71 protein-coding genes and 7 pseudogenes are annotated in these 83,954 nt (G+C 61.9%); 27 read left to right on the top strand and 51 right to left on the bottom strand.

Translation table 11 applies throughout. The features are described from left to right. The 29 genes and pseudogenes from A9975_RS27540 to A9975_RS27405 form a co-directional block, all read right to left on the bottom strand. On the bottom strand, nt 1–236 hold a 236-nt coding region (locus A9975_RS27540), incomplete at its 3' end, for a transposase (protein WP_183035528.1). 66 nt (nt 237–302) lie between these two features. Beyond that, on the bottom strand, nt 303–1,142 hold the full coding sequence (locus A9975_RS27535) for an alpha/beta fold hydrolase (protein WP_183035527.1): 840 nt from the start codon (nt 1,140–1,142) through the stop codon (nt 303–305). A gap of 105 nt (nt 1,143–1,247) precedes the next feature. Next, nucleotides 1,248–2,678 (bottom strand): aldehyde dehydrogenase family protein, encoded by a 1,431-nt coding sequence (locus A9975_RS27530; RefSeq protein ID WP_183035526.1) that lies wholly within the window; start codon nt 2,676–2,678, stop codon nt 1,248–1,250. A 30-nt stretch (nt 2,679–2,708) separates the two neighbouring features. After that, a complete protein-coding gene (locus A9975_RS27525) occupies nt 2,709–3,560 on the bottom strand; it encodes an aldolase/citrate lyase family protein (RefSeq protein WP_370565629.1) in 852 nt (283 codons plus the stop codon). After that, nucleotides 3,557–4,429: an alpha/beta fold hydrolase gene (locus tag A9975_RS27520; RefSeq protein WP_183035525.1), complete on the bottom strand. Its 873-nt coding sequence runs from the start codon at nt 4,427–4,429 to the stop codon at nt 3,557–3,559. Before A9975_RS27520 ends, A9975_RS27525 begins: the two co-directional genes overlap by 4 nt. Nucleotides 4,430–4,545: 116 nt before the next feature. Next, the gene (locus A9975_RS27515) at nt 4,546–5,526 is read right to left on the bottom strand and encodes a tripartite tricarboxylate transporter substrate-binding protein (RefSeq protein WP_183035524.1); all 981 of its coding nucleotides are present in this window, start codon (nt 5,524–5,526) and stop codon (nt 4,546–4,548) included. Nucleotides 5,527–5,754: 228 nt separating this feature from the next. Then, entirely contained in the window at nt 5,755–6,315 is a 561-nt protein-coding gene (locus A9975_RS27510) for a VOC family protein (protein WP_183035523.1), read from the bottom strand. Nucleotides 6,316–6,427: 112 nt separating this feature from the next. Further along, entirely contained in the window at nt 6,428–7,228 is an 801-nt protein-coding gene (gene hpaH, locus A9975_RS27505) for a 2-oxo-hept-4-ene-1,7-dioate hydratase (protein ID WP_183035522.1), read from the bottom strand. A 557-nt stretch (nt 7,229–7,785) separates the two neighbouring features. Next, the gene (locus tag A9975_RS27500) at nt 7,786–8,856 is read right to left on the bottom strand and encodes a porin (protein ID WP_174423951.1); all 1,071 of its coding nucleotides are present in this window, start codon (nt 8,854–8,856) and stop codon (nt 7,786–7,788) included. Between the two features lie 158 nt (nt 8,857–9,014). Further along, the gene (locus tag A9975_RS27495) at nt 9,015–10,409 is read right to left on the bottom strand and encodes an MFS transporter (RefSeq protein WP_183035521.1); all 1,395 of its coding nucleotides are present in this window, start codon (nt 10,407–10,409) and stop codon (nt 9,015–9,017) included. Between the two features lie 853 nt (nt 10,410–11,262). Beyond that, nucleotides 11,263–11,544, bottom strand: a pseudogene (locus tag A9975_RS38280) (LysR family transcriptional regulator); the annotation flags it as partial. A 216-nt stretch (nt 11,545–11,760) separates the two neighbouring features. Further along, nucleotides 11,761–12,135, bottom strand: coding sequence for a hypothetical protein (locus A9975_RS27490; RefSeq protein ID WP_183035520.1), 375 nt, complete (start codon nt 12,133–12,135; stop codon nt 11,761–11,763). Next, on the bottom strand, nt 12,123–12,875 hold the full coding sequence (locus A9975_RS27485; RefSeq protein WP_183035519.1) for a fumarylacetoacetate hydrolase family protein: 753 nt from the start codon (nt 12,873–12,875) through the stop codon (nt 12,123–12,125). Before A9975_RS27485 ends, A9975_RS27490 begins: the two co-directional genes overlap by 13 nt. 223 nt (nt 12,876–13,098) lie before the next feature. Continuing rightward, on the bottom strand, nt 13,099–13,548 hold the full coding sequence (locus A9975_RS27480; RefSeq protein WP_183035518.1) for a hypothetical protein: 450 nt from the start codon (nt 13,546–13,548) through the stop codon (nt 13,099–13,101). 573 nt (nt 13,549–14,121) lie between these two features. Next, complete coding sequence (locus A9975_RS27475; protein ID WP_220810917.1) at nt 14,122–14,364, bottom strand: porin; 243 nt, start codon at nt 14,362–14,364, stop codon at nt 14,122–14,124. A gap of 52 nt (nt 14,365–14,416) precedes the next feature. Further along, nucleotides 14,417–15,280 (bottom strand): fumarylacetoacetate hydrolase family protein, encoded by an 864-nt coding sequence (locus A9975_RS27470; RefSeq protein ID WP_183035517.1) that lies wholly within the window; start codon nt 15,278–15,280, stop codon nt 14,417–14,419. Between the two features lie 186 nt (nt 15,281–15,466). Next, entirely contained in the window at nt 15,467–15,889 is a 423-nt protein-coding gene (locus A9975_RS27465) for a PaaI family thioesterase (protein ID WP_183035516.1), read from the bottom strand. Between the two features lie 15 nt (nt 15,890–15,904). Next, on the bottom strand, nt 15,905–16,675 hold the full coding sequence (locus A9975_RS27460) for an enoyl-CoA hydratase/isomerase family protein (protein WP_183035515.1): 771 nt from the start codon (nt 16,673–16,675) through the stop codon (nt 15,905–15,907). Nucleotides 16,676–16,690: 15 nt separating this feature from the next. Further along, nucleotides 16,691–17,353: a 4-carboxy-4-hydroxy-2-oxoadipate aldolase/oxaloacetate decarboxylase gene (locus tag A9975_RS27455; protein ID WP_183035514.1), complete on the bottom strand. Its 663-nt coding sequence runs from the start codon at nt 17,351–17,353 to the stop codon at nt 16,691–16,693. A 2-nt stretch (nt 17,354–17,355) separates the two neighbouring features. Then, complete coding sequence (locus tag A9975_RS27450; RefSeq protein ID WP_183035513.1) at nt 17,356–18,018, bottom strand: RraA family protein; 663 nt, start codon at nt 18,016–18,018, stop codon at nt 17,356–17,358. A 5-nt stretch (nt 18,019–18,023) separates the two neighbouring features. Next, entirely contained in the window at nt 18,024–18,686 is a 663-nt protein-coding gene (locus tag A9975_RS27445) for an RraA family protein (protein WP_183035512.1), read from the bottom strand. 28 nt (nt 18,687–18,714) lie between these two features. After that, the gene (locus tag A9975_RS27440) at nt 18,715–19,713 is read right to left on the bottom strand and encodes a protocatechuate 3,4-dioxygenase (RefSeq protein WP_183035511.1); all 999 of its coding nucleotides are present in this window, start codon (nt 19,711–19,713) and stop codon (nt 18,715–18,717) included. A 13-nt stretch (nt 19,714–19,726) separates the two neighbouring features. After that, complete coding sequence (locus A9975_RS27435) at nt 19,727–20,932, bottom strand: CaiB/BaiF CoA-transferase family protein (protein WP_183035510.1); 1,206 nt, start codon at nt 20,930–20,932, stop codon at nt 19,727–19,729. Between the two features lie 26 nt (nt 20,933–20,958). After that, nucleotides 20,959–21,405: a Zn-ribbon domain-containing OB-fold protein gene (locus A9975_RS27430; RefSeq protein ID WP_183035509.1), complete on the bottom strand. Its 447-nt coding sequence runs from the start codon at nt 21,403–21,405 to the stop codon at nt 20,959–20,961. A gap of 2 nt (nt 21,406–21,407) precedes the next feature. After that, nucleotides 21,408–22,571, bottom strand: coding sequence for a thiolase domain-containing protein (locus A9975_RS27425; protein WP_183035508.1), 1,164 nt, complete (start codon nt 22,569–22,571; stop codon nt 21,408–21,410). A 43-nt stretch (nt 22,572–22,614) separates the two neighbouring features. After that, nucleotides 22,615–23,592 carry a Bug family tripartite tricarboxylate transporter substrate binding protein gene (locus tag A9975_RS27420; RefSeq protein ID WP_183035507.1) on the bottom strand — a complete coding sequence of 326 codons (978 nt, stop codon included), beginning with the start codon at nt 23,590–23,592 and terminating at the stop codon, nt 22,615–22,617. 42 nt (nt 23,593–23,634) lie between these two features. Continuing rightward, nucleotides 23,635–24,762 carry an acyl-CoA dehydrogenase family protein gene (locus A9975_RS27415; RefSeq protein ID WP_174427867.1) on the bottom strand — a complete coding sequence of 376 codons (1,128 nt, stop codon included), beginning with the start codon at nt 24,760–24,762 and terminating at the stop codon, nt 23,635–23,637. Between the two features lie 14 nt (nt 24,763–24,776). Then, entirely contained in the window at nt 24,777–25,985 is a 1,209-nt protein-coding gene (locus A9975_RS27410) for an acyl-CoA dehydrogenase family protein (RefSeq protein WP_183035506.1), read from the bottom strand. Nucleotides 25,986–25,994: 9 nt separating this feature from the next. Continuing rightward, nucleotides 25,995–28,100, bottom strand: a complete 2,106-nt coding sequence (locus A9975_RS27405; RefSeq protein ID WP_255503603.1) for an acetate--CoA ligase family protein — start codon at nt 28,098–28,100, stop codon at nt 25,995–25,997. Nucleotides 28,101–28,652: 552 nt separating this feature from the next. Here A9975_RS27405 and A9975_RS27400 point away from each other — a divergent pair. The 10 genes from A9975_RS27400 to A9975_RS27355 all read left to right on the top strand — a co-directional run bounded on the left by A9975_RS27400 (nt 28,653) and on the right by A9975_RS27355 (nt 39,014). Beyond that, nucleotides 28,653–29,360, top strand: coding sequence for a GntR family transcriptional regulator (locus A9975_RS27400; protein ID WP_255503598.1), 708 nt, complete (start codon nt 28,653–28,655; stop codon nt 29,358–29,360). 84 nt (nt 29,361–29,444) lie between these two features. Next, entirely contained in the window at nt 29,445–29,774 is a 330-nt protein-coding gene (locus tag A9975_RS27395) for a RidA family protein (protein ID WP_370565619.1), read from the top strand. A gap of 5 nt (nt 29,775–29,779) precedes the next feature. Further along, nucleotides 29,780–30,784, top strand: coding sequence for an amidohydrolase family protein (locus A9975_RS27390; RefSeq protein WP_183035502.1), 1,005 nt, complete (start codon nt 29,780–29,782; stop codon nt 30,782–30,784). 2 nt (nt 30,785–30,786) lie between these two features. After that, a complete protein-coding gene (locus tag A9975_RS27385) occupies nt 30,787–32,025 on the top strand; it encodes a Rieske 2Fe-2S domain-containing protein (protein WP_183035501.1) in 1,239 nt (412 codons plus the stop codon). Nucleotides 32,026–32,065: 40 nt separating this feature from the next. Then, a complete protein-coding gene (locus A9975_RS27380) occupies nt 32,066–33,049 on the top strand; it encodes a tripartite tricarboxylate transporter substrate-binding protein (protein WP_183035500.1) in 984 nt (327 codons plus the stop codon). 25 nt (nt 33,050–33,074) lie between these two features. Next, nucleotides 33,075–34,358 carry an aromatic ring-hydroxylating dioxygenase subunit alpha gene (locus tag A9975_RS27375; protein WP_183035499.1) on the top strand — a complete coding sequence of 428 codons (1,284 nt, stop codon included), beginning with the start codon at nt 33,075–33,077 and terminating at the stop codon, nt 34,356–34,358. Nucleotides 34,359–34,408: 50 nt separating this feature from the next. After that, complete coding sequence (locus tag A9975_RS27370; protein ID WP_183035498.1) at nt 34,409–35,377, top strand: PDR/VanB family oxidoreductase; 969 nt, start codon at nt 34,409–34,411, stop codon at nt 35,375–35,377. A gap of 52 nt (nt 35,378–35,429) precedes the next feature. Then, on the top strand, nt 35,430–36,227 hold the full coding sequence (locus A9975_RS27365; protein ID WP_183035497.1) for a crotonase/enoyl-CoA hydratase family protein: 798 nt from the start codon (nt 35,430–35,432) through the stop codon (nt 36,225–36,227). 2 nt (nt 36,228–36,229) lie between these two features. Further along, entirely contained in the window at nt 36,230–37,630 is a 1,401-nt protein-coding gene (locus tag A9975_RS27360) for a 3-hydroxyacyl-CoA dehydrogenase (RefSeq protein ID WP_255503590.1), read from the top strand. Nucleotides 37,631–37,943: 313 nt separating this feature from the next. Beyond that, nucleotides 37,944–39,014 carry a porin gene (locus A9975_RS27355; protein ID WP_183035496.1) on the top strand — a complete coding sequence of 357 codons (1,071 nt, stop codon included), beginning with the start codon at nt 37,944–37,946 and terminating at the stop codon, nt 39,012–39,014. Nucleotides 39,015–39,080: 66 nt separating this feature from the next. Here the strand turns inward: A9975_RS27355 and A9975_RS27350 are convergent, their stop codons facing one another. Beyond that, the gene (locus A9975_RS27350) at nt 39,081–39,860 is read right to left on the bottom strand and encodes a GntR family transcriptional regulator (protein ID WP_255503588.1); all 780 of its coding nucleotides are present in this window, start codon (nt 39,858–39,860) and stop codon (nt 39,081–39,083) included. Between the two features lie 2,507 nt (nt 39,861–42,367). On the opposite strand from A9975_RS27350, the gene A9975_RS27345 reads away from it, so the two are divergent. Beyond that, the gene (locus tag A9975_RS27345; RefSeq protein ID WP_183035494.1) at nt 42,368–47,206 is read left to right on the top strand and encodes a hypothetical protein; all 4,839 of its coding nucleotides are present in this window, start codon (nt 42,368–42,370) and stop codon (nt 47,204–47,206) included. 560 nt (nt 47,207–47,766) lie between these two features. Beyond that, nucleotides 47,767–50,459 (top strand): annotated as a pseudogene (locus tag A9975_RS27335) (TrlF family AAA-like ATPase). Between the two features lie 761 nt (nt 50,460–51,220). On the opposite strand, the gene A9975_RS27330 reads toward A9975_RS27335, so the two are convergent. The 8 genes and pseudogenes from A9975_RS27330 to A9975_RS27300 form a co-directional block, all read right to left on the bottom strand. Continuing rightward, on the bottom strand, nt 51,221–52,045 hold the full coding sequence (locus A9975_RS27330; RefSeq protein WP_183035491.1) for a methyl-accepting chemotaxis protein: 825 nt from the start codon (nt 52,043–52,045) through the stop codon (nt 51,221–51,223). 43 nt (nt 52,046–52,088) lie between these two features. Beyond that, complete coding sequence (locus A9975_RS38275) at nt 52,089–52,223, bottom strand: hypothetical protein (RefSeq protein ID WP_255503587.1); 135 nt, start codon at nt 52,221–52,223, stop codon at nt 52,089–52,091. 290 nt (nt 52,224–52,513) lie between these two features. Beyond that, a pseudogene (locus A9975_RS38660) lies at nt 52,514–52,782 on the bottom strand (transposase); the annotation flags it as partial. A gap of 73 nt (nt 52,783–52,855) precedes the next feature. After that, nucleotides 52,856–53,635, bottom strand: coding sequence for a 3-oxoadipate enol-lactonase (gene pcaD / locus A9975_RS27320; RefSeq protein WP_183035490.1), 780 nt, complete (start codon nt 53,633–53,635; stop codon nt 52,856–52,858). Between the two features lie 62 nt (nt 53,636–53,697). Next, on the bottom strand, nt 53,698–53,982 hold the full coding sequence (catC, locus tag A9975_RS27315; protein ID WP_006157429.1) for a muconolactone Delta-isomerase: 285 nt from the start codon (nt 53,980–53,982) through the stop codon (nt 53,698–53,700). Nucleotides 53,983–54,038: 56 nt separating this feature from the next. Further along, a complete protein-coding gene (locus tag A9975_RS27310; protein ID WP_183035489.1) occupies nt 54,039–55,085 on the bottom strand; it encodes a cyclase family protein in 1,047 nt (348 codons plus the stop codon). Nucleotides 55,086–55,167: 82 nt separating this feature from the next. Next, nucleotides 55,168–55,464, bottom strand: a complete 297-nt coding sequence (locus tag A9975_RS27305; protein WP_183035488.1) for a YciI family protein — start codon at nt 55,462–55,464, stop codon at nt 55,168–55,170. Nucleotides 55,465–55,527: 63 nt separating this feature from the next. Next, a complete protein-coding gene (locus A9975_RS27300; protein WP_183035487.1) occupies nt 55,528–56,865 on the bottom strand; it encodes a TIGR00366 family protein in 1,338 nt (445 codons plus the stop codon). A gap of 486 nt (nt 56,866–57,351) precedes the next feature. Between A9975_RS27300 and A9975_RS27295 the strand changes: the two are divergent. The 4 genes and pseudogenes from A9975_RS27295 to A9975_RS38650 form a co-directional block, all read left to right on the top strand. Then, a pseudogene (locus A9975_RS27295) lies at nt 57,352–57,869 on the top strand (tyrosine-type recombinase/integrase); the annotation flags it as partial. Nucleotides 57,870–58,239: 370 nt separating this feature from the next. Next, the gene (locus tag A9975_RS27290) at nt 58,240–58,521 is read left to right on the top strand and encodes a hypothetical protein (protein WP_183035533.1); all 282 of its coding nucleotides are present in this window, start codon (nt 58,240–58,242) and stop codon (nt 58,519–58,521) included. Nucleotides 58,522–59,277: 756 nt separating this feature from the next. Beyond that, entirely contained in the window at nt 59,278–59,487 is a 210-nt protein-coding gene (locus tag A9975_RS38655; RefSeq protein ID WP_183035486.1) for a hypothetical protein, read from the top strand. Then, entirely contained in the window at nt 59,432–59,848 is a 417-nt protein-coding gene (locus tag A9975_RS38650) for an integrase core domain-containing protein (RefSeq protein WP_370565610.1), read from the top strand. The genes A9975_RS38655 and A9975_RS38650 overlap by 56 nt, the downstream gene beginning before the upstream one ends. A gap of 354 nt (nt 59,849–60,202) precedes the next feature. Here A9975_RS38650 and A9975_RS27275 read toward each other — a convergent pair whose 3' ends face one another. From A9975_RS27275 to A9975_RS27260, 4 genes are all read right to left on the bottom strand, one after another. After that, the gene (locus A9975_RS27275) at nt 60,203–61,156 is read right to left on the bottom strand and encodes an N-carbamoyl-D-amino-acid hydrolase (RefSeq protein ID WP_183035484.1); all 954 of its coding nucleotides are present in this window, start codon (nt 61,154–61,156) and stop codon (nt 60,203–60,205) included. Between the two features lie 61 nt (nt 61,157–61,217). Beyond that, nucleotides 61,218–62,477 (bottom strand): Zn-dependent hydrolase, encoded by a 1,260-nt coding sequence (locus A9975_RS27270; protein ID WP_183035483.1) that lies wholly within the window; start codon nt 62,475–62,477, stop codon nt 61,218–61,220. Further along, nucleotides 62,474–63,709: a diaminopropionate ammonia-lyase gene (locus A9975_RS27265; protein ID WP_183035482.1), complete on the bottom strand. Its 1,236-nt coding sequence runs from the start codon at nt 63,707–63,709 to the stop codon at nt 62,474–62,476. The genes A9975_RS27270 and A9975_RS27265 overlap by 4 nt, the downstream gene beginning before the upstream one ends. A gap of 69 nt (nt 63,710–63,778) precedes the next feature. Further along, complete coding sequence (locus A9975_RS27260) at nt 63,779–64,660, bottom strand: MurR/RpiR family transcriptional regulator (protein ID WP_220810912.1); 882 nt, start codon at nt 64,658–64,660, stop codon at nt 63,779–63,781. Between the two features lie 305 nt (nt 64,661–64,965). Between A9975_RS27260 and A9975_RS27255 the strand changes: the two genes are divergently transcribed. The 4 genes from A9975_RS27255 (at nt 64,966) to A9975_RS27240 (ending at nt 68,012) form a co-directional block, all read left to right on the top strand. After that, a complete protein-coding gene (locus tag A9975_RS27255) occupies nt 64,966–65,760 on the top strand; it encodes a transporter substrate-binding domain-containing protein (protein WP_183035481.1) in 795 nt (264 codons plus the stop codon). Nucleotides 65,761–65,906: 146 nt separating this feature from the next. Then, nucleotides 65,907–66,566: an amino acid ABC transporter permease gene (locus A9975_RS27250; RefSeq protein ID WP_183035480.1), complete on the top strand. Its 660-nt coding sequence runs from the start codon at nt 65,907–65,909 to the stop codon at nt 66,564–66,566. 18 nt (nt 66,567–66,584) lie between these two features. After that, nucleotides 66,585–67,235 carry an amino acid ABC transporter permease gene (locus A9975_RS27245; protein ID WP_045238500.1) on the top strand — a complete coding sequence of 217 codons (651 nt, stop codon included), beginning with the start codon at nt 66,585–66,587 and terminating at the stop codon, nt 67,233–67,235. A 12-nt stretch (nt 67,236–67,247) separates the two neighbouring features. Further along, nucleotides 67,248–68,012, top strand: coding sequence for an amino acid ABC transporter ATP-binding protein (locus A9975_RS27240; protein WP_183035479.1), 765 nt, complete (start codon nt 67,248–67,250; stop codon nt 68,010–68,012). Nucleotides 68,013–68,154: 142 nt separating this feature from the next. Here A9975_RS27240 and A9975_RS27235 read toward each other — a convergent pair. After that, nucleotides 68,155–68,892: pseudogene (locus tag A9975_RS27235) on the bottom strand (sterol desaturase family protein); the annotation flags it as partial. On the opposite strand from A9975_RS27235, the gene A9975_RS27230 reads away from it, so the two are divergent. Next, nucleotides 68,801–69,028, top strand: a complete 228-nt coding sequence (locus A9975_RS27230; protein ID WP_183035478.1) for a hypothetical protein — start codon at nt 68,801–68,803, stop codon at nt 69,026–69,028. The pseudogene A9975_RS27235 and the gene A9975_RS27230 sit on opposite strands and share 92 nt — an antisense overlap. Nucleotides 69,029–69,077: 49 nt before the next feature. Here A9975_RS27230 and A9975_RS27225 read toward each other — a convergent pair whose 3' ends face one another. From A9975_RS27225 to A9975_RS27205, 5 genes are read right to left on the bottom strand one after another with little or no spacing between them, the layout of a single operon-like run. Next, entirely contained in the window at nt 69,078–69,716 is a 639-nt protein-coding gene (locus A9975_RS27225; protein WP_183035477.1) for a hypothetical protein, read from the bottom strand. After that, the gene (locus A9975_RS27220) at nt 69,713–70,351 is read right to left on the bottom strand and encodes an SCO family protein (RefSeq protein ID WP_370565604.1); all 639 of its coding nucleotides are present in this window, start codon (nt 70,349–70,351) and stop codon (nt 69,713–69,715) included. The genes A9975_RS27225 and A9975_RS27220 overlap by 4 nt, the downstream gene beginning before the upstream one ends. After that, nucleotides 70,344–70,952 carry a cytochrome c gene (locus tag A9975_RS27215; protein WP_183035529.1) on the bottom strand — a complete coding sequence of 203 codons (609 nt, stop codon included), beginning with the start codon at nt 70,950–70,952 and terminating at the stop codon, nt 70,344–70,346. The genes A9975_RS27220 and A9975_RS27215 overlap by 8 nt, the downstream gene beginning before the upstream one ends. A gap of 21 nt (nt 70,953–70,973) precedes the next feature. Further along, a complete protein-coding gene (locus A9975_RS27210) occupies nt 70,974–71,576 on the bottom strand; it encodes a cbb3-type cytochrome c oxidase subunit II (protein WP_183035476.1) in 603 nt (200 codons plus the stop codon). Nucleotides 71,577–71,579: 3 nt separating this feature from the next. Next, nucleotides 71,580–73,181 (bottom strand): cbb3-type cytochrome c oxidase subunit I, encoded by a 1,602-nt coding sequence (locus tag A9975_RS27205; protein WP_183035475.1) that lies wholly within the window; start codon nt 73,179–73,181, stop codon nt 71,580–71,582. Between the two features lie 585 nt (nt 73,182–73,766). On the opposite strand from A9975_RS27205, the gene A9975_RS27200 reads away from it, so the two are divergent. The 4 genes from A9975_RS27200 (at nt 73,767) to A9975_RS27185 (ending at nt 77,788) form a co-directional block, all read left to right on the top strand. Then, nucleotides 73,767–74,981 (top strand): NnrS family protein, encoded by a 1,215-nt coding sequence (locus A9975_RS27200; RefSeq protein ID WP_183035474.1) that lies wholly within the window; start codon nt 73,767–73,769, stop codon nt 74,979–74,981. 311 nt (nt 74,982–75,292) lie between these two features. After that, entirely contained in the window at nt 75,293–76,726 is a 1,434-nt protein-coding gene (locus tag A9975_RS27195) for a PLP-dependent aminotransferase family protein (RefSeq protein WP_183035473.1), read from the top strand. Nucleotides 76,727–76,872: 146 nt separating this feature from the next. Further along, the gene (locus A9975_RS27190) at nt 76,873–77,310 is read left to right on the top strand and encodes a carboxymuconolactone decarboxylase family protein (RefSeq protein WP_183035472.1); all 438 of its coding nucleotides are present in this window, start codon (nt 76,873–76,875) and stop codon (nt 77,308–77,310) included. 46 nt (nt 77,311–77,356) lie between these two features. Further along, nucleotides 77,357–77,788: a cupin domain-containing protein gene (locus A9975_RS27185; RefSeq protein ID WP_370565632.1), complete on the top strand. Its 432-nt coding sequence runs from the start codon at nt 77,357–77,359 to the stop codon at nt 77,786–77,788. Nucleotides 77,789–77,877: 89 nt separating this feature from the next. Here the strand turns inward: A9975_RS27185 and A9975_RS27180 are convergent, their stop codons facing one another. The 3 genes from A9975_RS27180 to A9975_RS27170 all read right to left on the bottom strand — a co-directional run bounded on the left by A9975_RS27180 (nt 77,878) and on the right by A9975_RS27170 (nt 82,964). Further along, on the bottom strand, nt 77,878–78,315 hold the full coding sequence (locus A9975_RS27180) for a carboxymuconolactone decarboxylase family protein (protein ID WP_183035470.1): 438 nt from the start codon (nt 78,313–78,315) through the stop codon (nt 77,878–77,880). Nucleotides 78,316–79,699: 1,384 nt separating this feature from the next. Continuing rightward, entirely contained in the window at nt 79,700–81,301 is a 1,602-nt protein-coding gene (locus A9975_RS27175) for a hypothetical protein (RefSeq protein WP_183035469.1), read from the bottom strand. 1,339 nt (nt 81,302–82,640) lie between these two features. Continuing rightward, on the bottom strand, nt 82,641–82,964 hold the full coding sequence (locus A9975_RS27170) for an H-NS histone family protein (RefSeq protein ID WP_183035468.1): 324 nt from the start codon (nt 82,962–82,964) through the stop codon (nt 82,641–82,643). Nucleotides 82,965–83,431: 467 nt separating this feature from the next. Between A9975_RS27170 and A9975_RS27165 the strand changes: the two are divergent. Together A9975_RS27165 and A9975_RS38260 are read left to right on the top strand one after the other, a co-directional pair. Beyond that, nucleotides 83,432–83,707: pseudogene (locus A9975_RS27165) on the top strand (PHA-granule associated protein 4); the annotation flags it as partial. A gap of 118 nt (nt 83,708–83,825) precedes the next feature. Further along, nucleotides 83,826–83,954, top strand: a pseudogene (locus A9975_RS38260) (IS256 family transposase); the annotation flags it as partial.

Below are 83,954 nucleotides of genomic sequence, written 5' to 3'. Positions count from 1 at the left end.
TCATACAACGCTTCTTCCATCGCCACATCGCTCAGACCAAACCATTGCTGCATCAGGTGAATACGCAGCATCGCTGCGAGGGGAAACGGCCGGCGGCCCGTTGCCTTGGTCGGGGCGTGCGGCGCAATCAGCGTCAGAAACTCATCCCAAGGTACCGCGCGCTCCATCTCATCGAGAAACACGCGCTTGCGCGTGCGGCGGTTGCTCAGGTCCAGGCCAAGGTCAGTTTGTTTCATGCACTTATTGTCCCTGGAAAACCCCGCCATGAGCGCTCGGTCTGCGGCGAGTTTTGAACACCATCCTTAGAGATCCAATGTCAGGAAAGCAATGACTTCCTTGTTAAACTCTTTCGCTTTTTCAAAAGGCACCCAAAGACCGCATTTGGCGTGGATATGGACACGCACGTTAGGAATGCGGTTGAGCATGAACAATGCGTTGTCGTAATTGAGGGTGGGGTTGTCGCGCCCCCAAATCACGAGCGTTTCGGCCTCGATCTTGTGCAGGTCCTGCCACAACGGCTCTAGGGTCTGGCCCGACTTGCCCCCCTTCCCCTCCGGCGCTTGCGACATGAACTCGGGATCAATACTAGCCTCGTACCGTTCGCGGACAATCTCATCAGTCAGCAGCGACTTGTCATACACCAGCCGCTCAAGATTGGCGCGCATGCGTTCCATGCTGGGGCCTTCCCCGCTGTAGTAGTTGTGCGTCGCTGGCTTCGGGGCTCCCACCTGGAACAGGGACAGGCCACCCGGAGAGTTGACCAAGATCAGCTTGTCGATACGGTGTGGGTAGTCGATTGCCATCTTGATGCCCACCGTGCCGCCGGTGGCCAGGCCGAGAACGTGCGCCTTGGATATGCCCAGTGCATCCAGCATGTCCCGGAAGGTTCGGGCATAGAAGCCAGTGCGCGGACCTTCGATGCCCGGTTTGTCGGATTTCCCATAGCCAGGGAGATCGACGATGAGGGTCCTGAAGTACCGCGACAAGGCTTCCAGATTGCGGCCGAAGTTGGCCCATCCGAACGCACCCGGCGCCCCTCCGTGAATGCACAGGAGGACGGGCCCGGTTCCGGCTTCGTGGTAGTGAATCTTGACCTCGCCAGCCTGAACGAATTTGCTGGTCTCTGCTGCAGTGAGTGTCATGCTTATTCCAGGACGAAAGATTTGTGATTCTGACTGGGGATGACGTCGATCTGCTTGCCAGGTCGGCGCTCATCCTTTCCCTCTGGCGAACCGATTCGGGACACGTCAGGCCGAGGTGTAGGCCGTCTTGACGACGGTGTAGAATTCCTGCGCGTGGCGCCCCTGCTCGCGAGGGCCAAAGCTGCTGCCCTTGCGCCCACCGAATGGCACGTGGTAGTCAACCCCCGCCGTGGGCACGTTCACCATCACCATGCCGGCCTGCGCGTTGCGCTTGAAGTGCATGGCGTGCTTAAGCGAGGTGGTGCAGATCCCTGCCGTGAGGCCGAAATCCGTGTCGTTTGCTACGGCCAAAGCCTGATCGTAGTCACGCACGCGTATGACACTGGCCACCGGACCGAAGATTTCTTCACGGCTGCTGCGCATGGCGTTGGTCGCGTTGGTCAGCAACGTCGGTTGTAGATAGAGACCAGGCGCCTCCCGGTGCAGCAGTGTGCCACCAAAGGCGACTGTCGCGCCCTCGCGTTGGGCCACGTCGATGTACGTCAGGTCTTGCTCTAACTGGCCGGCGTCGGCCACGGGGCCAATGTCCGTGCCCGCTGCGCGCGCGTCGCCGACGCGTAGCCTGGCCATGGCTGTCACGGTGGCTTTGACAAAGCGGTCGTGAATGGCATCGGTCACGATAATGCGCGAGGATGCGGTGCAGCGTTGTCCGGTCGAGAAGAAGGAGCCCTGTACGGCGATATCGACCGCCACCTTCAGATCTGCATCGTCGAGGATCACAAGCGGATTCTTGCCGCCCATCTCCAGTTGGAAGCGCGCCATGCGCGCGGCACAGGCCTGCGCGACGCGCATCCCGGTTGCGGCAGACCCGGTGAAGCTCACGGCAGCGACGCGTCTGTCGTTCAGCAGCGCCTGGCCAACTTCGCTGCCCCTGCCCATCACCAGGTTGAACACGCCGGCCGGAAGGCCGCTGCGGCTCAGGATTTCGGCTAGCGCCCAAGCGCTGCCGGGCACAGGCTCCGCCGGCTTGAACACCACGCAATTGCCATAAGCCAGCGCCGGAGCAATCTTCCAGGCGGGGATGGCGATGGGGAAGTTCCAGGGAGTGATGATGGCGATCACGCCCACGGGTTCGCGTGTGATTTCCACGTCGACGCCAGAACGTACCGAGGCCAAGCGCTCGCCCTGAATGCGCAGGGCTTCGCCAGCGAAGAACTTGAAAATCTGCCCGGCGCGGGCCACTTCGGCGATCGCTTCGGGCAGGATCTTGCCTTCCTCGCGGGCCAGCAGGTCGCCAAGTTCGGCCTTGCGGGCCAGTAATTCGCTGCCCACAAAGTCGAGGGCGTCAAAGCGCTGCTGCGGCGTGGACAGCGACCAGCCGCTGAAAGCGCCATATGCCGCGGAAATGGCGTCAGCGGCCTGGGTCGCATCAGCTGCAGCGTATTCGCCCACGACGTCGTTCAGGTCAGAGGGATTGAGGTTGCGGCTGGCGTTCGAACTGCCGACCCAGGCGTCGCCGATGTAGTTGCATTTCATGTGGCGTGCTCAAAAGAAATACTGAAGGGGTCAGTAGTCGCCAGCAGCGCTGGCTGATGGGGTGATGCGTGACGGAAAGCGCGCAGCCAGTGCCTGCGCAGCCTTCGAGAGGAGGCTGATGTCCACGCCCACGGCTACGAAGCTCGCGCCGGCGTCGATCCACTGGTGGGCCTGCCCCTCGACTGTGGCCAGGATGCCCGCCGCCTTGCCCGCCTGGTGTATGCGTTCAAAGCCGTGCCGGATGGCGCCTACTACATCGGGATGGTGGGCCTGCCCGTGCAGCCCCATGGAGGCAGACAAGTCGGCCGGGCCAATGAATACGCCATCCACGCCGGGAGTGGCGGCGATGGCGTCGATGCGGCGCAGCGCTTCCACCGATTCCACCTGCACCAATAGGCAGGCCTGTTCGTTGGCTTCGTGAATGTAGTCGGGATATCGCAGCCAGCGAGACGAGCGCGCCAGTCCACTGCCCATGCCGCGGGTGCCTTCGGGCGGGTAACGCATGGCGCGGGCCATCCCCAGAGCCTGTTCCGGGGTGTCCACCATCGGCACCAGCAAGGTCTGCACGCCGAGCTCCATGTACTGCTTTACCAATACTGGGTCGCCCACCGGCAGACGCACCACCGGGTGCGGGGCAGTCACGCCGGAGGGCAAGCTGTCCGCGGCGCTACCGATGGCCTGTAACTGGGCCAGCGTGGCGCGCAGGTCGTTGGGGGCGTGCTCGCCATCGATCAGCAGCCAGTCGTAGCCGGTGCCGGCGATCATCTCGGCCACATAGGCGTCAGCCGTCGCCAGCCACAGACCAATCTGGGTCTGGTGCTGCGCGATCGCGCGCTTGAAGGCGTTGGATGGCAGGGGGGACGTCAAAGGAACGGTGTTCACGGGGCTCCTTCCTTTTGTAGGAATGCAATGCTGGCCTCATTGAATGCCGTGGCCTGTTCGTACTGCGCCCAGTGGTCGCAACCGCGCATCTCCACCAATTGGACGTTGGGCGCCGTCTTGACGATGGCATAGGCGTTGCCTAGGAACATATTCGGCGCATCTACGGCAGCAATCACCTGAATGGGCAGCGTCAGCGAGCGCCACTGCGCTTCACTCAGGGCCTGCCCGCCCAGGGTGAACGCCAACAGGTGCGGCATGGCAGCTTTCATGCGCGGGTCGCCGTAGATGTCCAGCCGGACGGCGATGAGATCGTCCATCAGCGTTTCGGGCCTGAGGACGAGGCCCCTCATGGCGGCGGCCACAGTTTCCCAACTCGGGTCGGCCGCGGCGGCGGAGCGGCGCTTGCGCACGCCCTCGGCCACGCGGGCCTCCTCGTCCGGGTTGGTAACGATGCCGGCCGGCGCCACCATGACAAGCTTGTCCACCCGGCCGGGATGGGCCAGCGCCAGCGCCGCCCCCACCCAGGAGCCAAGCGACACGCCCACCACACCCGCACGCTTGATTGACAAGGCGTCCATGACGCCGCGCACATGCTCGGCGTAGTCCTTGATCAAGTAGTCAAAATCGGGCTTGTCGGTCCAGCCGCAGCCGAGCAGGTCGATGCCGATGACGCGAAAGTGCTGGGAGTAGGCCGCATAGTTGGCGCAGAAATTTTCCAGGCTACCCGCAGTGCCATGCAGCAGTAGCACGGCGGGCGCGTCGGCCGGGCCAGCTTCCAGATAGCGGGTCTGGACGCCTTGCACATTGACCCAGCCGAGCCGGTGGGGTGTCCTGAAAAGATGGCGCCAAATACTCTCGTGGTCTTGCATGGTGAGTCCATCGTGTTGGGGTGAAATAGAAAGGAGCAGCGCCGCGCCGGTGGCGTGCGCCGCCCGAAGGGGAAGGAGTCCTCGCACAAGAACCCTCCCCAGGAGATCCGAAACGCTTACTGATCGGGCGTGAAGCCGGACTGTTTGATGATGGGCCGCCACATCTCCAGTTCAGCACGCTGCAGTTTGTCCATCTCGGTGGCGGAGCGGTAAAGCGGCGCCATGGTCAGCGTGGTCTGGAGCGACTCCTTCATCTCAGGGGTGGCCAGGATCTTGCGCAAGGCGTTCTGCATGCGCTCCACATCGGCCTTCGGCGTCTTCGCCGAGGTCCACATGCCCATCCAGGGTTCGCCGACGTTGAACTTGAGGCCCTGCTCGGCAAAGGTCGGCACGTCTGGCGCCAGCGGCGAGCGTTGCGGGCTGAAAATGCCGAGAATCTGTAGCTTTGGATTGTTTTTGTGCCGCATGAAATCGGCTGCGGCCATGATGGCGGCCGGCAAGTGTCCCGCCATCAAATCGACGTTAACTTGCCCGTCTCCCTTGTAAGGGATGACCTGCAGGTGGATGCCGGCAGCCTGGCTCAGCTTCGCCCCGATGAAGTGGGTGTGGCTGCCTGCGCCGGATGATCCAAACACTGCCTGGCTGGGGTTCGCTTTGGCCCAGGCCACATATTCCTGGGCGTTCTTCACGCCGAGGTTGCGCTGCACCACCATACCAAACGGGTAGGTGGTCAGCGTGGCCACGGGAGCCAGGTCGGTCAGCAGGTCATAGCCCAGCGCGGAGCGGGGGTAGAGGATGTCGAGAAACACCGGCCCCGAGTTCGGTGCAATCATGAATGTGTGGCCGTCAGGCGCGCTCGCCTTGAGTGCCTGGTTGGCTAGGCGGCTGCCGGCACCGGCCTTGTTTTCCACCACCACGGGCTGGTTAAGTTCCGCGCGCAGCTTGTCCGCAACCAACCGCGCCAGGATGTCGGTGACGCCACCGGGCGCAAAGCCGACCAGTATCTTGATGGGAGCACTATCTTGGGCTTGGGCCAGCAGGCTGGCGGTCATCGCACCGAGCAACAGGACGGTCTTGGGGCGGGGCAGGATTCTCATGTTTTGTCTCCTCGCGGCACCACGGCAGTCGCATGACTGCTTCGAGCATATATGGAAGGGTCATGGCATGGGATCGCCCGGCCTGCTCGTACTGCACCCAGAGTGCAAGCAATAAGAGACGTAGCCCAGCGCCGTAGCAAACGGGCGCGGGGCACGCTTGCGCAATTCGCCGGCCCGTTAAATCTCCAGCCGTATGAACTCATCGCCGTGCACTCATTTGCGGATGGATCAGATGGGATTGGCTTTGCGCGCGGCGTCGATACGCACTTGGGTCTGGGCCATCCAGGCTTCTCGCGTCCTGAAGCTCGAGTTGGCCAGGGCTGCGGCATAAGTACGTTCGCGGATGGTGTCTTCCGATTCGCTCAACAAGTCCAACGGCCACCAGATGGGCTGGGTGACGTACCAGGGCGAAGGGGTATAAATCTCAATGCGGTTGCCTTCGGGATCCTCGACATAAAGACTCCAGGTGTTGCCATGATCCTTTTGCTGAAGGATAGGCACCCCTGCTTCAGAGAATGCAATGGCCAGGCGTTTCAGCTCTGCCAGACTGTCGACAAGGAACGAGATCTGGTTCATGCCTGGCCAATCAGGATGGCGGCCGTTGGCAAACGCGATCTGGTGATGCTCCTGGGAATCGCCGCTCATGAAGACCACTTCGTGCCCCGTCGAACCGATCCCATGGTCAGTGACGACCAAGCCGAACCAGTGTTCATAGAACTTGCACAGTTCAGTCGGTTGGAAAGCATAGACACCCAGGTGACGAAACTTCGCTTGGGTAGTTATGGCCATGGTTTTTCCTTGGTTAATAGCAATAGAGCAATGAAACAATGACGCACTTGGTAACCTTGCGCCCGGCCCGGTCCGTCTTGGGAGGCAGAACATGGGCTTGAATGACGGCGCGTCAAACGAAACGGAACGCGACGGCGCCCAGCGGCCCGTAGTCGACATGGAAGCTGTCGCCCGCCGCCGCTGCCACCGGCCGCGTGAAAGATCCGGCCAGCACCACTTCGCCAGCGGCCAGATGCTCATCCCAGGGGGCCAGCTTGTTTGCGAGCCACGCCACACCGGTGGCCGGATGGTTCAACACGGCGGCGGCCACGCCCGACTCTTCGATGACGGCGTTCTTGCAGAGCAAGGCGCTGACCCAACGCAAGTCCACGGCATCGGGGCGTACCGGGCGGCCGCCCAACACGATGCCGGCGTTTGCGGCATTGTCGGAGATGGTGTCGAACACTTTGCGCGGCGCCTTGCTCACACGATCGAACTGCTCGATGCGCGAATCAATGATTTCTATGGCGGGCGTCACGTACTCAGTGGCCTGCAACACGTCGAAGATCGTTACGTTCGGGCCGCGCAAGGGCCTGCCGAGGATGAAGGCCAACTCGACTTCGACGCGAGGCGCGATGAAGCGATCAACTGGGATATCGCCCTGCGGAAAGAACATGCTATCGAGCAAGGTGCCATAATCCGGCTCGCTGATCTGACTGCTGATCTGCATGGCGCGCGAGGTCAGGCCGATCTTGTGGCCCTTGACCACCTGGCCATCGGCAATCTTGGCCGCCACCCAGGCGCGCGAGATTGCGTAGCCATCCTCGATGGTCATTGCGGGATAGCGCTTCGAGAACTGCTCGATGGCGCTGCGGCTCTTTTCGCTGGCATGCAACTCTGCAGCGAGCCGCTGGACAATTTCGGGAGTCAACATGGCGAGTCCTCAGTGTCATTCGGCCTCAATGCCGGCCTTCGTGGCAATCGCCGTCCATTCGAGGCTCAAGCTGCTATGGCGGGTCAGTGTCTTGGTCATGATGCAGTCCCTATCAAAGACGGGCCGGTTTGCGAGGACTCGCGAGTACCTCGACGACCTCGGTGTGATTCTTCTTCATAAGGTAAGAGAACGATACCCTGTTCACACAGTGAAACAACCGCCTAGGGTAAACCCAAGCGATTCGGCAAGCGCACGGATACAAATAGAACTTACCAACTGGCGCAGCAAGGTTTCGTATCGCTGAGGGTTTTGCAACGTCGATGCAGGAGTGGCCGCGGCCTGGATGATTCACTGCTCAACAGGGATGCGGCTCATCCGAACAAAACTGCATGTTTCTTACCGACGCCACTGGAGCCGCAAACTCCCCCTCAGCCATACAAGACTGACCCGCAAGCCGACTATTGCGGGTCCGACTACTTAGGCATCTCGCCGCCCTGACGCGAGGGGGTAACTACTTGCCCTTGCCTGCCAGAGCGGGGCGGTGGAAAAGTCAATGCTCAGAACTTATGCCGCATGCCGACTGCGGCACCGAATTGACTCCTCTCGTTCGGCGCAATCTGATAGGCGGCCGTCGCGCCGTTGAGGTTCTCGAAATTCAGAGCGGCGTTCTTCGTGTAAGCCGAGCTCAGATAAACGTCGGTGCGCTTGGACAGGGCGTAGTCCGCGATGAACGTGAACTGCCATGGATTGCTCGGATTGGTGGTGCCGGTCGCACTGCGCAGGGAACGCAGATTGTCGTAATACGCCGCGCCCGTTAGCGTCAGCGCCGACGTTGCCTGGTAGTTCAAGCCGAGCCAGAAAATGTCGTCACGCGCGACCGTGCCTGCAGCCGGCGCATCGTTCTTACCATAGCGGTAACCGGCTTGCGCGAGCAAATGCGGTGTGATCTGATAGCGCACCCCGACCCCTGCCTTCTGGGCTCGCGTGTAGTTGCCACCGGTCGCGGGGCCATTCACATCGTCGTAGGCGGCGGTGATGCCGCCTGAGCCGAACGAGTAATCAAAACCTGCACCGTAGCCGGCGGAGCCTTGCGTCGATCCAGGTTGCTCGCCGAAGCTCCAATGGACTTCGGTCGCCAGCGGGCCGAAATTGCCATGGTACTTCACCATATTGTTTTCCCGGGCCGACGCGCCAGAGATTTGAAGCACAGGTTCGTAAAGCGTGGCGTAGGCGGTAGGCGAACTGTTTGCCATCATCAGGAAGAACGACGTATATTGTCGACCGAGTGTCACCTGATGATGGCCGGACACAAGCCCCACCCAAGCCTGGCGCCCGAACAGCAAACCGCCCTGCCCGGATGTACCCGTGTCGATGTTGAAGCCACTCTCAATGGCAAATATCGCTTTAGTTCCGCCGCCGAGGTCCTCGATGCCACGCAAGCCCCAGCGGCTCGGGGACAGCCCCCCCGAATTCATCGCTACCTTCGAATGACCGTTAGGGCCGGTTCCCAAGTTGTGATTGGTGTACTCGACATTCGCATCAGCAACACCGTACAGCGTGAAGGACGACTGGGCCACCGCAGTGGCGCTGGCAATGCCGCATGCAAGTGCGACAAGACTCTTCTTCATTTTGTTACTCCTCCTATGGATTCTTCTCATGGCCCTGTTAAATAAAAATCAAACATCTAAACTATTATATTTATATAAATTGCTAAATAATTGATTTGCGAAAATATTATTTAAAATAATATTTATTTTAATTCAGAATAATATGCATTTATGGATATTTACGCATGCGGCGTAGCGACCGCCCCCCTCACATCGGGGGACGAAGGCGTTGGAGCAACTGCAATTACATCGGCAGCAATGGCCTCCATTCTTGGCTTCAGATAGCGCAGTGCGATTCGCAACATGACAAACGCCACGACGCTTGAACCTGCCGTAACGAGCATCAGGGATTTCCCAAGTGCCGCTTCGCTCTCGAAGACAAAATCCGTAAAAGAGGCGACCAGCGATGGTGCAACCCCGGCGGCGAGCGTCATTATCAGGAACATGAAGATCGCCGTGATCTGTCCGCGCATGTGTTGCGGCACCATCATCTGAATGGTGGCCCCAACATAGATCAGGAATGAGACGAGGACTACATCGACCACCCCATAGACACACATAAAAATATATGGATTGGAGGTATTGAATGCAAGAATCGAAAGCGGAACGGTCACGGCAAGCATCCAGGTGTAGAACCGGACGTGCGCGTCCCGGACCCCACGGGAGTACAACCAGTCAATCACCACCCCCTTGACCACGATACTGGAAGCACTAATCAAATTGATAACGCCCATGATCGGAGCGTATTCGTTCGGGGAAAGTCCGAATTCTCGCGTTAAGTATGTCGGCACCCAGCTTACGAGTCCGGATGCCGCGATAGCGGAGAATGAAAACCCCAGAAGCAGCGTAAAAAACAGCGGCTTGTTTTGGATGATATAAGTCCGAACACTTATATCTGACGTAGCCTTTTTTCGAATGCTACAGCGTTGCGGCTCGGAGAAACTAAAAGCCAGGAACGCAAATAAAATTCCTGGTGCTCCCACCATTAGCAGAGCCAGACGCCACGAACTTAGAGCTCCTATAAACGGCCACGTAATCCCGTCTAATTCAGTCGAATATGTGAAAACCAAGCCACCTACCGCGAAGGCGACTGCGGTTCCGACTTTCGGCCCCATGCCAAATACCGACATAGCAGTAGCCAAACGCTCCTTTGGGAACTTGTCTGCAATCAGCGAATAGGCCGCTGGGCTCAATGCGGCCTCCCCAACACCAACCCCAATTCGGCTCGAAAATAGAAACGGCAATGTTTTAGAAAGCCCAGTAAAAACTGTCGCCATCGACCAAACGATCAAACCGCCAAATATCACGCGGCGCCGCGAAAAGCGGTCCGCGGCCCAGCCGAGCGGATAGCCGAACAAACCAAAACAGATCGAAAACGCCGGACCTATAAGCAAGCTAATCTGGAAATCCGTGAACTGGAGCTCTTTTTGGATGGGGACAATCAGCATGTTCAGGATCAAGCGATCCAAAATGGACAGAACGTAGAAGAACAACAGGACACCAACCATCCACCACGGTGCAACCCGGGAAAGAAAAGTGCTAGACCTAATGAATCCCCGCGAATTTTCCAGCATCACCGTCTCCAATATTCTTTCTATTTAAACTTGCTAAGTAGCGCATTAGCCACGTGATGTCGGGAGTAACGTTTCGACATCGACGGCAGCGAGCGCCGCAGCCAGTTCCAAATGGCGTTTCGCTCATGTTGAATCCCGCGCGCATTTCAGCTATTGAGAACACCTCAATCAAGTGTGGGTATCGGGGGCTGCGGGCACCTCAACGACCTGGTCGTGATTCTTCTTCACACGGCATGACAACAACACCCTGTTCACTCAGTGAAACAAAGGCCTGGGGTAAACCCACACAAGCCGAGAAGGCTGGGAAGATGACGAACCGGGCGCAGCAACTGCAAGCACATCTTGCAGCGCGAGCGTTATCTCAACCCGCGACTGAGCCGAAGCCCAACTCATCCGTGATGGGGTTCCGTGGCGCTGGCACGGGGTTCATGCGCCGACAACGGGCGACTAGGCATCGCATGCCTGTGCTCGGCGACTGGAATCCATTGCGCCCCATCGAACTGCGAGGCGCGTTGATGTAGCCTGCATCGATCTGCAGGGCGACTAGTGGACCGTTCAGAGGCGCCCATCGACTTGGCGCGGGCACCACCGCAGCTCCACTGCGCGTTCCTGCTCCAGGCGTTGCCCCACGTCCCTCACATTCACCTTGACGCTCGAGCGTGGACGTTGCCGCCCGCACTGGGCCAAGCGCTCCGACAGCCATGCCATTGGAGTGCGTTCCCTTCCCTTCAAAGCAGGATCGAGATGCGCATGGAGCGCTCTCCGATAGTGTCTATAGACAATACTCTTTCTTTCCCTGACGGATTTCCCCCTGCTTTTGGTCACTCCCACCGACAGTGTCAGTCCTCATCTTTTAGGCACGACCACGAAGCCGTCGTTCCGTGCGGCACTGTCTGGCTGGAAAGTGTTCGGCCTGTATAGGCGCGCTAGATATTCCTTCGGTCAGCAGAAAATTGACGAAGACCTGGCACCTTCGTCGGCAGAAACTTGCGGCTGGGATAAACTACACTGACGTCGCGGTGCGGTCGCTGGTATTGCGGCAGCACTTAAACCAGATGCCCGGGATTTCGGGTTTAGCCAAATGGGAAGAGAGCATCGCGATACGCATGTCCGCGAGGGTTGTCTGATGAGCCAGAACCACAATCGACTTCTACGCCTTTCGCATGACTTTTTGGAATGAACAATGAGGGCATTCAAGTCAACCAGTCGAGGGAACTCCTGCCTAATTTCCTGGGCAGACCCACTCAGTCTGAGCCCAAGAGGTGCACTGTGTAGTGACAGGGTAGCCGGCGCTAGCGAGGAGGGGACCGGACGTGCCGACTCCGCCATGACCTGGCGACCCGCCCCGCTCTTAGCGTTGAAAATTGCGATAACTAAATGGGCCAAAGCGGCGCAGGGCAGCCCAATACAAGGCATTAAGTGCCGACGACTCACGCGCCACGGTCCTGCACGCCTCCTCATATGTCGCATGGAGCAGGAGGCGATGCTCCGCCGCACAGGCAAAGCACACCACCTTCTGACGCGCGCAGCCATTTGCAATCCAGCTTTCCAACACGCGGCGCAGCGCGGTGCGGTAGTCCCCTGTACCCGCCAGCTTCGTCGCCTCCCGGCTTGCCTGCGCGGCCGAGGCCCGGACTTCGCGTCGGAGCTCCGCCAATTCGGCCGCGAGTGGCTCCGACATAACCGAGCTGGCCTGGCATTGCACGCGCGCCATCAGTTTCCGCATTGCACTCTGTTAGGCAGCGTGCCGATCTTGCTGACCTCGATCAGGTCGCCATGTCGCATAAGGCATGGCGGTTGGCGCTTGAAGCCCGCTCCGCCCGGAGTGCGGGTGACTATAGCCTCCCCAGGGAATAGGGCAGATAAGGTCGAGATATAGGTAAGCAGCTCAGAAATCGCGAAAATCAGCTTGGTGGTGTCGGCAAGCTGTATGAACTCGCCATTCAGACGAATTTCCAACGTCAGCACTTCGTTCTCGCCGATCTCTGCTGTGTCGAAAAGCCCGTTGTAGCAAGAGAAGCCCAGGATATGCGAGATCGCTCGTTCAGCCGCGATCCGGCGACCGCCACGGCCTATCACGATGGAGATTTCGCGATCGCAATGGAAGCGGTCTGACTCTCTCGGCATGATCAGCGGGTGACCCTGCCGGATATGCGAGGCACTCGAGCGAAGGAAGATTGTGGGAAAGGCCATTTCGGCACCGCCAGCGTCGACCAGGTGTTCCTCATGGTTCAAGCCGACGCAGAAGATCTGACGCGGGTCGGCCACTACCGGGCGATATCCTTTGATGCCGCAGCTGCCCGACAGCGGAAAGTCAGCGCCGTGGCGCGCCGCCAGCGTGCGCAGAGCAGCGACGCCATACCCGCACTCGGTACAGCACAGCCCTGCGGAAAGATCGACGACACTATTGCCAATGAGGGCGCCGAAGCCTGCGGCCTGGCCCCTGGAAAAGCTCAAGAAGCGCATGAATTTTCCAATGGTCAGTCTTGGTTCGCCTAGCCAACAAGAAGGCCGTCGGCGCTAACCATCTTCTTGCTACTTTTTCCCCCTGACCCAAGTTCAACACCGGCGCCACCGTCCGCCCCGGAAGGGAGGAGCGCGGTGGCGTTGGTCGGCTTCATCGCAACGCTGCCTGAATCGCTCTATTTATTCCTCGCTGAATTCGTGTGTCCGCCGCTGTCACGCTACCTCACTTTGCCCATTCCGCTAGCGGCGTTGGCATTGGGACGACGGCCGGGGGAAGGCAAGACTTGAACGCCGTCGCGTGCTGCAGTGCGAGGCGTGTTACGACGTCACTCAATGGATCCAAGGTAGCAGCAAATACCCTACTATCGATCGGCGCCTCTGTGATTGAAATGGCACTGAGGCGCACCCGTTCAGCGTTCGCAAGCGCTTGGTGATAGTTTTCACTGGCAATCGTCAACGCCTGCGCAAATCTCGCCTGTGCACTCCTTATCGCTTGCGGATCCATCTTTGCCGTGTTTCTGAGTGCCTTGTAGAACTCGGAATCCGCGCGCTCACGCTCCCGCTTCAGCTCATTTCTGGCGGCCCTAGTCGCGAGCTCAAACTCCTTCTCCGGGTCCTTTCTCGCGTCAACAGGTGACTCGGTCGACCTCGAACCGTACTTCGAGTTCTCCACGCATTCCTCCTTTTAGTGGGGGACAGAATTGACTGACAACATTCTGGCTTTGCCGAAGTCCGCAGCGTCGCGGTGCAGGAACACCTTCAGTCAGGCGTCGAAGCGGAACACTGCAGTTCCCCAAGCACCTCTACCGATACTAGGAGGACTCATTCAAATCGTCCGGGAGCGCCCCGTGTCTTTGTCCAGGCCACGTCCCGGACGGATTGAAGGCTGCGGCCATCTCGACGACCTAGGCGTGATTTTTCTTCGCAGGGCAAGACGGCAACACCCTGTTCACGGGATGAAACAAGCGCCAAGGGTAAACCAGTAGACCAAGAACCGGGGAAGGGTTCAGGAACGCTTCAGAGCGACTTCACGCTGAATTCTGCTGGAGCCACTTCGGCAGCCTCGTACCCACTGATTGGAATAGGATAGGATCGATATGCCAGCGCCAGACGGTCCAATCCCGATGTCCGGCGTCTTGGTTCAGAAGAGGTGCCAGATCCCTACGTGTACGACGCTCTGCGTCTTGGCCGAGGCAGCGGAGGGAGAGAGGAAGTACAGTTGCGCGCCACCGTCATGGGCGTACTGCTACGTGTACAGCGCGTAAACGGTGGTCCGCTTGCTGAAGCCATACTGCGCGCTGACGCCGAACTGATCGCGCTTGCCCTTCAGGATCGCATTCGATGTGCCGTGGTTGGGCTGGTACTGAGCATAGCCCACGCCAAGGCTCAGTGGGGTGGTCAGCTGATAGCGCGGACCGACGTCATACACGTCGACCTTGTCGTCTGTTAGCTTCCATTCGCTTCGGGTGTACGAGGCATTGAAGAACAGCTCGCTCGTGATGTCCCATACAAGCCCCCTCGCGGTGACGGCGACGCGCGCGTCAGCATCCTTCCGGGATCTCGGATCGCACCGGGTTGCGCAGCACGCCCAGTTTGCTCACCTCGACTTCCACCACGTCGCCGTCCTTCATGAAGACAGGCGGCTGACGCCGCGCGCCAACCCCGCCGGGCGTGCCAGTGACGATGACATCGCCGGGAGACAGCGTGACGAAGCTGGAACAGTACGCGACCAGCTCAGGGATGGCGAAGATCAGCATATCAGTGGTGGCACGCTGCATGATTTGTCCGTTGAGGCGGGTTTCCAGCATGAGAACCTCGTTCTCACCGATCTCGTCGCTTGTCACCAATGTCGGGCCGAAGCCCCCGGTGTTCTGGAAATTCTTGCCCGGCCCCCATTGCGAGGTGTGCGTCTGCCAGTCGCGGATGCTGCCGTCGTTGTAGCAGGCGAAGCCGGCGATGTAGGAGAAGGCCTGGTCCTCGGGAATGCGGCGGCCACGCTTGCCGATGACCACGGCGATCTCGCCCTCGTAGTCCAGCCGCGCCGACTCTGGCGGCAGCAGGATCGGCTGGCAGTGACCCACCTGCGACTCGGCCACGCGCAGGAAGATGGTGGGGCGCTCGGTGCGTTCCTTCTGCGTTTCGCGGACGTGCTCTGCATAGTTGAGGCCGGCACAGAGGATCTTCTCCGGGTCGGCCACCACCGGCCGGTACGCGTCGAGGGCTTCGGCGGCCGGCAAGTCGGCGGCATGCCTGCCGGCCTCGTCGATCAGTGCGTCGACGGGCCGCCGGCGCAGCGCCTGGCCCAGGTCGCTCAGCCCAAGCCTTGCGCCGAGGTCAATCACGCCGCCACCGGCGACGGCGCCGAAGCTGTTCCGGCCCTGGTGGGTGAAACTGATGAATTGCATGGGGTGTTTCCTGATTCAGGCTGCTTGTGCCTCGATACACTGCCCGGCCGCAGATGCGTCCGCACGAGTCATCAAGGCGAACTTGTTGTTTTCTCCCCCTCTCCTGCAAGCGCAGCGAGGGGGAAAACTGCCGGTTATTCTTGATCTTGCTTCCTGGAACGCATTTCTCCTCGATGCAATGCGCGCTCACGCCGGCCGGACCAGCATGCAGGTAGCCATCGCGGTTGCCACCACCTGGCCGTCCTGGCGCAGTTCCCCTACTACGTTGCAGACATTGCGGCCGCGCCGCTCCAGGCGCGCCCGCCCTTGCAGCGGACCGGCCTGCGCCGGCCTCAGGAAGGAGAGATTCAGGTTCAGCGTGGCGCAGAACTCGCCATCGGCCAGCGTCGCGGTGACCAGCATCGCGGTGACGTCGTCCAGCATGGCGCCCAGCATGCCGCCCTGCACCTGGCCGGCCGGATTGAGGAATGCGCCGGTGGCAAGGTAATCGGATTCCAGCGTCCCCGCCTCCAGGTCGGCGGAGCGTACTACGCCGCCAAGCAGTCCGGCGACAGCCGGGGCGGGTGCCTGCCCGCGCTGCATGCGCGTGAAATAGTTGCCGTCGCTCATCGTGTGCATCCCAAATCAACGGCCGGCAAAGCGCGGCGCGCGCTTCTCCCGCCATGCCAGTGCGCCTTCGCGCAGGTCTTCGGAAGCATCGCCCACAGCGATATCTTGTGCCAGCTCGGCGGTATCGAGCTCGCCACGGGCGATGCGGTTCAGGTGCTTCTTCATGCCAAGCAGCGCCAGCGGTGCCATGCCGACCAGGCTCTCGCTCGCCTGTGCCGCAAGCGCCTGCAGTGCCTGCTGGCTGTCCTCCAGCCGGTCCAGGTACCCGCAGGCCAGCATCGCGGCCGCATCGAACTTGTCGGCCATCAGCAGGATGCGCTTGGCCGTGGCCAGGCCCAGCCGCGTGACGTAGCGCTCCAGGCCGCCGCGGTAGAACAGCAGGCCCAGGCGCGCGGCCGGGACGGACATCTGAGTGCCGGCGGCGCCGAACCGGAAATCGCACGCCAGCGCCAGGTCGGTGGCGCCGCCGTACACGCCGCCGTGCAGCACGGCAATGGTGACTGGCCGCGCCTGTTCCAGCGCGTTGGCCAGTGCCTCGAAGCAGGCACCGACATCGGCCCCGCCGAGGCGGCCGACATTGAAACCGCTGCAGAAGTGCCGGCCCTGCCCTTCGATACGCAGCACGCGGACCCGGCAGTCACCGTTCACCGTCTCCAGGTACTCGCGCAGCAGCTCGAGGTCTTCGGGTTCGAGGCGGTTGGCCACCTCGGGGCGGCGCAGCGTGATGACGGCGACGTGCCCCTCGACTGCCAGTTCGGGCGGCTGTCCTTGCGGGGTCTCGGTCATGGTATCTGGCTCCGCTCAGTGAAAGCCGTAAATCCGCATGGTGGTGTCGCCCGCCTCCACCCGCTTGAGAATGGCGGCTTCGGTGGCCTCGCGGTCCTGGGCCTTGTCCACGACCTCCCCGGCGCGGGCGCGCGACACCACCACTACGCCGTCCCGGTCGCCCACGACCAGGTCTCCTGCTTCCACGCGGGCGCCGCCGATCAGCACCGGCGCGTTAAGCCAGCCGATCGCGCCATAGTCCTTACCCGTGCCGCGGATACACAGGCCGCGCGCGAACACCGGGAAGCCGATTTCCTCCAGCAACACGCCATCACGCACACATCCGTCGATGACCAGCCCACCAAGCTGCTTCACCTTGGCTGCGGTGGTCATGATCTCGCCCCAGTAGCCGTGCTCGTAGGCGCCGCTCACGTGCACCACCAGCACGTCGCCAGGTTGGGCGATGTCGAGGGCACGGTGCAGCCACAGATTGTCGCCGCCAGGCGAATGGACGGTCAGCGCCGGTCCGCAGATGCGGAATCCCGACGCCACGGGCTTGATGGCCGGCGGGATCACGCCGATCTTGCCGCCGGCCTCGTGCAGCGTGGCGGTGGGCAGCGCCCGCGCGGCTTCGACAACTTCGGGGCTGACCCGCTCGAATTCACGAATCGTGGTGCTGGCTGCGTCGTGTTCCGCCATGATCAGGCTCCCTTGGTCTGCAGCTGGTGGTAACGAAACTGGCGGCGCGCTTCGTCCAGGCGCATGCCGCCGCGCACGGCTTCGCGGATAGCGTTTTCCGCGTGCTCGATCTGCTCGGCGGTGTCCAGCACCGCGGCCTCGTGTTCACGCGGGATGACCACCACGCCGTCGGAATCGCCGCGCAGGATATCGCCCGGCTGCACGCGCGCGTCGCCGATATTGACCACCACGTTGGTCGCCTCCACCTGCACGCGGTCCTTGCCGGTGCGCATCCAGTGGTCCTTGCTGAAGACGGGGTAGCCGAGCTGGCGGCAAAGGGCGACATCGCGGCACACGCCGTCGATAACGGTGCCGGCAATACCACGGCGGTGCGCGATCTCCGTGAGGATGTCGCCCCAGACCGTGGTGTTGTCGCGGCCGCCGTTGTCGAGCACGAGGATGCTGCCCGGCGGCACGTCGTCGATATAGTCACCCACAGTGCCCGGAGGATTGGATGCCGGACCGTACAGCAGCGTGTAGGCACGGCCTGCCATGACGAAACCCTCGCCGCGCGCCTTGATGCGGTAGCACTGGCCGGCGATGCCGTGCTTGTCCAGCGCGTCGCTCAGCGTGGCCGTATCCAGCTTGCCGGCGCGCGCGACATTGATGTCCTGTTGCTCGCTCATGTCTTTCAACCTTTCAGCATGTGTTCGTAGTTGCCGCCCATGACTTCCCCGACGGGCGTGCCGGCCAGGATGGCTTTCGCCATCCCAGCCTCCTTGCGCACGATGGCTTCGGCCGTCTCCAGCACGCGCTCGATATCACGTGTGGCAATGAAGATCACGGCACTGCGGTCCGCCACCACGTAGTCGCCGCCTTCCACCGTCACGTTGCCGATCTGCACCGCGACATTGGTGCCATGCTCCACCACGCGGCTGCGCGCGGTAAAGGCGGTCAGCGCGCGACTGAAGACGGGAAAGTCGAAATCGATGGCCTCGTCGATATCGCGCACCGGCCCATCCGCCACGATGCCTGCAACGCCGCGCACTTTGGCCCCCAGCGACAGCAGCCCGCCCCAGCTGCCGGCCTCCACGCCGGTGCGCTGCTCGACGACGATGATGTTCTCTGGGCCTGCCTGCTCGATGGCTGTGCAGCCGAGATGGCGGGCCGGTCCGGGCGGCGGCGCGCCAGTGCCCAGCTTGACGGTGATGGCCCGTCCGGCAATGCGTCCGGCGCCGGAGCGCTGCGGCAGGCCGGTCACGGTGCCCGGCAGCTGCAGCTTGTCGAGCGCGTCTGACACCGCGCAGCAGTCGAGCCGGCGCAGGCGTTGTACGTAGGATTCGGATTCACTCATGGTCGTTGGTATGGTCTGGTTTGGCAGTTCAGTCCAGGGTGCGCCAGGCCGCAAAGCACAGCCCGGTGCCGGTCAGTGCAGGTGTGCGGTAGCCCGGCACGTAGGAAACCCATTCGAGGTCGAGGTCACGCACCGCCTCCACAGCGATCAGCCAGTTGCGGATTTCCGAGCTGCCCGCCTGGAGCTGGCGTGGGTCCAGCGACGCCAGGAACGTGGTGTCCTTCCTGCGGATGGCGTCGATGATGGCGGTATCCAGCTCGGCATCCACCACGAAGTGGCTCAGGCCGCCAGAGGCCAGCACACCCACGCGCAGATCTTCGGGATAGGCCGCGATCAGCTGGTGCAGCGCGGCGCCGAGCTGGATGCAGCGGCGCGGCGTGGGCTGGTTGGGCGGATCGAAGGTGTTGACGATGACCGGCACCACCGGCAGGTCCAGCCCCTGCAGGTAGCGCCTGTGGATGAACGAGAACGCATGGCCCTCGAACTGGCCGCGCTCCAGCCCGTCCATGGCGGTGATGTCGAAATTGCGGTCGCACAGCTCGCGGATCAGCCAGCGGCCCATAGCGGCGTTGACCGGGTAGTCGCGGTCGGCATCGGGCTCCTGGCGGGCCATGCGGGCCTTCTTGTACCAGCCGTCGGACGGACTCAAGTCGCGCTTCGCATTGCGGATGGTCTCACCGTAGTAGATGGCGAAGGCAGGGTTGTTGGTGGTGCGGAACAGCTCGGTCTGGTCATCGCCCACCACCAGCAGCACATCAAGCCGGGCGGCACGGATCCGCTCGCGCAGCTCGTCCATGGCCGCTTCGGCCTGGTCGTAGCGCTCGCCCATGCGCTCGGGGGTCACCATTGGCTCGGCATCGGGCGGAGCTACGGCCAGCAGCGCCTCGTAGGTGGTCGGGTTGCCGGCCCGGTCGAAATAGTGCGGATTCTTCGGGTCGACCTGGCGAAAGCCGTGTTGCCAGTCTTCACGCTGGCAAGCCAGCATGATGCTGTGGGAAGAGCCGAAAGCGGCGACGAGTCTTGCCATGGGTATGTCCTTGTCAAATGACGTATGCGGCGCGCAGCTCGGCGACTTGGGCTGCGCTGTAGCCCAACTCGCGCAGGATGTCGTTGGTGTCGGCACCCTGCTCCGGGGCGGGCTGCGGCGGCTGCTCGCGGGGATAGCGAGATAACCGCATTGGCTGGCCCACCAGCGCCACCTCACCCAGCTCGGCGTGATGCATCGGCCACGCCACGCCAAGGTGCTGCACTTGCGGGTCGGCGAACACCTGGTCGACACGGTGGATGGGGCCGCACGGCACGCCGGCCTTGAGCAGCCGCTCGGTCCATTCCGCTGTGGTGCGCGCGCTCAGCGCGGTTTGGATGGCCGCGTTGACTTTGTCGCGGTTCTGCACGCGCTCCGGATCGGAACCCATGCCGGGTTCGTCGATCAGGTGCGGCACCTCCAGTGCCTCGCACAGCCGCGTCCACATGGTCTGCCCGATCGCTGCGATGTTGAGGTAACCGTCCTTGGTCGCGAACACGCCGGTCGGCACGGTCAGGGGATGCTCGTTGCCGCTCTGCACCGGGACCTTCTTGTCGACCAGCCATTGCGCGGCCTGGAAGTCGAGCATGGCAATCTGTGCTTCCAGCAATGAGGTCTGCACCCACTGGCCCTCACCTGATGCTTCGCGCTCCAGCAGTGCCGTGAGGATGCCCATTGCGCAGAAGTGCCCCGCGCACAGATCGGCAATCGGTATGCCAACCCGCATCGGTCCCTCCCCTGGCTTACCGGTCACGCTCATCAGGCCACCCATGCCCTGGGCAATCGAGTCGAAGCCCGGCCAGCGTGCATAGGGACCATCCTGCCCAAAGCCGGAGATGCTGGCATAAACCAGGCGCGGGTTGATCTCGCGCAGCGCCTCGGGGCCGATACCCAGGCGGTCCTTGACGTCGGGACGGAAGTTCTCGATGAACACATCGGCGCGCCGGACCAGCTCGTGGAGGATCGTGAGCCCCTCGGGCGACTTCATATTGAGGGTCAGGCTTTCCTTGTTGCGATGCAGGTTTTCGTAGTCGGCACGGTTGTGATCGCGCCCGCCGATCATGTCGTCGCCACCTGGGGTGCCGGGTGGGATCTCAAGCTTGATCACGCGCGCGCCCATATCCGCGAACAGCCGCACGGCGGTCGGGCCGGCACGCACACGCGAGGCGTCGATAATGGTGAACCGGGACAACGCACCCTTGCGCTCAGACTTGTCCTGCATGGATATCTCCTTCATGGACGCTTCTCTCAGGCAGCGGTGAACATGGGAACGGCGTGTCCGCCTTCGCTTGGCTTGAACACCACCTTGACGCGCTGGCCGATGGTGACAAGCGCAGGATCGCAATCGACCAGGTTGCTCATCAGCGTGACGCCTTCATCCAGGGTCACGAAGGCCAGCGTGTAGGCTGCTTCGCCGCGGCCCATGGTGCTGAACGAATACACCGTGCCGGTGCCGGCCGCGCCGGTCCATTCGGTCCGGTCGCTCAGGCAGTGGGGGCAGATGTCCCGCGGGTAGAAATGCGTCTCGCCGCAGTCGGCGCAGGTCTTGACCAGCAGACGGCCTTCGTCGGCAGCGTTCCAGAACGGCAGGCTCTCGGGTAACGCCCGCGGCGCCGGGATCTTGCGCGGACCGGATGGCGCAGCTGGCGCCGTAGCGAACTTGGCAGCCGGCGTGGCCTGGGATGTGTTCATCATCTTCATACCCTTTCCAAAATGAGCGTCGCAGCGGTATGGCGCGAGGCGAGCGCACCGCCAATACCACTGGCAATCGCCAGGTCGCAGTTCTTCACCTGCACGGCGGGATGCGCCTCGCCGCGCAATTGCCGCACCGCTTCGATTACTTTGGTGACGCCGCCCCGGTTGGCCGGGTGGTTGTTGCACAGTCCGCCACCATCCGTATTGAAGGGAAGCCGCCCCACGCCGGAAATCAGTCCGCCATCCGCGACGAACTTGCCGCCCTCGCCCTTCTTGCAAAATCCCAGGTCTTCAAGCTGCATCAGCACCGTGATGGTGAAACTGTCGTAAAGGGAGGCGTACTTGATGTCGGCGGGCGTGACGCCGGCTTCGGCAAACGCAGCGGGGCCCGACCAGGCGGCGGCCGACCATGTCAGGTCGATCTTGCCGCCCATCCCATGCTTGGGCGCCTCGCCGGTGCCGCGCACCTTGACCAGCGGGCGCTTGAGCTGCTTCGCGATCTCAGGCCGCGCCACGATCAAGGCGCCGCCGCCATCGCTCATCACACAGCAATCGAGCCGGTGCAGCGGGTCCGAGATCATCGGCGAGTTCACTACGTCTTCCACCGTCACCACGTTGCGCAGCATGGCGTGCGGGTTGTGCTGGGCATGATGGGACGCCGCCACCTTAATCCACGCCAATTGCTCGCTGGTGGTATTGAACTCGTACATATGGCGCTTGGCGACCATGCCATAGAGGTTCTGCGTGGCCGGGCCGAAGGGCAGCTCGAAGGCAAGCTCCGGCGCGTCGGGATCGGGCGCTTTCAACGAGAGCGCGGCACCGGCGGCACGTGGCCTGCCAGCCAGCGTGATCAGCGCCACGTTGCAGCGGCCGGCCGCGATGGCTTGCGCCGCGTGCGCAACATGCAGGATGGGCGCTGAGCCACCGCACTCAGTGGAGTCGACGTGCCGCACGTTGAGCCCCAGGTACTCGACCATGGTCGTGGTGCCAAGGCCTGGCGCATCGCCAGCGCAGAAATAGCCATCGATGTCGCTCTTGCTCAGGCCGGCATCTTCCAGCGCGCCCTTGGCGACGTCCGCGTGCAGCCGTACAACCGACAGGTCGTCGGCCTTGCGGGTGGGATGCTCGTATGCCCCCACGATATATGCGCTTCCGTTCAGACTCATGGCGTTCTTCTAATTTCGGTGAGATAGCAGCCGCGGGATGCGTTCACTGCTCGGGGGTGAAGCCGCTGGCCTTGATCACCGGCCCCCAGTAGGCCAGTTCCTTGCGCTGGAGCTGGTCGAGCTCGGCGGCCGGGCGGAAATCCGCGTTCAAGGAGGTTTTGCGCAGCATGCTGCGAACCTCTGGCATGGCCAGCACCTGTTTAAGGGCGTCCTGCATGCGCTCAATCTCGGCCTTGGGCGTTTTGCCCGGCGCCCACACGCCGGCCCAGGCGTCGCCCGACGCAACGTTGACGCCCTGCTCCATGACAGTCGGCACATCCGGCATCACGGGTGAGCGCTTGTCGCCGAACACGCCGATCACCCTGACCTGGCCGCTGCTCTGGTGCTGTGCGATGTCGCCCGCGGTCATCACCGCAGCCGGGAGCTGGCCACCGAGCAGGTCCGTGGCCAAGGGACCGTTACCGCGATACGGCACGACGTTGAGTTGCACCCCGGCCGCCTTGCCGAACTGCAATCCGGTGAAGTGGGTCTGGCCACCGAGCCCCGCCGAGCCGAACACGCCCTCCTTCGGATGGCTTTTGACCCAGTCCACGTACTCCTTGACATTGGTGGCGCCGGTTCGGGTGCTGACGGCCAGCGCCAACGGATAGGACACCACCACTGCCACCGGCGCCAGGTCTTTGAGCAGGTCGTACCGGAGCACCGACAGTGGATAGAGCAGGCTAGGGAAGATGCTGGTTGCGTTGGGCGCGACCATATACGTAAGCCCGTCCGGCGCACTATTCTTAAGCACCTCGGTGGCCATCCGGCCACCGGCGCCCGGCCTGTTCTCGACGATCACCGTCTGGCCCAGCACACTGTGCAGTTTGTCGGCGAGCACGCGTGCCACGGTGTCCGTCGAGCCGCCGGGCGCGAAGCCCACCAGCAGACGAATGGGAAGCTTGCTCTGGGCCTGGGCACAAAACGCCAAACCCAAGGCCGCCACGCAGAATGTAGTCTTGATGGATCGGATGAAAGCCATGACTTGTCTCCTGTCTGTCGTTTTTTCGCGAAGCGCTCGGCTCTACGGCCGTTGCGCAAACCTTTGCAAATGATGCGACGCGTCGCCGAAGAGCTGGTTGATGACCAGCAGCCGCTTGGCGTAGTGGCCAGCGCGGCATTCGTCGGTCATGCCCATCGCACCGTGCAGCTGGATCGCCCATTGGCCCACCTGGCGCCCGGCCTGGCCGATCACGACCTTGGCGGCAGACACCAGCCGGCGCCGCTGCGCAGGGTCGTCGGCATCCACGGCCATGGCGGCGGCACAAGCCATCGATTTGCTCTGTTCGAGCGCGATCAGCATGTCGGCCACTCGGTGCTGGAGCACCTGGAACTTGGCCAGCGTCGTGCCGAACTGCTTGCGCGTCTTCAGGTGCTCGGCAGTGAGATCGATCAGCGCTTCCAGCGCGCCGGCCGCTTCGGCGCACAACACGGCGCTGGCGCGGTCGATGGCGGCTTCGATCAGCGGCGACGCGCGGCCAGCCTCGCCAAGAATGGCATCGCTGTCGACCTGCACGCCATCCAGCACGATATGAGCGGCATGGCGGCCATCCAGCGTGGCGAAACCATGCACCGCTACGCCGGGCGTCTTCGCGTCGACCAGGAATAGCGTCAGTCCGTCATCATCAGCAACGTCTCCCGCAGTACGCGCAATCACGATGAATGCGTCGGCGTCGCCGCCTTCGAGCACCAGCGTCTTGCGGCCCTCGATGCGCCAGCCATCGGCGCTCGCCTGGGCCCGGGTGCGCACCCGGGACAAGCTATAGCGCGAGTCGGCCTCACTGGCGGCAAGCGCCAGCTTGCACCTGCCGGATGCCACCTCCGGCAGCCATCGGCCGCGCTGCCGCGCCGTCCCCGCCTGGTCCAGCAACTGCCCGGCCAGCACGACGCTCGACAGCCAGGCACCGCCGCCGAGGCACCGCCCCAATTCCTGCGCCACCAGCATCAGTTCAACCGTGCCCTGGCCGCTGCCGCCAAATTCGCTGTCGAAAGGCAGGCCCAGCAGGCCCAGCTCCGCCATGCTGGCCCAGCGCTGGGCGCCGAGCTCCGGCGCTTCCGGATTGCCGCGCAGGTGCGCGGGGTATTCGCCATCGCAAAAACGGCGCACCGCGTCTTGCAAGGCAATATGTTCATCGGTATACGAGAAATCCATGGTCCGGTTCTGGTTCAGGCCGCGAGAAAGGCCTTGCTGATAAGGTTGCGCTGCACTTCGTTGACGCCGCCATAGATGGACAGCTTGCGCGAATCGAGATAATTCGCCGCCAGTGCCGCCAGCGAGGGCGGACTGGCTGCATCGGTCGCCGTGCTCTGCACGTAGCCGGCCGCACCCAGCAGCGCCGCTTCGTCAAAGGGCACCGCATGCGGCCCCGCCACTTCAACCAGCAGCTCATAGATTGCCTGGCGCAGTTCGGTGCCGCGCACCTTCAGCATCGATGCTTCCACACTGGGCACCCGGCTGCGCTGGTTGGCCCCGAGCATGCGTAGCGCGGTGTACTCCAGCGCCATCAACTCGATCTCGAACTGCGCGAGACGGGACTGCAGCAGCGGGTCGTCGCCCAGGCCCTGCTCATCGGCGAGTGCTCGAGCGCGCGCAAGCTGCTGCTTGCACGACCCGATACCGGCGATACCGGTGCGCTCGTGGCCGAGCAAGTATTTGCCGTAGGACCAGCCTTTGTTGATTTCGCCCACCAGGTTCTCGACCGGTACCCGCACATTGTCAAGATAGCACTCATTGAGGTCGGTGCCGCCTTCAAGCATGCGGATCGGCCTCACTTCCACGCCGGGCGAAGCCATGTCGATCAGCACGAATGAGATGCCCTCTTGCGGCTTGGCTGCATTCGGGTCGGTGCGCACCAGCGCGAACATCATCGAGCACCAGTGGGCGTATGAGGTCCAGACCTTGTGGCCGTTGACGATGAAATGCCTGCCGTCGGGCTCCAGCACCGCCGTGGTACGCACCGCCGCCAGGTCCGAGCCCGCACCCGGCTCCGAGAAGCCCTGGGCCCACCAGGTATTGCTGTGGCGGATGTCCGGCAGGTATTTGGCTTTCTGTTCCGGCGTACCGAATGCAATCAGCACCGGTCCCAGCATCTGGATGCCGCTGGCGATGATGCGCGGCGCACCGCCGAGCAGCGTCTCCTCATCGAAGATATAACGCTGCAAGTGACTCCAGCCAGGGCCACCGTGCTCGACAGGCCAGCCAGGCGTGATCCAGCCGCGCGCCTCGAGAATGCGGAACCAGGTCACATAGTCGGCGTGCTCAAGCCGCAGCCCGAGCTCCACCTTGCGCTTGATGTCGGCCGGGAGCCGGGCCTTGACGAAGGCGCGGACTTCCTGCCGAAAGGCTTCGTCAGCGGCGGAAAATTCTAGTTGCATGGAGGTTCCTCAGGCAGCGGGGTTGCAGACCACGAGCGCATCGAGCGCCAGCACGCGATCCGGATAGGCAACCAGCGGATTAATGTCGATCTCGGTAATCTGGGGAGTGGCCCGCATCTGCTCGCCGACCAGCGCCACCACGCGCGCCACTGCCGGCACGTCCACCGCAGCCGCGCCGCGCATACCCTTTAGCAAGGACGCGGCTTTCAGGCGTCCGAGTTCCACCACGATGTCGGCCTGGGCCATGTCGGCGGGGATCAGGCGCACATCCTTCAAGGCTTCGATCCATACTCCGCCCAGCCCGACCAACACGACGGGTCCCCAGTCGGCGTCGCGCTTGGCGCCCACCACGAGTTCCAGTCCGCGCGCGCCCATCGCCTCGACCAGCACACCATCGAGCTGCAAATCGGGCCTGTGCGATGACACGTTCGCGTGCAGTGCCTGCCAACCTGCCCGCAATGCCGCCTCGTCAGCCAGGCCGACGATCACACCGCCGACATCACTCTTGTGCGGTAGCGCGCTGGCTTGCGCCTTGATCACGACCGGGTAGCCGATCCGCGCAGCGATGCGCGCCGCCTCGTCGGCGCTGCGCGCGAGCGCCCCCTCGGGCACCGCGATGCCCGCGGCCGCCAGCCAGGCCTTGCCCTGGTATTCGGCAAACACACCGGACGGCGGTATGGGAGCCGGCAGCGGCAACGCACGCGCCGCACCCTGGCTGGCACGCGCGGCACGCTGCAAGGCCTCGCCGTAAGCCGCCACGCGCGCCAAGGCGCGCAACGCCCGGTCAGGCGAGCGGAAGAAAGGCACGCCGCTGGCGCGGATCGCATCCACGAAGAACGGCTCGATCGGGCCATTGTCGCCGGTGATTACCAGTACCGCCGGCTTGGTTGCCTGTGCAATGGCCGGCAGGATATGCTCGGCTTTATCACGCTGCGCCACCTCCGGGCCGGCCGGGATGCTCAACACAAGGCTGCCGATGTGCTCGTCGGCCAGCATGGCGAACAGGATCTCGCCGATCAGCCCAGGCTGCCGTACGCCGATCGTGGTGTAGTCCAGCGGGTTTTCGGCTACCGCATAGCCCGGCAGCATCCCGGTGAGGCGCTGCGTCGTTGCTGCAGTCAAGGCGGGCAGTTCCAGGCCAAGCCCGTCGCAGAAGTCCAGCGCAATATTCTTCATTGCGCCGGACCCGGTCATAAAAGCCGGCCCGCCGCTGGGCGGAACCGGGAAACGCAGCAAGATTGCCGCTGCGTCAAAGAGCTCATCCAGGGAATCCACCAGTACCACCGCCTCCCGCGCCAGTGCCACGGAGGCGGTGGCATGATCGCCGGCAAGCGCGCCGGTGTGAGACTGGGCCGCCTCGCGCGCCCTTGCGCTCTTGCCCGGCATCAGCATCACAATGGGCTTGCCGACGGCGCGTGCTTGGCGCGCCAGTTGCAAAAAGAGCCGCGGCCGGCGCACTTGCTCCGCATAGACCGCGATGACTCGCGTCTGTGGATCGGCGATGTAGTGCGCCAGCACGTCCTCGATACCGACCGAAGCCTCATTGCCGGTCGACACGGTTGCGGTCAGCGGCAGGCCGCGGCCAATCACGGCATCGCGCAGGTTGGCAGCCATGGCGCCGCTTTGCGCAACCACGCCGATGCCCGGGCGCCCGTCGCACGGATAGGGTTTTACCGGCTCAAAGGTGACCGGCACGCCGGCCTCGAAGTTAGTGAAACCCATGCAGTTGGGTCCCAGCAGCAGCATCCCGGCATCACGCGCCACCGCGGCAAGCGCCTCCTCCCTGGCCCGGCCTTCCTCGCCCGCTTCGGCATAGCCGGAGGCAAACAGCACTGCGGCATGCGTGTGCCGGGCGGCCAGTCCACGCACTGCCTCGAGCACGCCGGCCTCCGGAATCGCCAGCACGGCCAGATCGATCCCCTCGGGCAACTCCCCCACCGTCTTCACGCAATCCCGGCCGTTGATCTCGCTGCTGCTGCGGCTGACCAGGTGGATGGCGCCCGCATAGCCGAAGCGTTCCAGATTGGCCAACACAAAACCGCCGAAGGAACGCGGGTCTGCGGACGCGCCGATGATGGCGATCGATTGCGGCTTGAGGATACGGTCTACCGGCATGGCGGCGAGACCGGAACGATCGCTGACTGATGCTGGACTGCGCATGGAAATAGGGCCTTTTGAGATGGAGTTCCGGCCGTGACCAGGAAGGTCTCAACCGCGGTGTTTGATCATTGTGGCATACCACAATGCTGTTTTCAATACACCAGAAGCAACTATTGAAATCAAGGCCTCAGTGGTTTCCCTGAGTGAATCTGGCTCGTCGTGGTGCCCGGCTCAGCAGTCACTACTTGAATTCAATCGATCTGGGCACCGATCCCGCAACATCGCGAATACCTTTATTTACAAGGCATTTCCGGAAGAACCAGGATGGCTGCAGACGGCTTCGCAAGTGCCGGCCGCATCTCGTTTCAGTGCTGTTTCCGACCGGTAACGCCACAACAATCGCTCGTTTCCCCGCGATACACGAAATATTCTGTTTGCATACCAGAATTCTGTTGTTGTATATTTTCAGCAACCCCGGCGTGATGGCCGGCCTTGGTCCCCAATGCAAACCGTTTGATGACTTCAACCTCCGTTCGCACTCGCCCCCTCTCCAGTGAGGGAATGGCCTTGCCCGCGGCAGCCGATCCAGAGCCGCGCGCGGGCCTCGCCAAGGACATTCTCGCCACCCTGGAGGAGGAAATCGAACAGGGCATCCTGCCGCCTGGCTGTGCGCTGGATGAGCGAGCGCTGGCGGTCCGCTTCAACGTGTCGCGCACGCCTGTCCGCGAAGCCTTGCAGCAGCTTGCGGCACGCGAACTGGTCAACATCGCGCCGCGCCAGTGCGCAATCGTGGCGCGGCTTTCAATCAGCAAGGTGCGGGCAATGCTCGAATACGTGGGGGAACTTGAGTCGCTGTGCGCCAGGCTCGCCGCCCGGCGCGGCGACGAAAGCCTGCACGCCGCGCTCGATGCGGGCATTCACCACTGCCGGCAAGCCGCGCAGACAGGCAGCCAGCAAGCCTATGCGGCGGCCAATGCCCTGTTCCACGAGGCGATTTACACAGGCTGCCGCAATACGTATCTGGCCGAGCATATCCGTCAGGCACGCAGGCGCTTGCAGCGCTACCGCACCCAGGATTTCCTGAATAGCAGCCAGGTCGCCAAGTCTTTGAGCGACCACCAGAAGATCGCGCGCGCCATCCAGGCCGGCGACGAACCGCAGGCAGGCGCCGCGATGCTGTTGCATGTGCCCGCCGGCACCACCGGCTTTTCCGAGTTCCTGGCCACTGTGCCGATGAACTTCTTCGCAGGCGCAACCAGCACCGAAACTCCCTGACAGAGGCATTCCATGACACGTAGGCTCCGCTCGCTCAATGTCCCCGGCCTGGCGCATAACGCGCCGATCCCGGTCGGCGCTCGCGTGGGCAACATCATCTGCTCCTCGGCGATCGCCGGGAAGGATCCCGACACCGGCAGACTTCCGGCAGATGCCGCTGCGCAGGCGGAACTGGCTTTTTCGAACCTGCAGCGGCTGCTTGAAGTCGGGGGCGCGACCCTCGCCAACCTGGTCAAGCTCACCGTCTACGTGAAAGACAACAGCGTGCGCGAGGCGATCAACGGTCAATGGCTGCACCATTTCCCGGACCCCCTCGACCGTCCCGCGCGGCACATCGTCGTACACGACCTCCAGCACGGCATGTTGCTACAACTTGAATGCATGGCCGTTGTGGCCAGCGAAACCAAAGGCTGAACCTCATGATCATCGATTCCCACGCGCATATCGTCATGCCTCCCGAAAGCTTCCGCTACATGGCGGAGCTGGTAGGAGGCCGTGCCAACCCGTCAACCACGCCAAAGGTTCCGGACGCTTCCGTGCGCAAGGTGGCCGAAGAACTGGTTCAGAGCATGGACAACGTCGGCACCGACGTGCAGTTCATCTCGCCGCGCCCCTACCTGCAGATGCACTCGGTCAAGCCCGGCCGCGTGACCGAGTTGTGGTCGCGTCATTGCAACGACCTGATCGCACGCTTCGTGGCGCTGTTCCCGGACCGTTTCCGCGGTGTCGCGGGATTGCCCCAATACATGAACGAATCGCCGGCGCTGCGCGCAGTGCCTGAGCTGGAACGCTGCGTCAAGGAACTCGGCTTTGTCGGCTGCCTGATCAACCCCGACCCGACCGAAGGCGAAGGCCCCACGCCCCCCGGCCTGGGCGATCCGTTCTGGTATCCGCTCTACGATGCCATGACCCAACTCGACGTACCGGGCCTGATCCACTCGGCCGGCAGCTGCAGCGCGCGCGAGTCCTATACCCTGAAGTTCATCAACGAAGAGAGCATTGCCATCGTCTCGCTGCTGGGCTCCAAGGTCTTCGACACATACCCGGGCCTGAAGATCGTCGTGGCACATGGCGGCGGCGCGATTCCCTACCAGATGGGACGTTTTCGCTCATGGTCGGTCCGCAAGGGCGATACGGTGAGCTTCGACGAACAGCTCAAGCGCTTGTACTTCGACACCTGCAACTATTCCAAGGAAGCCATCGAGCTGCTGCTCAAGGTGGCCGGCACCGACAACGTGCTGTTCGGCACGGAAAAGCCCGGCACCGGCAGCGCGCGCGACCCGGTTTCCGGGCGCGACTACGACGACATGAAGCCGGTGATCGAGAGCATTGACTGGCTCAGCGAGCAACAGCGCAGGAACATCTTCGAGTGCAATTGCACCCGCGTCTATTCGCGCGCTTTCCGCAAAGACGAGGAGTGCTGATCATGGCCATGACCCACGAAGACAACGAACTGCTCACCCGCGTGGAAAACAGCGCGCCGATGGGCGAGATGATTCGCCAGCACTACTGGATCCCGGCTGTACCCTCGGCCAAGCTGGTGGCGGACGGCGCACCGGTGCGCGTGCGGCTGCTGGGCACCAACTACGTGGCGTTTCGCGCCACCGATGGTCATGTTGGCGTGCTCGACGAGCAGTGCCCGCACCGCAAGGCTTCCCTGCTGATGGGCCGCAACGAAGACAACGGCCTGCGTTGCATCTTTCACGGCTGGAAGCTCAATACCGGCGGCGACGTCATCGAAGCGCCGAACCACATGGGCGATCAGTCGCAGTTCTGCAAGCATGTGCGCGTCAACCGCTATGGCGTGGAGGAACGCGGCGGCATTGTCTGGGTGTGGCTGGGAAAAGGCGAACAGCCGCCCAAATTTCCCGACCTGCCGTTCACCCGCCTGCCGGAAGACCAGCGCTCGGTCACCAGCCAGGAAGTGCCGACCAACTGGGTGCAGGGCGTGGAAGCCTCGATGGACTCCTCACACGTCGGCGTGCTGCATGAATCCACCACGCAGATTACTGCCGGCGCAGGCAACGAACGCCTGCACATGACCCAAGCGCTGGCACCGCGGCTTGAGTTCGAAGACATGCCATATGGTTACCGCTACGCAGCCATTCGTGCCCTGCCTGACGACAAGTTCTATGCACGCGTCAATAACTTCGTCATGCCGTGGTACGGCATCATCTGCGCCCCTGATGCTAAAGGCCCCGGCACGGTGTTCTTCTCCACGCCGGTGGACGACGTCACGCACCGCGCGTGGTTCGTGCATTTCAACCCGCACCGGCCGCTAGGCATGACCGTGATGTCCGCCACCCCAGACGTGTGGGGGTTCCCGCCGCTCCCGCCAGGAGGGCCCGAGAACAACTGGGGCCAGAACCGCGAACTGATGAAGCGCGGCCATGCCACCGGTTTCCCGCAACACTTGGGCACCGAGGACTTCGCCATGTTTATCGGCCAGGGGCCCATCGTCGACCGCACCACCGAACAGCTCTGCTCGGCCGATGGTGCGGTGCTGCGCGTGCGGCAGGCCCTGCTCAAATCCGTGCGTGAGTTCACGGCGGGCAAGACGCCTACGCTGGCCGACAACCCAGATCTCGACTACGCCAAGGCGACCTCCGTAGGTGGCATGCTGCCGGCAGGCAGCGACTGGCGCGCGCTGACGCAAACGCCCTGAACCATCCGCACCGCCACCAAAAAAAGATACGGAGACAAGCATGACAAACTACCGCCGACGCCGGCTGCTGCTGGCGGCGTGCGCGAGCCTCGCCGCGCCTGCCGCAACGTACGCCGGCATGCAGGGAAAGCCGGTGATCCGCATCCTGCTTGGGCTGCCGCCCGGCGGCGGCACCGATGCGATTGCCCGTTACTTTGCCGACTGGCTGCCGCAGATCCTGGAGCAGCCGGTCATCATCGAAAGCCATGTCGGCGTCGGCGGCCGTCTCGCCGCGGACGTGCTGATGGCGGCGAAGCCAGACGGCCTCACCTACATGATCGCACCTAACGCGACGCCAACCTTCCAGACACTGGTCTTCGGGCCGCAACTCAGGTGGAAGCTCTGGCGCGACTTTGCACCGGTTGCCGGCCTGGTCTCTTACCCATTGGGGATGGCGGTACAGATGGAGGCGGGCGTCAGCAATGCGCGCGAATACGTGGGTTGGGTCAGGCGACATCCTGACAACGCCGTCTTCGGCACGCCGGGACTGGGTGGCATGAACCACTTCCTCGGGATGCAGTTCGCCAGGGCGGCCGGCATCGCGCTGTCGGTGGCGCCCTACAAGGGCACCCCGCCGCTGATCAACGACCTGGTAGGCGGCCACGTACCCGCGGCCGTGACGCTGCTGGACGACATGCTCAAGTACCACCGCGCCGGCAAGGTGCGGATGATCGGCATTTTTAGCGCGAAGCGCTCGCCTCTGGCTCCGGATATTCCGACCATGGCCGAGCAAGGCATCAACGTGACTTCCGGCGACGGCTGGACCGCTATGTGGGCGCCCGCCGGAACCCCAGGGACCGAGCTGGAACGGATGCAGCAGGCGTTGCGCAAGATTCTGTCCATGCCGCAAACCACTGAGTTTCTGATGAAGCGCCTGGCGGTAGTGCCGGACTTTCTCGACGCACAGGACATGGCCCGCCGGCAGCGCGCGGAGCTGGCGACCTGGGAGCCCATCATCAAGTCCTCCGGCTTCAAGCCGGAATAGCTGATTTATCTGCAGGAATACGCCAATGCTTAGCATTGAAAAGAATCGTCAGCTGACCCAAGTGGGGCCAGACACGCCAATGGGCGAAGTGTTGAGGCGACACTGGCACCCGATCGCCGGCATCGACGAACTGGACCGCAACCCGATCAAACCGGTGCGCCTGATGGGTGAGGACCTGGTGCTCTACAAGGACCTGAGCGGCACCTACGGCCTGGTTGACCGGCATTGCGCGCACCGCCGCGCCGACCTGGCCTACGGCTACGTCGAGCAATGCGGACTGCGCTGTAACTACCACGGCTGGCAATACGACCAGCAGGGCCGCTGCGTAGATCAGCCCTTCGAGCAAATGGTCGATCCGCATTGCAGGCTGAAAGCGCGCGTGCGCCTCAAGGCCTACCAGGTCCAGGCCAAGGCGGGCATGCTATGGGCATATATGGGTCCACAGCCAGCGCCCCTGCTGCCGGATTGGGAGCCGTTCAGCTGGCGCAACGGCTTCATCCAGGTGGTCTTTGCCGAGGCTCCCTGCAACTGGCTGCAAGCACAGGAGAACTCAATCGATCCCGTGCACTTCGAATGGATGCACGCCAACTGGGGGCGGCGGCTGCGCGGCGATTCCGCAGGCTACGCGCCACGGCACCAGCGGCTCGATTTCGAGGAATTCGAGCACGGCTTTCTCTACAAACGCATCAGCGAAGACACGGACGAGCACCATCCACTTTGGACCATCGGCCGCGTCTGCCTGTGGCCCAACGGGTTCTTTCTTGGCGACCACTTCGAATGGCGTGTTCCCGTCGACGACGAGAACATGCTGAGCGTGACCTGGTCCTTCATCCGCGTGCCACGCGAGGCCGAGCCCTATGAGCAAGCCGTGATCCCTTCGTGGACCAGTCCGATCCGCGACGCGCGCACCGGCCGATGGATCTCAAGCCATGTCATTAACCAGGACATCATCGCCTGGGTCGGCCAGGGCCGTGTCACCGACCGCAGCCAGGAGAACCTCGGGGCCAGCGACCGCGGCATCGCCATGATCCGCCGCCGCCTGCTCGACGATATCGACGCCGTAGCGCAGGGCCGGGATCCCAAGGGGCTGATCCGCGATCCGCAGGCCAACCATCGCGTGATGCTGCCGTGCGACTCGCGCGCCTTCTTCCTGGAGGGCCTGGCGCTGGAGCAGTACGCCAGCCATCCGAAGTGGAACAAGCTCTTGTTCCACTTCATTTTTCACGCCGGCCAGCCAGACGAGGTCAAGCGCGCCTACGAGGCAGCCACAGGCGTGAAGCTCAAGGACCTTGACGTGGTCGAGATCTAGCCAGGGCCATCCGCCATGAATCCATGCAGGCCCACCCCCGGGAGACACCCATGAGCATTACCGAGACACTGCAAGTCAGGGTCAAATCCATTACCTGGGAAGCGGAAGGCATCCTTAGCTACGAACTCTGGCCGATAGCCCCGCACAAGGAGCTCCCGCCGTTCGAAGCCGGGGCGCACATCGATGTGCATCTCCCCAATGGCTTGATCCGCAACTATTCTCTGTTCAACTCGCCGCAGGAACGGCATCGCTACCTGATCGGCGTCAACAAGGACCCGCAGAGCCGCGGCGGCTCGCGCTATCTGCACGAAGTGCTACGCCCGGGCGACACCCTGACCGTCAGTGCGCCGCGCAATAACTTCCCGCTCGATGAAGGGGCCGCGTCGAGCGTCTTCATTGCCGGCGGCATCGGCATCACGCCGGTCCTCGGCATGATCCGCCGCCTGCAGACGCTGGGCCGGCCGTGGCGACTCTTCTACGCGGCACGCACACGCAAGAATGCCGCCTTCGTCGAGACCCTGCAGGCACTGCGGGACGATGCCGGGGCCACGCTCCAGCTCAGCTTCGACCGCGAGCCCGGCGGCGGCATGCTCGACATCTCCGCCATCACCGCCACGCTGCCGGCGGGCGCTCATGTCTACTGCTGCGGCCCGCTGCCCATGCTGGACGCCTTCGAGCAAGCCACCGCCGGCCTTCCGCCGGAGCGAGTGCACAGGGAATACTTCGCTGCGCGCGAGAGCGCCGCCACCTCAGGCGGCTTCACCGTCGAACTGGCGCGCAGCGGCCGCAGCATCGAGGTAGCCAGCGGACAGACCATTCTCGACTGTCTGCTCAATGCCGGCATCGAGCCGCCCTACTCGTGCCAAGAAGGCATTTGCGGCACCTGCGAGGTACGCGTGCTCGCAGGGTTGCCGGACCACCGCGACCTGGTGCTCAGCGAAGCGGAAAAGGCATCGAATCAACGCATGATGATCTGCTGTTCAGGCGCGAAGGGCAGCAAGCTTGTGCTGGATCTCTAGTCCTGCAGAACCCACGAAACCCACGATTTCCCTACTCAACGGAATTACAAATATGAGAGCCGAACTCGTTACCTACAAACTCGATGGCCCGGTCGCACTGATCGGCCTGAATCGTCCCGATAAGCGCAACGCCATCAACGAAGAGGTGATTTGCGCCCTGCGCGATGCCGTGGTACGCGCCGGCGAGGAAGCCGACGTCGGCGTGCTGTTCGGACAAGGCAGCAACTTCTGCGCCGGCCTGGACCTGAAGGAAGCGCTTGCGCGTGCGGCCGGCGAGGCGCCGCGCCCGCGCAAGCGCCGGCGCCATTCATGGCATGAGGTGTTCGACATCATCGCCCGCGGCCCCATCCCGTTCGTTGCTGCGCTGCATGGCGCCGTGGTGGGCGGTGGCCTCGAACTGGCCACGGCGGCGCATATCCGCGTGGCGGACGAATCGGCGTTCTTCGGACTGCCCGAAGGCCAGCGCGGCATCTTTGTCGGCGGAGGCGGCACGGTCCGCGTGCAGCGGGTGGTCGGCTACACCGTCATGGCCGACATGATGCTGACCGGCCGCCTGCTAACAGCAGCCGAAGGCGAGCGCGAGCATATCGTGCGCTACGTTGTGCCGGCGGGTAAGGCGCTGGATAAGGCGCGTGAGCTGGCAGCGAAGATCGCGCAGAACACGCCCGACACCAACTGGCGCATCAGCAACGTATTGCCGCGCATCAACGACCTGTCGCACGACGACGGCCTGTTCATGGAGTACCTGAACTCCAACATGGCGCGCTCCCCGGAAACCGCCGAGCGCCTGCGGGAGTTTGTCGAAGGGCGGGCCAAGCCGCTCGTCGCCCCCGGAACCCAACTGGACTGAATATGACCATGACCGCTACGTCTCCTGACGACGACACCCGTGCACAGCCCGGCACACAAGCGCAGCGCGATGCCGCTGCAGCTCATATCCGCTTCGCCGAGGCTGAAGCGGCGAAGATTCCCGACATCCCTGCCAACTTGCCGCTGCGCCCGATCGGCAGCGTGGCCGTGATCGGCGCCGGAACCATGGGCGGCGGCATTGCTATGGCACTCGCCAACATCGGCATTCCGGTGACCCTGATCGACAGTGGCCAGGAAGCCCTGGATGGCGGCCTGCGCCGGGTGCGCGACAACTATGCCGGCAGCGTGTCGCGCGGTCGGCTGGAACGGTCTGAAATGGACCGGCGCATCGCCCTGATCAGCGGCTCGATCGACATGGCACAAGCAAGGCACGCAGACCTCGTGATTGAAGCCGTCTTCGAGGACCTGGCTCTCAAACAGCAGATATTCCGCCAGCTCGACACCATCGCCAAACCGGGGGCTATCCTCGCCACCAATACATCAGGACTTGACGTCAACGCTATCGCGGCCGTTACGCGAAGGCCTCAGGACGTGGTGGGTGCCCATTTCTTCAGCCCGGCGCATGTCATGCGCCTGCTGGAAGTCGTGCGCGCGCAGCGAACCGCCCCGGACGTCATCGCCACGCTGATGGATCTCGGCCAGCGCATGGGCAAGATCTCCGTGCTCGCGTGCATCTATCCCGGGTTTATCGGCAATGCGCTGTTCCGCAACTACACGCGCGAAGCCCATTTCCTGCTCGAAGAAGGCGCATTACCCCACGAGGTCGACCAGGCCTTGACGCGGTTCGGCTATGCCATGGGCATCTTCGCCGTGCACGACATGGCCGGCAACGATGTTGGCTACCAGACCCGCAAAGCCCAGATGGCGACGCGGCCCAATGACAGGCGCTGGAACGACCTGATCATGAAGCTGACGGAAATGGGTCGGCTAGGGCAAAAGAGTGGAGCCGGCTGGTACCGGTATGAGACAGGCAGCCGCACGCCGCTGCGCGATCCGGTGGTCGAAGACTTCATCGTTCACGAGTCGGCCCGGCTGGGGATCGCGCGCCAGCCGATTTCCGAGGAGGAAATCATCAAACGCTGCCTTTACGGCATGATCAACGAAGGCGCGAAACTCCTCGAGCAAGGCATCGCGCTGCGCCCAAGCGATATCGACATCGTCTACGTCACAGGCTATGGATTCCCGGCTCACCATGGCGGGCCAATGTACTACGCCGACCGCATCGGACTGGCCAAGGTCTATGCGGACATCAAGCGCTTCCACGAACAGCATGGCTTCTGGTGGCAGCCGGCTCCCCTGCTCGAGCGCCTGGCACGAGAGCACGGGCGTTTTGCTGACTACAAGAACGCACCTGAAAACAGGATGGCATGGCCGGCGCCATAGGCGCGCGGCGGGCAGGCCGTGGACCTGGCACTGATGGCTTGTTGCACCGCTTTATTGGGGACGCATCCGACCCGGGCTTCCGTCCGGGTCGCACGCCAAAGCGTGCACGCATTGCGTGCCCGGCTGCCGCGCCCCACCGCATTTCCTTGGCCTATCCTGTGCGTAAATCGATCGTTTCGTATTCACAAAACAACATTAACGTATACCACTAAGATCATTAAACATACCAATATGCGATTATGAAATCCGGCAGCATGAAATTGCCAATACGGAAACCTGAGCGCAACCCGGTTCAATACGGAGGAGAAGGTTCATGAAGAAAAGTATCGTCGGCGTTGGATGCGCCATCGCAAGCATGGCGGCATTTGCCCAGTCATCGGTCACCCTGTATGGGGTCGTTGATGCGAATATCGAGTACACCAATCACAACCTGGGCAGCAGTGCCAACGGCAATTCGAAGGTAGCGCTGAATTCGGGGGGGATGTCCCCGAGCCGCTGGGGCTTGCGTGGCGCCGAAGATCTCGGTGGCGGAAACAAAGCGATCTTTGCCCTGGAAAGTGGCTTCAACATCGACACAGGCACGTCCGGGCAGGGCGGCCTGCTGTTCGGACGCCAGGCATGGGTGGGGCTTGCCTCCGGCAACCACCAACTGACGCTCGGGCGGCAATACACGTCGCTCTTCCTGATCATGGCGAACTACTCGCCCACCGCATATGCCACGCTGTACGAGCCAGTGACGCAAATTGCCGGTGGGGCGCTGCGAGAAAACAATATGGTGAAGTACCATGGCAGTTTCGGCCCGCTGACGACAGAAGCGCACTGGAGCTTCGGTGAGCAACCGGGTTCGACGCAAGGCTCGGCCGGCTATGGCGCAGGCGTTGACTATTCGTTCGGATCAGGCGGCATCGGCATCGCTTACGACAATGTGAATGGCCCTGCGACCGGCGGCAACTACACGCGGGCCCAGAAGGCAGCGGTCGGCGTGCGTTACCAGATCACACCGAGTTTGCTCGCCCAGGCCGCCTACCGCTATGGGAAGAACGACGCGCCGGCTGCCGGGACGGTCGCGCGTGACGATATCTTCTGGCTCGGCCTGAACTACCAGGTAACGCAGGCATTGGTATTGACTGGCGTCGTGTACTACGACAACCTGCGCTCCCTGCGCACGGCAACCGGCAGCACAAACCCCAGCAACCCGTGGCAGCTCACGTTCGTTGCGGACTATTCCCTGTCCAAGCGCACTGACGTTTACCTGAGCACCGCATACACGAAAAACGCAGCACTGAACTTCGAGAACTTGAACGGTGCTATTGCTGCGTATCAGATCGCCGCCAATGAACACAATCAGATGGGGGTTGCCATCGGCATGCGGCACAAGTTCTGAGTGCGGTTGCGGCGCCGGCCCGGAGCGGCTTTCCCGCCTGTGCCCGCGCCCTGCGGGCACACGGAATCAACCAGCAGTGGCGCGACTCAGGCTGCGTCTGGCCCTGGGCTTGGCTTCGCCTTCCTCAGGAGTACCGCCCACCCTCGGCCGCTTGGTGCCGGATGTCGCAGCGGAAGGCGAACCGCCCTGCCCCACCTCGCTTTCGAGGTAGCTCGCCGGCAGCGTGGAGAGAAACTCGGAAAATCCTGTGGTTCCGACCGGCGCATGCTGGAGCATGGCATCATGCGCTGCAATTTCGTCGCCATGGAGAATCGCATCAGCCAGTTTCTGATGGTCCTGCAGTGCTTTCTGACGTTGCGCCGGCGTCAGGAAAATCTTCGGCCGATAGCGCTGCATCAGACGCCGGATGCCGTGAATCTGCTGGGCAAGGTATTCGTTGTGGCTGCCGGAATAGATCAGGTCATGGAACGTGGCATTGGCCTCGGCAAATCGTTTCCCATCGTTAACGTTGGACGCCTCGGCGCACTGCGCCATGCTCGCCTCGAGCAACGCCCGTTGCTCGTTGTCCATCCGCCGCGCCGCGAGCTTTGCCGCAACGGCCTCGAGCTCGCCGAGCAACTCTAGTGTTTCACGCAGTTGCGTGACCGACAGCCGCGACACGAAGACGCCGACACGGGGCGCAATGCGCACGAGACTCTGCGCCGCAAGCTGCTGCAAGGCCTCGCGCACCGGCGTACGGGATACACCAAAGCGCTCAGCCAGCGTGCGCTCGTCCAGCAGCGCCCCCGGCGGTAGCGTACCGCTCTCGATCTCGGCCTCGATGGCAGCCTTGATCTCGGCGGCCATGCTCTGTTTTGGTTGTAGCGTCATAGAGAGTATTGGTCAGCGAAAACAGCAGGAGATCTCATACTGCGCGAACCAGACAAGGCATCCAGCACGGTTCATGCATTCGAGAGAACAGATCCTCGTCTAAGTATACCAAATGTTACCGTTGGCATTCCAATCGTTGATATGTGCGTGTTGCATAGTGCTCCGCGCGCTCTATCTTGGTACCGCTCCTTCAACTGGTCGAGTTCCCAGTACCCTCGGCCATCCCCGGCGAGCTGCCGCGGTCACCACTACGTCCACCATCGTCGCGCCCCGCGCTCCGCACGCTCGACGGCTTTCGCTCTATCACTCCGACCGTGATCACCTTGGAGGGCTGCGCTCCCTCCCCTTCAATGCATGCCTTGATCGAGATTCGCATGGAGGTTCTCCAGTGGCGTCCATACGCAATGCTCTCCCTTCCCGCCGGATTTGCCCCCCTGCCTTTGGCCACTCCCCTTACCTGCCGGAGGACGACGCCGGGCACGCGGCCACGCACGAACGGCACCGGATCCGCGGGGAGCCCGACACGGTGGAACAAGCCCACACGAAGCAGGATGCGGTTCCGTTGGACTCAAGTACCGGCACTCCCGACAAAATCCACGTTCGTGAACGAATCCGTTATCCGGGGGCTTGCTGCGACAAAACCCAAAATATCCTCCGTTTTGGGGGAGCGATTTCCGGGCAATCGGCGCATCATTTTGGCACTCGCTCTCGGACACTTCGGGAAGGCATGGCCCCCGGGCCGGGACCGTCCCCGGGCCCAGATTCGATAGCCTCAGTTTTTTTGATATGACTCAACTCGCCTGCCTCTTTGCGTTCCAGTTGCTCTGGTTCATTCCGCTCCGGCGTATCCTTGCGCGCACGCAACTTCCCGAGGCGATTGCCTTCATTGCACTATTCCCGGTGTTAGGCCCGCTTGCCTGTGCATGGATTCTGGCAATACGCCCCTGGCCAATCCGTCAACGCGTGGCGGATTCATACCGATGAATGCGGGGGCAACGCCGATGGCCCCAAGGTCTGCCTCAGCATAAAAAGAAGCCACCCGAAGGTACAAGGCTATCGCTTAATGAGCTGCTTTCGCCGCAGGCGCAAGCTATTCACCGCATAGAATACGGTGAATAGCCCCTGATATTCACTGCAGGAAGGCGAGCGGGACGGTCACCTAGTACAGGCACGATCCAGGCACATGCCCATCGCGTGCGTGATCGGTACGGCACTGGATCGGTGCCACCGTGGGAAAAAGCCCACACGAAGCAGGATGCGGTTCCATTGGACTCAGGCGCCGGCACTCCCGACAAATACTCATGTCGTGAAGGAATCCGTTTTCCCCGACGCCCGACCAGCACGGTTTAGTTCAGCTAGGACGGCGGACGGATAGGACGACGTTCACCACATGAGATAAGACGCACGGGTTAGATTGTTGCATGGACGTCACACAGCATAGATGCCACCCTATGGACATTCCTTGAACGGGCAAAGCGGATGGAATAGAAAGAAGAACGACTCGCTTCGGCTCCTCGCAAAGTGCATATCTATCCCAGAGCCAATGACCCCCTTTGTCTGGGAGCGTTCTAAATATCGGACGTTCGCCGGTGACGGCGAGAATGGCTGGGTCCGGCTCGCCGCGGACCTGAGTGACCGCCCGCTGGCAAGTGCATAACGACCAGATCTGCTAATTTCTCTTCAAAATCAGACAGTTGGACACACCCGCGAGATGTATTTCCCCCTACGTCGCGCCTAGGAGCGCGCATGGCACAATTTACGCATGAAGACTTCCAAAACGCGGCACGTTACCTAAGCCGCACAACTCCGCGTTTTTGCATTGCAGAGTCCGAGACGACGCTGAACTCCCGACCCGGGACGCGACCAAATAGCCCCACCGCCCAGGCGTACCTAGCCAAGGAGCCGTGCGACTTTGTCGCCTTTTCTATACGAAGAACGGTTCGAGTTTGATACTCGCAGCGCGGGCGGGAACCAAGAACAGTCTCAACTCTTGACGCGGGAGTGAAACAAGCCGCCATCCATCGGACGAAGCCAGGTGGCACGCCGACGGCCATCGTCATCATTCAGTTACAAAGCACACTTCTACCTCGCAGCATCGGGTCGAATGCAGCATCTAGATTCCCGATCTACTCCCGACACGGCGAAGACAGACTGCAACACCACGTCCGCGGCACGCCCCCCTCCCCGTCTTCGCCCACCTGGCCAATGCTCGCCCCCCCCCCTCTGAGGGGTAGTCCGGCATCAGTGAGCCGCTACATTCAATCACTTAGCTGTAGTAGAGACAGATTTGTCCCCGACATATCTCGCTTTCGCTCGAGTGTGACGCCTCCCGGGCTGCCCGAGCATCGCAAGAGCAAGCAGTCATGCATCGCTTAGGATGTCGGATAACCAATCACATTAAACTCAAAGGGTCAATCTTGGCTTCCACTGTTGACACAATTATTAGCCATGCGCGGAATGCTCCAAAGGAGCCCATCCGACGTATGGCCAGGGACAATGTCTTTAAAGCGGTCGAAAAAGCCTTTGAGAAATTCAACATAGTCTTCCTCGACGGCGACGTCCTATCCGGAAAGACGGAATTTGCTGCAGAATATACTCGACGAAATGAGGGGAAAGCTGTTGCGGCTTTCTTGTCACCAGAGACGCCATTGTTCTACTCACAAGCCTTCGCCAGACAAACACTCGGCGAGCAGGTTCATATGCTTGTGAATAATTTCGTGCCATGCCCAGATTCTCACCAAATTGACGCGGCGCTCTTCTCCCAGCTGTTACTCCAATTGCAGCGCATTGCTAGAAAGCAACCGATCACTTTTGTGATTGACGGTTTGGCTGACAGCGATGAAGAGGATAAGCACGTAGCTTCCGAGGTACTTTCATTACTTCCCGTTGGGCAAAGTGAATTTCGGTTTCTTTTTACGGGGACGGCAAAGCTCTACTCCGAACTACGATTCGCGCGACGAGCTGACGCGGACAAAATTCATTTGCTCGCCGCAAGTCTCGAGGACACAAAGGACTATTTAAGAGAGTTGAATATCAGTGAAACTGACATTCATTCCCTATACCATTTTTGTGGCGGCAGTGTTGGCCTACTGGACAAGCTTCGCACCCTTCTTGTGGATGGGGCATCCGTGCAAGACCTCCTCACGGAAAGGAGAGCGTCTGTCGATAAAATTCTCGAACTTGAGTGGAGCTACCTCCCGGAAGAGGACGACTTGCTCCTCCTCCTTGCCTTTCTCGCCTGGTCGCAAGCACGACTCTCGACTCAATCTCTTGTAGAACTTACAGGGTTCACCCAAGAATATGTATCTGAGGCTTTGACTACTTGTAGGATGGTGAAGTCCGACGATGCCACTTCGACCTGGTCCATCCGATCAGATGTTCAGCGTCGCTTCATTATGGAGAAGCTAGAGGCACTAAAATCCAGAGTGGAGGACAAACTAATTGCCCGGCTCATTGGCAACGAGAACGACCCCGACGCAACGCTCAGTCTCCCATCCCAGCTCGTTACGGCAGGGCGTCATACGGAGACCTTAAAGCGGCTGACGCCTCGGCATTTCGAGAAACTTCTTGAAGCAGAGAACTCACTTCGGCCTCTAAAGAAGCATGCAGAATTTGGGCTGACGTCAGCGCGCCTGGAAGATGATATAGATGCCCAAATCCGATTTTCACTGATCCAATCTTCCATTAGTGGCGCCTCTATAGGTGGCGGTAGCTCACTTGAGGTCGAGGCACTCCTAGCCTTGGAGCATGACGACGAGGCGTCGGCGATTGCGTTGAGCACACCTGTCGCAGAAGAGCGTATTCAACGGATTGCGGCGGCTGCCGCATGCTTCGGCAAAAGAGGCAAGGCGATCCCCGGTCAGATTGGCCAGGTGCTTCGAGAGCAGCTGACAGACCTTGCGGGTGACTTGCCAGACACCGCCTTGACAAGCATAGCTTCCGACTTACTGTCCGTTGACATTGATTTGGCCCTGGATGTTGTAGCCAAGTTGCATCGTCGCAGGGTGGAAGCCAAACTGGCTTCGAAACGACGAAATGCCAGACAAACCATCGGCGATGGTGAAGCTATGGCCCAAGCAGGCGGGGACGAACAACAGCTTCTGGAGAACGCCGCCGAACTACGCCCCTTCTTCGAGGCAGCTTCGGCGCTAGTAAATAAACTCTCAGTTGGCGATGTCCTAGCAAAGATCGAACCGCTGGAGCAGAGCCACAAGTTGTTTCTGTTATCACGCTGGTTGGAACGTCATAAGACACATCCTGAGGCATCTCGAGTAGCGCTCGCGGCCATTTCCATCGCGCTCCATGATACCGCCCGCACCCCCCGTATCCGCGATTTCCGCGAGATCGCTGTAGTAGTGCCTCACATAGAGAATCGGCAGGATGCAATGGAAGTTGTTGATAAGTTGGAGGCACAAAGGCGAACGCTCACGTCAAATGGAACCACAGACGAATCCGTGAGACTGGAAATGCTACTCTTACGAGCGAGGGATCGGCACGGTGATTCTAGAGTCGAAGAATCCTTGATTGATCTATATTCATCAATTGGCACCGTAGGTGATATAGGAATTAGAACAGCTTGCTACGCGTGGATGCTTTATCACCTTGAGAATTTCCCAAGAAAAACGGAAATTGAAGAAAAAACATCCGTCAATAGCGAGACAACTCGTAGCCTGATTGAGGCTATCGATACTCTTCTCGAACAAACTGCAGACCACTATAGCTGCGCCAAAGACGCTATTAGAGCTGTATGTATGGCAGACCCAGCTAGAGCGATTGAGATCGCAACAAAGCTGAACACTGAGCAACGAAGAGAAGATGCCTACGTTTCAGTTGCAAATCACATAGTCGCAAACAATGATTACAGCAATAATGCTGGCGTAATATTCAAATGCGTTAACCTTATAAAAAGTGACAAGCGACGGGAGAACTTAATTGTTTACGTTCTTGAGAAAATATCGAATTCGCTAAGGCATCGCGGCGTTGCACCGGTCGACCCAGGTCTATTGAACCTATGGAAACAATCGAGATTCTCATACCGTCGAGTGCAGGCGGCAATATTGACGTATGAGGTCCATCGCCTTAGTTGTAGTGTGGCACCCACACTCGACCTTCTTTCGGAAGCGGAGCGCCTCTGGAACGATATTCACGTGAGTTGGCTGCGCACGGAAGTTGGCTTCTGGGTTGTAAAAGAAATTGCCCCTTTTGATCATGGACTGGCACGCGAGTGGCTCCATCGAGTGCGGGAGGAGTCGAGGCTTGGAAAATCCCCCTCTCTTGCGGGAAACAATCATCTCTTTCTCATGGCGGGGCTTGTTGGCAGGGCAGTTACGGGACTTATTCAAGTAGCGCCCAACGAATTCGATTCCGCGATTGCCAGATTGACGAAGTATGTTGAGGCCATCCCACTAGTCGATAATAGACTAAGCATTTGGTCACTCGTTGGCACATCGCTTTATTTTCAGAAACGACGGGATCTCAGCGAGAAAATTGTAAAAAACAAGATCGAGCCAATTCTTGGTCAAAATTACGAAAACAATGAGATAGTAAAGAACGCATTACTAGTAATCTCCGCACCTCTTTTGTACCTAAATCACGCAGCCGGTGCAAACTCTTTAATTGATAGGATAAAATCCAATACCACTCGGGATGAAGCCAGAGTAGCAATCTGCGAGACTATACTTCGAAAGCAATGTGTCTCTCTGCCTTTTCAGGAAAAAGAGCGAACAGAGTATTCACTAAACTACGCCGAGGCCACGGACATCGTCGCACTTCTTCGGCGGACCGAGAATGATGCGCACATATACAGCATTGTCACGCAGCTTTGCAATAGCTTAGCATCGAGAAAAAACAGAACCTCAATTCGAAGAAATCAAGTTGCGGATGTTCTCACAGATCTAGCCGCGATAGTTTCCGAACAACTCCCCGACAGTAACAACATCAAACACGATGGATACCTTATCGCCTCACAGGCACAGATCTATCGCTGCAGAATCTCCGAAGGAATGCTTACCGAAAAAGGGCACTGGCAGCAACTACTGGATCGCGCCGAAGCCATCTCTAACGGAGCTGATAGGGTAGTCGTAGTCAGTATTGTTGCCTCATGTGCCGGCGGCACTGGGCCGTTCGCGGATAACAAGTGGTTTGAGCGTGTGCGCAGGGACATACTCGCCATACCCTCCGACCGAGATCGTATCGACCGTTTTCGGTGGGTTGCAGAAATAATCGAATCCTTTGACAAATCGCTCTGCAGGCGCATCCTGCGAGAAGCGATGAATCTTTCGAATCACTTGGGCGACCTTGATGGTATCGGTGATTGTCGGCAGAAAATGCTCGATTTAGCGCACAACATCGATGCCGGTTTTTGTGGCGAGATGATAGATTTGCTAGACGGCGATGAAGCGAAAGCGGCAAAGAAGGATTTGAAGGATCATACTCGCCTCTTGGACCATCGAAAGGATGCCGCTTCGGACGTCTCTAAACTCGCTAGTGAAGATTTAAGCATAGAGGAACTGGCCGAAATTGCGTCAAGAAATCTTGCTGCTCTCAATGCGGACAGGCATATAGCCCAGCCCACGAAGGAATTCCTCCCGCTCGTGACGCAGATTCGTAGTGCACCTCTGCCGCAAGCGTATCCGATTTGGCAGTGGATCTTGGAGAACGGCATAAAGAAGGCCACGCAGCAGATTGGGCCGAAGGTGCTACCGCCACTGTATGAAACGTTCTGTAGTGCGGCGGACGTGACGCTAATGCTGGTAGGGCGCAGTGGATTGAGCGAACGATCGGCACCTCTCGGGCCCGTGGAAAGTATCGGGCCGGGTGATCGCGATCAGGTATTTGCTCGCTTACAGGAGTGGGCATCGTCCCGCGGCGGAAAGAAGATCCAGATTTCGGATCCATTCTTTGGGCCGGATGATCTCGATATTGTCAAGGCCATTGCAGAAGTCTGCCCGGATTCTGAGATCGAAATTCTCACAAGTCGCAAACAGATGCAGCAAAAGCTACGCGATGCATCTGCCGAGGACGCCTTCAAAGATGCATGGGAGCGTCTCTGTGAGGTACCGCCTCCGCCGACAGATATTATCGTGGTTGGATTTGGGGGGGACGGCGAGCATCCGATACACGATCGATGGATCGTCGGTGAGTCAAGCGGTTTGCGCTTGGGTACTTCGGCCAACTCACTTGGCCATTTGCGCGTCTCGGAGATGTCTGAGCTTGACCAGGCTCAGACGATCGAGCGCGGCCTCTTAATCGACAAAGTATTGAACAAGGGCACGCGTGATTGGCAGGGGCACAAACTCTCTCGGGTTCGGTTCAGCTTGTGAGATTCGAAAACTAATGGCGTATTGAAACCACAAAAGCGAGGGCGTGTGGTGCACCGTGGCGATGGTCAGTCACGGTGCTAGCCTGCATTGCGAAAACGCATAAGCATCCAGTCCAAATGTCCGCAGCACGACCTTCTCGACTGTAAGAAGCGCCAGAACGGCCTTGATCAACCGGCCGCCATCGGAGGCCACTACCCCCAACACACTACATCCCGGCACAGTAAATTCATGAAGCCGGTTGACGCAAAGTCATTGACACGTTCCGACTGTTCTGACCTCGTGCTAGCCACATCCGCATCCGATTCGTCGATTTTCGGCCTACTTGCCTCGTAGCCGTAGCAGTAGCAGTAGCAGTAGCAGTAGCAGTAGCAGTAGCAGTAGCAGTAGCAGTAGCAGTAGCAGTAGCAGTAGCTGCTCCTCATTCTCCCATGAAGTACTTGAAAAGCAGTTATGTGCTTCGCATTTTCTCTGACTGCCTTTCATAGGGAATTTTTGTCAAGTCCTGGGCTGCTCGGTCTTTGCGGTTCATAATGCGGCGAGACCACATTGGGGGCCGCAGCATGCAAATTCTTGGAACCATCCTTGAAAAACCAGTCGGCGCCACATTCGTTCGCGCCGACCTCCATATACATTGCTACGGTGGCTCCCACGACGTCACGGACCGCGGCATGACGCCGGAAGCGGTCGTGGCGACCGCGGTAAAGGAGAAGCTAACCCTTATTGCGATCGCAGACCATAACGAGATCTCGAGTGTTGAAAGAGCCTTGGCGGTCGCAATAGGTACGCCCCTGATCGTGATCCCGGCTATCGAGTTGTCGACTCTGCAAGGCCACCTTCTGTGCTACTTCAAGTCGCTTCAGCTTCTGAAGCGGTTTCACGGGCAGTTGTCTCTGCTCGACAGCGGGCTATCCACATGGCGATGTCAACAGTCGATGCTCGAATGTCTCAACTTAGTGCAGGCGCTAGGCGGATTCTGCTTGCTGGCGCACGTGGATGCTCCGTCGGGGTTCGAGCAGGAGGTTATCGGCGCGTCGCCGCACAAGGCCGACATCTTGTGCCATCCCGCTCTATTGGGCATAGAGCTAAAGAGCGCCTCGTCCGTGATCGCATATTCGGCCAGTGATCCGGCTCCCAACCGCACCCGGCTGGGCGAGGAGCGGATCAAGCGCCTCCAGCTTGGCTCGAAGCAGTATCTCGCGCGTGTCCTCAATTCGGATGCCCATTCCTTGGCGGCGCTGGGGCGCAACGCCGAAGCGCGCGCAAGGTCACCCGTTACAAGATGGACGACCCGAGCTTTGACGCTTTACGAATTGCACTCGAGGACGCCGACGCCAGAGTACGGATAGAGGACCTGGTTCCGTCTTCGATCCCGAGCGTGATCGGCCTCAGTATCGATGGCGGTTTCCTCTCCGGTCAGACTATCCAGTTCAGTCCGAACCTCAACTGCATCATCGGTGGCCGCGGCACGGGAAAATCAACAACCTTCGAGGCCGTCCGCTGCCTGATCGCCGACGGTGAAGAGAGAAACCAAGTAGTTGACTCTGAAGTCTGGCCAGAGGAGCTTTACTTGGTGTGGCGCGACAAGGCAGGTCAGGATCACAACCTGTTCCGACTCAAGAACGGCGAGATACAGAACTTGGACGATCCCGAGACCGGACCGGTCGATTTCGACATTGATTGCTTCGGCCAGGGTGAAGCAGCCAAGATCAGCGTGCAGGCCCAAAATAATCCATTGGCGTTTCTGCATTATCTGGATCGCTTCGTCGACGTCACGCAAGCGCTGGCGGAGGAACAGGCGGTCCGTGACGAGCTACTCAAACTACAGAGCGGAATCGAAGCTGCAGAGCAGAAAGTCCAGCTTATCCCGCAGCATCAACGCCTGCTCGCGACGACCAAGCAGCAACTTACTGCGCTACAGAAACCCGACGTGAAGGAACTGATCGCGTTGCAGCGCCAGCTGGCTACCGAGAAGGAAGTACGTATCCAGATTGTCGACATTTTGGCTCAGGCTAAGCGAGAGTCGGCCTCCCTTCCTTCGCGAGAAGCGGCGCAGGAGATTCGGGGCCTCGCCGAGCCCAAGCAGCTTGCGGTCGGTGGTGGCGAGTTCAAGGCAATCGTGTCCGGAGCGGAAATGCTCGAAGCCACTGTATCCACAGCCGAATCGAGTATCAAGGCCGGCCTCTCGACCTTCGAAGCAGAGGTTACGGCTCAGATGGCCGAATGGAAGACAAAGGAGATGGAGGCGCAGAAGAAGATTGACGCGAAAAGGCGAGAACTCGAGGCACTGAAAATCTCCTTCGACATGTCCTACATCGCCAAATTAGCCAAGGACGAAGCGACTCATCAGCAGAATGTGAAAAACCTCAATGCTTGGGTGCCGCATCTTGCGATGCTACGCAAGCAACGTGCTGACGCGCTGTTGGAGCGTTGGCGTGCTCGGGATAGAGTCGCCACATTGCGGAATGCCTTCGGCCGGGTGGCTTCAAGCACTTTGCGCGAAGCACGTTCGGACCTTAATGTGAGTCTAAAGTACGCCGAGAGCGCATATTCTCCAGAGGCGGTGGAGCTCATCGTTGATGCGATGGGGTGGCGAACGAACCAGCAACAGCGTGCGACATGGCTAGTGAAGGAACTCACTGTCCCGGTGCTTCTCGCGGCCGTCGCGAAGCAGGACGTTAAGCCTATCCTCGGCATCAAAACACCCGAGGGAGTGGACGTCTTCAAGCGCGATGAAGCTAAGTTGATTATCGAGCGCCTGGGGGTTCCAGCGGTTCAATACGCTTTGGAGCGAGTAGCACTTCACGATTTACCGCGATTGCAGGTCACGAAACGGGTTGTCGACGGTGAGGGCAACGAGCGGCACTTGAGAAAGGACTTCTCGAAGCTGTCGTTGGGCCAACAACAATCGGTGCTACTGGCGTTAATGCTTTCAGCCAACAGTGACCGCCCTCTCATCATCGATCAACCGGAGGACAACCTAGACGGAGAGTTCATCTACTCGACGCTCGTTCCGGTACTGCGTAGGGCGAAAGAGAGGCGCCAAGTGATCATCGTCACCCACAACGCCAACGTGGCGGTTCTGGGTGACGCAGAACAGATCGTCGTGATGAAGGCCGCCAACGACAGAGGCGAAATAGTCGCCCGTGGATCCATCGACCATCCTACGACGCGGGACGCGGCATGCGCCATTCTCGAAGGAGCCAAAGAAGCGTTCCTCCGGCGTGCCAAGATGTATTCGGTTACGTTGCGCTGACGGGTTCCTGCGACGCCCTTTCAACCGCGCTCGATCTCGTTGATTGGGCGTGGTCGCCTCAGAATTCGCGACACGCATCCGCACAGTCGAACTATCTTGCCACGGAAATATGTCGCGAGCGGCAGCATTAGTGAGCACGTCCCTTGACTTCCTAGGGGCCGTAGTCGCTCGAATTGCATCTCCCCGTACAGGGAGGCAAGTCAAGCCGGCTTCGGTGCCGCGGGTGAACCGTAAGCGGCTGGCGAACCCACTTGCGGGTCTCGTTGTGCCCGACAGCTAGTGTCCGCTTAACTTTAAGTGGACGCGATGATGGGCACTGAATTAGCGGTTAAGCACGTACGGCGCTCCTACTCGAAGCAGTTCAAGAGCGAGGTTGTGGCCGAGTGCAAGGCTGCGGTACAGGACCTCGAGCTGCGCCGCCGCCCCCCCACGCCGAACAGTTATCTAAAATCAAACTCCATAGTTCCGAAAACAGAAAATATTGTTCGAGCCTACAGTCAATAGGAGACGCAGATAGCAGGTACAAGCAGCGCAAGCGACCAAACAAGATGCATACGGCCATGGATACGTTCGGAAAATGGCTCGCCGGTAAGAGAGCCGCCTGCACGGAGCCAGTAGGCAAAACAAGAGAGCCATCCTGAAAGGAGGGCTCGGACAACCCCCGCGACAATACGTCCACTGAAGATGGCACCTAGAGACGGACACTCCATGGCTCGAGGTACACTCTCAAAAACGCAGCCTGCAGTCGCAGCTCGTCTCAGTCACACACGGGAAAAACCTGATACCTCAAGCTTGAAAGTTGCCGCATCGGCAGCAAGACCTTCGGCCTGTTGATGCAGCATGCTTGCCGCAGCAGCGATTTGCTCGACCAACGCGGAGTTCTGCTGTGTTGATTCGTCCATCGCGTGCACCGCGGTGCTGAGCTTCTCAAGTTTGTCGGCCTGACTCTGGCTAGTCGCCTGCATCGCGGTGGCGAACGCTACTGTCCGCTCAACCGATTGCCGTACGCCGGCCATAGACACAGTCGCATCGCGAGCCAGAGCCGCACCGGCGTTCACATCCGCTACATTCCTTGAGATGACTCCACCAATCTCCTTTGCTGCGGCGGCGCAGCGTTGAGCCAGCGCTCGCACTTCTGCAGCAACGACCGCAAAGCCGCGCCCTTGGCCACCTGCCCTGGCGGCTTCCACGGAAGCATTCAACGCCAGTATGTTGGTCTGAAAGGCAATTGTCTCGATAAGCTGCACAATCTCTGCAACCGCGCGGGAATGGCTATGCAAGTCGGTCATCTTTCCGGCCAGGAGCTCCGTGACCTTGCTTCCATCTGTCGTCGCTTCCAGCATGGCGGCCGCGATTGCGCTTGACTCCTTCGCTTCGTCCTGGGCTTGGTTGACGTCTTCAAGCAGCTCTTGCATTGACGTCGCCGCTCGCTCGAGCAAGACTGCCTGCTGCTCAGTGCGCAACGACAAGTCTTGGTTGCCCGACGATATCTCCTTCGTCGCGGCTGAGACCGAGGCGGCCGCATCCTTGATGCCAGACAGCATGTTCCTGAGCGCCGATTGCATCTTGGCCAGATTTGCCAGCATGCTGGAGCAATCCCCATTTCGTACCGCAACAGGCTGGCTGAGGTCACCGGCAGCGATACGGACGACGACGCGTGTCGTCGTCCGCCGGTTCACCACCGAGTTCCCTCTTGACCTGGCGAGCAATGGCATAGGCCATCGCCACCGAAGCCAGCAGGCTCATGGCAAGCAGTCCCACCATGATGAGTTGGGCTGACCCGCTGGACGTGACGCCGACTTGCGTGCGTTGGTACGTCGCCTATACGCCGAGCCTGCGCCATTAAACACTTCCGACACAAGAGCGTCTCGACGCACACATTTCCGCCCTAATTTCGGCCACCGTTTGGTTGAACTCGAGGCCATGACTCTCCAAATTTCACAAACTGCGCCTGGATTTCCTCGGGCTAGGGTCCATTGGGGGAATTTCTCGCTTCGCGCTTGGCCCCGGCTGCCAGCATGGCAATGAAGTCGCCTTCAATATCGGGCCTGGCTCCACAGCGACAACACCCGCCGCAATTGACCGCTCTGTTCGACACCATCACGCGCATAGATGCCAGACCGCCTGCACAAAGGGAGGAGGTCGCAGAACTTGGCGACAAGGACATGTGCGAGCTGACCTGGCCCCGGGAGACCGCGATCGATAGGACGGCTGGGAGCCGAAGCCTGCACGATGCAACTCAACAGGTGCATGCCTTCTTGAGTCGGCAATGATGGATCACCGTCCAATGGCCGGCCAAGTGTTCCAGTTGCTCAGCGACGTTACAGGGCAGTCTTGCGTCCGCAGCGGACCTGCTTTCCTCCCTCGCGGAATGCGGAAAACCGCCTAAACCGCACTCAATTCCGCAAGAAATCCAGCACGGCGTGCGTGAACAGTTCGACCTGCTCGAGGTTCGAAAGGTGCGCAGCATCCAGTTCGGCATAACGTGCGCCCGGAATCGTCTGCGCCAAGTACTGGCCGTCACGCGGCGGCGTGGGGATGTCACTGGAGCCGGCGATCACCAGCGTCGGGAGGGTGATGCCCTCCACGGCATCGCGCAGATCCGAGTCCCGCACCGCGCGACAGTTGGCGGCGTAGCCAGCGGCATCGGTGGCGGACAACATGGCTTGCAGCGATTGCACCAACGCGGGCTGGCCCGCGGCGTAGCCCGGCGTCAGCCATTTGTTGACCACGGCGGCGGCGATCGAACCCACACCGTCGCGCTCCACCGCGGCAGCGCGATTCGTCCAGTTTTCCGGCGGGCCAATATAGGCGGCCGTGTTGCACAGCACCACCTTGTCGAATCTGTCGGCATGGTTCAACGCAAGCCACATGCCCGTGATGCCGCCCATCGATAGGCCGCAGAAATGCGCCCGGTCGATCTTCAGTGCGTCGAGCAATGCGATCACATCTTCGCCGAGCTGCGGGATCGTGTACGGGCCCGGCGTGACGGAAGACTGGCCATGGCCACGCGTGTCGTAGCGCAGCACGCGGAAGTGTTTAGCGAAGGCCTCGATCTGCGGATTCCACATGTCGAGGTTGGTGCCAAGTGAATTGGCTAGAACGAGGACGGGAAGTGTGTCGTCCCCGTCGAGGCGGTAGTGCAGGCGCACGCCGGAAAATTCAGCAAAGGGCATGAACGATAGCAGGTTGAGGGCGCGACGTACAAGGCGCGCGCCGGATTGACGGAACGGCTGTCTTAGTTCTGGGCAATGGCCGAGCCGTGCTGGGCGAGCGCCGTGACGCTGATCTCCATATACGGGTACAGCGGCAGCGACGTCAGCAGCGTATGCAACTCGTCGTTGTCGCGCACATCGAAGATGCTGACGTTGGCGTACTTTCCAGCCACACGCCACAGATGGCGCCACTTGCCTTCCCGCTGCAACTGCTGCGACAACGCCTTTTCGTTCGCCTTCAGTTTCTCGGCGACTTGCGGATCGAGATCGTGCGGAATGCGGACGGTCATTTCGGCCATGAACAACATATAGGTCTCCTTTTGCTAGCGGTATTGGGGATATTGGGGTGACCGGTGCCTAACGCCTAGACGGTGGCGACGGGCGTGACGGGCGAACCCATTGCGCCCGGCAACCGCAGCGGCGGCGCGGTGAGGAAAAAGCGCGTGCGGCGGTGGCTGCGCAGCCACGTCGCCAACTCGCGCAGGTGCCAGAGTTCGCCAAGCGGCAATCCCAGCTTGAACAGGCAATGGTGGTGCAGCGGCAATGCCGGCGCAGCACCGGCCGCCTCGCGCGCCGGGAATCGTTCGACGGCGTAGTTATCGGCCGCGATGGCGGCGATGCCGGAGTCGGTGATCCATTGCAGCAGCCGTTCGTCGCGGCCATCTAGCGCGGCGCAACTGTTGTGCAAGCGATGGGGGTCGGGTTCGCGCTGCATTTCCAGCACCATCTCGGCAAAGCCGGTGCGCAGTACCAGGATGTCGCCCGATTCGACATCGACCTGGTGGGCCTCCATCACGCGCATCATGTCATCGTAGCCGATCGTCCGGAACTCCCGTCCAAAATACTCGGCCAGGTCAACCAACACGCCACGACCCTGGATGCCGTGCTCGGCCAGGGTCTCGATGCCCAGCGCATTGGCGCGGCTGTGATCATGTCCGCAAGCGTGAGCAGCGAAACCATCGTCCTCGCGGTAGTCGACCGGTCCGACGATGTCAGCATTGGGACGGTAGCCGTTGTAGTAGACGCGCTCCGGCACGCCATCGCCGTCGGCGTCGAACAGGGCGCCGACATGGGCCAACGAATCCCATTGGGTCGAATATTGGAGCGACAACAACACTTGGTCGTCGCTGAGCACGTCAGTCGCGCGAGGATCCACCTTGGTGAGGGGAAAGTTGACGTACGCGATATCCTCACGGTACGTGGGGCGCAGTACAGGAGGATGTCGCCGGACGTTGAGGCCGTTGCCGCCGGGATAGTCCAGCGGCAATGACAGGCAGAAGCGCTGGCCGGTGCGGATTTCGCGCGCTGCGGCGCGGATCCGCTCGGCGGTGAGCAGGTTCAGGCGACCGAGCTGGTCGTCGTGGCCGAAGTCGCCCCAGTTGGAGCCTTCCGGCCGATTCTTCCATCGCATGGCTTGCGTTTTCCAGTAGCGGGCTGGGGCGGCATGAAACCATGCCGCGCGCGTGGCGCCGAGGCCTGCCGTTGATTGCGGTTCAGAGGCAGCAGGTCCCGTCGAGATAGGCCTTGCGCCAGCGCGTGATGCGGACCTCGGCGAACAGGCTGGCTTTCGTGAAGGGGTCCGCGTCGATGAACGATTGAGCAGCTTCGCGCGTATCAACATCGATGATATAGACACCGCCGCCCGCATCGCTGCCGTCGTCGTTCAGCTTGGCACCGCACGCGAGCAGCAGTTGCTTGTGTTGCTCAAGGAACTCGAGGTGGACTTGGCGGGTCGCCTGGCGGACCGTCTGGTGGTTCGGCTTGTCCCAAGTCTCGATAAAGTAAGGCATCTAGCATCGCCTGGTCAATGGCCCGCCGGCAGCGGGCCGTGGCAAAAAAAAGCGGACGTGCCGTCAGACGATCTGCGCGCCCCACAAGAGCATCGACACAATGAAGATGAAGCCCACCCAGAACATCATGATGACGGTATAGCCCATCACGTCCTTTAGGCTGAGCTTGGACAGCGCCAGCGCGGGCAGGATCCAGAACGGCTGCACAAGATCGTTCCAGGCGTTACCAAGCATCACCGACATCGAGGTCTGGCTCACGGAACTACCGATCGCCTTGGCGGCGTCGATCATGAACGGACCCTGGATCACCCAGTGGCCACCGCCCGACGGCGCGAAGAAGTTGATCACGAACGAGCTGACCAGGCCCCAGAACGGCAGCGTCTGCGGCGTGGCTATGTCGACGAACACGCGCGAGATGGTATCGACTAGGCCCGAGCCCGCCATGATCGCCATGATGCCGGCGTAGAACGGGTATTGCAGGATGATGCCGGAGATCGTCTTGATGCCCTCATTGAGCTTCGCCACGTACTTGACTGGCGTGCCCAGCAGCAGCACGCCGATGAACAGGATCAGGAAGTTGATCAGGTTCAGGTCCAGCGTGCCCCCCTGCGTGAAGTACAGCACGGCGTATGCGAGCCCGCACACGCCAATCACGAGGCTCAGCAACCGGCTGTTGTTCATGCGCCAAGCCAGCGTGCCGTCGCCGCCGATGCTGTGCGAAACGGCAGCCTCGGCCTTGTCCTCGGCGCGCGTGTCCAACTCGACCACGTCCTTGGCATCGCGTGGGTGCAGCCAGGCGTTGAGCAGTGGCAGCGTGACGATAACCGCCAGGCTGGTTAGCAGCATCGGCGTGGAAAAGATGGTTTCGGACAAGGGGATCACGCCCATCAGCTTTTCCATTGGGTGCCCCTTGGTGGAGATCAGCACCGGGATGCTGGCCGACAGGCCGAGGCCATACATCGTGAAGCCGCTATAGGCCGAAGCGATGATCAGCGGATAGTGCACGCCCTTGACGCGGCGGGCCAGTTTCTTGGCGATGATGCCGCCGATGACCAGACCGAAGCCCCAGTTCAGGTAGCTGCCGATGCCACCCACCAGGGTAGCGACGATGATGGCGCCGTGCGGCGTGTTGACCTTGCCGACGATCCGGTCGAGCAGGCGGTCGGTCAGTGGCGCGGTGGCCAGCACGTAGCCCATGGCCAAGATCACCGCCATCTGCGTAGTGAACGCGAGCAGATTCCAGAAGCCCTTGCCCCAGCTAATTATCACAGCCGGCGCGGCCTGGCCTTGCACTAGCATCGCCATAACCATCGTCAGCAGCGTCAGCCCGATGGCGAAAACAAACGGATCCGGCAAATACCGGCGCATCAGTTCTGTAAAGAACCCGGCAATCTTGTTCACTTCACTGTCCCCTAAATGTAGCCAAATTCACCGTATGTCGAACATTAGTTCTATATGCGAACCTATGTGACGGTTGCGCGCATCCTAGACGCTTAGGTTTGTAGCGTCAAGTCAACAAAACGGCGAATTATTGCCGTTTACGAAAATATACGAAATTTGTGCAGTGCGACATTGCGCTCCAACGAGACCCGGTCGGAGCGGAGCATTGTCTCGCTAGCCGAAACATGCCCGCAGCCTCGATGAAATGGATCCGCGGGATTCATGAGGCTATGTCTATGTATGAATAGACTCTTGAGCTCAAGATCTGCCCAGAATGCGTCCTTCTGCGCCTTGGCAGCCGATCCCAACGGTGAATCGTTGACAGAATCGCAGTGACGCATCCGCGCAGCATTCCGAGGCCAAGGGAAACTCACGATCAACGCCGTTCGGAGGTGCGTCGACGCCGCAAATGTTGAGGACCGTTAATTCTGCGACTGGCGCCCGGCCAGCACGCGCATGGGCGCGTTTTTCTGCCAGCGCGACAGCCAGGACCTAAAGCGTTGGTGGCTGGAGGCGAGGGGCAAGGCGACAAGACGCGGCTGGTACCCGCCACGGACAAAATGATGGTGGAGCTGGCGCGCTATCGCGAGGCCTACAGCCTGCCGCCGATGCCATTGCCGGGCGAGGACCGCCCCATCGTGCTGCCGGTCATTGGAAAGGAAGAACCCTTGTCGCGCGGCGCGCTGCACCTGGTGCTCAAGGAGATCTTCGCGCAGGCGGCCGAGCGCCTGCGCGCGCTCGGACCGGATTGGGAAAGCCGGGCCGCGGTGCTGGCCAGTGCCTCGGCGCACTGGTTGCGGCATACGGCGGGGTCGCATATGACCGACCAGCAGGTGGACCTGCGTTTTGTCAGAGACAATTTCGGGCATGCGGCGATTTCTACCACCAGCGCTTACTTGCACACGGAGGACGATGCGCGGCATCAGGCCAGGCAGGAACGGCACCGGATCGGCTGGAAGCGCTAGGGTTCGCTACTCGTTTCCTGCTAGGCTCTCTGTCGCCTGCGGCTGGCTGCAGTTCACCTCGTACGATGTGGACGCGCTCGGCGGCGTGCTCGCCCCGCTAGCGGCATACATCTCTGAACCTGAGCGGCCGGAAATTGCAGAAAACTACCCTCACCCTCGATCTCGACGCATCGATATCAACGCATCAAACGCAGCTTCAGCATCAACAAATCGTTACAAAGCGCTCCCCGCCTCCTTGTCATCGCCGCCCGATTCCGCGGCGTTACTGGAATGCGCGGCCAATCCTGCCGGACATCAACAACCAAGGGAGCTCACGGTGTTTACTCGCAAACTGATTGGAAGTGTGGCAATCGCCGTTCTGGCGGCGGGCATGGCTGGTGGCGCAATTGCAAACGATACCCAGTGGCAGAAGAATCACCCGCGTCGCGAGCAGGTCACCGGGCGTCTGGCCAACCAAAACGCTCGTATCCACCAAGAGGTCAAGGAAGGTGAAATGTTCCGCGGCCAGGCAGCCAAGCTGCACAGCGAAGATCACCAGATCCGCGCCGAAGAACGCACCATGGCAAGCCACGACGGCGGCTACATTACCCGTGCCGATCAGCGCGCCCTTAACCAGCAGGAAAACGCCCTGAGCAAGCAGATCGGCCGTTGATCGCTCGCTATGGATTCGCGTCCTGGTCTCACTGCTCGCCAGGCAAGAATCAGGACACACGAATCAGGAAGCAAGTCGACGACCCAGTCGTCGCAGCCCGCCGCCCGGCGGGCTTTTTCTATTCCGAAAGCACAGGGACCAAGCACTGCGGTAGCGCGAGCGGCCGCGTGGGAATGCTGTTGTCGCGATAAGGGTGCGTAGGCGGCCCGAAACTTGGCGGAATTGGTCTTGCTCATGCGGCCAGCGTTTGTGCGTGCAGTGCATCGTCACCAGCCCGCCCCTACTGGGGCCTGCACGACTATGGCGTGGCGCGGCGCCAGCCCGGTACTGCGCTGGGAGCCTTCTACCGACGACTGGCGGCGCGCGTCGGCAGGGCCAAGGCGCTGACCGCCACGGCGCGCAAGATCGCCATCCTCTTCTACCGAGCCATGTGCTATGGCATACGGTACCAGGACCCAGGCGCCGACCGGTACGAGCTCAGGTACAAGGAACGCGTCATCAAGCAGCTCCATCGTCGTGCAGCGCACTTTGGCTTCACGTTGCAGCCGGCGGAGGTTGGTGTTTCTTAGGAACTTGCAGCCTTGCTGGGCAATCCGATCGACGACGACATCGACAAGCCGTAGTGGCGGCTGTGCAAGAGCTCACTCCGGCCCTAGGCACGAGCGCGGCACGCCTGCCCGGCAGCGGGCCCACCTGCGTCGCATGGCCTTCATCGGTCCACTGCCACAGCCCACTGCCCAGCGGCCGCGGCCACCGTTGGCTCTGGACGCACTGGAAAACCAGGTGCTGCTGGACACCCTTAACAGCGACCGCTTCGCCGACACCGCGCCGGGCGCGATACACGCCACGTTGCTCGACGAGGGCCGCTACCTGGGATCGGTGCGCGCCATGTACCGGTTGCTGGCGGCCAATGGCAGCTCGCGCGAGCGACGCAACCAGCTTGTCCATCCGGCCTCACGTATCTGACGATAATCCCCTCTCGGAGTCGCAGTTCAAGACGATGAAGTACCGTCCGGACTTCCGCGCGCGCTTCGGCTGCATTGAGGATGCGCGCGCCCACTGCCAGGCCTTCTTCGCCTGGTACAACACCGTGCATCGGCACTCGGGCATCGGATTCATGGCACCGCACAGCGTTCATTACGGGCTTGCCCAGGAGTTGCGCCTCACCCGTCAGGCGGCCCTCGACACAGCATTCCGGGCGTCCCCAAAAAGGTTTAGAGGGCGTCGCCCTGAACCTCCGCGTCTGCCCACAGCAGTCTGCATCAACCCGCCGCCATCGGAGGCAGTTACCCCGAACACACCACAGCCCGGCACAGTAAATTCATGAAGCCAGGTGACGCAAAGTCATCGACACATTCCGCATCTTCCGCATGGGAATGCACACCAGTACCGTGCGATGGACCCGGTACAGGCGATGGGGGCGACACGGCAATCCAGCAGCTTTGAAGTGGTGATGGTGCGTGGCTCCACAGATCAATATCCCGCGGACCGTCCGGGCTGCTGGATCCTGGCCGGATTGCGCAGCCTTGCCTCGGCCACGCAGATCTTGTGCCAGACGGCAGTCGAACGATTCGCTCAGGTAAGTCCGGAAGCTGTCATCACACGACACCACTAGCCTCTTGCGGCAGGAGTATGAACCTGCCCCGTTCGAGCTGGCACACTAGTTTGCGTGCGCCAGGCGTCAGACCACCACCGCGTGCCCATTCGCCATCAGCGTCTCCCCTCTGCGCTCCACGATCATCCCGTACGCCTGCGGCTGCCGGTGCACGTCGAAGTTGAACGTGGTGCGCTTGTAGACGTCGCAGAAATCCAAGTCGCAGCGGGCGATGCCGACCTCGTCGCCCTTGGTGATGCAACGGGCCAGCACTTCGCCGGATGGCGCGATGATGCAGCTGCCGCCAATGCCGTCCACGCCCTCTTCCAGCCCCGCCTTGGCCACACCGACCACCCAGGTGCCGTTCTGGTAGGCGCCGGCCTGCATCGAGAGCTGATTGTGGAAAAGCGAGAGGTCGTCGTGCTGCGGCGCTGGCGCATTGTGCACGGGCGTGTTGTAGCCGATCAGCACCATCTCCACGCCTTGCAGGCCCATCACCCGATAGGTTTCGGCCCAACGGCGGTCGTTGCAGATGGCCATGCCGATCTTGCCGCCAAAGGCTTCAGTCACGCCGAAGTGGTTGCCGGGCGTGAAGTAGCGCTTTTCCAGATGCTGGAAGCGGCGCCACGGTTCGTGCTCGCGATGGCCGGGCAGGTGCACCTTACGGTATTTGCCGACGATCTCCCCTTGGCGGTTGACGAGGATGGAGGTGTTGTAGCGCACCGCCTTGCCTTGTTCGTTGGCGAGTTCGGCGTAGCCGAGGTAGAAGCCGACGCCAAGCTCGCGCGAAAGATGGAACAGCGGCTGCGTGGCGGCGCTGGGCATCTCGCGTTCGAAGAAGCTGTTGATCTCTTCGTCACTCTCCATGTACCAGCGCGGGAAGAAAGTGGTAAGCGCCAGCTCGGGGTAGACGATCAGGTGCGAGCCGCAGGCGTGGGCTTCGCGCATCAGGTCGCACAGGCGCTTGACCACTTGCTGGCGGCTGTCGGCGCGGGCGATGGGGCCGAGCTGGCCGATAGCGACATTCACAATACGGGACACGGGTAACTCCAGGAGGCGTTCAGGGTAGCGGTTCAGGCTAGTGGCAGGGGCTTGGCGTCGATCACGGCCGGTTGGCGAGCTTGAGCACCACCTGCAGCAGGATCTGCGCGCCGTCGATGAGGTCGTCCGGCTCGGTAAACTCGCGCACGTTGTGGCTCAGGCCTTTCACGCTGGGCACGAAGATCATGCCGGCGGGGCAGACGCGGGCGAGCATTTGCGCGTCGTGACCGGCTCCGCTGGGCATGCGCATATGGGTGAAGCCAAGCGCTGCGGCTTCCTGCTCGACCAGGTCGATGACCATGGGATCGAATGCCACCGGCTCGAAACGTGCCAGGCGGCGATGGCTAAGAGATAGGGTTTCCGTCTCGCAGGTTTGCTGGGCAAAGGCGAGGACTTCCGTTTCGGCCTGGGCGAGCCGCCGTTCATCGGTATTACGCAGGTCTACGGTGAAGACGGCGCGGTTGGGGATGACGTTGATCAGATTCGGCTCGAAACGCATGGCGCCCACGGTGGCGATCTGCCGGCCGCCGTAGCGCAGCGCCAGGTCGTGCACGAAATTGGCGATGCGCGCGGCGGCGTAGCCGGCGTCGTGCCGGAGTTCCATGGGCGTAGTGCCGGCGTGGTTGGATACGCCGTCGATGGTGAATTCGGTCCAGGAGATTCCCTGCACCCCTTCCACCACGCCAACCTGTAAGCCCCGCAGATCCAGCACCGGGCCTTGCTCGATATGCAGCTCCACGAAGCTGTCGACGCGCGGCTTGCCTACGGGCGCCTGGCCGTCATAGCCGATGCGCCGCAGCTCGGCGCCTACCGTGACGCCATCTATGCCGGTAGTGGCCAGCGCGTCTTCCAGCGGCATTCCGCCCACATAGACCAGCGAGCCCATCATGTCCGGATGAAAGCGCGCGCCCTCTTCATTGGTGAAAAAGGCGACGGCGATGGGGCGACGCGGACGCAGGCCAGCATCACGCAGCGTGGCGACCACTTCCAGGCCGGCCAGCACCCCATAGTTGCCGTCGTAGCGGCCGCCGGTTCGCACGGTGTCGATGTGCGAGCCGATCATGACAGGGAGCAGGTCTTCGCTGCCGGGATACACGGCCACGCCGTTGCCGATGGCGTCGATGGTAACGGTCATGCCCAGCGCCCGCATGCGCGCCACCGTCCAGTCGCGGCCGAGTTCGTCGGCATCGGTCAGTGCCAGGCGGCACACTCCGCCCCCTTCGATGGCACCGAGTTGCGCGAGATCGTCCAGGCTTTGCAGCAGGCGCTCGCCGCGAATGCGCGGCGCGGAATCTGCCTTTGGGGCGCTCTGCTCGCTCATGCTGCGGCTCCGGCACGCACCGCGTCCGCGCTGCGGCCAACCAGTTCGGCATACAACGCGGGATCGGTGTCAGCTTCGCTACCGATAAACAGCAGCCGGCTCTGGAGGTTAAGCCCGAGCGCCGCGCAGGCCTGCGGGTCTTGCATGGCGGCGATGGCAGCGGCCAGCCCGGCCACGGCGGATTCGCCGGCGACGATCACGGGATCGTCGCCCTGCGGTTGGGCCAGCAGGCGCATGGCTTTTACCGCGGATGCGTCGTCGACCGTGCAGAATGCGTCGGCGCCTTCGGCAAGGATTTCCCAGGCGAGCAGCGAAACTTCGCCGCAAGCCAGGCCGGCCATCAGCGTATCCAGCTCGCCGGTGACGGCGGTGACCTTGCCAGCGCGCGCGCTTTGCATCAGGCAGTCCGCCTTGGCGGGTTCCACCACGGTGAAGACGGGGCGCTGCCTGTCCTTGCCATCCTCACGCTCCCAGAAGTAGCCGCAGACGGCGGCGGCAAAGCCACCCACGCCGGCCTGGATAAACACATGCGTGGGCCAGGCCGGCAGCGCATTGACGGCTTCGTCCACCATCAGCTGATAACCCTGCATGACATCGCGCGGCACGTCCATATAGCCGGGGTACGAGGTATCCGAGATCACGTACCAGCCATTAACCCGCGCATCGGCATCGGCCTGCAGCACGGCCTGGTCGTAGTTGCCCGTGGTGCGTACCACCTGGGCGCCGAAGCGTTCGATGGCGGTCTTGCGCCCTTCACTCACGGTGGCGTGGATATAGATCTCGCAGCGGCAGCCGAACAGCTGGGCGCCCCAGGCCACGGAGCGGCCGTGATTGCCGTCGGTGGCGCAGGTCACGGTGAGTTCGGCGCACATGCTGCGCAGCGCCGGCGCACTCAGGTCAGCGATGCTTAGCGCGCGGCCAATCCGGGGCCCGAGTTCGCGGCAAAGCAGGCGTCCCACGGCATACGCGCCGCCGAGCGCCTTGAAGCTGCCCAGCCCGAAGCGCGAGCCTTCGTCCTTGTAGTCGATCTGGCCGACGCCCAGCGCGGCCGCCAGGTTCGGCAGGGCTTTCAGCGGCGTGGGCTGGTAGCCCTCCCAGGCGGAGATCTCGCGGCGGGCGGCGGCCAGGGCCGGCTCGCTCAGGATGGCGGCGCGCCGTGCACCATAGGGTTCCGCGCGGCTCAGGGCCGGATTGAGGAGAAGATCGAGCGAGAGGTTTGGGAGCGTGGTCATGTGTGTGTATTGGTCCAGTCAGAATGCGTTTTTGCGTGTATTGATGGCGGCGCTGCATGCCGGTCGATCTCAGTGGCCGGTCTCCAGGTCCCCGAGTATGTCGTGCGCGCGCTCCACGCGGGCCATGCGTGCGCGCGAACGTTTGCGGGAGCGGCCTGCCATGGCGGTGGCCAGGTAGTTCACCAGGCTGACGGCGGCCACATAGGAATCGAAGACCTGACCGCCGTGGTGCGAGCAGCGCAGCACGGCGTCGGCCTTGGCGGCCAACTTGGAAACCGGGGCATCGCTGAGCAGGATAAGCTTGGCGCCGGTCTCCCGGGCCAGTGTCACCATGCCGTCCAGGCGCTTCGCACGGCGTCGGAAGTCCACCGCCAGCAGTACGTCCTTGCCGTCGATCTCGGCCACCAGCTCCGCATCCTTGCCCGCTTGCTCATTGAGTAGGTACACCTCGGAGCGCACCTGCGAGAGCAGCGCATTGGCATAGAAAGCCAGCATGAAGCTGTTGCGATAACCCACCACCCACACTCGGCGCGCGTTGGCGAGTTCGGTGAGCGTGGTCTCTAGCGCGCGCTCGCTGAGTTGTTCCGGCAGGCTGGCGAGCCGGCGGCGGTCGAGTTGCACGTGCGCCTCCAGGCCGGCCACGACCGATTGCGGCACGCCCCCCAAATCGGGCGGCAGCCCGTTGTGCTCCATCAGGTACAGCGGAGATTGCTCGGAGACCTGGTCCCGCAGCGATTGCCGGAAGGCGCTGAAGTCCGCATAGCCGAGGCGGCGGAAGAAGCGCGCCGCGCTCGCCTTGGAGACGCTCGCCAGCTCCGCCAGTTCGGTGGCCGAGTAGCTGAGCAGGTCTTTTTGCCGCATGAGCAGCACGTCGGCCAATTTCTTGTCTGCCGAAGACAGTTCGCCGTAGCACTGGTGGATTTGCGCTTCCAGCGCGGGTTGAATGGCCATGTCGAGTCCGTGCCTCCGTTCCGCTTGCCCGCACCAAAGTGGTCCGGGCCTGCACAATGATGAAACCTTGATTTCATGTTTTGGTGCGTATGAAACTATTGTTTCAGTATTGGCGGCCTTTCATGCAAGGGCAATGCCAAGTCAGTGGCGCTGTCGGGGAGGCGTCCGCCAAGTGCTTGATTTCAAGGCAATGCCGTCGAAAGAACCCCCTTCGCATTCGCCCGCACGGGCGGCATCGCCAGCAGTGGCACACAACTTGCCTTTCAGTCCCTCGTGTTCCCCGACCGACTGATAAAGGTGTTTTTATGAAACGCAGACAGTTCACCGCCATCGCCAGCCTGATCGCAGGTGCCGCACTCATCGCGATGGCACCCGCCAAAGCCGATGATTCCCTGAGCGCCGTGATGGGCAAGAAGTCGATCGCGATCGGCATCCCGACCGACTTCGCGCCGTATGGCTACATGGGCACGGACCTGAAGCCGCAGGGCCTGGACGTGGCCGTGGCGCAGATGATCGCCGACAAGCTCGGCGTCAAGGCCGATCTCGTCCCGGTGAGCACGCCGAACCGCATCCCTTACCTGCAGACCAGGAAGATCGACCTGATCGTCTCGGCGCTGGGCAAGAACGCCGAGCGCGCCAAGGTGATCGATTTCACGATTGCGTATGCACCCTTCTACCAGGCGGTGTTTGGTCCGAAAGCAATGAGCATCAAGAGCTTTGCCGATCTTGGCGGCAAGACCATCGCGGTCACGCGCGGCACCATCCAAGACGATGTTCTGCAGCAAGTGGCGCCTCCCACGCTGAAGATCCAGCGCTTTGAGGACGACAACTCCACCGTGGCCGCCTTCGTGTCGCAGCAAACGCAACTGCTGGCCACCGGCGCCGCCGTGGCAGCCGCGGCGATTGCGAAGAACCCCAAGGTAGAGGCCGAGTACAAACTGCTCCTCAAGGATTCGCCCAACTTCATCGGTGTGCGCAAAGGCGACACCGCGCTGCTGGAGAAGGTCAACGAGATCCTGCGCAAGGCAAAGGCGGATGGCACGCTCAACGGCTACGCGCAGCGCTGGCTCGGCCGCGGCATGGGCGATCTGCCGGACTGATTGCAAACGGGTAAGCGGGCATACGGGTAAGCGTGAAAACAGATTGCATCGTTTCCGGCCCCGTGCGCGGGCTCCATGTTGCCGGCGCACTGGCCTGTCTCGCAGGTCAGTCTCGCCGAAGACAAGAAACTCTCTAGCGGCACTGCATGATCTCCTTTGACTTTGCGCCGGTTCTCTCGCAGTGGCCCATGCTGCTGCGCGGCCTGTTGCTGACGATTCTCCTGACGGCGTTCTCCGCGGCCTTCGGTACGCTCGTGGGCATCGGCTGTGCCTGGGCGCGCATCCATGCAACAGCATGGCTGCGCGCACTGGTGGGCGGCTACGTAGAGGCAGTCCGCAATACGCCATACATCATCCAGCTGTTCTTTATCTTCTTCGGCCTGCCTTCGATTGGCGTGCGGATGCCGGCGGAAGTGGCGTGCGTACTGTCGATGACGCTGAACCTCGGCGCCTATGCATGCGAGATCATCCGGGCCGGGCTGGAGTCCACGCCGCGCGGGCAGATCGAAGCCGCGCAGAGCCTGGCGCTCAACCGCTGGCAGATCTTTACGCGCGTGGTGCTGCCGCCTTCGCTGTCGCGCGTGTGGCCGGCGCTCGTAAGCCAGGTCATCATCGTGATGCTGGGCTCGGCGGTATGCAGCCAGATCTCCACCGAAGAGCTTTCCTATGCGGCCAATATGATCGCCAGCCGCACGTTCCGCAATTTTGAAGCCTATATCGTCGCCACCTGCGTTTACCTGGGCCTGGCCGTGGTGCTGCGCGAGATCCTGAACTGGGTTGGTCCGCGCTTCATCTTTGGCCGCTGAGACCGGGAGGCATACATCATGGTCGACTTTTCCCTGTGGGACATTTTTCGCAACCTGCTGCTGGCGCTGCGCTGGACAGTGGGACTGTCGCTGATCGCCTTCGTCGGCGGCAGCGTCGTTGGCATGCTGCTGCTGGTCGCGCGCATTGCGCGCCTGCCGGGCGCCGTGCGCGGCGTGGCGCTTTACGTGCAGCTGTTCCAGGGCATCCCGTTGCTGATGCAGTTGTTCCTGTTCTACTTCGGGCTGGCGTTGCTGGGTGTCGAGACCTCGGCGCTGTTCGCCGCGGCACTGTGCCTCACGCTATATGCCAGCGCCTATCTCACGGAGATCTGGCGCGGCTGCATCAACGCCATTCCAAAGGGTCAGTGGGAAGCCTCCGCCAGCCTGGCGATGAATCTGCGCGAGCAGCTGCAGCACGTGATCCTGCCGCAGGCCGCGCGCATCGCGGTGGCACCCACGGTGGGATTCCTGGTGCAGGTGATCAAAGGCACTGCACTGGCCTCGGTGATCGGCTTCGTGGAAGTCACCAAGGCTGGCCAGATGATTTCCAACGCCACCTTCCAGCCCTTCCTGGCTTACGGCTGCGTCGCGCTTCTGTACTTCGCCCTGTGTTTCCCGCTGTCGTTGTGGAGCCGCCGCCTTGAGCGTCGCTTGCAGCCCAAGCATTGAGCCCGTCATCCCATGTCTAAGCAAACCGAAACCACCAAGCCCTTTGCCCTCGTCGATATCCAGGGCCTGCGCAAGCGCTTTGGCGCCAACGAAGTGCTCAAGGGCATCGACCTGCAAATCGGGCGCCGCGAGGTGGTCTGCATCATCGGCCGCAGCGGCTCGGGCAAGAGCACCTTGCTCCGCTGCATCAACGGATTGGAGAGCTTCGAAGAAGGGGCGCTCAGCGTGGATGGCCAGGCACTGCGCCACGGCGACGCCCGCGCCATGCGCGACCTGCGCCAGAACGTTGGCATGATCTTCCAGAATTTCAACCTGTTCCCGCACCTGAGCGCCGGACAGAACGTGATGCTGGCGCCTACGCTGGTGAAGGACACACCCAGGTCCGAGGCCGGCAGGCGTGCACAAGCACTGCTCGAACGCGTGGGCCTTGGCGACAAGTTCCACAGCTTCCCCGACCAGCTATCCGGCGGACAGCAGCAACGCGTGGCAATCGCCCGCGCGCTGGCCATGGACCCGGCCGTGCTGCTGTGCGATGAAGTCACCTCAGCACTCGATCCGGAGCTGGTCGGCGAAGTGCTGGGCGTGGTGGAAGGCCTTGCGGCGGAAGGCATGACCTTGGTCATGGTCACGCATGAGATGAACTTCGCCCGCAAGGTCAGCGACCGCGTGGTCTTCATGCATCACGGGAAGGTGCATGAGATGGGCTCGTCGGAGGAAATCTTCGGGGAACCGAAGACGCCGGAACTGAAGCAGTTCCTTTCGGGGCTGCATGGTTGAGCCCCTGGCAAGCCGCGCCGGAATTTGGCGAGGCCAGTGGCTGGAGCCAACACCACAGGCCCGCGAACCTGATGGCGCTTAGCCCGGTGATGGCCCGGGCGTTCATTGATCAGGCTTGGCTTGCGGACCGTGCCGCCGTCGTTTAGCTGTTCGTTACGGGCACCGCGGCGTACGCTTCTTGGACTTGCCAGCGCAGATTCTCGGTGGTGTCGCCCTTGCCGTCCGGGCTCCAGCCCGGGGGCAGGGCCAGGTAGCCGATTGCGTCCCACAGGTTGCGTGCCGACGCGATGTCCCGTGCCAGGCTGACCCAGTGTTCGAACTGGTTGACGATCGGGTTGTGCGTCGTGGTCGGCGTGGTCAGGCCGTAGACGCAGGGCTCGTCGGCGCGTTCTTCCACATAGGTGCCGAACAGGCGGTCGAAGATGACCAGCACGCCACCGAAGTTTGCATCCAGATACTCGATGTTCGAGGCATGGTGCACGCGGTGAGCCGACGGGGTGTTGAACACGTATTCAAGCCAGCCGAGCTTCGGGATCCAGGTGGTGTGGAGCCAAAACTGGTACAGCAGGTTGAAGCTCAGGGCAGCCAGCACGACTTCCGGACGCACGCCGAGCCAGACCAGCGGGGCGAAGAACACTGCGGTGCCGGTGAGCTTGCCGGTCCAGCCAAGGCGGTGGGCCGTGCCCAGCGTCAGTTCGTTCGGCGAGTGGTGAACCGCATGCGTTGCCCAGAAGAAGCGGATGCGGTGCGAAGCGCGGTGGTACCAGTAGTAGCAGAATTCCTGGCCGATGAAGAGCAGCAGCACCATCAGCGCGCTATTGATCTCGACCGTGAAGATGCGATGCTCCCAGGCGAACGAGAAGATCGGGGTGGCCAGCGACCAGCAGCAAGGAGGGACGCTTCATAGGACATTGTCTCCATCATCGTTCTTGGCCGCGGCGTTGAATGGCGTGCCGCGCCTGTATGTGGAAGCATTAGACAATGTGCTGGGGACGTGCGACAGGCGCAATGGCTAATGGCCGGCATAAGCGGTTTGCATGCGCCCGTAGTGACGGGCACTCGTGGCTACGGCACGTCCGGGCCGTTCGGCCGGTCCGCCGCGTCCGCCTTCCTGGCCGCCCAAGCCAGCAGCCAGATGCCCAGCAGGCCCGAATAGATCACCAGGCCCACGCCCGCGATGCGCTGGTCGGCCAGCAGGTAGCTGGCGCAAAGGCGCGCCTCGCTATCGATAAACAGCATCCCGAAGGTCAGCCCCATCCATATATAGTTGCCGCCAAAGAACAGCACCAGCGGCCAGGCGCTCACCTTGAAACCGAAATGCGCGGCGACGCCCGCTGCCACCACCAGCGCGTACTTGGCCACCAATGTCGGAAACTCCAGCCGGCTGAGGTCCAGCGCGACGGGAAGCATCCATGCGCCGTAGGCCAGCATGGCGAACGCCAGCAGGCTCAGCTCGTAGGGCCGCAACGTCGCCGTGATCCGCTCGCGCCACGCGTCCGGCTGCAGCCAGGGCAGCGCGCAGCCCGCGCAGAAGAGGCCCGGCAGCACCACCAGCATCTGCAGCGTCATCGAGCCCTCCAGCAAGGCATGCACACGCGGCACGCACAATGCCACGGCTAGCGCCGCCACCCCGCCGGCAAGACCGCCCCGGCGCGCCCGCCAATGGCGGGGCCACGGCTGTTGCAAGGTGGCTTGCGGGTTCATGGCAGATGGCTGCGCGCGAAGTCGTAGGCCTGCTGGTAATCGGCAAGCGCGTAGACGGCCAGCACCCGGCCATTGGCGTCGGTCACGTGCACGCCGCCGTTGTGCTCGAAGCCGCCGAGTCCATCCGGGATGGCAATCACGTCCGCGTCGCGCAGCAGCGCCTGCATGGCCGGCGCGGCCACGGGCGCGGCCACCTGCCAGCCCGGCAGGTGGGCATGGTGTCCGCTGGCATAGCCGGCAAGATTGGCCGTGTTGTCGCGGGAAGGATCGAAGGAAAGCGAAACCAGGCCGATGCGGCCCTCCAGCCCGTCGGCGCGGATGCGCCCCTGCAATTGCTCGAACTCGGAACCAAGCGCGCGGCATACGCTGAGGCAGCGTGTGTAGATGAAGTCCACCAAGTAGAGCTGGAAGCCCTGCTCCTGCCCGGCGCCAAACAGCCGCGCGGGCTTGCCGAGCTGATTGCGCGTATCAATGCCCGGCAACACCAGCGCGCCCTGCCCGATGCGTGCCGCGCGGCGGTCATCCAGGGTCCAGGAAGTAAAGCCGAAGGTGAGGTACCGCAATCCGACGGCCGCCAGCACCAGCACCACCAGCAAGGCCAGTGCCGGCCGTGCGCGCGCAGCCAGGCTAGCCACCCGGAGCACCAAGCGCGGCGTCGCCATCGAAGGGAGCGGTCATAGCCGCGGTTTCCGCGCGGGCCGCCTTGACGGTCTCCTCCGTCACCGGCGGCGAACTGTTGCCCCACTGGCTACGCGCGTGCGTCAGCACCGCGGCGATTTCCGCATCGCTCAACTGGTCGGCAAAGGCTGGCATGGCGCCGTTGTATGCCGTGCCCTTGACGGTCAGCTTGCCGGTGATGCCGCGCAGCACGATGGAAGCGGCCTTGGCATCCTTGCCGTTTATCCATTCCGATCCGGCCAGCGGCGGGAACACGCCCGGCAAACCGAGCCCGGTCGCCTGGTGGCAAGCCACGCAGCGGGCTTGGAAGACAGCGGCGCCATCCACGCTGCCGCCGGCTGTCTTGCTGCTCCCCTGAAGGTCGGCGACGGTGCGGCGGTCGCCCAGTTCCGACGGCGAATTGATCGGTGCGGTGGCGATATACCAGGTGCCCCAGGCTACCAGCGCCACAACCAGCCCCAGGACGGTCTTGGGAATGGGCGCGCGATTTTCATGCGGGTCGGGATTCTCGCGGGAACGGGCCGCAGCGGCCCCGCGTTGTTCCGATGGACTGTCCATCATGCTCTCCGGGGGGCTTGGCTACGGCGCTGACTTGGCCGCGCGCGGCGCGGGCAGGACGGCGCCGGTGCGGTTCAGCGATTGCAGATAGGCGACCAGGTCGAGCGCGGCCGGGTTGGCGACCACGATCTTGCCTGGCGGATTGAAGGCGTCGGGCAGGTTGAGCACCTTGTCGCCGGGATCTGCCTTGTCCTTCACGTCGAACAGGAACGGATAGCTTGGCATGATGCTGCCCGGCACGTAGGCGCGCGGCTGGAACAGGTGGCCGAGGTGCCAGTCTGCGCTGGGCTGGCGCACGCCGATGTTCATCAGGTCCGGCCCGGTGCGCATGGTGCCAAGCAAGTGCGGGTGGTCGTAGTAGTAATCGCCGGCCACCGACACCCGCCCCCAGCCACGCTTCGCATCCGGCGCGAATGAGGCGTCGCGCGGCTGCTGCGAATGGCAATAGACGCAGCCGTTGGCGATATAGACCTCGCGCCCGCGCAGTTGCGCGGCAGAATACGGTTTGACGCCTTCGGTGGGCTTGACGTCCCGGAGTTGCAGATAGGGGATCACGACCAGCGCGCTCGTTGCCAGCGCGAGCATGGTCATGCCGCCAGCCAGCAGGGCTTTTTCATTGTTCACGATTTAGGCTCCCAGTGCCCGCTTGCGGCCTTGGTGAAACAAGGCGGGCCGGTCCCGGTTAGGTCCTAGGCCAAGGATGGCGCAGACAAAATTGGCGACGAAGAATAGATGGCCAAGGAGCATCATGCCGCCACCGACCGAGCGCGCTTTCAGGTAAGGGATGGTGACGGCCACGGAGTCCATGAAGGGCTTGCTGGCATTGAGCATGGCATAGCCTTGCAGCGTGCCGCCGATGGACAGCCCGATGAAGTACACGCCGATGCCGGCAACCGCGAGCCAGAAGTGCGCGTAGATCAGCCAGCGGTACGGCCACTCGCGGCCGGTCACGCGCGGCACCATGAAGTAGATGGCGCCAAAGAACGCAAAGCTGACAAAGCCGTACAGTCCCAGATGCGCGTGCGCCACCGTGTAGTGCGTGAAATGGGTCACGCGGTTGACGGCCCGCAGCGCCTCGAACGAGCCTTGCGCCGAGCTCAGCGTGTACATCATGCCGCCGAAGGTGACGAAGCGCAGCGTGGGCGAATCGATCAGCCGGTGGAAATGGCCGCGCATGGTCTGGTGCTGGTTGATCGAAAACGCGATCACGGGCACCAGCATCATCATGCTCTGCACGATGGACAAGGTAATCAGCCATCCCGGCACCGGCCCGCCGATCAGGTGATGGCCGCCGACCTGGCCATAGAAGAACGCCAGCGCCCAGAAACCCAGCAAGGACAAGCCGTAGGAACGCACGGGCTGGCCGATGATCTTGGGCAGGAAGTAATAGATGGAAGCCAGCGCCAACGGCGTGTAGAACAAGCCGAGCACGTTATGGCCGAACCACCAGTTCATGGTGGCCTGCTCAACGCCGAAGTGCAGCCCGGGGATGTTCGCCACCAGGAACAACACGGGGAACCAGAACAGCGCGCAGCCCATGTACCAGACCGATACGTAGAGGTGATCCACTTTGCGGTTCACTAGCGTGAGCACCAGCGGCATGCCCACCAGTGCGCCGCCGGCCACGAGCAGGATGTCGACCTGCCACGGGATCTCCAGCCACTCCAGGCCGTCTGAGATCCCAGCTGCGATGCTCCCCAGCCCGGCAATGAGCCCGGCATTCCACAAGGCCGCGCCGAGTACAGCGTACTTCGCGCCGGCCAGGTGCGTCTTGAGCAGGCGCGGCAACAGGAACAACGCGATGGATGAGCCGGCCATCGGCGCCCAGCCATAGGCCACCGCGTTCAGGTGGATTGTGCGGATGCGGCCGAACGACAGCCAAGGCACCGTGGCCAGCAAGTCGGGCTCGTGCAACTTGACCGAGGCCGTCAGCCCCGCCAGCGACGCCACCACCAGCCACACCATTGCGCAGCAGATGAACAGGAAGACCACGGGCGCCGAGGATTCGTCCGCAATATCGCGCGAGGTGTCGTACGCGGCATCGCCTGCGGGCCCGTGCGGCTTGTCCGAGGCAGGGTCTTCCGGCCGCCCCGCCTCCCCGCGGTCGAAGATCACGTTGGCCGCGGCCGCGGAAGTATCGAAGAAGCCCTTCTGCATGCTCCAGATAAAGGCCGCGAGCGCGACCACCGAGAGCAGGAAGGCGGATAGCAGGATGGCGATGGTACTCATGGGACGTTTCGGTTGCTGCCGCATCAGACGTGTCGCGACGGTTGCCGGGCCCACTTCCGCTGGCGCGGCAGAGGACTCGATCCTGAAGGTGGCTTCGTTGCGATCGGGCAGGCTGCTCTCCGCTACCCAGCGTCCCCTTCGGCCTTGTTAAGGACGCTCATCACAAAGTAGTTCTATTTTCCAGGCAGCGTTGGCACGAGCAAAAACACCTTTGCCCGGGTCCACCACCGGCCCCGTACTGTGCAGTTTAGGTGGTCAATGCGTGAGCCACCATAACCACTTCCCGAAATTTTCTGGTGACCACTGGCAGGTGGATGCGCCTCGCGGCCCGCGCGCCTTGCCGCGGTTGTGGCTGTGCGCGGCTTTGCGAAAATTCGTCGCGCCAGATGCCTGGAGCCAACAAAACGATGTTCTGTATTTTATGTTGCATATAAAATGCTTGTTTAATAGAATCGTTCTCAGGTTGCTGTGGCGCACGATACAAGAGCATTGCGAGGCTGCCGCCCCGGCCTGATGCACTGGCGGCTGGCCGCAGGCAAACGCCGCGTCACGCGTTCCCACCCATTCACTATTTGCGAGGCGCGCATGCTGCCCGTGCTCCAGACCCAGCCACCGTCCAGCCATGCCCCTGCGGGCCACCGCGGCCATCCCGTCCTTGCGCTCGGGTTCAGGCCTTTCTATCTGCTCGCGGCGGCCTTCGCCGTTGTGGCCATCGGCCTCTGGGCTGCCATCTATCTGGGATGGTGGCCACACGCCGGGGCGCAGCCGGCCACGGGCGGCATGCTGTGGCACGCCCACGAGATGGTTTTCGGCTTCGCCGCCGCAGTAGTGGTCGGCTTCCTGTTTACTGCCGGGAAGAACTGGACCGGGCTGCAAACGCCGCAAGGCGGGCTGCTGGCCGGCGTGGCCGCCATGTGGCTCGCCGCGCGGGTGCTGATGTGGACCGGGCCGCTCTTGGCGGCGAGCGTCCTGGACCTAGCCTTCCTGCTGCTTTGCGCGGCCAGCTTCCTGCGCGTGCTGGTTCGTGCCGGCAGTGCGCGCAACTACGGCCTTGCCGCTGCCTTGTTCCTGCTGTGGGCGCTGAACGCGCTGTTCCATGTGGCGCTGGCTAGCGACAACGTGCCGCTGGCCCTACAATGCGCCGACGGCGGGATCGGGCTGATCGCCATCTTTATCACCGTGATCGGCGGGCGCGTGATCCCGATGTTCACCGCCAACACCGCTCCCGGGGCAAGGATCCGGCGCTCGACGCTCATCGAGCGTAGCGTCGTCGTACTGACGCTGGCCGCCATGGCTGCCAGCACGTTGGCGCCGCAGGACGTCATGACCGGCGGCGTCGCGCTGCTCGCAGCCTTGGCACAAGCGCTTCGCCTCGCCGGCTGGGGCTCGCGTCATACGTTGCGCCAGCCCCTCATCGCAATCCTGCACCTGGCTTATGGCTGCCTGCCGCTGGGCCTGTTGCTGCTGGCGGCTGCCGCGCTGGGTTGGGGGGGCGAACGCTCGATCGCTTTGCATGCGCTCACCGTGGGCGCGATCGGCTGCGCCATCATGGGCATGATCACCCGCACCGCACTGGGTCATACCGGCCGCAAGCTGGAGGCCGGCGCGATGGAGAAAGCGGCATATGCCTGCATCGCCATGGCCGCCCTCTTGCGCGTCTTCGGGCCGTTCTTGCTGCCGCAATTCAAGCCGTTCTGGATCGCCGCTGCCGCGGCGCTGTGGATGGCAGCCTTCCTGCTGTACCTGGTGAAGTACACGCCCTATCTGACCAGGCCGCGCGCCGATGGACGGGATGGCTAGCTGCCTGCCATGCCACGCCACAAAAGCCAGCGCGGCAGTCAGCGGGCTGCATCTCGCCATTGCGGGTGTGGCGGCGGCAGGCATGCTGGCGGCGCCGGTCTTCGCTTCCGCCAACCTGGTGTTGGCTACCTTGCGCTGCGCACGGCCAGCCGGTTACTGGCCAGACGTTGCCGTAGCAGTCCCATGGCGCAAGTTGCCGCGGACAGCCGCGCATGTTGCACATGCGGCAACGCAGGTTAGCGCGCCGCTGGAAGCCGGCAGGGCCGGTACGTAGAATCTAATCATTCCCCACCGTTCCAGGTAACCAGCGAATGGATGTCCATTTGAGTATTCACGGCCGGCAGGGCCTGGCCGGCCAGCTTTACCGCCAGTTGCGCGCCGGCATTGTCGACGGACGGCTGGCGCCGGGAGAACGGCTACCGTCAACGCGTGATCTCGCCGCCCAACTTGGCGTGTCGCGCAAGACCACGCTGGACGTGTTCGAGCGGCTGATTGCCGAGGGCTACCTGCGCTCGCGCGCCGGCGACGGTACCTTTGTAGCGCACGCGCTCACCCACCTGGCTCCCCGGCCCCTGACAATATCCCCGAGCCCAGGTTCCGGCTCGATCTGGGAAGACCTGCCCGATGCCCTGCCGAGGACGGCGCCCGGCGCCGAGCCCGCCTTCGACTTCGTAGGCGGCATCACCGACAAGACTTTGTTCCCCTTCGACAAATGGCGCAGTTGTATCGGCCATGCGTTGCGCGTGCAAGCCCGCGGGCGCGGCGAATACCGGAATCCCTCGGGCGAGCAGGAGTTGCGGCTGGCAATTTCGCGCTACCTGGCCTTCAGCCGCGCCGTGGTTAGCAACTGGCAGGATGTCATCGTCACGCAGGGCGCGCAGCAAGCGATCGACGTGGTGGCGCGGGTCGTGATTCGCCCTAGCGACGTGGTGGCGGTGGAGGATCCCGGCTATCCGCCCGCGCGCATTGCCTTCTCCGCCTTGGGCGCCCGTATTGCCTATGTTCCTGTGGATGCAGAAGGGCTGGTGGTCGACGCCCTGCCGGACAACGCGCGCATTGTCTACGTCACGCCCTCGCACCAGTTTCCGCTCGGCATGGCCATGAGCCTGGAGCGCCGTGTCGCGCTGCTCGAATGGGCGCAACGGCGCGGCGCGCTGGTGGTGGAGGACGACTATGACGGCGAGTTCCGCTTCACGGGCAGGCCAATGGAATCGCTCAAAAGCCTGGACAGCACCGGCGTGGTAGCGTACGTCGGCACTTTTTCCAAGACGATTTTCCCTGAACTGCGTATCGGCTACGTGATCCCGCCAGCGCCCCTTGGCACTGCCATGCGCCGCGCCAAGCAGGTGGGCGACTGGCACAGCTGCACCATGACGCAGACGGCTCTGGCCAAGTTCATGCTCGACGGCTACTTCGCCAAGCACCTGCGCCGCATGCACAAGGAGTACGCCGCGCGGCGTGCCGTCTTGCTGCAGCACCTGGATGGCCCCCTTGCACCGTGGTTCGCGCCCAACGCGCCGGCCGCCGGGATCCACCTCGTAGCTCGCCTGAAGGCGGAGCGTGACGAACGGGAGTTGATCGCGCGCGCCGCCGCCGCGTCGATCGGCCTCTACGGCATCGCCGGCATGTATGGCGGGCAACAGCCGGTACCCGGGATCCTGTTTGGCTATGGTGGCATCGGCGTGGCCGACATCCATGCCGGCATGGAGAAGCTGGCCGGGGTGATGGCGGCGAGCAGGCTATAGCCACCCTCGCCGAACCGGCCCGGCCCGGCACCCCGTCACTGGCTACCTGGATTTACCGAAAAGTGGCTCTTTTGCATAACCAATTGGCGTCCTAATCTTGTTCCTGTCGCGTCGCCACCCCGGCGACGCAAACCAGGAGCAAAACCATGGAACAACGTCTCGATTTCTACAAAGCGAGCCCCGCCTCCATCAAGGCCCTGATCGGCCTGGAAGAGCGCATCGGCAAGAGCGGGCTCGAACAGCCGCTGGTGGAACTGGTGCGCCTGCGTGCGTCGCAAATCAACGGTTGCGCCTATTGCATCGACACGCATACCACCGACGCGCGCAAGGGCGGCGAAGACGACCGTCGCCTGGCCACCCTCTCGGTCTGGCGCGAAACGCCCTTCTTCTCCGAGCGCGAGCAAGCCGCTCTGGCCTGGACGGAGGCCGTCACGCTAGTCGCCCAGGACCATGTGCCCGATGCCGCCTGGGAAGCCGTCCGTCCACACTTCAGCGACGCCGAACTGGTCGACCTGACGCTGTTGATCTCCGCGATCAATAGCTGGAACCGCTTCGCCATTTCGTTCCGCAAGACGCCGGCCTGACCTACGGGAGAGTTCAACCATGATCCGATTGCAGATTAGGCGGACCGTGTTTCGCTTGGCGATTGCGACAGTAGTGCCAGCCGTGCTGGCATTGCTGGGCACGGGCAACGCCCATGCCCACACGCCGGGAGTGCAGCCCGGCGAGTCCGAGGAAAGCGTACAGCCGCTGATGAAGCAGCCCATCCCCGAGGCAGCGGGCAAGAACGTCCTGCTGGCAACGGTGACGTTCGCGCCTGGCCAGGAGCCCCAGCCGCATATCCACCCCGGGTCAATCTTTGCCTACGTGCTGGAAGGCACCGTGGTCTCGCAGCTCGGCGGCGAGCCGGCCAAGACCTACACCAGGGGACAGAGCTGGTACGAAGCGCCCAATGCAAGGCACCTGGTCACCCGCAATGCCAGCCAGACCAAGCCCGCCAGGCTGCTCGTGTTCGGCATCGCCGGCGAAGGCGATCCGATCAAACTGCCGCTCCCCCAATAAGTTAGCAGCCTGCTCCCGCGCGGGGCGGGCCTGCCGGCATACCCGCGGCAGACCCCGCGCGTAGCGCCTTCCTGCCTCCGGCTAGGCCGCTAGGCCGGAGACCGGCGAAACGCGATACCAAAGCGGTTAAGGCTATTGACCGCCGTGACCAGCAAAGTCAGGGCCACGATTTCCCGCTCAGAAAAATACGGCTGCACCGCGTCCCAGAGGGCATCCGGCACATGCGCGCCGGCAATGTTCGTCACCGCCTCCGCCCACGCCAGCGCCGCCCGCTCCCGGTCCGTGTACAGCGACGTCTCGCGCCAGACTTCCAGCATATCGATTCGTACCGCCATCTCGCCGTCCTTGCGCGCCCGCGCCGAATGCAGGTCGATGCAGTACGGGCAGCCGTTGACCTGCGACACGCGCAAGCGCACCAGATCCACCAGAGAATGCTCGAGCCGGTAGCGCTCGCTGCGCCGGTCCAGGCGAAGCAATAGTTCGGTGCTGGGCCGGTTGGCCCGGTAGCTGTCGAGCCGCAATGTCATGGCAATCCCCGCTGGCGGCCCAACCGGACGGCTGAACCTATAAGACAGCCTAGTGCCACGGGTCCGCGCCACCAATAGCCATTTCGGCGGGTTTTTGGGTAGCCAGTACCGATCGGAAGTGTGGGAATTTGTCGAAAAATCGCTCCTCCAGCTTGACATCTAGCAGCTCGACTCGTGTCTGCAGAAGGTAGTGTGCGCCGTTAATAGACCACAGCATTTGCTGTTGCGCCGTCATTAACGACGTCCACGAACGTCGACGGAGACCAACGGCACTGCTTCAAGGCTGCGCTCACTAATACACGCGCTAAGGTTCTGCGAGGAATTGCGCATGCGAATCGCCATGCCATCCTACCCCCTCGTTCGATGCGGCCCGCGATCACCTCAATCTTCGAGTTCTCAGCGTACGGATTGGCAGTAAGAACAGTGCTGTCAATGGCAATCGACAGTGATTTCACGGGTTCCTCACACAGAGGGTTCGAACCCCATCCCACCGCAAACTGTCGATCTTCAATGTACTCACCGATCTCGATCGCCTCGCGTCGGACTCCCATGTGAGAAAGGCAAGAGACCGACGTTATCTCAGATAACGACAGCCGCCGCAGTCCTGTACGATCCAGTTGCGCCATGACGAGCACAAAGGTAGGCCAGCTCGGGGGTAGTACGCAGGGGAAAGAGCCGGTCGATCGGGTACAGCGTTTCCCTGTAGTCTTCTACATCGCCGTTCTCATCAAGCGGCTCAGGGAGGCACGTGCAAGCCACCACCCGCGGAACGCGAACATGAATTGTGCCCCGTGCAGTATCGAACATGCGCGGGCGCCAATCTTTGATGCGGCGATATGTTCCGCAATGCGGGCACCTTCTCTTGGCTCTGTCGTAGGCGTAGATCTTCTGCGGTGCGACAGCCTGTTGGAGAGCGAGAGCCAGACGCTGCAATTCCCCCAGCGAAAGACCGGGGTCCGCAGGCTCCACGTGACACGTTGGTCGCTCTACTGTCCCGAGCTGGATAGTCTTGACGCTCCCATCATCGGCGTGGGATTGCAGGCAAAGAGTCCAGCGTAGTGACATGGCAGCCCCCGATACCCGCCCAGGAAACATCATCACCTTACTCGTAAGGTGGCGCCCTCCCCAGCTTCTTTCCACTCCCGGAATTAACGATCTGCAACAACCGCCTCGGCAGTGTGAAAATGCCGATCAATGCGCTGCCTATGAACTCTTTTGCAGTCTGGAGAAGAACTGAAAGATTCCATCATCCATAAGACCAACTGACGCTTTTGGCTTCGCTAAAAATCCGAAGACGAAGGGATAAGTGTCACCGCAGTACGATCGTCAGCCAGATCTCAGCCGATTTCCAGTGACACTTTCAGTTTGTTCGACGAGACGTCGCCTACATCGCGCAGATCTTCTCCCGCAACGGTTGCGCGTCGCGCGTGAAATGACGTAGCGTCGCGGACGGATTCCAGTCGTCGCCATCGATGCTGTAGCTCTGGTCGAACGGTTTGGCATTGCCGGTCTGCGCGTACAGTGGCGTGGTGTACGGTGCCACCACCATCAGGTGCAAGGTCCCGTCCGGGCCGAACGCCAGCCCTTCGGCTTCGGTGCGGTCGGGTTCATCGTAGGCCAGCAACTCCATCACGCTGCCGCTGACCGTGTCGATCTTGTAGATGCGCTTGCGCTTCAGCCCGTTGACCGTGTCCTTGGTATCGGCGGACGCGTACAGCATGCCTTTGTAGACCTTGGCTCCCTGCACTCGCTTTCCGTTGAATGAGAGTTGCAGCGGCACCGAGCGGATCAGCTTGAAGGTGGCCAGGTCGAACACATTGAGGTTATTGGCCGCCGCCGTGCTCCACGTCACCGTGTAGAACTGTTTGCGAGGCGCATCCACAGCCACCCAGGGCACGCCATCGGCATGCTCGGCAAGCGGCAGCGCGTAATTCTCACCGGTGTACTGCAAGGTCTTTGCGTCGAACACGGCGATATAGGACTGCTGCGACGAATCGTCCTCGTCTTCGATCGGCGCGTAGAGCTTACCGTCGGCGATATCGATGTCGCCGATATGACCCATGTGCGGCCCCCCCGGGAAAGCGCCGTATCCCGCCTGGATATCGGCCGGCAGCGCCAGCGGTCTGTTTAGCACCGGCGCATAGCCGGCATCGGTCCGCTGCAGGCCGTAGCGCCAGGAAAACACCGGCGTGCCGCCGTCGAACGCCAGGCCCTGGCTTTTCAGCGTGGCCGGGATCCTGGCCACCTGGTCATCGGTAAGGTAAGAAAAGCCGGTCAGTGTCTTGGCGTCCAGCGCTAGCTGATTCAGCACACGGTCCAGATATTGCTGCAGCACCGACATGTCATTGACGAACGACGTGCGTTGCGCGGCGGCTTCCGTCCAGGTCTCCTGGTCCAGCGCGTTGTTCACGGCGCGCAGGGCCGCGACGACCGGCAAACTGCGGCCAACCAGCCTGGTCTCCAGCGCCAGCAGATCGGCTTCCGACAACGCAGCCAGCTTGACGCCGGGGGCCGATGCAGTGAGCGGCGGGATAGTAATGCCGTTGGTGGGGTCCTGGTCGGCATCGAGAGTGAGCAGCAAGCTGGCCAGCTTGCCCAGTGCCGGCGTGCTCTGGCAGTCGCGCTCGGGCTGCAGATCGAACAGCGTGATGACAGGCTTGGGTGCGATCGCCGCCAGTTCGATGCCAGCCACTTCCAGCGTCAACATGCTGGTGCTGTCGACGGAAAAGGTGCCAGCATCGGTCTTGACCTGCACGCCGTTGGCCTTCACCGTCAACCCGTTCAGGCCGGGCCAGCCGGCCAACTTGACCTGCGTGATCGCCGCAGCGGGCGCCGTGGCCGGGGGCAGCTCCGGACTGCTCGCAGAGGGTGCCGCGGCGTTGTCCGTGCCATCGCCGCCGCAAGCGGCGAGCGATGCAACGACGGCGGCCAGCAACGGGATGGAGTAGTGGCGGGTAGCCGGCTGTGGGAGACGACGAATCTTCATGGCTCTAGAGTGGTGGTACGGCGATTGAAAGCGCGAGCGGTGCCCCTGCGGGAGGGATCGAGCGGTGATTGCCGCCCCTCGAAGCCCTGCATTGTTGACCCGCAGTGTGGCTCCCTCATGACACTATGTCATCATGCCCAATCATGCAGACATGCAATCGCCCGCCTCGGCCAGGAGCGCTCACATCGGCAATACCATGCCGATCCTCGCCACATTCAGCATCGCTAATGTCGCCGGATTTGCATCAAGGAGTGGACGCACTACCACGGGCAGTCTTGGCCGGATATCCTCTTCGTGCTCAGACGTGGCACTCCATACCGATGAACCTTCGCCCGGTGCTCACGCACGCCCTCGTGCTACTGCCAATGCAGATGTCCAGCACAAGCGTAGACCAAAGGAAAGTTGTCACTGTCTCAAAAACAATGTCGTCAATTCTTGTGATGACCCTGTGCTTGGTCGCACGCCACAAGGCAAATATCGGGGGGGCCAGCCTCGCGAAATGGTCGGCCTGGCTGGTGCAGTGTCGCCAGCCGCTGCACGGCGTTTCCGGATCTCAACGACAATCTCGAACAGCGGGTGCGCCAGATGGTGCTGCCCACGGCAGCCATCCAATAAGCACCTCGTTCACGAGGATCTCGACTTGCGCTGGTAGTCGCGGCATTCCGGCCCTCTCGTCGGCGCGGACGGGATTCTACTTCTAGCAAGTACGCTGGTCGCACCAGGTCCCAATTGGACAAGATCAAGCGATTGCTGGGCAATGCAAGCGGTAGACCCTCTTACCATCGAGCGGCCCTGCCCGGCCTGCCCAGCCATTTGTCGGGGGACTATTTTTCCCCTCGGACAATCCCTCCATTAGCGGGATACTGAAACTGCCGCAGTGCAGCATAATTACCTACGGCGACTTGACTGACCCCGTGTTGCCACTCCTCGAGAGTGTGGGCGCCCACCCTGCCGCCCACACCCCTTTTTCTACCGGGTTCCCGTTAAACCCCAGAGGGAAACCCGCGCTACTGCTTCGATACCTTGATGTTTGTGCGCGTGCCGCGCTTGATTAGCTTTCCGGCTACAAGCCCTCCCCGGGGATGCCTTCTCCAACGCGGGAGCCACTAGCAAGGCCGAGGACGGACCGCAAAAAAATCCATCTCTTTATATTGCTCAGTACGCGCAAAAACGACTACCCGCTCCACCAATACTGCGATATGAAAGAAGCGCAGATAGAGAGCGGGCAAACTAAGACATGCGGGCACAATACCGTGTCGCTGACGCCAAGAGACCGCTTTAGCAGCAACTCCTCAGGTCAACGAAATTTAACTCGGCAAACGGATTCCGGTGCTCCTGCTCACGCCACTGGAATCAGAAACTTGTCGCGATTCTTCCCCAGCCAAGCCGGTGCACGACCACGTCCGGTCCAAGTGGCGCCGGTCTTCGGGTCCATGTACTTCGGCGGCAGCGAGGTTTTTTCCTTTGCCGGCGCCTTAGCCTGATCGCCAGCTGCCGGGCGCCCGCGGCGTCGTTTCGGAGCCAAGTCCTCAACCGTGAGTTCGTACTCCGCCATTAAACCCTGGATCTTCTCGATAACTCCAGCGATCTCGCTTTGACGAACCTCAGCCAGCTGAGTTTCGAGCTTTTCTTTTTCTGCCAGCAATTGTTTGTAGGTAGCCATGTTGGTCTCCATCAATTAAGAACAGTTCGATATCCTACAGCACATCGCCGAACTTTCATCAACTCCTTGCTTGTAGTCCGCCGGATACTATTGAGCTAGTATTTTAGCGAGTGAATTTGGGGCAGGCAGCCAATGTGCAGAATGATGTACGCACAAACAAGCATTTCGGCGATAGTCGGCCACCCCAAGCAGAAATTGATGGACAAGAAACCAACAAGGCCCTCGCTGTGACCGTCGCACTGGCGGAATCTGGCTAGGCGAACATCCAACTAGCTGAATGAATGGTGTTCCAGAAGAGCGACGAAATCGCAGCTCCCCTCTCCTTGTGTCACCAAGTCCGCGCCCGCATTCTGCAGTGCCCGCACCTGTCAAGCGCCGGGAGGGCCGTCGGGCTCGACGCGCCCCCGACGGCTACAATACCGTGAGGGCGCAGGGACTGTGCGCCGAGAATGTGAGTGGAGAAGTAAATGGCGACAGCTCGAGCTGGCACCAAAGGGGAGGCACTAAGACTCCTCGGGACAGAAGGCGTGACGGTGGTGGAACTGGACTATGAGGCTGGCTGGCAAGATGCGATTGAACTTGGTCGGCTCGGCCAGAAGGCAGGGGTACGCGTGGAATATCGCGGGCAAGAGAACGTCGCAGTCAAATCGCCAGCGGCATTGGTCGCCGGACTGATGCGGGTAAAAGCGACCTTCAGGCAGCGAAACCTCTATTGCCAGTTTGAGCTGAGTGAACTACCGGCGAGCTAAAGTCGAAACTGGTGTACGGACGGGGAATTTGAGGCGCGGAGTAGAGGGCGGTGGAGCTTTCCGCTGAGAATCTGATTGTCGAGATCGGAAACCAGCACAAGAAAGGTCCACCATGAGCAAGGATAAGGGGAAAGAAGCAGTCGGTCTATCGGAAATCGGGCTTGGGCTCGAGGAGCTGATCAGGCGCGGGGCCCGGCGGGTCATCCAGGAGGCGATTGAAGTGGAGCTGGCAGAGCTGCTT

This window comes from Cupriavidus sp. UME77, assembly GCF_014170355.1.
Lineage (GTDB): Bacteria > Pseudomonadota > Gammaproteobacteria > Burkholderiales > Burkholderiaceae > Cupriavidus > Cupriavidus basilensis.
Note: the sequence above shows the minus strand (reverse complement) of the source record. Positions and strands in the feature narration are given on the sequence as shown.

What these genes read in the sequence shown, in the direction of transcription:
- A9975_RS27535 (WP_183035527.1), bottom strand. Translation starts at nt 1,142, where the DNA reads ATGACACTCACTGCAGCAGAGACCAGCAAATTCGTTCAGGCTGGCGAG.
- A9975_RS27530 (WP_183035526.1), bottom strand. Translation starts at nt 2,678, where the DNA reads ATGAAATGCAACTACATCGGCGACGCCTGGGTCGGCAGTTCGAACGCC.
- A9975_RS27520 (WP_183035525.1), bottom strand. Translation starts at nt 4,429, where the DNA reads ATGCAAGACCACGAGAGTATTTGGCGCCATCTTTTCAGGACACCCCAC.
- A9975_RS27515 (WP_183035524.1), bottom strand. Translation starts at nt 5,526, where the DNA reads ATGAGAATCCTGCCCCGCCCCAAGACCGTCCTGTTGCTCGGTGCGATG.
- A9975_RS27510 (WP_183035523.1), bottom strand. Translation starts at nt 6,315, where the DNA reads ATGGCCATAACTACCCAAGCGAAGTTTCGTCACCTGGGTGTCTATGCT.
- hpaH (WP_183035522.1), bottom strand. Translation starts at nt 7,228, where the DNA reads ATGTTGACTCCCGAAATTGTCCAGCGGCTCGCTGCAGAGTTGCATGCC.
- A9975_RS27500 (WP_174423951.1), bottom strand. Translation starts at nt 8,856, where the DNA reads ATGAAGAAGAGTCTTGTCGCACTTGCATGCGGCATTGCCAGCGCCACT.
- A9975_RS27495 (WP_183035521.1), bottom strand. Translation starts at nt 10,409, where the DNA reads ATGCTGGAAAATTCGCGGGGATTCATTAGGTCTAGCACTTTTCTTTCC.
- A9975_RS27490 (WP_183035520.1), bottom strand. Translation starts at nt 12,135, where the DNA reads ATGCGGAAACTGATGGCGCGCGTGCAATGCCAGGCCAGCTCGGTTATG.
- A9975_RS27485 (WP_183035519.1), bottom strand. Translation starts at nt 12,875, where the DNA reads ATGCGCTTCTTGAGCTTTTCCAGGGGCCAGGCCGCAGGCTTCGGCGCC.
- A9975_RS27470 (WP_183035517.1), bottom strand. Translation starts at nt 15,280, where the DNA reads ATGCAATTCATCAGTTTCACCCACCAGGGCCGGAACAGCTTCGGCGCC.
- A9975_RS27465 (WP_183035516.1), bottom strand. Translation starts at nt 15,889, where the DNA reads ATGAGCGACGGCAACTATTTCACGCGCATGCAGCGCGGGCAGGCACCC.
- A9975_RS27460 (WP_183035515.1), bottom strand. Translation starts at nt 16,675, where the DNA reads ATGACCGAGACCCCGCAAGGACAGCCGCCCGAACTGGCAGTCGAGGGG.
- A9975_RS27455 (WP_183035514.1), bottom strand. Translation starts at nt 17,353, where the DNA reads ATGGCGGAACACGACGCAGCCAGCACCACGATTCGTGAATTCGAGCGG.
- A9975_RS27450 (WP_183035513.1), bottom strand. Translation starts at nt 18,018, where the DNA reads ATGAGCGAGCAACAGGACATCAATGTCGCGCGCGCCGGCAAGCTGGAT.
- A9975_RS27445 (WP_183035512.1), bottom strand. Translation starts at nt 18,686, where the DNA reads ATGAGTGAATCCGAATCCTACGTACAACGCCTGCGCCGGCTCGACTGC.
- A9975_RS27440 (WP_183035511.1), bottom strand. Translation starts at nt 19,713, where the DNA reads ATGGCAAGACTCGTCGCCGCTTTCGGCTCTTCCCACAGCATCATGCTG.
- A9975_RS27435 (WP_183035510.1), bottom strand. Translation starts at nt 20,932, where the DNA reads ATGCAGGACAAGTCTGAGCGCAAGGGTGCGTTGTCCCGGTTCACCATT.
- A9975_RS27430 (WP_183035509.1), bottom strand. Translation starts at nt 21,405, where the DNA reads ATGATGAACACATCCCAGGCCACGCCGGCTGCCAAGTTCGCTACGGCG.
- A9975_RS27425 (WP_183035508.1), bottom strand. Translation starts at nt 22,571, where the DNA reads ATGAGTCTGAACGGAAGCGCATATATCGTGGGGGCATACGAGCATCCC.
- A9975_RS27420 (WP_183035507.1), bottom strand. Translation starts at nt 23,592, where the DNA reads ATGGCTTTCATCCGATCCATCAAGACTACATTCTGCGTGGCGGCCTTG.
- A9975_RS27415 (WP_174427867.1), bottom strand. Translation starts at nt 24,762, where the DNA reads ATGGATTTCTCGTATACCGATGAACATATTGCCTTGCAAGACGCGGTG.
- A9975_RS27410 (WP_183035506.1), bottom strand. Translation starts at nt 25,985, where the DNA reads ATGCAACTAGAATTTTCCGCCGCTGACGAAGCCTTTCGGCAGGAAGTC.
- A9975_RS27405 (WP_255503603.1), bottom strand. Translation starts at nt 28,100, where the DNA reads ATGCCGGTAGACCGTATCCTCAAGCCGCAATCGATCGCCATCATCGGC.
- A9975_RS27390 (WP_183035502.1), top strand. Translation starts at nt 29,780, where the DNA reads ATGATCATCGATTCCCACGCGCATATCGTCATGCCTCCCGAAAGCTTC.
- A9975_RS27385 (WP_183035501.1), top strand. Translation starts at nt 30,787, where the DNA reads ATGGCCATGACCCACGAAGACAACGAACTGCTCACCCGCGTGGAAAAC.
- A9975_RS27380 (WP_183035500.1), top strand. Translation starts at nt 32,066, where the DNA reads ATGACAAACTACCGCCGACGCCGGCTGCTGCTGGCGGCGTGCGCGAGC.
- A9975_RS27375 (WP_183035499.1), top strand. Translation starts at nt 33,075, where the DNA reads ATGCTTAGCATTGAAAAGAATCGTCAGCTGACCCAAGTGGGGCCAGAC.
- A9975_RS27370 (WP_183035498.1), top strand. Translation starts at nt 34,409, where the DNA reads ATGAGCATTACCGAGACACTGCAAGTCAGGGTCAAATCCATTACCTGG.
- A9975_RS27365 (WP_183035497.1), top strand. Translation starts at nt 35,430, where the DNA reads ATGAGAGCCGAACTCGTTACCTACAAACTCGATGGCCCGGTCGCACTG.
- A9975_RS27360 (WP_255503590.1), top strand. Translation starts at nt 36,230, where the DNA reads ATGACCATGACCGCTACGTCTCCTGACGACGACACCCGTGCACAGCCC.
- A9975_RS27355 (WP_183035496.1), top strand. Translation starts at nt 37,944, where the DNA reads ATGAAGAAAAGTATCGTCGGCGTTGGATGCGCCATCGCAAGCATGGCG.
- A9975_RS27350 (WP_255503588.1), bottom strand. Translation starts at nt 39,860, where the DNA reads ATGGCCGCCGAGATCAAGGCTGCCATCGAGGCCGAGATCGAGAGCGGT.
- A9975_RS27345 (WP_183035494.1), top strand. Translation starts at nt 42,368, where the DNA reads ATGGCCAGGGACAATGTCTTTAAAGCGGTCGAAAAAGCCTTTGAGAAA.
- A9975_RS27330 (WP_183035491.1), bottom strand. Translation starts at nt 52,045, where the DNA reads ATGCTGGCAAATCTGGCCAAGATGCAATCGGCGCTCAGGAACATGCTG.
- A9975_RS38275 (WP_255503587.1), bottom strand. Translation starts at nt 52,223, where the DNA reads ATGGTGGGACTGCTTGCCATGAGCCTGCTGGCTTCGGTGGCGATGGCC.
- pcaD (WP_183035490.1), bottom strand. Translation starts at nt 53,635, where the DNA reads ATGCCCTTTGCTGAATTTTCCGGCGTGCGCCTGCACTACCGCCTCGAC.
- catC (WP_006157429.1), bottom strand. Translation starts at nt 53,982, where the DNA reads ATGTTGTTCATGGCCGAAATGACCGTCCGCATTCCGCACGATCTCGAT.
- A9975_RS27310 (WP_183035489.1), bottom strand. Translation starts at nt 55,085, where the DNA reads ATGCGATGGAAGAATCGGCCGGAAGGCTCCAACTGGGGCGACTTCGGC.
- A9975_RS27305 (WP_183035488.1), bottom strand. Translation starts at nt 55,464, where the DNA reads ATGCCTTACTTTATCGAGACTTGGGACAAGCCGAACCACCAGACGGTC.
- A9975_RS27290 (WP_183035533.1), top strand. Translation starts at nt 58,240, where the DNA reads ATGGCTGGTGGCGCAATTGCAAACGATACCCAGTGGCAGAAGAATCAC.
- A9975_RS38650 (WP_370565610.1), top strand. Translation starts at nt 59,432, where the DNA reads ATGGCAGCTCGCGCGAGCGACGCAACCAGCTTGTCCATCCGGCCTCAC.
- A9975_RS27270 (WP_183035483.1), bottom strand. Translation starts at nt 62,477, where the DNA reads ATGAGCGAGCAGAGCGCCCCAAAGGCAGATTCCGCGCCGCGCATTCGC.
- A9975_RS27265 (WP_183035482.1), bottom strand. Translation starts at nt 63,709, where the DNA reads ATGACCACGCTCCCAAACCTCTCGCTCGATCTTCTCCTCAATCCGGCC.
- A9975_RS27260 (WP_220810912.1), bottom strand. Translation starts at nt 64,660, where the DNA reads ATGGCCATTCAACCCGCGCTGGAAGCGCAAATCCACCAGTGCTACGGC.
- A9975_RS27255 (WP_183035481.1), top strand. Translation starts at nt 64,966, where the DNA reads ATGAAACGCAGACAGTTCACCGCCATCGCCAGCCTGATCGCAGGTGCC.
- A9975_RS27250 (WP_183035480.1), top strand. Translation starts at nt 65,907, where the DNA reads ATGATCTCCTTTGACTTTGCGCCGGTTCTCTCGCAGTGGCCCATGCTG.
- A9975_RS27245 (WP_045238500.1), top strand. Translation starts at nt 66,585, where the DNA reads ATGGTCGACTTTTCCCTGTGGGACATTTTTCGCAACCTGCTGCTGGCG.
- A9975_RS27240 (WP_183035479.1), top strand. Translation starts at nt 67,248, where the DNA reads ATGTCTAAGCAAACCGAAACCACCAAGCCCTTTGCCCTCGTCGATATC.
- A9975_RS27230 (WP_183035478.1), top strand. Translation starts at nt 68,801, where the DNA reads ATGAAGAGCAGCAGCACCATCAGCGCGCTATTGATCTCGACCGTGAAG.
- A9975_RS27225 (WP_183035477.1), bottom strand. Translation starts at nt 69,716, where the DNA reads ATGAACCCGCAAGCCACCTTGCAACAGCCGTGGCCCCGCCATTGGCGG.
- A9975_RS27215 (WP_183035529.1), bottom strand. Translation starts at nt 70,952, where the DNA reads ATGGACAGTCCATCGGAACAACGCGGGGCCGCTGCGGCCCGTTCCCGC.
- A9975_RS27205 (WP_183035475.1), bottom strand. Translation starts at nt 73,181, where the DNA reads ATGAGTACCATCGCCATCCTGCTATCCGCCTTCCTGCTCTCGGTGGTC.
- A9975_RS27200 (WP_183035474.1), top strand. Translation starts at nt 73,767, where the DNA reads ATGCTGCCCGTGCTCCAGACCCAGCCACCGTCCAGCCATGCCCCTGCG.
- A9975_RS27195 (WP_183035473.1), top strand. Translation starts at nt 75,293, where the DNA reads ATGGATGTCCATTTGAGTATTCACGGCCGGCAGGGCCTGGCCGGCCAG.
- A9975_RS27190 (WP_183035472.1), top strand. Translation starts at nt 76,873, where the DNA reads ATGGAACAACGTCTCGATTTCTACAAAGCGAGCCCCGCCTCCATCAAG.
- A9975_RS27180 (WP_183035470.1), bottom strand. Translation starts at nt 78,315, where the DNA reads ATGACATTGCGGCTCGACAGCTACCGGGCCAACCGGCCCAGCACCGAA.
- A9975_RS27175 (WP_183035469.1), bottom strand. Translation starts at nt 81,301, where the DNA reads ATGAAGATTCGTCGTCTCCCACAGCCGGCTACCCGCCACTACTCCATC.
- A9975_RS27170 (WP_183035468.1), bottom strand. Translation starts at nt 82,964, where the DNA reads ATGGCTACCTACAAACAATTGCTGGCAGAAAAAGAAAAGCTCGAAACT.